This window comes from Streptococcus sp. KCJ4932 (genome assembly GCF_004352745.1).
GTDB lineage: Bacteria > Bacillota > Bacilli > Lactobacillales > Streptococcaceae > Streptococcus > Streptococcus ruminicola.
The window spans coordinates 1-115,343 of the sequence record NZ_SJWW01000004.1; the positions used below are offsets into that span (position 1 = coordinate 1).

Here is a 115,343-nt window from a genome sequence, read left to right on the forward strand (position 1 = left end):
TGAGCCAGGATCAAACTCTCATTTAATCTTGTTCTCATTCTGTCACTGACAGATTTATCGTTTTTGACAGGTTACTTCCGTAACCCGCACGTTTGGTTCGTATTGTTCAGTTTTCAAAGGTCTTTGTCTCATCAGAGACAACTTCTATATTCTATCAAATTTGAAACGCTTTGTCAACATCTTTTTTCAAGAAATTTTCAAGTTCTTTTCAAATTTGTTGCCGTCGCCCTCTCGAACAACAGCTATATTAGTTTATCATTTCTATCACGCTTTGTCAAGAACTTTTTTTAAGTTTTTTTAAAGCCTTCTGAAATGTTTGCTGCCTCAAACAACAGCTTATTTAGTATACTAAACTTCATTTCCTCTGTCAACAGGTTTTTTAGCTTTTTTTGATTTATTCTAGCCACCTTCATATTAGCAGCTAATAAGCCCGTTTTTAAGCATATTATTTGAGCACTACTTTTCTATTGGGAGATAAAAAAAGAAGGCTCTACGAGCCTTCTTTTGTCTTTTCTGACTGTTTTCTACCTATTATGTAGATTATTCTTCAGAATCATCCATTTTTTCTTTGACTTCATCATATGAAAGAGCGTGTGCTTCTTCTGTATCGTTTTCTAATTCTTCAGGAACTTTACCTGTTTCATAGATAGATTTAATTTGTGCAGCATCAAGTGTTTCATATTTAAGAAGTGCTTCAGCAATAAGTTTATGAGTTTCACGATTATTATTAATAATATCAGCCGCTTTATTACGTGCTTCATTTAGAAGTGCGCGAACTTCATCATCAATCATTTGTGCTGTTTGAGGTGAGTATGATTTTTCTGGTGAAACTTGACCTGCCATAATAGCATGATTACCCTCATATTGGACTGGGCCTAGTTTTTCACTCATACCATATTCGGTTACCATGGCACGAGCCAATTGAGTTGCTTGTTCAAAGTCATTTGATGCACCAGTTGTTTGAGCATTAAAAATAATTTCTTCTGCAACACGTCCACCCATCAAACCAGCTAATTGTTCTTTAAGATCAGACTTAGAGTGTAACATTTGATCTTCTTTTGGAAGAGCAATCATGTATCCACCAGCACGTCCACGAGGGACAATTGTAACTTTATGGACAACTCGAGCACTTGAAAGCACTAAACCAACAATTGTGTGTCCAGCTTCATGGTAAGCAACCATTTCGCGTTCACGTTGTGAAATAGTACGGTCTTTCTTAGAAGGACCTGCAATAACTCTATCTTCGGCTTCATCAATATCTGAAGCATCAATTTTAGTTTTATTACGACGTGCAGCAACCAAGGCAGCTTCATTCAAGACATTTTCAAGATCAGCACCGACAAATCCAGGGGTTTGTTGTGCAACAACTTTTAAGTTAACATCTTCTGCCAATGGTTTGTTTTTAGCATGTACTCGAAGAATAGCTTCACGTCCTTTAACGTCTGGACTTCCTACAAGAATCTTACGGTCAAAACGCCCTGGACGTAAAAGAGCAGGGTCTAGGACATCGCTACGGTTAGTTGCGGCAATAACAATGATGTTTTCGTTTCCTTCAAAACCATCCATTTCAATAAGGAGTTGGTTAAGAGTTTGTTCACGTTCATCATTTCCGCCACCCATACCAGCACCACGTCTGCGACCAACAGCATCGATTTCATCGATAAAGATAATCGCACGTTCAGCTTTCTTAGCATCTTCAAAGAGTGATCGAACACGACTCGCACCGACACCCACAAACATTTCAACAAAATCAGAACCTGAAATTGAGAAGAATGGGACGCCAGCTTCACCAGCGACAGCTTTCGCAAGTAATGTTTTACCTGTTCCTGGAGGGCCTTCAAGAAGGACTCCGGCTGGAATACGAGCACCGAGTGCTTTATATTTCTTAGGATTTTTCAAGAAATCAACAACTTCAACAAGTTCTTGTTTTTCTTCCTCTGCTCCAGCAACATCTGAGAATCTTACTTTAACATCACCTTTATTTTGTGACTTAGCACGATTCTTACCAAAACTCATCGCACCACGTGCACCATTACCACCTTGATTCATCATCATGAAGAAGAAGGCAATCACTAGAATAAGTGGAAGATAAGTTAGTGCCAAAGATAGCCAAGCTCCGCTTGAACTTTCTTGCTTAATGTTTACATCAACGTCAGCTTTTTGAGCTGCTTTAGTAAGTGTATCAATAGAGGAATCACTTGGTAAAATAATTGATGTAAACTCAGTAACTGATGTTAAGTTATTTCCTTCTAAGAAAGGAAGAGAGGCACTTGATTTTGTCTTTTTAGGTTTCGAATACTTACCACTTACTTCAATAATGCTACCGTTTGGCTGGTAAGTAATCGATTTAATATCACCCGCTTTAATTTGTTTAACCAAAGTCGAGTAATTAATTTGCTGGCTTTGTGTACTTGTTCCTCTCAAATAGTATTGAAATGCGGTAATTGCCGCAATAATAACAAGAATATAAATAAAGGAATTTTTAACAAAGCCATTATTTTTGTTATTTTTCATATATGACTAACGACTTTCTACTAATTTGAATAGATTTCTTCTTTCAAAACGCCAACATATGGTAAATTACGGTAACGTTCAGCATAGTCAAGACCAAACCCTACAATAAATTCGTTTGGAACATCGTAGCAGACATAGTCAGCTTCGATGTCAACAACACGACCTTCTGGTTTATCAAAAAGGGTTGCGATTTTTACTGAATTTGCTTTACGGTATTTGAACATATCACGAAGGTATTTTAGAGTACGACCTGTATCGATAATATCTTCGATAAAGACAACATCACGACCTTCAATGTTCGTATCAACGTCTTTAAGGATTTTTACTTCACCACTGCTTTTTACTCCGCCGTGGTAGCTAGAGACAACCATAAAATCAATTTCGACATGTGTGTCGATATGTTTAATCAATTCTGCCATAAAAGGTACAGAACCTTTCAAAACACCAATTAATAGAGGATTTTTACCTTCATAGTCTTTTGTAAGTTGTGCGCCTAATTCTTTGGTTTTGGCAATAATCTCCTCTTCAGAATACAACACTTTTTCAATATCTTGTTCAAGCATGACATCACCTATTTCTAATTTTTTCAATATACAATTTGCCCTCCATTATATCATGTTTAGAGGGTTTTCTCAAATAAGTTTTATCAGCAACCTGGACAAAAATAATTTTTCCATCCTGCTCGCCGATAATAGCATTAGCACGTTCTTGACTTGGAATTTTCTCATCGATAAAAAGCCTACGCAATTTTTTCGAAAAATCTCCAAAATCAATGCGGTCACCTTCCTGTCTTTTTCTCAAAAGAATAGGATTTAAACTGTAAATGGCTATGCCTTCCTTATCTTTGCTAACAAATTGAAATTGAAACTGACCATAATTGACTATACTGTTATATTCTAGCATCTTTTGAGCTAGTTCCCCATCGGTCTTAGGGCTGATTTTTTTCACTTGAAATGTTTCATAATCTTTAACTAGCCAGTAATCTGATTTCACATGATAGTTAGCATTAGATTTATTTCTTAAAAGATGCAACATTTCCTCAAACTGTCCATGAGACACTTGCAATTCAGGAAAGTTTTCAAGGTAATTTTGAAAAAGAAGGGCTTGAACTGCAGGAGTCTGAGCTAGAAATTGAGAACAATTTGTTGGATCAATATCCTTTGTTAAATCCTGAAAAGCTTGGAAAAGTTGCTGACTTTCATTTCCAAGATAACGAAGGGCTTGTTTAAATTTAGGATTTTCTTCCTCTAAAATTGGAAAATAACGATTCCTAATACGATTTCTCAAAAAATCTAAAGAGCGATTGGTATCATCCTCAAAGTGGAAGATATCAGGTAACTCTTTTTTAGAATATGCCAAAAATGGTCGAATCAATTCACCATCACCAAATGCATTCACGGTTTGCATTCCTGATAAATGGCGTAAACGACTGCCACGTAACAGTCGCATAAAAATCGTCTCAGCTTGGTCATCGGCATGATGTGCTGTTACAAGCGCTGTATAAGAATGCTCAGCCATCAACTCTTTAAAAAACTTGTAACGAAAATCACGCGCAGCTGTTTCCGAAAAAGCCCCAGAAAAGTAGGCTACATAAATCGGAATTTGGTGCTCTTTTGCCCATTCTCGCAAATAAGCTTCTTCAGTGTCTGACTCAAGACGTTGTTTATGATTCACGTGAGCAATGGCAATATCTACTCCGAGTTTTTTTCGGTATATATACAAAAAGTGTAGCAGATTCATAGAATCTACTCCACCTGATACAGCTATTAAAACTTTTTTATGTTTGGCAAAATAAGCCTTTTTTTGAATTTCTTTTACTAATTTATCATACATAAGACTTCACTTATTTCAAAATGTTGTAAACGTCATTAGCGATATTTGAAATATCGTCGTAAGAAGCTTTATCTGTAAAAATTGACAAAATAAAAGGTTGATTAGCATAAACGATAGCAACATCGTGTCTGTAATCATAAGCATCACCGATTTTGTGAGCTACCTGAACATTAATATCTTTAGAGATACGTGCATTATCAAATGCTGTTGATGATAGATATGAGATAATATCTCCATTTTGCTGATAGATAGCTTCCATTAAATCAGCAGCTGTTTTAGAAGACATTTCACGTGTCTTCATATCAAAATTAGTATTGGTTACAGCACTAATGTCTGAGGTGAAATGTTCACCATATTGTTTAGCGACATAATAACCTAAAATATTTGTCGCAACGTTATCAGAGTTCTGACATACAGCTTTTAATAAATCTTCAACGCTGTAATCCTTATTATCAGCTGTTTTGCTAATTTTTCCGCTACCGCTTGGGTTATAAGCTTTAGCAAAGGTATTCACATCAGCAGTGTATTTTAGTTTATCATCCATCTTAACACTGCCATCCTGAATTTTTTCTTCAACGTAATACAGTGTCGCTAATTTGGCAACACTAGCTGCATACATTGTTGTATCAGGATTAATCCCTGCTGTTTCTTGGGTTGACAGTTGTTTAACGTAGATGGAATAGTTACCTTTATTGTACTTCTGATTGAGAACCTGCTGAACTTTTTCCATACGGTTATCAGTATCAGACAAAGCTTCTTCGCTAATCCATCCTTTACCATCAACTTTATAATAAGTTCCATGATGAGTTGTCGCTTTTTGTGAAACAGTAACTGCTGAATAAGCGTTTAAATCTGTCTTCACTTCTTGTGTTCCAACCACATATGGTGATTGATAAACTTGAAAGCCTTCCCTTAGCCAGTAGTTTTCTGACAGTGACTCTTGGCTAAGAATAACATCATCGTAAATCAACTGGCGGCTAGCTTCAATATAATTACCATCTGATAGCTCAAAAACAGGTTGAGAGTTATCATTAATCAGAATACTAACAATATCCAATTGACTATTAGCAGCGATTGTTCTAGAAACAACTGTTAGATTACTATCTTTATAAATCTCGCTAGTTTTAGCAAGGACTGGATTTGATGGCACAGCATCAAAGTAAGTTGTCGATGCTGCCACACCAGCTGTCAATTGGTATTTTGCTGCATTACTTAAATCAACATTTTTTTCGGTACTAACAACAGAAAGAGAAGTCAAGAAAAATGGTATTAGCATCACTGCGAATAGTTTTTTCATTGGCTCCTCCTTTCATTCTTTTTTAGTTGATTGATGATTTTCTTCTCGTAATTTTTGATTTTCTTCAGCCAATTCTTCTAGCTTTTCATCAGAATAAGCTAAAAATTTTTCAATAGTTTCGATTAAATTTTCCATATTATTTTGGTAATAGATTTGGCAATGGATAAACCGTTTCGCCTGAACGTGATAAGTAGTATTTAGCACGAGCATACTTCTCAACATAATTTTCATCTTTCAAACGATTAGCCAAAACTTTTTCAGCGTCCGTTTCAACAACAAGATTGTCGTAAGTTTTCTGAAGTGACACAACTTTATCTTTACGCTCTTGTAATGTTTGGTAACTTTTAACTAGGTTGTAAGTTGGCAAAATAAACAACAACATAACAACAATCAAAATCCATCCCATAAAACGATTACGTTTACGATTTTCTTCTTCCATGTAACGTTTTTTGGTGTTTTCATCATTGATGTATTGATTGTTCAATTGAACGATATTAGGCTTCTCCATCCGCTTCTATCCTTGTTTCATTAATAATTTCATACATCTTAGTGGCGTCTTCTTTTTTGGTACTATCTTTCATTTCCAAAACGCGCACTGTCAGTAATTTATTTCCAAAACGAATTTCAACTTCGTCGTTAATTTTTAAATCAGTTGATGATTTAGCTAAGATACCATTTACTTTAATACGCCCTTTATCAGCTACTTCTTTAGCAACTGGACGGCGTTTTATAATACGGGATACTTTTAAATATTTATCTAATCTCATAATATTCTACCTCGCAATCTTTTCTATTTTATCACTTTTTTTCAGAAAATAGATGTTTTCAATCTGTTTGTTAAGATAATGTAATAAAAAGAGAGCTTGCGCTCTCTTAGTTCTACTAAAGTTAGATAGACGGTGTTTTAATAAAAAACTAGGGTAGAAACGACAACTCCAACAAAGAAAATAAGCCAAGTGACAGTTAACAAACTAAAGACAAACCACACCTCTCTAAAAAAGTTTATCTTAACCTTTTTCTCTGGATTAAAAAAATTGAGAATGTCTGCATAAGTCTGAAGTTCGCGATTTTTTACAATATATAATATTTGAAAAAGAGAATAAGCAACTGGCATTACTAATAAAGTCAAAATGGCAACTACTTGCCCTTTATCAAATAAATAACGTGTTCCAAACACAACTGAAAAAATAAACCAAGAAATTCCTCCAAGAATAAGCCATTTCTTAAATTGCGACTGGTCCACCTGATGTTTCATAATATCAACATCTCCTTTAATTAGATGATCTAAGGAAACATCAAAATAATTAGCCATCAACAAAAGTGAATTGATATCAGGGTAAGTCTTGCCCCTCTCCCAATTGGAAATTGTTTGACGTGAAACATAAAGTTTTTCTGCTAACTCTTCTTGAGAGAGATTCTTTTCTCTTCTCAATTCAGCTAATCTGCGTTCAAATTCCATTTTGACCTCCTTGACAATACCAGTCTAAACTTTACCAAAAAGTTTACCATAAAATCTCTTTGCTAAACTAGCTTTCTACTGTCAAAAGGCTTTGACATTTAGTCTTATTTAGCTTTTCTTGCTTTAATCTCAGCTAGCATGCTACCAAATTTTTGGAGTTCTTCTAAAATTTCATAGTCCTTTTTACCTCTAACATTAAAGGTAATTTCAATTCTACCTTGGTTCTCACCGATTCGGGCTTTCAAATCTGTCTTAGAAAGAGCCTCAAAATAATCTTGAGTCAAATAATGTTGTAGCGAAGCTTTTTCAAAACGCACCAAAAGATTATTATCTTTACGTTCAACAAGTTCTGTAAAGGCATTGTCCATGTAGGATTTCACAAGACCAATCTCAAGAAGGTAAGCGACTTGATCTGGGTATTCTCCAAAACGGTCAATCAATTCATCTTGTAAACTTTGGTAATCTTTAAGACTCTCAATTTCACGGATACGTTTGTAAATTTCAATTTTTTGACGCTCGTCATCAATGTACTCACTTGGAAGATAAGCATCGATTTGGAGGTTAATTTCAGCATTACTCTTACGACGTACTTGAGATTTACCTTGTTTCTTAGCAATCGCTTCTTCTAATAATTGAGAATACATCTCAAAACCGACAGAATCAATAAAACCGCTCTGTGAAGCACCTAAGATATTTCCTGCACCACGAATAGATAAGTCACGCATGGCAATTTTGAACCCAGAACCAAGCTCTGTAAATCCTTTGATGGCATCTAAGCGTTTTTCAGAGACTTCAGTCAAAATCTTATCTGGACGGTACATGAGATAAGCATAGGCAATACGATTAGAACGACCAACACGACCACGAAGTTGATACAAGGTTGACAAGCCCATGTGGTCAGCATTTTCAATGAACAAGGTATTGACGTTAGAAATATCAACACCTGTCTCAATAATCGTTGTGGCAACGAGAACATCGTAAACACCCTCAATAAAGTCCATCAAGGTGTTTTCAAGCTGAATTTCACTCATTTGACCATGAACGAATCCAATACTTGCTTCAGGCACCAATTCTTGTAATTCAGAAACTTTTTGATCAATCGTATCAACACGATTGTAAACGTAGAAAATTTGACCACCACGATCAATTTCACGAATAATGGCTTCGCGAATCAACCCAGGATTAGTTTCCAAAACATAAGTCTGAACAGGGTAACGATTTGTCGGTGGTGTTTCAATCACAGATAAATCACGGATACCAAGCATAGACATGTGAAGGGTACGAGGAATTGGAGTTGCTGTTAAGGTTAAGACATCAACTTTAGTCTTAAGCTCTTTTAGTTTTTCCTTGTGTTTAACGCCAAAACGTTGTTCTTCATCGATAATAATCAAGCCCAAATCTGCAAACTCTACATCTTTAGATAAAAGTCTGTGAGTTCCGATAATAATATCAACTTGACCTTTTTTCAATTTTTCCAAAGTGGCTGTCTGCTCTTTTTTACTTTGGAAACGACTAAGCACATCAACGGCAACAGGATAATTCTCAAAACGCTCTGAGAAATTTGTAAAGTGTTGCTGAGCAAGCACGGTAGTCGGCACCAAAACGGCTACTTGTTTGTGGTCTTTAACAGCCTTAAAGGCGGCACGCATAGCAACTTCCGTTTTACCAAAACCAACATCACCAACCAAAAGTCGGTCCATCGGTTTTTCTTCTTCCATATCGTGTTTGATTTCTCTTATAGAACGAAGTTGGTCTTCTGTCTCTACGTAAGCAAAGTCGTCATCAAACTCTTTTTGCAAGTCATCGTCCGGTGAGAAGGCAAAACCTTTCAGTTGACTACGTTCTGCGTATAGTTTCAACAAATCATCAGCAATATCTTCAACTTGTTTAGAAACCTTTTGTTTCGTTTTTTGGAAACGTCCATCGTTCAATTTGTTGATTTTTGGCTCTTTACCATCAGCAGAAACATATTTTGATAGACTTTCAATTTGTTCCACAGGAAGAGAAATCGTTGAAGATCCTTGGTATTGAATCGTTAAATAGTCACGGTGTACCCCATGAATTTCAATGGTTTCAATTCCTAAAAATTGACCGATTCCATGAACATGGTGAACCACATAATCACCCTTAGAAAGCTCATTGTAATCTTTCAAACGTTCTGCATTGCTGATATTTGAACGACGAATACGACGTTTGACTTTTTTATGATAAATTTCGTGCTCAGTGATTAAAACAATTTTATCGTCAGCAAAGTAAAAACCATTTGATAAATTGCCAACTACTAATTGAGCTTGATGTTCTTGTAAATCATTTGCACCAACTATCGGCAAATCCAAACCATATTCTTGCAGGTTCTCTTGTAGACGTTCTAAACCATGCTGCGTATCTGATTGAACTAAAATAGTGGCTTTTGATTTTTGATAACGATTAATCTCATCAATCAAAAGTGGAAATTGATTGAAGAATTCTTGCATCGGGTATTGGGTGAAATTGTGTAATTTATCAAATTTCAGATTTCCCAATCCTTTATGGAAGTTTGAAAAGAAGGTTGCTGGTTGGTATTGACGTAATTCCTTATAAATATCAGCAAAGTAAACCAAACTTGACACAGCTTTACCACGCTGTAAATCTTCTGTCAATAGATTAGCAACCTCTAAATCAAACTTAGCATTGCGGTCAACCAACTTTTGAAAATCATCAAAGAAGACTGGTGTCCCTTTTGGAATATAATCGAGAAGTGTCCACTCTTTAGCATAAAAGAGAGACAAAAAACGTCTAATGTCTTGATGTCTATACTGCTCTTGTGTAGCTGCGTAAAGTTCACTCAAATAAGCTTGTTGGTCATCCTTTGCAGTTTCAAGATACCTCTCAAAAGCTTGACTAGCTCTAGCAAAGTCATCTTCTGACAAAATCAACTCATCTGCTGGATAAATCGTTACTTGTTCAACATTGCTAAGAGATTTTTGAGTCTGTGCATCAAATTGACGAATACCATCAACTTCATCACCAAAGAATTCCAAGCGGTACGGATAATCTGCTGTAATCTCATAGATATCGACAATATCACCACGTCGGCTAAACTCGCCAGGATTCAAAACCTGAGAAACTTTTTGATAACCAACGTTTGACAAGACCTTTACAACCTTGTCAAGGTTGTAATCCTCTCCGACAAGAAAATTCAATTGACTTTCTGAGTAAGTTTTAGGATTTGGCAACAAAACACGAGTACCAACTAGACTCGTAATCAAGATACCTGATTGTTTTTTATCTTGTAAAAAATTCAAAGCTTCTAAGCGAGAATGAGCTTTATCCATCGAAGCAAAAATGAATTCTGCAGCAGCAACATCATCCGCAAAAAACGTATAAACCTTATCCTCACCAATCAAACTAGATAAATCACTAGCCAATTTTTCAACTTCATTTTGAGTTGAGGTGATAATCACTATTTTTTCTTCATTAGCTTGATAAGCTGAAGCTATAGCAAGAGCTCTACTTGCTCCCGACAAACCCATAATAAGCTGTCTACCAAGATTAGACACGCCTGCATGCCAACTTTGGATTAGCTTATTTTGGCTAAATAAATCGATAATATTCATAGATTTACCCATTAAATTTTTGCATTGTTTTTACAAAATCAGCTTCCTGTAAATAAAATTGAACAGCATCATTAACTTTTTCTAGTGTGTTAGTGACTGTGATATAGTCATTCTTGTCAAATTTTCCAAGCACATGGTCAACAACTGAGCGACCTTGTTTAGGACGTCCAATCCCAACTTTAATACGGTCAAACGCTTGTGTCCCTGTGTGTGCAATAATTGACTTGATACCATTATGACCACCAGCTGAGCCTTTTTGACGAAGACGAATACGCCCGACTTCCATATCTAGGTCATCATAAATCACCATAAAATCTTCAATGGCAATATTATAATAAGTCAGCAAAGCATGTACCGCAATTCCTGAATTATTCATAAATGTAGTTGGTTTGACCAAGTACACTTTTTCACCATTGATAAAGGCAGAGCCAACTTCTGCTTTGAAGTTTTTGTCTTCTGAAAAAGTCACATTCAAATCTTTAGCTAGACGATCAATTGCCATAAATCCGATATTGTGGCGCGTTTCGTGATATTTACTGCCTGGATTTCCCAGACCAACGATCATTTTTACCATTATTTTTTCCTTTCAAATGTCAAAAGGGCTGGAAAAAATTTTTCCAACCTCATTTGATTTTCAATTATTAGTTAGCTTAGACGTTAAAGCGGAATTCCATGATGTCACCATCTTGAACCACATATTCTTTCCCTTCTTCACGAAGACGACCTGCCTCTTTAACAGCTTTTTCTGAACCGTATTTGATTAAATCATCATAAGACATTGTAATCGCACGGATAAATCCACGTTCGAAGTCAGAGTGAATGATACCAGCTGCTTGAGGAGCTTTAATACCACGTTTGAATGTCCAAGCGCGAACTTCTTTTTCACCTGCAGTGAAGTAAGTTCCAAGACCTAGCAAGTGGTAAGCTGCACGAGTCAAACGATCGACACCAGATTCTTTCAATCCAAGATCTTCAAGGAAGAATTCTTTATCTTCATCATCAAGTTCAGAGATTTCTTCCTCTGCACGCGCTGAGATAACAACAACTTCAGCATTTTCAGTTGCTGCGAATTCACGAATTTGTTTTACGTATTCGATATCGTCTGGATTAGCAACTTTATCTTCGTCAACGTTTGCTACGTAAAGAACTGGTTTTGTTGTCAAAAGGAACAATTGTTTAACAATTTTTTGTTCATCTTCTGTAAATTCAATTGTACGAGCTGATTTACCATCTTCAAGTACTGGTTTGATTTTTTGAAGAACGTTAAATTCTGCAACAGAATCTTTGTCTTTTTGTGTACGTGCTACTTTTTCGACACGCGCATAACGTTTGTTAACAGATTCCAAGTCAGCAAGAATCAATTCCAAGTTAATAGTATCGATGTCAGCAAGTGGGTCAACAAAGGCATCTTCACGCCCTTGTTCACGCATAACGTTCTCGTCATCAAAAGCACGAACAACGTGAACAATCGCATCAACTTCACGGATGTTAGCAAGGAATTTGTTACCAAGACCTTCACCACGAGAAGCCCCTTTTACGATACCTGCAATATCAGTAAATTCAAATGTTGTTGGGACTGTTTTTTTAGGGGTGATAAGCTCAGTTAATTTTTGTAGGCGTTCATCAGGAACTTCTACCATACCAACATTAGGATCGATTGTCGCGAAAGGATAGTTAGCAGCTTCCGCACCTGCTTTAGTAATCGCATTAAAAAGAGTTGATTTTCCGACGTTTGGTAAACCAACAATACCTGCTGTTAAAGCCATATTTTATTAGTCTCCGTTAAATTTATTCAATCACAACTATTATAGCATAAAATCACTTAAAAAAGCCCGCTATATGCGCAGACTTAATGATTTTAAATATTATAATACTTTCTTCAACTTGCGTTCAAAATCATGACGGCTCATCATGACAATATGATCACAATTGGTGCAACGAATTTTAATATCTGCTCCAATGCGAATCACTTCCCACTCGTTGGCTTTTTTGCCAGTTGCTTTAACGGTACACGCATGAGGTTTCTTCATCTCAACAAGACTTCCGATTTCGTACATGATTTCTCCTTTACAAATAAATATAACGTTTTTGCGGCGTTAATGTGACTTCATCAAACGACATGATTTCACCATCAATCTCAATTAAACTTTTTTCAGGATTTTTTATGGTCACACTTTTGTAGGGATGATGCTGCAGGTAAGGGGAATGCTCATGTACTTTAAGAACTAAACTTAATAAAACAAGCACACGTTCCCACAAGGTTTCACCTTTGGCATACACGCAGTCTAGCTGTTCCAAATAAGCTGTGGCATGTGGCCAAATCATAACACCACCACCAAAGTAAGTATTGTTAGCCAGCGAAAAGAAAAACTGATTTCTAAGTTCAAGGACTTCTCCTGCTTCTGTCTCTAGACAAAGTGAAGCAAAAGCTGGTTTCTTAATCAAGCATTGAATCGCTGTTAGGATGTAAGTCAATTTTCCTAAATGATATTTGTTCAGTTTAGCTTTTAGCTGAGACTGTTCAACATGATTAATAACCCAAGAAGCAAACCCCAAATCTAAACTGTTTAAAACCAAGCCATTTTGGTAAGTATAAACCGTAATTTCTTTTGGAGCTTGCTTAGTCGACTCAATAAGGTGTGTTAATTCTTTTTTCAATCCAAGAGCACGCGCAAAATCATTTCCTGATCCCATTGGATAATACGCAAAGGGAATATCAGCTGGCAGGTAATATAAAACTTTGGATAAGGTGCCATCACCACCAAGAATCAATAATCTATCTTTCTCAGGTTGAAAGGTCTCTAAAACATCATTGACTTGATTTTCTTCGTCATCTGGATACCGCGTCAGAAAAACAGCCATCTCTTGATTCAATTCATTTTTCAACCTTGTAATAACTTCTTTGGCACTACGATTTCCTGAATGAGGATTAGCAATAATATAAAGTGTCATATCAAGAAATATTATAACATAAAAAGCAAGAGCACTGTATAGACAGTGCCCTTGCTGGAGATTATGAAAAAGAAAAGTTTTAGGATGATTATAGTATACGAATTCATCCTTAAAGTTTCCTTAAAGAATTTTAGTTTGTACGAACCGGTGTGATTAATTGAATAAAGTTTTCAGCATCATCACCTGGCATCAACGTAAATGGACGAACTGGTGAGATAAAGCGAATCACAACTGTTTCACTCTTCAAGGCTTTAAGAGCTTCAATCAAGTAAGTTGGGTTAAAGCTGATTGTCAAATCACTACCTGATTGGTCAATGATATCCAATTCTTCGTTAACTTTACCAACTTCAGGAGAGTTAACGTGAGCTGAAACGCTGTTATTTGTAATTTCAAGCTTAACAGTACCATTTTGTGTGGCATTTGAAATCAAATGAGCACGTTCCATAGCTGAACGAAGAGCACCTGTATTGAAGGTAACTTCTGTTTCAAATGAATTTGTCAACAAACGGTCTGTATCAGGATAATTTCCCTCTAATAGACGTGTATAGAAGCTAATGTAGTCACTTCTGAAAAGCATTTGACTATCTGAGAAGAAGACTTCTACTGTTTCAATATCATCTGTGAAAACTGCTGCAAATTCACGAAGAGATTTACTTGGGATAACAACGTTAAAGTCGTTTGAAGTATTGTCTAAAGTTAATTTGCGTTGGCTCATGCGATGTGAGTCAGTAGCGACAGCTTTGAAATCTTTGTGGTCGCTAAGCACCATGTGAACACCAGTTAAAATTGGACGACTTTCTTGAAGGCTAGCTGCAAAAGCTGTTTCTGTAATGATTGACTTCAATAATTTTGTTTCAATAACTAGAGGATTTTCAGTAGCCATTTCTTGAAGACGTGGGTAAAGGTCAACATCTTTCCCTTTAAGAGTGATTTCTGATTTACCACTTGTCAAAACGATTTGGTGATGTTCAATTTCTTCAAAATCTAAAGTAACATCTGGAAGACTTGAAACAATGTTAATAAAGAAGTTTGCTTCTAATAGAACTGCACCTGGTGATGTAATCAAAAGACCTGCATTTTCATTAGAAGTTGGAATAGTATTTTCAATTGAAATTTGTCCATTTGAACCTGTTAAGGTGATGTTACTATTTTGAACTTCAATTTTGATAGTAGATAATACAGGAATTGCATTCTTCGAAGAGATTGCTCTCTTGGTAGCATTCAATGCTTGAAGAAAGAATGATTTATTAATTGAGAATTTTATCATGAAGATAACTCCTTTAATTTATAAGTATTAAGTTAGTAGTAGTAGTAGGTCTTGTTTATACTGTTGATAACTCCAAAAATGCTATAAAAATCGCGGAATAAGAGTTGTTAACAACCTGTGGATAAATCGCATATTTTTTTTGCTACTTATCCACAATGCTTATTTGATCTTGTTTTTGATGGTTTCAATTTCGATTCGCAAACTATCGTCTTGAGCCAGCATATTTTTGATTTTATTATAGGCATGAAGAACGGTAGAGTGGTCACGGCCACCAAATTCTTTTCCGATTTTTGGAAGAGAGTTATCAGTCATCTCACGCGCCAAATACATGGCTACCTGACGTGCCAAAACAATATCTTGCGTACGTTTAGTAGCTTTGATTTCTTTGACAGTGACTCCGTAGAATTTCCCAACTTGACTTTGAATTTCTTCTATTGGGATAACCGTCATTTTCGGACCATCTTGCTTACGAGCTCGAATGGCTTCAGCAGCAATATCGACGGTGATGGTTTGGACTTTTTTAATACTTGCCACAAGGCTAATATCTTTTAAAGCCCCTTCGAGGTCACGGACGTTAGAATCAAATTGTCCAGCAAGATATTCAATGGTATCTTGAGGGAAAATGTAATCGTACTCTTGTGTTTTATTGGTCAAAATTGCCACGCGTGTTTCAAAATCAGGAGGAGTGATATTAATTGTCAAGCCCCATTTGAAGCGCGTGACCAAACGTTGTTCCAGATTGTCGAGATGATCTGGCGTGCGGTCACTGGTCAGTACGATTTGTTTGTTGTTATCGTAAAGAGCGTTGAAAGTGTTGAAAAACTCTTCTTGCGTACCAGATAATGTTTTTTTGGCGAGTGATTGAATATCATCAATCAGCAAAACATCAAGATTACGGAATTTTTCTTTCAATTCTTCCATAGTATCCAATCGAATATGGATAACAAATTCATTGATGAAATTTTCAGCTGTGATGTATTTTACACGCGCTTTGGGGTTATTTTGCAATACCGCATTACCAATGGCATTTAGCAAGTGAGTTTTTCCGAGTCCAGGTCCACCCCAGATAAATAAAGGGTTGTAAGTAGTCCCTGGAGCGTCCGCAACGGCATAAGACGCAGAAAAGGCCCAACGGTTTTCATCACCTTGGACAAAGTTGTCAAAAGTATACTTTGTATTTAAGTCTGAATCAACCTGGGGCAGGTGGTTTTTTTGTGGTGTTTGGAGAACTTGGGAAGTTGCTTCTTCTACTGCTTGTTTAGCTAAATCTTCTTCGAAGACATAGTTCACGACAATTTCAGCATTATAAACCTCAAAACCAGCCGTTAAAATGATTGGTTTTAAATTTTTATCCCAAAAGAGTTCTTTCATAGGATCTAGGTAAATCGTCGCCGTATTTTGCTCAATTTGAATTAATCGAGCATCTAAAACAAAAAATTCATAAGTTGCTTGTTTTAGTTGACTTTTTGCCAGTTCAAGGACCCTATTCCAAAAAATTTGTTCATTTTCAGTCATAGTCTATTCCTTTTTGTGGATAATTCATAAATTATTTTAACATAAAATCTCAAAGTTTTCCACAACTGTGAAAATAAAAAATCCACACTGTTTATAGGAGTTTTCCACAGGGTGTGGACAACACAAAAAAAGGCCTAAAATCAGTGATTTTAGCCGCTTTTTCTTGTGGAAAACTATGAAATTGAAAATGAGAAATTCACAAGCTATTTTAGCCTGTTGATAATTCTGTTTAAGTCTTCTTCTGATTGAAAATGTAATTGTAAGTCTCCTTTAAAGCCACTTTTAGAAAGTGATAAGGTGACAGGGAGACCTAATAATTTTGATAATTCTTCTTCTTGATGACGGATAAAAATATCTTTTTTGCTTACTTTAGAAGATGTTTTTTTCTTTTTAGTAGATTTTACAGCTTGTTCGAGTTTGCGAACGCTCATATCCTCGCTCAGAATTTTTTGGTACCACTTCTCCTGCTCTTTTTCGTCCTTAAGTGTCAGCAGCACACGCGCGTGTCCTTGAGAAAGTTCACCTTTTTCGACGGCATGAGAAATAATCGTCGGTAAATTCAATAAGCGCAAGCAATTAGTGATATATGGTCGTGATTTTCCCATAAATTGTGCCAACTCTTCGTGAGTCATTTGGTTTTTATCGAGCAATTGCTGATAAGCTTTGGCTTCTTCAATAGGATTGAGGTCAGAGCGCTGCAAATTTTCGACAATGGCAAGCTGCATGCTTTCTTTATTAGTAATATCTTTTATAATTGCAGGAATTTCGCTTAAACCAGCCATTTTTGATGCTTTAAGACGTCTTTCTCCTGCAATGAGCTCGTAACCAAAAATATCTGAGTTACGTACGATTATCGGCTGTATGAGGCCGTTTGCTTTTATTGAGCGAGAAAGCTCTTCTAATTCTTCTTGCTTAAATTTCAAACGAGGTTGGTAAGGATTTGGAGCAATATCGTCAATAGGTATGAGATTAAGTGTTTCAATCATAGTTTTTTCCTTTAAAAAATGAAGCTGAGAAGCTCAGCCTCATTAGTTTTTAGTTAAATTATTGATTTGATGAAGAGAGGTCTTGTGTTGTTTTCGTTAGTTTAATAGTTTCTGTTTTCTTTTCAGTACCACGATAGAAGGTTACCTTAATAGAATCTCCAGTTGAATGACCGTAAAGGACACTTTGAAGATCTGTGATAGAAGAAACATCTTTATCATCGATAGCTGTAATCACATCGTATTTTTTAAGTGTTCCTTCAGCAGGCATACCTGATTGAACTGAAGCAACGACGATACCAGCTGTGACGCTAGTTGGAATATTTAGGCGACTGATTGTTGTTGTTGACAAATCGCTTAGGTTAGCCATTGTGATACCAAGTGCTGGACGGATAACTTTTCCGTTTGCTTCTAATTGATTAATAATTTTAACCACATCATTAGCTGGAATAGCAAATCCCATACCTTCTACAGAATTACCTGATCCAGAATCTGAGGTAGAAGAAATTTTACTTGAATTAATACCAATCACTTGTCCTTCAATGTTAATCAAAGCACCACCAGAGTTACCTGGGTTAATAGCGGCATCAGTTTGGATAGCATTCGTTGAAATTGTTTCGCCATCATCGTTAGTCATTGTGACTGTACGGCTTAGACTTGAGATAATCCCTTGGGTTACTGAGTTAGCGTAATCAGTACCTAGAGGGCTACCAATAGCAATGGCTGTTTCACCAACAGTAATTTTATCTGAATCAGCAAATTCAGCTACTGTTGTGACTTTATCAGAAGAAATTTTGACAACGGCGATATCTGAGTAAGTATCGGCACCGACTAATTCACCAACTACTTTTGTACCGTCAGAAAGCATGATTTCGATTTGACTAGCGCCATCGACAACGTGGTTATTAGTAACGACGTAAGCAGAATTGCCATCTTTTTTGTAAATAACCCCAGAACCTTCACTAGCGATGCTTAAATCACTATCTGAGCCATTATTATTAGTGTTATTATCTAAATTGCCACCAAACATTTGCATATACAAATCATTTGAAGAGCTATTTGATTGATAATTGATGACTGATACGACTGCTTCTCCCACTTTTTCGACAGCTTTCGTCGTATCATTAGTATTTGAGTAACTTACTTTACTTGTTGTGGTTTTTGTACTTGAACCACTAACATTATTAATAGAGATGCCAGCCATATTCAACATGAGTAAGGTCCCAGCAACTCCTCCGATGAAACCAACTAAAATAACGGATAGTGGTTTAAGGATTTTTTTGTAATTGACTTTTCGAAATTTTATTTTTTTCACGTCTCTTCCTCCCTTTTTTTATTCACAGATAGCATATAAAAAACGACTTAATTATACCTTAAAAGATAAAAAAAATAAAGTAATCCACAGGCTGTGGAAAACTTTTTAAATTTGTTCAAAAATCCCTAAAATATAGCGATATTGAGCCTAATTACAGATTGTTAACATGTGGATAATGTGTGAAAAGCTTGTGAATATGTGGTAAAATAGAAGGCATGAAAGTAAAAATTATTGCTGTTGGAAAATTAAAAGAAAAATACTTAAAAGATGGTATTGCGGAGTATGGTAAACGCATGAGTCGCTTTGCCAAATTTGAAATTGTTGAGTTGCCCGATGAAAAAACACCAGATAATGCGAGTGAGGCGCAAAATCACCAAATCATGGAAAAAGAGGGTGACCGTATTTTAGCTAAAATCTCTGAGCGCGATTACGTCATTGTTTTAGCTATTGAAGGTAAACAATTCCCATCAGAAGAATTTAGTAAGATTATCGCCGATGCAACTTTGAGAGGTTATTCAGACATTGTATTTGTCATTGGAGGTAGCCTAGGTCTAGCTGACAAGGTAAAAAAACGTGCAAATCTCAAAATGAGTTTTGGTTTACTAACTTTACCTCATCAGTTAATGCGCCTAGTTTTATCTGAGCAAATTTATCGAGCTTTCATGATACAACAAGGAAGTCCTTATCATAAGTAAAAAGCAGTTCAATTTGAACTGCTTTTTCTAGTTTCATGTGAAACACTACTAGTGGAGAAAATAAAAAAGCCGGCTAAAGCCGGCTTAAGATTTGATCCCAGCAGGATTCGAACCTGCGACCGTTCGCTTAGAAGGCGAATGCTCTATCCAGCTGAGCTATGAGACCATATCAACTTAATCATTCTATCAAAATAACAGCTTTTCTGTCAACTAAAAATCGTACTTTACGCTAGCCTGGATGGTTTTTAAAAAGTAAAGAATAGGTAAAAGAAAAAAATACTTTTTTACTAGTAAACACTTTTTCTTATTTACCGAAAGTTCACCTGTAAATGCTTGATATTAAAGGCTTTTTAGCACGTTAAAATTGTTTGAATTTTTTGGCGATAATTTAGTGCAAAAAAACTTCAAAAAAAGTAAAAAAAATTGAAAAAAACTATAGACAAAGAAAAAATATCTGGTATAATAATAAGAGTGTTGAGGGGAAATCCTAAAACTTCTGGTCCGTTGGTCAAGGGGTTAAGACACCGCCTTTTCACGGCGGTAACACGGGTTCGAATCCCGTACGGACTATAAAACTACTGCTTAGCAGTTTTTTTGTTTATCCGGCATAGCTCAGTTGGTAGTAGCGCATGACTGTTAATCATGATGTCGTAGGTTCGAGTCCTACTGCCGGAGTGATAAGACACCTTCCTAAGTTTTACTTAGGATTTTTTATTGCCTAAAAAGAGCTAGAACAATTGTTCTAGCTCTTTTGGTGTTTATTTAACACTTTCTAGATAATCAAGTAAACAAAAAAGTATCCAAGGGATACTTTTTATTTTTTTCGTTTTCTGGCGATATTGTAACAGATAAATAGAAGGAGTCCAACTGATGATAACATTGTTCCTTCTTTAAAGCCTGTAGGCAGATAAGTCAGAACGACTTTGCCTTTTCCAGACTTGACGTCAACTTTCATAAAGCCGTCTTGAGCTTTTGATAAAGTGATTTTTTGGCCATTTTGAGTAGCTGTCCAACCTTTATCGTATGGAATAGTAAATAGGAGTGATGAAGCCTTGTCGGCTTTGTAGGTAGCTGTTACAGTGTTTTTATTGGTAGTAACTTTAACCTTTTGGCGATTAATGATTTCCATAGCCTTTTGATAGCTTGTCGTATCTAAGGCATAAAAGTTTGGTTGGTTAAAGGATACTTGGTTATTTTCAGGGAATGAAAGAGTAACATGCAAAGTTTGACTATCTTCAAAATATCCAAGATCAAAGAAAGTGTAGGCATTATCAGTTGTATATTCTGCCATTTTACCATTGACAGTAATTTGGACCTTCTGGCTATTTTCATTAGAGAAGGTGATATTTGGAACGCTGATATAAAGTTGCGTATTAGGAGCGACAGTAAGGTTATAATCAGCATGCGAATTTAATTGTCCGTCATTACTAGTGGTTACACGACCATTTAGAAGATTAGCTCCTCCTGATAATTGGGAAGCCACACGCGTGAAGTATTTTTCAGATAAGCCAGTGAGATTGTTCATCCAGTTAGTTTGGTTGTCAAGCGTGTTGACACTGAAGTCAATATCTTTGTAAAGACCATTGGTTAGAATTGCTAATTGGCTAGCGTATTGATTTTCATATAGTGATGTATTACCAGAGTTATCAAGGTAACGGAATCCAAATTTGTTGATATCAGTTTCTGAAAGATTGTATTTGACAGCAAATAAATTATCCATTAGCAAGGTATTATTTTGATAACGAAGGTTTAGATTCGTTCCAGTTGACTTAAAACCGAGTCGATCTAGTGTGCTGCTGGATGTCGTGTTTCGAATAGATGAGAACTGAGAAATACCATGATAATTGTATTTCATGCTGTCATTACCTGTTTGAGGAAGGAGCTCCTCGGTACGATAAAATGTCGTGTTTAGTTTTTGACTTTTTTGAATGAGTTTTTCAGTATCTGTCAAATTAAGCTCATAACTTTGACGAGAAGGAAAGACCCATTCGCTATTTAGGGCTGTAATTTGATAATAGGTGTTAAGTGAAGTTTCAAATACTGTAAAGAGAAGTGTAAAGCTAATGAATAAATTAAATGTTAAGTACTGCTTAGCGTAGCTAATTAATATAATGGTGTAAGCAGCTAAGAAAGAAAAGGTGATAATGATTTGTGGTGCTTCTAAAAATTGATAATGATTTTTGAGCAGTACCGTAGTTAAAAAGCCAAGCCCTAGTGGAACAATACCAATAAGGTAATGCTTAACAGTTAATTCTTTGAGACGTGACAACGTTTCTGCGGCCAAAAGAATCACCATTAGTGAAAATGCCCAAGAATAACGGTGCAGAAACATATTTGGTGAGTGCATTCCTTGCCACATTAAATCTAATGGTTCAAGGTAAAAACTAGCAATAATGAGTAGTAAAACAATACCGTAAGCTAAACGTGTTTGCCATTTGATTGACTTGATGGTAAAGAAGATAATAGCTAAGATTAAAGGGAAAATCCCTACATAAATCATAGGAATTGAGCCAAATTTTGTTGTGTCATAAGCACCAACAAAGTTTTTGGCAAATAAGTCTAGGAACCACGAATTTTCTGTAAACCATTCTGTAAAGGTAGAGAATTTCTCACCGTGCGTTGACAGGTCCAAGTAAGTAGGTAGCAGCATGACACAGCTAGATAATCCAGCTAAGATTGACACTACTGTAAAGTCTACAAATTGACGTCCTCTTATTTTCCAGTGGTTTTCCTTACTGATTTGAACAAGAAAATAAAGCACAAGGAAAATAGCAACCATATAACCAAAGTAGTAATTTTGAATAAAGAGAATGGTTAACGTCAGGTAATATAAGATGAATTTTTTCTGATTTAGTAATCGATTAAGTCCTAGAATAATGAGCGGCAAAAGGATGAAGACATCCAGCCACATATTAATCTCAATCTGGCTAATAGCAAAGCTCATCAGCGCATATGAGCTTGAGAGGATAACGGTAAATGGTTTTAATACCTTTGGATACAGTTGGCGTAGGCTATAAAAGCTAGTTAATCCCATGCAAGCAACTTTTAACAATGTAAAGAGATAAATGGCATCGGGCATGCTTTTTAAGCTAAAGAAGTAGACAAAAGGTGAGAAGAAACTACCAAGATAATAGCTGATTAAAGCATAAAAATTTAATCCCAGCCCACTGGTAAAGGTATAAAATAGACTATCTGAACCGTGTAAAATATTTCGTAAATTTTCAGCGAAAATAACGTATTGGTGAAAGCCATCACTAGCTAAAATAGTTGTCTCACCGTTAAAGGAAATATTTTCAGCCAAAAGGGCTAGAAATAAAATTACAAAAGGCAAGAAGAATGCTGTTAGGTAGTAAATGGTGTTATTTGTTAGTTTAAAAGATTTTAGTTTCATAATGTTAGTAAGACAGGTTGAGATAATAATCCCAACCTGTTTCTTTTCTATAATGTAAAATATGGTAATGTCGTTTTAGATTACGACGATTAGTCTTTCCAAAGTTCTTTAACTTTTGCTTGAACTTCTTCATTTTCAAGGAATTCATCATAAGTTTCATCGATACGGTCAATCACACCATTTTTAGAAATGACAACGATGTGGTTGGCAAGTGTTTGGATGAACTCGTGGTCGTGACTCGCAAAGATGATAGATTCTTTGAAGTCTTTCAAGCCATCATTCAAGCTTGAGATTGATTCCAAGTCTAAGTGGTTAGTTGGGTCATCAAGGACAAGAACGTTTGATTTGAGAAGCATCAATTTAGAAAGCATCACGCGCACTTTTTCTCCCCCTGAAAGAACGCTAACTGATTTGTTAACTTCATCTCCAGAGAAGAGCATACGACCTAGGAATCCACGAAGGAATGTATTATCGTCTTCTTCTTTAGAAGCAAATTGACGAAGCCATTCAAGGATTGACTCACCTGAAGCAAAATCACGTGAGTTATCTTTTGGAAGGTAAGAGCGACTTGTTGTAACACCCCATTTGATAGTTCCTTCGTATTCGATATCATCCATCAATGCACGAATAAGAGCTGTTGTTTGAATATCGTTTTGTCCGATGAAGGCTGTTTTATCACCTGGACGTAGGATAAAGCTGATATTATCGAGAACAGTCTCACCATCGATTTTAACAGACAAGTTTTCGACTGTTAGAAGGTCCTTACCAAGTTCACGCTCAGCTTTGAAGTTGATGAATGGGTATTTACGACTTGATGGAACAATTTCTTCAAGTTCGATTTTATCAAGCATTTTCTTACGAGAAGTGGCTTGTTTTGATTTAGAAGCGTTGGCAGAGAAGCGAGCAACGAATTCTTGCAATTCTTTGATTTTTTCTTCTGCTTTAGCGTTACGGTCAGCTTGCAGGCGAGCAGCAAGTTCAGATGATTGTTTCCAGAAGTCATAGTTACCGACGTAAAGTTTGATTTTACCAAAATCAAGGTCAGCCATGTGTGTACATACTTTGTTCAAGAAGTGACGGTCATGGGATACGACGATGACTGTATTTTCAAAGTCAATCAAGAAGTCTTCTAACCAAGTGATAGATTGGATGTCAAGACCATTGGTTGGTTCGTCAAGAAGAAGAACATCTGGTTTACCAAAAAGAGCTTTGGCAAGGAGAACTTTCACCTTGTCACCATTAGCAAGTTCGCTCATGTTTTGGTAGTGAAGGTCTTCTGGAATATTAAGGTTTTGGAGCAATTGTGAAGCTTCACTCTCAGCTTCCCAACCGCCAAGCTCAGCGAATTCACTTTCTAATTCTGCTGCACGGACACCATCTTCATCTGAAAAGTCAGGTTTCATGTAGATAGCGTCTTTTTCTTTCATGATATTGTAAAGGCGTTCATTCCCCATGATAACGACATCAATCGCACGTTCTTCTTCGTAGTCAAAGTGATTTTGACGAAGAACAGATAGACGTTCGTCTGGACCAAGGGAAACATGACCTGTTGTTGGTTCAATATCTCCTGCCAAGATTTTTAAAAATGTAGATTTTCCTGCACCGTTGGCACCGATTAAACCATAGGTATTTCCAGCTGTAAAGTTGATGTTAACCTCATCAAACAGTTTTCTATCGCTGAAACGTAGTGATACATCAGAAACTGTAAGCAATTTTTCACCTCATATTATTTATCTATAAGCTCATTGTACATGAAAAAGCCCCAATTTTCAATTAGAGAAGTGGGGCTTTGAGTTACGTTTGGGTTACATTGGTAAAATGGCGTCTTTTTCGTTGAGTTTGTAGTATTTTTTAAGGCTGAAACCACGTCCCATAACTTGTGTTGCGGGCATAACAACGATAAAGGCTGCTTCGTCGATTTTTTGAATATTTTTTTCTAAACGTGGAACTTCTTGGCGAGAAACGGTTGTCATTAACATGGTTTGACGGTCGCCAGAAAAACCACCAGTAACAGGGATTTCAGTGACACCACGGTCAGCTTCTGTTGAAATATAGTTTTTGATCAAGTCATTTTTAGGTGAAATAATCATCAAGTTACGAGATGAAGTAACACCAATTTGCATGCTATTTACCACGTATCCAATAACGAGTAAAGCAATAATCGAATACATTACTGTGTCAGTATCAAAGGCGATAAATCCCATAGCTACACTACAACCATCGACAATCGTCATGGCTACTGCTAAAGGAAGCGGTGTGTATTTATGGAGAATTTGGGTGATAATACCAGTACCACCAGTTGAAGAATTCCCCCAGAAAACAACTCCTAAACCAAAGCCACAGATAATAGCTCCAAACAGAGCAGCTAGTAGCGGATTATGAGTCAGATTTGGTAGATTTTCTGTCAATTTGACAAAAATAGAATAAATCCATGACCCATAAATGGTTTTGAAGAAAGTTTCTTTTCCAAGGAAAAGCCAACAAGCTAACAATAAAGGAACATTGGTAATCATAACAAAGTTACCAGGATTCCAGCCAAATAGAGCTTTTAAGCTGACCGCTAAGCCGACCACACCACCAGATGCAATATGATTTTCAAGGAAAAAGCAATTGAAGCCAACAGCGGCAATAAAAGCTCCTGCAGTTACGAGTGCAAAATCAATCAGTCTTTTTTTCATAGTTAATCCTCTTTTTTATAACAAAACAAACGATTATATTATGGCAAAGAAGCAGCTTAACGTCAAGATTTTTGGGCAAAAGGAGTGTTTGGAAAATGCTAGCTTTAATCTTTCTAATTTAATTAAAATACAAAATGTATAATTATTCTTCGAGCATAAAAGAGCTCAAAATGCTGTACAAACTTGACAAAGAACCCAGAATTTCATAAAATGAAGAAGATTCAGAAGAGTAATGTAAACGCGTACTTTTAGAGAGCTGATGGTGCTGTGAATCAGTAGTAAGCTTACATGAATGGGCTGATGGTAAAAGAGAATAATCTTTACATGAACCGTGTAAATTTTTATATAGTGGTAAGAGATGGTAGGCTAGTTCTATCAATTGAGGTGGTACCGCGTATTGACAACGCCCTCACGTAGTTTAACTACGTGGGGCTATTTTTTACTTTTGAAATTAATTTTGAGGTGATAATATGGCAAAACCAATTATTTTAACAGGTGACCGTCCAACAGGTAAATTGCACCTAGGACACTATGTTGGAAGTCTAAAAAATCGTGTTCTTCTACAAAATGAAGATAAGTATGATATGTTTGTCTTTTTGGCAGACCAACAAGCTTTGACAGACCACGCTAAAGAGTCTGAAATTATCAGAGAATCAGTTGGAAATGTTGCTTTGGACTACTTATCAGTAGGACTTGATCCAGCTAAATCAACAATTTTCATTCAAAGTCAAATTCCTGAATTGGCTGAATTGACAATGTACTACATGAATCTTGTTTCATTGTCACGTCTAGAACGTAACCCTACTGTTAAAACAGAAATTGCTCAAAAAGGATTTGGTAGCTCAATTCCAACAGGGTTCTTGGTTTACCCAATTTCACAAGCCGCAGATATTACTGCTTTTAAAGCTAATTATGTGCCAGTCGGAAATGACCAAAAACCAATGATTGAACAAACACGTGAAATCGTACGTAGCTTCAATCACACTTATAAAACAGATGTTTTGGTTGAACCAGAAGGTATCTTCCCTAAAAATGAAGCAGCTGGTCGCTTGCCAGGTTTAGATGGTAATGCTAAAATGTCTAAATCTCTTGGAAATGGTATCTACTTATCTGATGATGCTGATACTGTTCGTAAAAAAGTAATGAGCATGTATACAGATCCTAATCACATCCGTGTTGAAGATCCAGGACAAATCGAAGGAAATATGGTCTTCCATTACCTTGATATCTTTGGACGTGAAGAAGATCAAGCTGATATTGCTGCTATGAAAGAACACTACCAACGTGGTGGTCTTGGTGATGTGAAAACAAAACGTTACCTTCTTGAAATTCTTGAACGTGAGTTGGCACCAATTCGTGAACGCCGTTTGGAATACGCTAAGGATATGGGTGAGGTCTTCCGTATGCTTGAAAAAGGTAGCCAAGCTGCGCGTGAAGTTGCCGGTCAAACTCTTGCTGAAGTTAAAGCAGCTATGGGAATTAACTATTTCTAAAATAAACAGAACTCTGAGGCGATGCCTTGGAGTTTTTTGGTAGATAACAACATTTGTTTTAAATGAGAATTGCAAAAATAATCAGTCTAATATAGGAAAGAATTTTTGGAAAAAAATTGAATTTAATTTGTTGACAAATGAATTTAGCGTGTTATTATAGTAACAATAAAAAATTAGCTAGGGTTAAAAATCCCCTACAAATATATAGAAAAGAGGGTTATTTAATGTCAAATTGGGACACTAAATTTTTGAAAAAAGGTTACACTTTTGATGACGTACTACTCATTCCTGCTGAAAGTCATGTTCTTCCAAATGAAGTTAACATGCAAACAAAACTTGCAAAAAATTTGACATTGAACATTCCTATCGTGACAGCTGCTATGGATACTGTTACTGACAGTAAAATGGCAATTGCTATTGCACGTGCGGGTGGTCTTGGTGTTGTTCACAAAAATATGTCAATTCAAGAACAAGCAGAAGAAATCCGTAAAGTAAAACGTTCAGAAAATGGTGTTATTATTGATCCTTTCTTCTTAACACCTAAACATTCTGTCTCTGAAGCAGAAGAGTTGATGCAACGTTACCGCATTAGTGGTGTTCCGATTGTTGAAACCCTTGAAAATCGTAAATTAGTAGGGATTATCACAAACCGTGATATGCGTTTCATCTCAGATTACCATGCTCCAATTTCAGCACACATGACAAGTGAAAAATTGGTAACAGCTCCTGTTGGAACTGATTTGGAAACTGCAGAACGCATTCTTCACGAACACCGTATTGAAAAATTGCCTTTGGTTGATGAAGCTGGACGTTTGTCAGGTCTTATCACTATCAAAGATATTGAAAAAGTTATTGAATTCCCTAATGCCGCTAAAGATGAATTCGGTCGTCTTTTGGTTGCAGGTGCTGTCGGTGTTACTTCAGATACATTCGAGCGTGCTGAAGCCCTCTTTGAAGCAGGTGCAGATGCCATTGTTATCGATACTGCTCACGGTCACTCAGCTGGTGTTCTTCGTAAAATTGCTGAAATTCGTCAACACTTCCCAGAACGTACATTGATTGCTGGTAACGTAGCAACTGCAGAAGGTGCACGTGCCCTTTACGAAGCTGGTGTTGACGTTGTTAAAGTCGGAATTGGTCCTGGTTCAATCTGTACGACTCGTGTCGTTGCAGGTGTCGGTGTTCCTCAAATTACTGCTATTTATGACGCAGCAGCTGTTGCGCGTGAATATGGTAAAACAATTATCGCCGATGGTGGTATTAAATACTCAGGTGATATCGTTAAAGCTTTGGCAGCAGGTGGTAATGCTGTAATGCTTGGTTCTATGTTTGCTGGTACAGATGAAGCACCAGGTGAAACTGAAATCTACCAAGGTCGTAAATTTAAAACTTACCGTGGTATGGGATCAATTGCAGCTATGAAGAAAGGTTCAAGCGATCGTTACTTCCAAGGTTCTGTTAACGAAGCTAACAAACTTGTTCCAGAAGGAATTGAAGGTCGTGTAGCTTATAAAGGTGCTGTAGCCGATATCGTCTTCCAAATCCTTGGTGGTATTCGTGCTGGTATGGGTTATGTTGGTGCTGAAGATATCTCAGCTCTTCATGAAAAAGCTCAATTTGTTGAAATGTCAGGAGCTGGTTTGATTGAAAGTCACCCACACGATGTTCAAATTACAAATGAAGCGCCAAACTACTCAGTACACTAAGATAAATTGATGTTATATATAAAATCTCTGATAAGTTTACCAACTTATCAGAGATTTTTTTGTGTAGGCCTTTACAAAATGGTGGGTTGTATGGTAGAATATGTAACTATGTTCGCAAAAAAACATGAAATTTTCTTTTACTTTTCTGAAAAAGCGTTTTCATAAAAAGCGAATACTTAATTATATATTTACAACAGTGTAAACAACGTTTACTAATCTGTAAAACATAGCGTAAAGGAGAAAAAATGCAGGGTATTTTATTTGCATTGATTCCCATGATTGCATGGGGAAGTATCGGGTTTGTCAGCAATAAAATTGGAGGTAAACCAGATCAACAAACATTAGGAATGACTTTAGGGGCACTTTTATTTGCCTTTGTTGTATGGTTGTTTGTTCAACCAGAAATGTCAGTAACACTTTGGGTTGTCGGAATCATCGGTGGTATGCTTTGGTCTATGGGACAAAACGGCCAATTCCGTGCAATGCAATACATGGGTGTTTCAGTAGGTAACCCATTGTCAAGTGGAGCACAACTTGTATTTGGTAGCTTGATTGGTGCCATTGTATTTGGTGAATGGAGCAAACCAGTTCAATACACACTTGGTATTATTGCTTTGCTTCTTTTGGTTATTGGTTTCTACTTCACAAGTAAACGAGATGCTGAAAAAGTTGAAACTAGCGAACTTACTGACTTTGGTAAAGGTTTCCGTGCTTTGACTTACTCAACAGTTGGTTACCTTTCTTACACTATTCTATTTAACAACATCATGAAATTCGATGCTTTAGCTGTTATCTTCCCAATGGCTGTAGGTATGGTTCTAGGTGCTGTAATGTTTATGAAATTTAACGTTAAATTTGAAACAGTTGTTATCAAAAATGCTATCGTTGGTTTGATGTGGGGAGTTGGTAACATCTTCATGCTTCTTGCTGCTGCTAAAGCAGGTCTTGCTATTGCCTTTAGTTTCTCACAACTTGGTGTTATCATTTCTATTATGGGTGGTATCCTCTTCTTGGGTGAAACTAAAACACGTAAAGAAATGCGTTGGTTGGTAATTGGTATTGCATGCTTTGTTCTTGGAGCTGTATTACTAGGAATTGTTAAATCTTACTAATTATCATTGACAACATTGTCAATTCAGTTGTAAACACACAAAAAAGCTGGCTTAGGCCAGCTTTTTTAGTTTTCTTCAATAGTTCCTTGATTAACAGTGAAAATTTTCAACTCTTCTGGGAGTTTTGAAAGGTGTTCAAGACTTGTCGTTGTGATAAAGGTTTGAACATTTTCAGCAATAATCATTTTTAACAATTCTGTTTGTCGGTAGTTATCTAGTTCACTCATGACATCATCGAGAAGTAGAATTGGATAATCACTAGTAACATTCTTAATGAGTTCAATTTCAGCCATTTTAAGAGATAAAATCAAACTTCGGTGTTGTCCTTGGCTACCAAAATTGGCAGGCATATCGTTGATGAAAAATTCTAAATCATCACGATGAGGTCCAGCACCAGTATTTTTTTTGAAGATATCACGTTTGCGATTCTTTTCCAATGTTTTTAAGAAGTATTCTTTGATTTCACTTTTTTCTTGGAATGGCACAGATGATAGATAGCGAATTTTTAAATGTTCTAGGCCATTAGAGATGGCATAGTGATAGCGGTCGGCTTCTTTTTCGAGATTAGAGACGAAATCTAAGCGATGTTCCATGACGCGGCTACCAAAATCAGCTAATTGCTCATCCAGGACTGCTAAAAAGTCGATGTCAACTTTTTCAGCGGTTTTTAGGTAAGTGTTACGTTGTTTAAGAACATGATTGTAATTAGACAAATCAGAGAGGTAGACCGGCTTGATTTGCCCTAAATCAATGTCAATAAACTTGCGACGGAGACTAGGTGCTCCTTTGATAAGTTGTAAATCCTCAGGTGCAAATAAGACGACTGTCATCACTCCGATATAGTCAGATAATTTCGCTTGTTTGAGGTGATTAACTTTAGTGACTCGTCCTTTACTTGATAGATTGATTTCTAAAGGAACTGTTCCACTTGAGCGTTGTAAGGTACCTGAGACTCGAAGTTCTTTTTCTTGAAAGTGAATCAACTCTTTGTCTATACGTGTACGGTGGCTACGTGTTAAAGATAAGAAATAAATAGCTTCTAAGAAATTTGTTTTTCCTTGAGCGTTTTTTCCGATAAAGACATTTAGTCCAGGAGAAAATTCAAGCTCATTGGTTAAATAATTACGATAATTTTTTAAGGCTATTTTTTGAATCCACATGCTTAAGTTCCTGGGAAGCGAACGGGTTTACGTTCTTTAGTTGGCTTCGCTTGTTTTTTCGCTTGATTTTGTTTCTTATCTTTTTTATTTTTAGCGTTTAATTCTTTAACGATAGCAGCAACACGAGCTTTTTCAGCTAAGGCTTCAAGATGTTCTTTCTTTTCTTCGTCTGTTGGTGCGATAATATCGATAGTGATACCGTCTTCTGGAATGCTTACAACATCACCGAGACGAATTTTTTTACCGCGACGTTTTTCGTCTTCGCCGTTGAAGAGAACGGTTGTTTCTGCTAAATAGGCTTTAATAGCTCCACCGCTTTGGATAATACCTAGTTCTTTTAGTAAAGCTTGTAAGGTAATATAGTCATCAAATAATTTGTATTCCATCGTTTTCTCCATTTTATAATTCAAGTAATTATAACATAAACGTGGTATAATTTTAGCTAATAAAGTGTTTTAGTAAGGAATTTGTAATGAAAATAGTTGATGGTGTTGAGTTACATCTAATCAAAAATGAGAAATTCAAAATGAACCACATTACCTTTCGGTTTTCAGGAGAGTTCAGCCAAAAAACGGTAGCCAGACGTGTTTTGGTGGCTCAGATTTTAGCAACGGCTAATGAGAAATACCCGACGGCACAGCGTTTTAGAGAGCGTTTGGCAAGCCTTTATGGAGCGACTTTGTCAACCAAGGTATCAACTAAGGGATTGGTTCATATTGTTGATATTGAACTAACTTTCATGAAGAATCAGTATGTGATGACTACAGAAAATCTCTTGGAAGAAGTGATTGAATTTTTATATCAAGTTCTTTTCTCACCGCTTGTAACAGTTGAGCAATATCAGTCTAAATTATTTGAGCTTGAGCAAGCGAACTTAATTAATTATTTAAAAGCTGATAAGGATGATAGTTTTTATAGTAGTGAGCTAGGTCTTAAAAAACTTTTCTTTACGAACCCAGCTTTTCAAACATCAAAATATGGGACAGCTGAATTAGCAGTTGCTGAAAATTCTTACACGGCTTTTCAAGAGTTTCAGAAAATGCTTCGTGAAGATCGCTTGGACATCTTTTTATTGGGAGAGTTTGATGACTATCGCATGTTACAATTGTTCAATCGATTTCCTTTTGAAGACCGTCAAAAAGATTTAGTATTTGACTACCAACAAGAATTTAGCAACATTGTTCAAGAAAAATTAGAAGTCAGAGAAGTTAATCAGTCTGTTTTGCAGTTAGGTTATTCTTTCCCAACTAGATATGGTGACAAGGATTACTTTACACTTCTTGTCTTTAATGGTTTGTTTGGAGGTTTTGCTCATTCTCGTTTATTTACAGAGGTTCGTGAGAAAGAAGGACTTGCTTATACTATCGGAAGTCATTTTGATATCTTTACAGGTTTACTGAATGTTTACGCTGGTATTGACAAGAAGAATCGCAATCGAGCGATGCAATTAATTAACAAACAATTTTCAACGATTAAGGTAGGTCGCTTTTCAGAAGCACTTCTTAAGCAAACGAAGAAAATGTTACAAGTCAATTTAAGATTGGCAGGAGACTCTCCAAAAGTATTAATCGAGCGTAGTTACAACGGTCAATATTTGAAGAATCATTACAGCGTTGACGATATGATTGACAACATTGACAAAGTTAGTAAAGCTGATGTGATGCAACTAACTAGAAAGATTAAACTGCAAGCACTGTATTTTTTGGAGGGAAAGTAAGTGACAAAATTAGTTGAAAAAGTTTTCCCTGAAATTGGTGAAACTTTGTATACTGCTGTACTGGAAAATGGATTGAAAGTTTTTTTGATTCCTAAGACTGATTTTCAAGAGTCTTGTGGGATGTTGGTTGTTAATTTTGGCTCCCTTGACAATAAGTTTACACTAGATAAAAGTGAAAAATGCTATGAGAAGGGGATTGCTCATTTTCTAGAACATAAGTTGTTTGAATTGGAAGATGGTCAAGATGTTTCAGAGCTATTTACAAATGCCGGTGCCAACAGTAATGCCTTTACAACCTTTGACAAAACATGTTTTTATTTTTCAACGGTAGATCATTTAAATGAAAACTTAGACTTGTTGCAGCATTTTGTGGCAGATACTGCCTTTACAGATGAGTCAATTGAGCGAGAAAAGTCGATTATCGGTCAAGAGATTGACATGTATCAAGATGATGCGGATTATCGACTTTATCAAGGAATTCTTGAAAATTTATATCCTAAAACGGCTCTTGCTCAAGATATTGCTGGAACTCAAGAAAGTATTGCCAATATTTCAGTAGCGGACTTGAAAGAAAATCATGATGTCTTTTATTCTCCACAGGAGATGACACTCTTAGTCGTTGGCAATTTTGATAAGGATGACATCTTTAAGCAAATTCAAGAAAGTCAAAAAGGAAAAAATAAGACAGCTCATCATCTTGAGCGTCAAGAATTGGCTTACGAATCTGTTGTGCCGAAGGCATCGGTTCAAATGGAAGTGACACAACCTAAACTAGCTATTGGCTTAAGAGGTCCTGCTTTATCAGAAGGAGAATCTACCTTGCGTCAAGAATTAGCCTTGAGATTATTTTTTGCGATGATTTTGGGTTGGACTTCAAGACGTTATCAAGAACTTTATGAAAATGGTCAGATTGATGACTCATTTGATTTTGAGATTGAAGTTTATCAAAATTTCCAATTTTTGATTATTTCTCTAGATACTTCAGTTCCGATTGCTATGGCAACGAATCTGCGACAATATTTAAGCAAAGTAGCAATGTCTAGTGATTTGGAGGATTTGTCAGAAGAACATTTTGAAATTGTTAAAAAAGAATTGTATGGAGACTTTTTCAAGAGTCTAGATTCAATTGATAACCTTTCAGCGCAATTTATCAATCATCTTGCTGATGAGGAAACTTATTTATCGGTTCCTAAACTATTAAAGACTTTAAGTTTTGAAGAAGTTCTTAAAAGAGGAAATGATTTCTTAAGTCAATCAGACGCGACAGAATTCACAATCCTTCCAAAATAAAATCGAAATACTTGTTAAAATTTGCTATAATAAATCTGATTATATTTTATTAAAGGAAACCTTGTATGAGAGAAGAAACGATTGGTGAAATCTTAAGAAAAGGTCGAGTTGCCAAAAACTTGACACTAGAAGATGTTGAAGAAAAAACAGCAATTCCTTCACCACATCTTTTAGCATTAGAGTTAGAAAAATTTAAATTAATTCCTAAAGATGAAGTTGAAACTTACCTTCAACAATATGCGGAATTGGTAGATGTAGATGCAGCAGAACTATTAAAGCGCTATCGAGCACAAATATTTGCATCAAGTATTGAAACAGCACCAGTAGTTGCTGAGGATGAGAAAATTACAATCGTACCAAGTCATAAAAAAGTAGCTAAAACAGCTCCAGTTTCAGTTTCTAAACCTAAACCTGAGCCTAAACCTGAACAGACAGATGATTTTGGTGTTGGTTCACGTTCAAGTCGTTATAAAAGTTCAGAAAAAACAGCAACTTATCTTCCGATTATTCTGCTTTGCTTAGTTGCTTTAGGAATTTTAGCTTTTGTTTCATTTGTCACTTGGACACAGCTTCAAAGTGATAGCAATCAAGCAAAACCAAGCTACTCTGTTGTTCATAGTTCATCATCAAGTAGCTCATCAACTCCAGAAAGTTCATCAACCAGTGAATCTTCTTCCTCTGAAGAAAAATCATTGAAGATGGAAACTGAAGGGGGTGGAAGTAATTTAACGGTTAATCTATCAAATGTTACAGATAGTTTGACAGTTGACATCAGCTTAGCTGGTGCTGATAGCAGTTGGGTTTCTGTAAGCAATTCAGAAGCTGGCGATGCTGGAACACTTCTTTCTTCAACAGGAGTTTCAAGCTATTCAGCAACCCTTCCTGCAGGTACAAAAAAATCTGTGATTACACTAGGAGTCACTGCAGGTGTTAACGTTGCAATCAATGGTCAAGCGGTAGATACATCAGCTTTGACAAGCACAACATTAAGTTACATTACAATTAATATTCAATAATAGGGTAGGAAAATGAAAATCGATTTTACAAAAAAAGAAAACATTCCTAATTTGTTAACATTAGGTCGCATTGTTTTGATTCCAGTATTTATCTTGATTCTTTGTATCTGGAATAGCGTGGCTGGACATGCTGTTGCAGCAGTTGTTTTTGCGCTAGCAAGTATTACAGACTACTTAGATGGATACCTTGCAAGAAAATGGCAAGTTGTTACAAACTTTGGTAAATTTGCTGATCCATTGGCTGATAAAATGTTAGTGATGACAGCGTTTATTATGTTAGTTGAATTGGGAATGGTTCCTGCGTGGATTGCTGCGATTATTATTTGTCGTGAGTTAGCAGTAACTGGTCTTCGTTTACTACTTGTTGAAAATGGTGGAACAGTTTTAGCAGCTGCTATGCCTGGTAAAATCAAAACATTTACTCAAATGTTTTCAATTATTTTCTTACTTTTGCATTTTTCAATGATTGGAACACTTTTGCTTTATGTCGCTTTGATTTTCACAATTTACTCAGGATATGATTATTTCAAAGGGGCAGGATTCCTCTTTAAGGACACATTTAAATGACAAATAGTATTGACGTCAAACATTTAAAATTCAAATATACTGATCATCAAGAACATTACACCTTAGATGATTTATCGTTTCACGTGAAACAGGGAGAATGGTTATCCATTATTGGCCATAATGGTTCAGGAAAATCAACCACAGTTCGTTTAATTGATGGGCTTTTAGCAGCTGAATCAGGTCAAATCTTTGTTGAGGGAGAACTCTTAACTGAAGAAAACGTGTGGAACATTCGTCATAAAATTGGAATGGTTTTTCAAAATCCAGATAACCAATTTGTTGGTGCGACAGTTGAAGACGATGTCGCATTTGGGTTAGAAAACAAGGGAATTCCATTAGAAGAGATGCAAGCACGTGTCAAAGAAGCCCTTGAATTAGTTGGCATGTCAGCTTTTGCTGACCGTGAACCAGCTCGTTTGTCAGGTGGACAAAAACAACGTGTGGCTATTGCAGGTGCTATTGCCATGCGTCCTAATATTATTATTTTGGATGAAGCGACTAGTATGCTTGATCCAGAAGGACGCTTAGAATTAATTCAAACAATCAAAGAGATTCGTGATCAATATAATATGACCGTTGTGTCTATCACTCATGATTTGGATGAGGTTGCGCTTAGTGATCGTGTCTTAGTCATGAAAAAAGGAAAAGTTGAGTCAAGCTCAACCCCACGCGAACTTTTTGCTAGAGGAGAAGAATTATTGACTTTGGGATTGGATATTCCTTTTTCAGCCAATCTTATCTCTACTTTAAAAGACAAAGGGTTTGAATTTACAGAGAATTATCTTACGGAAAAGGAATTAGAAGATCAGTTATGGGAATCACTCTTGAAGGCGTAAATTATACATATCAAGCGGGGACACCTTTTGAAGGGCGTGCCCTTTTTGACATTAATCTTACTATAAAAGAAGGCTCATATACAGCCTTTATCGGCCACACTGGGTCAGGTAAGTCAACAATCATGCAACTTTTGAATGGTCTTAACGTCCCTACAGAAGGGGCTGTGATTGTTGATGATATTAAAATTACAGCTAACTCAAATAATAAGGAGATTAAGCCTGTTCGTAAAAAAGTTGGTTTAGTCTTTCAATTTCCTGAAAGTCAGCTTTTTGAGGAAACAGTTCTTAAGGATGTGGCATTTGGACCACAAAATTTTGGTGTTTCTATAGAAGAAGCTGAACAGTTAGCGCGTGAAAAACTTACCATGGTAGGAATTCATGAAGAATTTTTTGAAAAGAATCCTTTTGAGCTATCTGGTGGTCAAATGCGTCGTGTGGCTATTGCTGGGATTCTAGCCATGGAACCAGAGGTTTTGGTTCTAGATGAACCGACAGCTGGCCTAGACCCTAAAGGACGCCGTGAATTGATGACTTTATTTAAAGAACTGCATCAAAATGGCATGACAATTGTTTTAGTGACTCATTTAATGGATGATGTTGCCAATTATGCTGATTATGTTAATGTTCTTGAAGGTGGTAAATTGGTTCGCTCAGGTTATCCTAAAGAAGTCTTCCAAGATGTCGCATTTCTTGAAAGTAAACAACTTGGTGTTCCTAAAATTACGAAATTCGCTCAGCAACTTGTCAAACGCGGCTTACATTTAGATACTTTACCAATTACTATAGAAGAATTTGCAGAGGTGGTGAAACATGGATAAATTAATACTTGGTCGTTATGTACCTGGAGATTCCTTAATTCATCGTCTAGACCCTCGTAGTAAACTTCTTTCAATGATTTTATACATTATCATTGTTTTTTGGGCCAATAACCTTGTGACCAATCTATTGATGATTGCTTTTACTTTAGGAGTTGTCTTCTTATCGAAGATAAAACTTAGCTTCTTCTTAAAGGGTGTTCGTCCGATGATTGGAATTATTTTATTCACGACCTTATTTCAAATGTTCTTTACACACGGTGGTGAGACCTATTTCCAATTTGGTATTTTGAAAATTACTAGCTACGGGTTTAATCAAGCAATATTAATTTTCATGCGTTTTGTTTTGATTATCTTCTTTTCAACGCTATTAACCTTGACGACAACGCCTTTAAGCCTTGCTGATGCTGTGGAGTCATTGTTGAAGCCATTTGTTCGTTTTAAGGTTCCTGCTCACGAAATCGGCTTAATGTTGTCTTTGAGTTTACGTTTTGTCCCAACATTGATGGATGATACGACACGTATTATGAAAGCTCAGCGAGCGCGTGGGGTTGATTTTGGTGAAGGAAATCTCATTCAAAAGGTTAAATCAATCATTCCAATCCTTATTCCGCTCTTTGCTTCAAGCTTTAAACGTGCGGATGCTTTGGCTCTTGCTATGGAAGCACGTGGCTATCAAGGTGGAGATGGACGTACAAAATACCGAATTTTACAATGGAAAATCAAAGATTCGGTGACCATTTTGCTTGTCATAATTTTAGGAATTCTCTTATTTTATCTTAAAGAAAGCTAAAACGCCTAATCTGTAGGCGTTTTCTTTATATTATAAGAATCTAATTGTAATATTTTTAATATAACTCTAAAGCCAGAGTAACATTAAGTCTGTATTATATAGCCTGTACTAATTTTTGAAACAAAAAAGGAGCATATAATGCAAACAAATATTTTTAAAACTAAATCGAAATCTATTAAACTTGGTCTTGCCGGTGTAGCCGCAGCAGCAGCACTTATTGCCCCAGCAGTTGCTAACGCTGATTCATACACAGTAAAATCAGGTGATACACTTTCTGAAATTGCTGTAACTTACAACACTACAGTTGAAAAATTGGCTTCAACTAACCAAATCGCTAACGTTGACTTCATCACTGTAGGTCAAATCTTGGAACTAGATTCAGAAGCTACTGCACCAGCAGCAACTACAACTGAAACTGCAGCCGTAGAAGCAGCTCCAACAGCTACTGATAACTCAGCGGCAGCAGCACCAGCTGCACAAGCTGAAACAACAACTACTTCTTACTCATCAAACTTGGGTACTTCAGATGCTCAAGCTAAAGAAATCATTGCTCAACGCGAATCAAGCGGTAGCTACACAGCTCAAAACGGTCAATACTATGGTCGTTACCAATTGACAATGTCATACCTAAACGGTGACTTGTCAGCTGAAAACCAAGAACGCGTTGCCGATTCATACGTAGCAGGACGTTACGGTTCATGGTCAGCAGCCCTTGCATTCTGGAATGCTAACGGTTGGTACTAAGATAAGAGACTTTTCTTAGAGTTAATATTATTTACTATTTAGCGAATTACCAGTATTAGATAGATAAGCTTGAAGAATTTATCTTCAAGCTTTTTTATGTCTGCAAAAGCTTTAATTTTAGCGTTTTCATAGTAAAAACGAGGTTAATCTCAATATCTCTGTAATATTTTTAACATATTTTCAATCTGCGAGTAATAAATAAATTATATGATAGGAAACAGGAGTTCTAGAGAGGTATATATTTATTTAACATGTATAGTAGAATTACTAAAGCAAAACATAGAAAAATTAGAAATATTATTGTCAGCATCCTTGGAGCTATTTTAGTTGTAGCAATGGTTGTTGTCCTTATTCCAAAAATAGAAGCATTCGCAGAAACTATTACAACTCGTTCAGAGGCAGGAGCTGCGAAAGCTGTGTCAACAAGTTCTGAAAGCTCTGAAGTGTCATCAACAAGTATCAGTTCAACTACAGCAGAATCAGAAGAGTCTAGCAGTAGCTCATCAGAAGAAACTGAAGAAGTTGAGGCATCTTCTACCGAAGAGGTTCAAGAATCAGAAGCAAGTTATGCTGAGGTTGCTCCAGCTAATGATAATACAACGACTGTAGCTGCTGCGCCTACACCATCTTCAACGACAGCCCAAACGGCACCATCAGTAGCTTCAAATGGTAATACAGCAGGTGCTGTTGGTTCAGATGCTGCTGCCCAAATGGCTGCTGCAACAGGTGTTCCACAATCAACTTGGGAAGCTATCATTGCACGTGAATCTAATGGAGATCCAACGGTTGCCAATGCTTCAGGAGCATCTGGTTTATTCCAGACTATGCCAGGTTGGGGATCAACTGCAACAGTTCAAGATCAAATTGCAACAGCAATTAAAGTTTACAATACTCAAGGACTGTCAGCTTGGGGATACTAATTTAATAGAAGAAAAAGCACTAATTATCCTATAAAGATGATAGTGCTTTTTTAATATCGTATGGATGGTGACAGATACTTTCTGCTCCATGTTCTTGTAAACTTTCTAGGCTACCAAATCCCCAGGTTACCCCAAGTCTTCGAACTCCTGTTTTTTGTCCACCAATCATATCGAACTTTGTATCGCCGATGATAACAGCTTCATGCGCTTGAATGCCTTGTTCCGTTAGACAGGCCTTAATCACATCAGCTTTGTGGAAGTGCTCGGGAGTAGACCCATAGACTTTTTTAAAGTGTGAAATAATACCAAGCTCTGTTAACATCAAGTTAGCCATAGGTTGGTGCTTACTTGTGGTAACAAATAGTGAGTAATTTAAGTCATTTAATTCTTGTAGAGCTTCTGCGATACCAGTGTAAAGAGAGACTTGGTGGACTCCTTTTTCACCATAGTAATCTCTAAAGGTTTTGATAGCATGATTAACCTCGTCAGCTTGCTCAAAATAATGACCGAAAGTGACTTCTAGAGGTGGTCCGATAAATGTTGACAATTGTTTGTCGGTCTGTAAAGGTAGTTGTAACTTTTCAAAGGCATAATTAAATGCTGCTTTAATACCAGGACTTGAATTTACTAGTGTTCCATCAAGGTCAAATAAGATAGATTTCATGTTTACTCTCCTGTAAATTTTGTCAACAATGATTGACAAATACGTCAATTAGCAAGGAACCAAACAAATAGTATTCGAATACTATCGTCTATTCACCAAAGATTTTAGCTTGTAAGCGACGACCAGTAGGTGTGGCTGCTAAACCACCTTCAGCAGTTTCTCGAAAGGCTGTTGGTAAACTAGATCCTACTTGGTACATGGCATCAACAACTTCATCAACTGGAATTTGTGATTTAATGCCAGCCAGTGCCATATCAGCGGCAACTAAGGCAAAACTAGATCCAAGTGCGTTACGTTTGACACAAGGAACCTCGACAAGACCAGCGACAGGGTCACAGATCAAACCTAGCATATTTTTGATGACGAAGGCCACAGCTTGACTAGCTTGGTATGCAGAGCCTCCGGCAGCTTTAACAAGAGCTGCTGCGCTCATGGCTGAAGCAGACCCGACTTCGGCTTGACAGCCACCTTCAGCACCAGAAATAGAAGCGTTATTTCCAATAACCAGTCCAAAGGCACCAGCAGTGAATAAGAACTCTAACTGCTCTTCTTCAGAGAGGTTTAATTTGTCAATAGCCGTTGTTAAGACAGCAGGTAGGCATCCAGCAGAGCCTGCTGTTGGAGTTGCACAGACAAGCCCCATTTTGGCGTTTAGTTCGTTGACAGCAATTGCGTTTCGGACAGCTGTTAAAATGGTTGTATCAGACAAGGTTTTACCTGATTTTAAGTAGGCATCCATCTTGACAGCGTCTCCGCCTGTCAGCCCACTAATTGATTTACTAGGAGTGAGTCCATCAGTAACAGAATTTTTCATGACTTGAAGATTTTTCTTCATGATATGAATAATTTCATCACGGCTACGTCCGCTCAATTCTGTTTCTGTGGAAATCATTAGCTCAGCAATATTGCCGTTAAAGTCTTTATCGGCTTGTTCAACTAATTCTTTAATGGAATAAAACATTCTTTTCCTTTCTAGTCAAAGAAATTGACATTGTGTAGGTGCGGAATGTGCTGGATTTGTTCCACAGCTTTATGACAATCACGTGAGTCAACTTCGATAATCATAATGGCTTTTTCCCCAGCGCGTTCGCGGGTCACATTCATTTGAGCAATGTTGATATTGTGTTCAGAAAGAATATCTGTTACTTTTGCAATCATACCAGGAATATCTTGGTGAACGATAATAAGAGTAGGGGTATTCATTTTAAGAGAAACAGAGAAGCCATTGAGTTCAGTAACTTCAATATTTCCTCCACCAATTGATACACCTGTGATACTCATGCTTTTATCACCTTTTTCAACGGTAATCTTAGCAGTATTTGGGTGAGGGGCATTACTGTCCTTTAAAATATCCCAATAAATGCGTACCCCTTTTTGGTGAGCGATTTCTAATGAATTTTTAATATCTGGATTGTCAGTATCCATTCCTAGGATACCGGCAACGAGTGCTTTATCAGTTCCGTGTCCACGGTAAGTTTTAGCAAATGAATTATATAAATGAAATGTTACGGAATCAGGAATTTCTCCGAAAATAGAGTTAACAATTTTTCCAATACGAACAGCACCAGCAGTGTGGCTGCTTGATGGGCCAATCATAACAGGTCCGATAATATCAAAGACGGATTGGAATTTTAGATTTTTCATATCTACTCCTTCTAGAATCTATGCTTACTTATTATAACAAAGGAAAGGAATTGGGTAAACGATAATAAATCGCTTACTTTTATAGAAAATGAGAAAAAGATTTAAAAATAAGTCTAAATGCCTTACATAACTGGAAATTCATGTTATAATAGTCTTCGCGTGGATTTCTGCGCTCAAAATCGACCTTCAAATCGATTTTTGAAAAACTGGGCCCTTCAAGCCTATGTTCGAAAAAAATATCTTGATGGGAGGATTATCATGACAGATAATTCAAAAACACGTGTTGTTGTTGGTATGAGTGGAGGCGTTGATTCGTCTGTAACTGCTCTTCTTTTGAAAGAACAAGGTTACGACGTTATTGGTGTTTTCATGAAAAACTGGGATGACACAGATGAATTCGGTGTGTGTACAGCAACCGAAGATTACAAAGACGTAGCAGCTGTTGCTGACCAAATCGGCATTCCGTATTATTCTGTTAACTTTGAAAAAGAGTACTGGGATCGTGTCTTCGAATACTTCCTTGCGGAATACCGTGCAGGACGTACGCCAAATCCAGATGTAATGTGTAATAAGGAAATCAAATTTAAAGCCTTCCTTGACTACGCTATGACACTTGGTGCTGATTATGTGGCAACTGGGCACTACGCACAAGTCTCTCGTGATGAAGATGGTACAGTTCACATGCTTCGTGGTGCAGATAATAACAAAGACCAGACTTATTTCTTGAGTCAATTGTCACAAGAACAATTGCAAAAAGTAATGTTCCCACTTGGTCACTTGGAAAAACCAGAAGTGCGTAAAATTGCTGAACGCGCGGGACTTGCAACAGCTAAGAAAAAAGATTCAACAGGAATTTGCTTTATTGGTGAAAAGAACTTTAAACAATTCCTTAGTCAATATTTACCAGCTCAAAAAGGTCGCATGATGACTGTTGATGGCCGTGATATGGGTGAACACGCTGGTTTGATGTATTACACAATCGGTCAACGTGGAGGTCTTGGTATCGGTGGTCAACAAGGTGGCGACAATGCTCCTTGGTTTGTTGTCGGAAAAGACCTTTCAAAAAATATTCTTTACGTTGGTCAAGGTTTCTACCATGAGTCACTAATGTCAACTAGCCTTGATGCTTCAAGTATTCACTTTACACGTGATATGCCTGAAGAATTTACAATGGAAGTTACTGCAAAATTCCGTTATCGCCAACCTGATTCAAAAGTTACTGTTCATGTTAAAGGTGACAAAGCAGAAGTTGTCTTTGATGAACCACAACGTGCTATCACACCAGGTCAAGCTGTTGTATTCTACGATGGTGAAGAATGCCTAGGTGGCGGTATTATCGATATGGCTTATAAAAATGGCGTCGCTTGCCAATATATCTAGTTGACAAAGGTGTAAAGATAAGTTGACAGGCTTGCTTTCGGGAATGATGCTAGGAGATTATCTTATGAGAGTGGGAGTTATTCAAGCGAGTACAAGGTCAGATATAAATGACCTCTTATTTCAATCAGTGCAGAAAGCTGTAAAGGGACTACACGAAGTTGTTAACTTTGGAATGTTCCCAAATGAAACAGCAAACTTTTCATATGTTGAAGTGGCTGTTATGGTAAGCTTGTTGATTGAAACACAAAGTCTAGATTTTGTGGTGACTGGTTGTTCATCTGGTCAAGGGATGATGCTTGCTTGTAATAGTTTACCTGGCTTGCGTTGTGGCTTTATTCAAACACCACAAGATGCTTATCTTTTTGGTCGTATTAATAATGGCAATGTTGTTTCTTTGCCATTAGGCTTAAATTTTGGGTGGTCAGGTGAGCTAAATTTACAGTACACTCTAGATAAGTTATTTGAAGATGAGTTCGGTTGTGGATATCCAAAAGAAGACGCTAAACGTAAACGGCAAGACGCTGACAACTTGGTTAAGTTAGCGACTATCACCAAACGCTCTTTTAGTGATATCCTAGATCAACTCGATCAAAACCTTCTCCGAAAAATCTTATGCCGAGAAAGTTTTTATAACTATCTTATGACTAATGGGAAAAATCAACTATTGCTCGAAAAATTATCGGCGATTAAATTGACAATTTAACTTAATTTGATACAATAATCATAACAATAATCATGATGGTCAAAGCTCATGAGAATTGTGCGTTTTTGTCGCACAGTTTTCGAGGGTTTTGACCGTTTTTTGTTTTACTAATCGTATTTTATATTTGGAAAGGAATGCTTTGAGTAGCTTAGCTAATCTTTTGATTACTTTAATTTGATAAAAAGATTGGCAAAGATTTACTTGATATTGTAATTGAATCATGACACATGAATTTGCTGAAAATTATGATGTAATTGTTGTTGGTGCAGGGCATGCTGGTGTCGAAGCTAGTTTGGCTGCAGCTCGTATGGGTTGTAAAACAATGCTCGCTACAATCAACTTGGAAATGTTATCCTTTATGCCATGTAACCCTGCAATCGGAGGTTCTGCCAAAGGTATCGTCGTTCGTGAAATTGATGCTCTTGGTGGAGAAATGGGTAAGAACATTGACAAGACTTACATCCAAATGAAAATGCTTAATACTGGTAAAGGTCCTGCTGTACGTGCTCTTCGTGCACAAGCTGATAAGGCGCTTTACTCTCGTACAATGAAGCATACTGTTGAACAGCAAGAGAATTTGACATTACGTCAGTCAATGATTGAAGAAGTTTTAGTTGAAGATGGAAAAGTTGTTGGTGTTCGCACAGCTACTAATCAAAAATTTTCAGCTAAAGCTGTCGTTATCACAACTGGTACAGCTCTTCGTGGAGAAATTATTTTAGGAGAACTCAAGTATTCATCAGGTCCTAATAACAGCTTGGCTTCTATCGGACTTGCTGACAACTTGAAAGAACTTGGTCTTGAAATTGGACGTTTCAAAACAGGAACACCACCACGTGTCAAAGCAAGTTCTATCAATTATGACGAAACAGAAATTCAACCAGGTGATGAAAAACCAAATCATTTCTCATTCATGTCAAATGATGAAGATTATCTCAAAGATCAAATTCCTTGCTGGTTGACATATACTAATCAAACAAGTCACGATATTATCAACAAAAACCTTTATCGTGCCCCAATGTTTTCAGGAATTGTTAAAGGGGTAGGTCCTCGTTACTGTCCATCTATCGAAGATAAAATTGTTCGATTTGCGGACAAAGAACGTCACCAACTTTTCCTAGAACCTGAAGGACGCGAAACTGAAGAAGTTTACATTCAAGGATTGTCAACAAGTCTTCCTGAGGATGTTCAAAAAGAATTGGTTCACTCAATTAAAGGGCTTGAAAATGCTGAAATGATGCGTACAGGTTATGCGATTGAGTATGATATCGTTTTGCCACACCAATTGCGTGCAACACTTGAAACTAAGAAAATTTCTGGACTTTTTACCGCAGGTCAAACTAATGGTACTTCAGGTTATGAAGAAGCTGCAGGACAAGGGATTGTTGCTGGTATCAATGCCGCTCTTAAAGTTCAAGGTAAACCAGAAATGATTCTAAAACGTAGTGATGCTTACATTGGTGTTATGATTGATGACTTGGTAACAAAAGGAACTTTGGAACCTTATCGTTTGTTGACAAGTCGTGCAGAATATCGTTTGATTTTGCGTCATGATAATGCTGATATGCGTTTGACTGAAATTGGTCACCGTGTTGGTTTGGTTGATGAAGAACGCTATGAACGTTACTTGAACCGTAAACGTCAATTTGACAATGAGTTGACAAGATTGTCAAGTCTTAAAATCAAGCCTGTCAAGGAAACTAATGCACGTATTGAAGCACTTGGTTTCAAACCATTGACAGACGCCTTGACAGCTAAAGAATTCATGCGTCGTCCAGAAATCAATTATGAAATTGCAACAAGTTTTGTCGGTCCTGCTGAAGAAAAACTTGATAGTAAAGTAATTGAACTTTTGGAAACTGAAATCAAATACGAAGGTTACATCAACAAAGCGCTTGATCAAGTGGCTAAGATGAAACGCATGGAAGAAAAACGCATCCCTGCTAATATTGACTGGGATGATATCGATTCTATTGCGACAGAAGCTCGTCAAAAATTCAAGAAAATTAATCCAGAAACAATCGGTCAAGCAAGCCGTATTTCAGGGGTTAACCCAGCTGATATTTCTATCTTGATGGTTTACTTGGAAGGTAAACAAAAACACCATCGTAACCAAGAAGATTAAGTATCATTAAAACAAGAAAGCAACCCCTATTAACTGGGGTTGCTTTTCTGCTTTCCTACTATAAATTAAGCCTATTTTATGGTATAATTGTAAGCTAAGAGGTTAACCAATGAAAAGATTTCGATTTGCAACTATCCACTTAGTCATGATTGGCCTTATTTTATTTGGCATCTTGGCTATCTGTGTCAGACTTTTTCAGACGGAGTCAGCTATCTTAGCTGCAATCTTTTTGGCGCTTTCTTTACTTGTAGCTTTGCTTTACTACCAAAAAGAAAATTACGAGTTATCGGAACTTGAACAAATTGAATTATTAAACAGCCAAACAGAAGTTGGTTTAAAACACTTGTTGGAACAAATGCCAGTAGGGGTTGTTCAGTTTGATCAAGAAACAAATGAGGTAGAATGGTTCAATCCATACGCAGAGCTCATTTTTACTAGTGAAGAAGGAGAGTTTGAGGATGATGTCATTCGTAGAATTATTGGGGCTAAGCGAGAAGGGGACGCCACTCAGACATTTGAGTTAAATGGCAATAAGTACTCATCTTACATCGATTCTTCAACTGGGATTTTCTATTTCTTTGATACATCTATGGGAAATCGTCAGTTGGGGGATGCGGCCTTTTTACGTCCAGTTATTGGGATTATTTCCATCGACAACTATGATGATGTGACAGATGATTTATCAGACGCTGAGATTTCACAAATCAATAGCTTCATCGCCAACTTTATTTCGAATTTTACAAAGTCAAAAAATATTTTTTATCGTCGTGTCAACATGGACCGTTTCTACTTTTTTACAGATTATGCTGTGTTGAGTAGTTTGATTGACGATAAATTTGATGTTTTGGAAGCTTTTCGAAAACAAGCTAAAGAAGAACATAATTTGCCATTAACGCTTAGTATGGGTGTTTCTTATGGTGATGATAATCACCAACAAATTGGACAAGTAGCTTTGCAGAATTTGAATACAGCACTTGTTCGTGGTGGTGATCAGGTTGTTATTTGTGAAAACGACGAGCATAAGAAACCATTGTATTTTGGTGGTGGTTCAGTATCTACCGTCAAGCGTACACGTACGCGTACGCGTGCCATGATGACAGCTATCTCAGACCATATCAAAGGTGTTGACCGTGTCTTTGTGGTTGGTCACCGTAATATTGATATGGATGCTCTTGGTTCAGCTGTAGGGATGCAATTTTTCGCAAGTAATATCAACAAAGAATCTTACGTTGTATACAATCCAGATGAGATGAGTCCGGATATTACGCGTGCTGTTAAAAGATTGCAAGAAGATGCTAAGACACGACTTATTACTATTAAGCAGGCGATGTCAATGATGACAGAACGCTCATTGTTAATTATGGTCGATCATTCTAAGATTGATTTGACCTTATCGCAAAAGCTTTACAATAAGTTTACAGATGTGATTGTTGTAGACCATCATCGTCGTGATGAAAACTTCCCAGAAAATGCTGTTCTCACTTTCATTGAAAGTGGAGCAAGCAGTGCTAGTGAGTTAGTTACAGAATTGATTCAATTCCAGAATGCTAAGAAGCGTTTGAGTAAAATTCAAGCGAGTGTCTTGATGGCAGGTATTATGCTTGATACGAAGAATTTCTCAGCAAGCGTTACAAGTCGAACATTTGATGTTGCAAGTTATCTTCGAGCTCACGGAAGTGATAGTATTGAAATTCAAAATATTTCTCAAACGGATTTTGAGGAATATCGATTGGTTAATGAATTAATCCTTAGAGGCCGAAAAATTTACGATAACATTATCATTGCTAGCGGGCGTGATGGTGTCAATTATAGTAAAGTGGTTGCTAGTAAGGCGGCTGATACCATGCTATCTTTAGCTGGTATTGAGGCGACATTTGTTTTGGTGCAAGTTGCTCCAAATAAAGTTGCTATTTCAGCGCGTAGCCGTAGTAAGATTAATGTTCAGCGCATGATGGAAGAACTCGGTGGTGGCGGTCACTTTACCCTAGCTGCATGTCAGTTGGAAAATATGTCAGTGAGTCAAGCAGAGAGTACTTTACTTGATGTGATTGAAAATGATTTAAGAGAAAATATGGAGGCAGAGAGATGAAAGTAATTTTTCTAGCAGATGTTAAAGGAAAAGGTAAAAAAGGCGAAATCAAAGAAGTTCCAACAGGATATGCTCAAAACTTTTTGATTAAGAAAAATCTTGCTAAAGAAGCTACTAACCAAGCGATTGGTGAACTAAAAGGTAAACAAAAATCAGAAGAAAAAGCTCAAGCTGAAGTCTTGGCTGAAGCTAAAGCTCTTAAAGCTGAGCTTGAAAAAGAAGAAACTGTTGTTAAGTTTACTGAAAAAGTTGGACCTGATGGACGTACATTTGGTTCAATTACTGCTAAGAAAATTGTTGAAGAATTATCAAAACAATTTGGTCTAAAAATCAACAAACGTGCGATTAATTTGGATCATCCAATTCGTGCAATTGGTTCTGTTGAAGTACCTGTGAAATTACATAAAGAAGTTACTGCTGAAATCAAATTAAACATTAAAGAAGCATAATAATATTTGAGCTTATTAGGGGAGGTGAAAAAATTGGCAGAAGAGCCAGAATTGAGAGTTCAGCCACAGGATTTATTAGCAGAGCAATCTGTCTTAGGTTCTATTTTTATCTCGCCAGATAAACTCATTACTGTTCGTGAATTTGTTAGCCCAGATGACTTTTACAAATACTCGCACCGCGTAATTTTTAAAGCTATGATTACTTTGAGTGATCGTAATGAGGCTATCGATGCAACGACTGTAAGAACGATTCTTGATGACCAAGGAGACTTACAAAATATTGGTGGTTTGTCTTATATTGTTGAATTGGTCAACAGTGTACCGACAAGTGCCAATGCTGAATATTATGCTAAGATTGTTGCTGAAAAAGCAATGTTGCGTAATATCATCTCTAGGTTGACAGAGACTGTAAACCTAGCTTATGAAGGGGCAACTGATTCAGAAGATGTCATTGCGGGAGCTGAAAAAGCACTTATTGAAATTAATGAGCACAGCAACCGTAGTGGTTTCCGTAAGATTTCGGATGTCTTGAAAGTTAACTACGAAAACTTGGAAATTCGTTCACGTCAGACGAGCGATGTTACTGGTTTACCAACAGGATTTCGTGATTTGGATAAGATTACGACAGGTTTGCATCCTGATCAGTTAGTTATTCTAGCTGCCCGCCCAGCCGTCGGGAAAACAGCCTTTGCTTTGAACATTGCTCAAAATGTTGGTACTAAGCAAAATAGACCTGTAGCTATCTTCTCTCTGGAAATGGGTGCTGAAAGTTTGGTTGACCGTATGTTGGCTGCTGAAGGGATGGTTGATTCTCACAACCTTAGAACTGGTCAGCTAACCGATCAAGAATGGAATAACATTACCATTGCTCAGGGAGCTTTGGCTGATGCACCAATCTATATCGACGATACGCCTGGTATCAAGATTACTGAAATTCGTGCACGTGCCCGCAAGTTGTCTCAAGAAGTCGAAGGTGGTCTTGGTTTAATTGTGATTGACTATCTTCAGTTGATTACAGGGACACGTCCTGAGAACCGTCAACAAGAGGTTTCTGATATTTCACGTCAATTGAAGATTTTGGCTAAGGAATTGAAGGTTCCTGTTATTGCCTTGAGTCAGTTGTCTCGTGGCGTTGAACAACGTCAAGATAAACGACCAGTTTTGTCAGATATTCGTGAATCTGGATCTATCGAGCAGGATGCGGATATTGTAGCTTTCTTATACCGTGATGATTATTATCGTCGTGAAGGTGAAGAAAGCGATGATGCTGTTGAGGATAATACGATTGAAGTTATCTTAGAGAAAAACCGTTCAGGTGCGCGTGGAACGGTGAAATTAATCTTCCAAAAGGAATATAATAAATTCTCTAGTATTGCGCAATTTGAAGAGCGTTAAGAAAAAAACTTTTATAAGGAGCAAACGATAAGATGAGTGATGCATTTGCAGATGTAGCAAAAATGAAAAAAATCAAAGAAGATATTAAAGCCCACGAAGGTCAATTGGTTGAATTGACACTCGAAAATGGTCGTAAACGTGAAAAAAATAAAATTGGTCGTTTGACTGAAGTTTACCCATCATTGTTTATCGTTGAATACAATGAAAACTCTGATGTTCCAGGTGCGATTAATAATTCATACGTTGAATCATACACTTATTCAGACATTTTAACTGAAAAAACATTGATTCGTTATTTTGATTAATTTTATCTAAGAATTAACATACAAAAGGCTTTACAGAGCCTTTTTTTTATGTTAAACTAAGTTCCGTGTGAAATAATAGCGGGAGAGTATGAAGCTCGTCAACAGTTGGCTCTTCTACAGTTTTTCTTTCTATAGAAAAGCTTCTAGAAGTCGGAAAAGTAATCTTGGCTGTTTAGATGAAAGTCACCTGCACGAATCAGGATTCTCTAAATTGTTATTTCCTACAAAATTTTTATTTTATAGGAGGACATTTTAAATGTCACGTTATACAGGTCCATCATGGAAACAATCTCGTCGCCTTGGCTTGTCTCTTACAGGTACAGGTAAAGAATTAGCACGTCGTAACTACGTGCCAGGTCAACACGGTCCTAACAACCGTAGCAAACTTTCTGAATACGGTTTGCAATTGGCTGAAAAACAAAAACTTCGTTTCACTTACGGTGTAGGTGAAAAACAATTCCGTAACTTGTTCGTACAAGCTACTAAAGTTAAAGGTGGAACTCTTGGTTTCAACTTTATGGTTCTTTTGGAACGTCGTCTTGACAACGTTGTTTACCGTCTAGGTCTTGCAACTACTCGTCGTCAAGCTCGTCAATTCGTTAACCACGGTCACATCCTTGTTGATGGTAAACGTGTTGATATCCCTTCATACCGCGTAACTCCAGGTCAAGTTATCTCAGTTCGCGAAAAATCAGCTAAAGTACCTGCTATCCTTGAAGCTGTTGAAGCTACTCTTGGACGTCCAGCATTCGTATCATTCGACGCTGAAAAACTTGAAGGTTCATTGACTCGTCTTCCAGAACGCGACGAAATCAACCCAGAAATCAACGAAGCTCTTATCGTTGAATACTACAACAAAATGCTTTAATTCACTGTTTATTGAAGTATTTAAAACCACGGTTTTTCCGTGGTTTTTTTGTTTTCTCATTGAATATAAAAAAGCCACCTTTATGGTGGTTTTTGTTAAAGCGGCAAAAGTTTTAGGATGAGATTAGTCATTTGGCGTGGTGATTCTTTTTTACCTTTAGCAATCCAGGATTGGCAAAGGCCGAAAAAGGCATAGGCGAAGTAAATACTGCTGTATTCTCTCTCAACAGGACTTAATTCATCACGGCCAAAACGGTCTTGTAAATCAGTATTAATGAAAATACGTACTTTATTAATGATAAAAGCTTGGAATTCACGAGTTCCGTTAGCTGAAATCAAGGCAGATAAGAGCTGCTCACGTTTTAGAAATTCAAAAATTTCCAAAAAGGCTTGAGCTTTATTGCCTTCGTGCTTTTCAAAAATGTATTCAACCTGATTAAAGAGCGTTTGTTGGCAAGAATCAATCAACTCAAATTTATCCTTGTAATGAGTGTAGAAGCTAGAACGGCTAATACCAGCTTCTTTAGCCAACTTAATCGTTGTAATATCATCAAAACTTTCTGTTTTTAGGAGGCTAACCATAGCTTCTTGAATAGCCCTCTTAGTGTTTGCTTTGCGGTTGTCATGTGCCATAAACAATTTCTTTTGAACACTTTTAGACAGAGTGTCCAAAATCTCCTTCTTTTGTCTTGAAATTATTTCATATCCTTGTATAATATATTTTATCATAATTTTTGAACAGTGTGTCTAAATTAGGAGAAAATATGTTAGAAGAATTAAAAGCACTTATTAAAAGTCCCAAACTTTGGGTAACAATGATTGGGGTTGCGCTTGTTCCAGCTCTTTATAACTTGTCATTCTTAGGCTCTATGTGGGATCCTTATGGAAATGTAGAGAATTTGCCAGTGGCAGTTGTCAATGAGGATAAGTCAGCAACGCTAAATGATAAAACTTTAAAAATCGGCGATGACATGGTAGACAGCATGTCTAAAAATAAAGCTCTTGATTATCATTTTGTCAGCCAGAAAAAAGCTGATAAAGGTTTAAAAGATGGCGATTACTACATGGTTATCACATTACCAGAAGATTTGTCAGAGAAAGCCTCTAGCTTATTAACGGATAATCCGAAGAAATTAAACATTAAGTATCAAACAACAGCTGGTCGTAGTGTGGTTGCCTCAAAAATGAGTGAATCAGCAATGACTAAGCTTAAAGATAGCGTTTCAGAAAATATCATAAAGACTTATACAAAAGCTGTCTTCAAGAGCATGACAGACTTGCAAGATGGTTTGAAAAAGGCTAGCGATGGTGGTAATCAATTAGTTGATGGTAGTCAAAAACTTGAATCAGGTAGCCAAACTATTACTGATAACCTTAATAAAGCCGCATCAGGAAGCCAACAACTTGCTGATGGTTCAACAACACTTGTCAATGGCCTAGGTGAGTACACAGACGGTGTAGGACAATTAGCACCTGGTCTTGATAAACTCTCCGGAGGTGTGTCAGCATACACAAATGGTGTAGGACAATTATCAGCTGGTTTACCAGAGTTACTAGCTGGTGCTAATAAATTATCAGCAGGTGTGTCAGAGTATACCACTGTTGAAGGCCAAGTCGCTAAGGGAATGCCTCAATTGACGCAAGGTTTTAATGTGTATGCAGGCGGTGTTAATCAGGCATCGGTTGGTATGAATGCTTTGTCAGGAGGTTTGACAGCCTATACAAATGGTGTCTCAAAAATCTCAGCAGTTCAATCAGCCTTTGAAACAGCAGTAACATCATATACAGATGGTGTAAGTCAGCTTTCAGCTGGTTTGACTCAATTAAATGCTAAATCTAAAGACTTAACTGATGGTATTAATCAATTACAAACAGAAAGTAGCAATAATCTAGATCAATTAATCGCAGGTGCGACTAACCTAAATAACGGCTTACAAGCCATTCAAAATGAACTAAATAATACAAGCTTGCCAGACACTTCACAATTACAAGCAAATCTTAATAATCTAAATCAACTTGGACAAAATTTGTCTGCGATGAGTTCAGCGATTTCATCCATTAATAGTTCAGACTTGGCAGCAGTACAGTCAACGTCTGTTTACCAAGGTCTTAGCCCAGAACAACAAGCTGAAATTGATGCTGCTATCACTAATAGTACTGGTGCAACAACTGCCAATAATTTAACAAGTCAAATTTCAGGTATTCAAACACAGCTTGCCTCACTTCAAGATTTATCAGCACAATTAACGAATTTATCAGCTCTTCTTGATAAAGTAGCTACCTTAAAAGCTAATGCTTCAACTGCTAGTGCAGGAAGTCAACAATTAGTAAATGGTTTGACACAATTTAAAGCTGGTTTCTCAGACACAGCACTTTCAGCCTATGCTTCAGGTGTTTCTAACTATACAGCAGCTGTGGAACAATTAACTACAGGAGCTAACCAAATAGTTGGTAATAATGGACCGTTACTATCTGTGGCCTCTCAATTGAGCTCAGGTAGCGATGCACTTGTTTCTAATAATGCTCAATTAATTGCTGGTGCTAGTGCTTTACAATCTGGATTAGGACAACTAGTTGCTAATAGCCCTCAATTAAGTAATGGTCTTGCTCAAGCAGAATTTGCAACAACAGCTTTGGCTACGAAAAATGAAGAATTAGTGAGCGGTGGTAAGGCAGTAGCTGGCGGTGTTAAAAAAGCAACAGATGGCGCTAACCAACTCGATTCTAAAAGTGATGAGTTAAGAAGCGGTACTAAGAAAGCAGCTGATGTTGCTAACAAGTTAGCTTCAAACAATGATAAGCTAAATAGTGGTGCTAAGAAATTACAATCAGGAGCACAAGAATTGGCTGCTGGTTCAAGCAAATTGGCTACTGGTAGTGGTACATTGACAAACGGATTGACAACATTGACAGATGGCTTGACAACATTGACAAGTTCATTATCTGATGCTAGTCATCAATTATCATTAGTTTCAGTAGATAGTAAGAATGCGAAAATGGTTTCTGCTCCGGTATCTACAGCTGCTAAAGATAAAGATAGCGTGAAAACAAATGGTATCGGTATGGCGCCTTACATGATTGCTGTATCACTTATGGTTGTCGCTCTTTCAACAAATGTTATCTTTGCAGATTCATTATCAGGTCGTCCTGTTAAGAATCGCTTTGAGTGGGCAAAACAAAAATTGTTCATCAATGGTTTGATTTCAACAGCAGGTTCAGTAATTCTTTACGCTGCTATTCAATTCCTCGGATTTGAAGCTAACTACGGTTGGCAAACACTACTCTTCATTATTTTGAGTGGTTGGACATTGATGGCTCTTGTAACAGCATTAGTCGGTTGGGATAATCGCTATGGTTCATTCGCTTCATTGATTATGTTGCTGTTGCAAGTGGGTTCTGCTGGTGGTTCATATCCAATTGAACTTAGTCCTAAGTTCTTCCAAGTCGTTCACCCATATATGCCAATGTCATACATTGTTACTGGATTACGTCAAACAATTTCAATGACATGCTCAAATGGCAAAGAAGTAGCTGTTCTAACTGGTTTCCTTCTTGCCTTCATGGTCTTAGGTCTTGTCATTTATAGAAAACAAGATGCAGAGTGATAGGTTTCCTATCCTCTGTTTTTTTGTAGGCAAATCATTTGAAGAATGTCTTAAGCTTTTGTATACTTAACAAAAGTTGATTAATTTAGAAACGTTTACGATGAGTTTACAGGTGTGTAAAATCTGTAGATTTTGAGAAAGAGGAGAAAATATGTCAATTATTACACTGATTTTAGCTGCTTTAGTAGCTTTGGAACATTTTTATATTATGTATTTAGAGACATTTGCGACACAGTCTAAAGCAACAGCGCGTGTCTTTAACATGTCAGAAGAAGAGCTGCAACGTGAATCTGTAACCAATCTATTTAAAAACCAAGGAATTTATAATGGTTTGATTGCTGTCTTTTTGCTTTACGGTATCTTTACAGGAAATGCAACTGTTGTGGTCATTTTCCTTTTGAATGTTGTTCTGGCAGCTCTTTATGGTAGTGTGACTGCTGATCGAAAAATTATTATTAAACAAGGTGGTTTAGCTATTTTAGCCTTGTTAACATTTTTATTTTAAGATATAAAAAAGGTGCCGTGTCGGCACCTTTTTAGTTTAATTAATAGTAATGTCACCGGTATTACCGTCAACTTTTAGGATGTTTTTGGTTGAAGGAATTAGGGAACTTGAGATATCACTGTCTCCCATACTGTGGCTTGATTGGACAGTAAGGTTTTTATCAGCTAAGGTGATGTCGATGTCGCCGGTTGAATTAGATAAGTTATTTATACCTTCAAATGAAATAGCATTGGCTGAAAAATCTCCGATTGAAAGGTTAATACTTGAGTCGGTTAATTTACCATTTTCAATATCAATATCACCTGTGTTAGTTGTTAGAGAGAAGTTGGTAAAATCAGAATCTTGGAAGTAAGCATCCCCAACAGAAAGAGTGCTTTTTCCTGATTTAAAGGTACAATTGGTAAAATCCAAATCTCCAGCGTTGAGTTCGACATTAGCGTAATTAGCATGGATATTTTTTACTTGGAGGTCACCAACTTTTAGGTTAGTTTTGATGGACTGAATATCTGTATTTTCGGGAACAGAGATGATAATGGTATGTTTATTGGTTACTGTCCCAGTTTTCGCTAGGTTAATAAGGTCAGCTAAACTGATAAGGTTAATGGAAGATCTGTGGTTACCATTCCAGCTGCCTGTTTGTTTAACAGCTAATGTCCCATCTTTAGTGACTTGGTAGGAAACAGGAAGTTTTTTACTGTCAGAGTAGGAGATAAAAGGCTTGTCAATGTTTTCTTTTGTGATTGTGACATCAAAAGCTGTTGCATTGATATCAATTTTATCAAATGGTTCAAGTGATGCTTTATGATGTTTGATTTTAGCTTTCACTTCGTATTTTTGGTTGAGTTTTGTTAAACCTCCAGTAGCTAGACCAATTCCAGCTAGCCCGGCTCCGGCTAAACTAGCTCCAATCCCGATACCTAAAACAATTTTTGTCCACTTTTTCATGATTTTCTCCTTTTACTTGCCGCTTTTTGAATTAATTTGCTGATACTTTTTACTGCGAATTTCCCAACAGCACCAGCAGCTAAAAGAGCTAGTAGTGCTAATCCGAGTGATAGAAGTCCTAAGCCAACTCCCAAGGCTGTCGTTGATGGGGCGATACTGAGGTAAGACCAACTGTCAACCAACATGTAAACGCCAGATGTTAAAAGGGCAACTCCTAGAGCTAGTACCATGGCTATAATGGCAATCCCAATCGCCAAAATGGTAATAATAACCATAAGTAGCGCCAAAATGAGTGGTAGGGCAACTGGGCTAGCTAGAATAGCTAAGATAGCAATCCAGATAATGACAGCTCTGTTTTTAGGGGATTTTTCATCCTCAACGATTTTTTCATCGAGTAATCGACTGATAATATCATGAGCTGCATCTTTTGGTGCTCCAAGTTCAGCAATAACTTCTTCTTCGTTTTCAGGACCAGCTTCATCGAAATATTCTCTGAAATAGTCCATTGCTTCCAGATAATCCTCTTTTGGCAATTTTTTGAGGTATTTATCTAGTTTTGCCAAATACTCACTTTTCGTCATCCTCTAATCTCCCTTCAACAATGTCATCGATTTTTGTGATATACAATTGCCACTCACCCTTTAGAAAGGCGAGCTGTTGTTTACCGCTTTCTGTAGTGGTATAGTATTTACGTTTGCGACCTTGGTATTCTTGTTGGTAGGTGTCCAAATAGCCCGCCTTTTCTAGTTTTTTTAAGATGGGATAAAGTGTAGATTCCTTAATGTTGGCCACCTCTTTAATTGTGTGACTGATGGCATAGCCATAAGAATCTTCTTTATCAACGATAGCTAGAATAAGAAATTCAATAACCGTCGCAGAAGTTGGAAAATACATAGCAAATTCCTTTCCGACAATATATAAAATTTTTATATATAATTATTTTATATATAAACTATAAATTAGCTTAATCGAAAAGTCAAGCATAATATATAAAAATTTTATATATTATAAAAATATAGAGTGTAAAAAATCAAAAAGCTAGAGACTTAGTCTCTAGCTTTTTTGTGTTTCCATGGTGTAATAAGAATATAAAGGGGCTTTTGCTAAATTTAAAAAGTCTTTTTTAAATTCTTGGGGTGGCATAGGTGCTTCTTGAAGGAGCCAGGTTTTGATGATAACAACAATTTGTTCCACGATAATTTTGGTTAAGACGTCTTTGGGGAGATTAAAGGTTTCGCTTTGGGGACGAATGATGTCTATTGCCCACTCAGTGTAGGTAGATACGATGGTATCTTCAAATGGTTGGGTAATAGCAGCTGTGTGTAAGAGTCTTAAGTGTTCTCTTTTATCGTAGACAAAAGGTAGCAGGTTATCAGCAATATAATCCAAGGGATTGCCATCTTTTTCTTTATCATAATGACGACACCACTGGCGAATTTCCCAGATGATGTAGTCGTCGACATAAGTGATAATTTCATTAAAATTTCTAAAGTGTTTCTGATAAATCGCTTGTCTAGAAACACCAGCTTTTAATGCAATTTCAGAGATGGTAAAGTTTGTCTTTTGGGGAGTTTCTGCGACTAATTCGAAAAAGGCACCTATGATTTTTTCACGTGTGTATCTTGCCATAGTGTTTTCCTCCAATGATAGTTTGTATTTTACCATAAAACAAAAGAGTTTTTCTCATTATTAGAAAAGAAAGATAATTGCCTATTCTAGCTAATCTACACCTTGTAAACATTGATAAATTAACATTATGTCTATCTTTTTTCTAATTTTATTGTTTTTGGGTTTACGGAGTGTAAATAAAAAATGATAGCTTTTTGCTAGATATGAGGATAAAATTAATTCGAAAAAAAGGAGATCGGGTTAAAAAAGGCTGTCATATTAAGCCTAGGAGTTTGTTAGGAGTTATTAGAAACGAAAAAGGATTTGTTATCGGAATGAATAGGGTTTTAGTTACTCAAGAAATGAAAGGGTCCACAAAAACATTATTGATTTTCTTTATCAGGTTCCAGCTGGCTATTATCGCGTTTAGGAAGTATTGAATAACAAAGGATTTACAGTGAGAAAGGAGTTCTTATGAAAAGGCTGTGGGTCAACCTGACGGCACGAGTTAAGCGGAGGGTTCAAGAAAGTGTTATGGCAAAGATTGCTTTAGCATTATCAATTGTCCTTGTTTTTGGAACGACCTATGTTTTGATTTTACCTGCTTTGACAATCAGTATAGAGAATCATTCGGTGGTGATGCAAAGGACAGAAAGTGTTTCTGATGAGACTAGTCTATCTCAGCAGGAAAGTTCAGCAGAAAGCCTTCAAGTAGAAGGTTCAAATACTGAACAACAATTAAATGAGCAGCAAGATTCTGTAAATCAGCAGTTTTCTCAATCTGGACGTTTACAAGCAAGTGCTGATAATGTTGTGGTTACAGTAGATTTTACGGCAGGAACTTTTGCGGAGCCAGTCAGTTTAGAGGTTCAATCAGTAGGAACCACAGAGGAAATTAATCAAAGATTGTCGACCGTTTTACGTGAAACAAAGCAGAGCTTATCTAAGGCATTGTCATATGACATTTCTTTTAGAAATGCATCTGGTCAGGAGGTTGAACCTCAAAAAGAAGTCACTGTTTCCTTGCAGTTCAATGCTGCGATAACTAGTTCGAAGTTGCAAAGCAGCTGGAAGTTATATCATTTCATTGGTAATGATATCAACCATGTAGAAGATTTGACGCACGAAAGTGACACCAATATTGAGCAGGACAGTTCAGAAAATGTTAAAAGTATTGGCTTTAAGTCGGATTCCTTTTCTACGTATACCTTAGCTGAGGTAACTTATGCAGATTTTACAGAATACTTAACGGGTTATTCTTATGATGAAAAAACTGTTGAAGAAAATTTAGCAACAAAAGTTTTGACAGTTGATTTGGAATTGGATTACTCGATTTCTAAGGCTCATCTGGTTGCAGATAGGTATTACTATCTTGAATTGCCAAAAGGCTCGGCTATTGGGCAAGATATAAATCTTGGGACAGAATATATCGGCAAGGATACGAATCAAGTTGATGCTTATACTTATCGCTTTGTTTATGACGAAGTCACAGGAAAATATTATATCTTGATTGCTTTTATTGAGAGTTATGTCAATGATATTACCGATGGCACACAGTCAAAAGGTTGGATAAAATACGATGCGACCTATGGTAGTGACTATCAGCAAAATGATGGGAGTTATCAAGTGATTTATTCGGATGACCTTATCGTGACCATTCCAGAAAATGATATTAAAAAGAATTACGATTTAACAACATCTAAATCAGGTTCGGTTACTTACGATGGCGATACGCCTTACTTGACTTATACTGTTAAGGTTGATTCAAAATTTGGCACACCAAGTTCAATTGATATCAAAGATATTCTGAAAGCATCAGGTATTTCTCTGGCTGCTATTGATTCTGTTACTGTCAGTAAATCAACTTATGCTGGAAATAGTGGTAATGTTACTTCAACAGAAACTCTTCCATCTAAAGCTTATTCTTATGATTTTGATGTCTCAAATAAGACTTTGAACATGATGCTTCCACAGTTAATATCTGGGGGAACAGATTCAGCTGGTAATGTTATTGGGCACTTTTATACCATTACTTACCGTTATAAGATTTCTGGTTTAACAGCTGGTTCATCAGTTACGGCAAATAATATGGTGAGTGCAAGTTCGCAGACAGATACAAGTGATAAACAGTCACATACAAGTAGTTCTCAAGTAACTTTAGCTCTAAATCAACTTAATAAAAAAGGACAGTACAACGATTCTGATGGCACGATTACTTGGACGATTAGAGTCAATGAGGGGCAAAGTGATATTGCCGGTGCCGTGTTGATCGATGATATGTTAGCTTCAGCAGGTAACATAACAATTTCATCAGAAGCTGGAGCAACTATTGAGTACAAAAATGGAAAAATTTCAGGCATTCGATTTAGCGCCCTTTCGAACAATAACAATACGAACAGTTATACGATTACTTATACGACGCCTGTTGATCAGACAACAGCTGGTTGGGATGCTGGTAAGATAACGAATAAAGTTGTTTTAGATGATGATGGAAAAACGTTAACAACGACCGATCAAACGATTAAGGAAGCAGAGGTAACTCTTCCAGGAACAGGAGATATTACCAAAGAAGTGTCAGAGGTCATGGAGTTATCTGAACCAGGTGTCAGAGAAGTGGTTTGGGATGTTGAGATAAAAATGCCAAACTCAGGAGTGCTTAAAAAGGGGACAGTGTTTACAGATACATTGAAAGATCCGTGGAGTCCAAACGCTGATGTTCATTGGTACACTAAAGCGCAGTTGGAAGATCTTTACCACCGATTAGAAGAAGTTTTAGGAAAGAACAATTTTACATTAGAGGCACGTCAATCTTATTCTGATTATACGGATTACAGTCATTTAAGAGATAATGTTCACTATACAGAGTTTAAAGTGACTCTAAAAGCTGATAAAACATCTTCAAAGGATGTCATGATTCATTATAGATCAATGATTAGCCTGGAGAAGAGTTCTAATCAACGTTATGGTAATCACATCATATCAGGAACTCACAGTGTTAGTACGGAGTACAATTATAGTAAGGACTCTAACGTCGTCAAAACTGATGGCCATGGTAATTCTGGGACAACTAAAACGACAAGTGCAGACGGAACGGTTACTTGGATGGTCAAAGTTGAGTTAGATGATAGTGCTACAAGTATGGTAGTGACGGATACTTTGCCAGAAGGTATTAGCTTAACAGGTCTATCATATGGTCAACGCTGGGGACAAATTAAGGCTAATCTTGATAGCGGTAACTTGACACAAGGAAGTAACGGCTGGGGAACCTATAACATTGATTTAAACGGAACAGTTTCAAGTGATGGTGTGGTAACGCTAGATTTCACGACGACTGATGGCAAGAGTTTAAAGAACAACATTGGTGGGAACAGTGATTTTTGGATGACTTTTACAACTCACTATGATGATTTTACAGAAGGCAGTTCTAAGTTAGTTAAATCTCTCACAAATAATGTTTCTGTTACAGTCAATGGTGAGGATTATGGCTCAGATAATCAGACGCAAGAAGTAACGTTTAGTTCAGATGAGGGGAACTCTACAACGCCTGATGTTAAACCAATTGCTAAATCAGGTGAATGGGATAATGCCAAACGTCAGTTGACTTACAGCTTGTCAATCAATCTTCAAGCAGATGATTTAGTTGAAGGCTCAGACACGATAACTTTGACGGATGTTATGCATAATTGGTCAAATGTGATTTCTGAATATCTTATTCAAGATTCAGTGAAACTTTACTACACTGATGGTACTGAAGTTCCAGCCAGCGAATGGGCTTGGAAGATAAGTTCAACAGATGATGGGTGGGGCAATCATTATCACACCTTAGTGGTGACAATGAAAGATTCTAAGGCTTATATTCTTGATTACTCTTATCAATTAACAAAACCAAATGAAGATGCTGCCGCTTATTATTATCCTCACAATACGGCGACGCTTGAAGGCGTAGCAAATGGCTCAGATCACACCACAACGACAGTTCATTGGCAAAGAACGGGAACAAGTTCTGGATTTGATACTGAGAAAGCTTATATTATTAGCAAAGTTGATGCGGATAATTTTGGTTTAGATTTAGAAGGAGTAGTCTTTACTGTTTATAAATATGACGGTGACTCAGATGATAGTAACGATGAAATCGTGACGACTTATCAGACAAATGCCAAAGGTCTCATCTCTATTGTCTACTCTTCGGGTAACTATCAAGAAGATCAGATTTACTATGCTAAGGAGACACAAGCTCCGGCAGGATACGAGTTGCCAGATAATCCTTCTAAACACTATTTCTATTGGGATGAGGATGGTAGTTTTTCGGCTTTGCCGATAACCATTTCCAAATTAACCAATCTCTCAGAAAATAATGGTTCTGATTTTGTTGAAAATAAAAAAGCCAAGACTATTAATCTTACGGTTAAAAAGCAATGGTTCGATGCAGATGGTCAGGAAATAGGCAGTGCAGACGGTTCGATTGTATACGATGTGATACAAGTCGCAACAAAGGAAAATGGAGAAAGAACGGAGACATTTTATAAGTCTGGTGAGACTATGAGTCATTCAGATGATTGGACAAAAACTTACTCTAATTTACCATTAACAGATGCTCAAAAGACTGTTACTTATACTTACTATGTTCGAGAGCATGCAACTAGTGGATTTGACATTAGTTATGATAATGGAGCTCAAGCATCGGAAGAACCATCGACTCTTGCCTTGGCTTCAGATTCGGCTCTTATTGTTATGAAAAATACTGCGCAGAAACGATACGCTTTACCCAAAACGGGTGGTAAAGGTGATATTTGGTACTACGCTCTTGGAGCAATATGCATACTGATTGTTGTAGGGATGTTGATAGCATTTATATACGGCAAAGGTGGTGTTGCTTAACGAAGACGAGTAACTACCTTGAAGTAAATAAATATTTATATTGATTTAAAGGAAAGGACTTATGATGAAAAAGCTTAAATTATTTTTGGCAACCTTGCTAGCTCTTGTTTTTGCCTTTTCAGCAGGCAAAGTAAAAGCTTATGACATTACTGTTGATAACGCAGGTAGCGGTACTTATGAATCATACCGTATTTTTACAGGAACGTTATCAGAAGATGGAAAAACTCTTTCAAATATTAAATGGGGAGATGGCATTACAGAAGCAGGTCGAACTGCTTTACAAGAAAAATACAAAGTGAGTTCTGCTGCAGCTCTTGCTGAGGTGATTGGAGCAGAAGGCTTCTCAGCAACGCAGGCAGAAGAATTTGCGAAAGAGGCTGGTAAATACCTTCAAAATCCCGGCGGTTTAACAGGACTTACTGCTGGTTATTATCTTGTGCAAAATAAAACAGTTGGTAGTAATGAAGCCTACACTAACTATATCTTAGAAGTTGTTGGAAATGTTACTGTAACACCAAAGACTGATATTCCTACACTAGAGAAAAAGGTCAAAGATACAGATGATACTACGGGTGAAGTAACAGATTGGCAAGATTCTGCTGACTATGATTTTGATGATGACGTCCCATTTCAGTTGACAGCAACTTTACCAAGTAACTTTAACAGTTACGACAATTATTATTTTGAAATCTCAGATACACTTTCAAGTGGTTTGACATACAATAAAGATGCTAAAGTTTATCTTATAAATGGTAATCAAAAAGACGATGTTACAAAGAACTTTACTGTTGAAACTACTAATGAATTAAGTTTTAAGATTGATAATTTAAAAGCTATCTCAGGTGTTACAGCTTCATCTAAAATTGTGGTTGAATATACTGCCACACTTAATAAAAGTGCTGTTGTTGGTAAGGAAGGAAATCCAAATACGGCTAAATTAATTTATTCAAACAATCCAAATAGCCGAGGAACTGCTGGTAGCACGACAGAAACACCAGAAGACACGGTCATTGTCTTTACTTATAAAGTTGTTGTCAACAAAGTTGACGAAAATAGTAAACCTTTGGCAGGTGCTGGATTCACCCTTTTCAAAAAAGTGGTTGATGCTTGGAAGGAAGTTAAGACAATCTCAGCTGGTGAAGCAACAACATTTACTTTCTCAGGTCTTGACGATGGTGTTTACAAACTTTCAGAAACAACCACCCCAGATGGTTACAATAAAATTGATGATGTTGAATTCACAGTAACTGCAGAACATGATGTCTTATCAGACACCCCTGCATTGACATCTTTGTCTGGGAATGCTGCTAGTGGTGACATTACCTTTACTTCAGCTGTGACTGAAGGTTCATTGTCAACGGATGTTGTCAATAAGAAAGGGGCAACTCTTCCATCAACTGGTGGTAGAGGAACAGCACTTCTTTACGTGCTAGGTTCGGCACTTATTTTGGTTGCTGGTATCTTGTTAGTAACGAAAAAACGTATGGATACTAAGTAACGAATTGCTATAGGGAATCAATCGGCAAGGTTATTTATCAGCGTTAACACTTTACACCAAGGACTATTTTTGTAAAGTTCTTGTTTACAACCTTGTCAACTTGATGTTGGGAGTGATTACTTACTATCACTCCCTTTCCTATGTTTTAGAAAGAAAAATGTAATGCGATTTAGAAAATTCAAAGAGAATTTTGCTACAGCTATATTGATTAGTTTGCTACTAGTTGGTTTGTCCTTGGTTTTGTATCCGACAGTTAGTGATTATTGGAATTCATTTCATCAGTCAAAAGCAGTAGCTTCTTATTTGCAAGATGTTGAGGATATGGAAGAGAGTAAAAAGGATAGTTTGCGAGAAGAGGCGCGTGTCTATAATGAAAAACTTCCTCAAAACGTGACACCGAGTTTACAGGTAAGTGGGTACGACAAGACTCTTTACAATGAAACTTTCAAGGTATCAAAATCAGGGATTATGGCTTACATTGAGATACCAAAGTTAAATACCACACTTCCTATTTATCACGGGACAGACGAGACTGTTTTGCAAGTAGCTATTGGTCATATTCCGGGAACATCTTTTCCTATAGGAGGAAAAGGTAGTCATGCGGTGGTTTCTGGTCATAGAGGCTTGCCGTCAGCAAGATTGTTTACAGATATTGATCATTTGGTAGAAGGAGATATATTCTTAATTCAGGTTTTAGATGAAACGTTGACTTATCAAGTAGATCAAATATTGACGGTGCTTCCGCAGGAAGTGTCAGCTTTACGTGTTGATCCCGATCAAGATTATGTCACTTTAACGACATGTACGCCTTACGGGATTAATACTCATCGTTTGTTGGTTCGAGGTCATCGTGTGGCAAATCTTAAAGGAGATGTTCGCGTGGTTTCAGAAGCGAGCCAAGTAGAAACATTACTAGTTGCTCCGGTAATTGCAGTATGTATCTTTATCGTGATGTTACTAAGCGTGATGTTTTATCGGAAATGTCGACAATAAAAACTAGTTAGCTTTTTGGCTGACTAGTTTTTTTCGTTAGTTCGTGTGGCAAAATCGACAAAACGGAATTTTTCAAGTTTATGTCGGCTTTCAGTGAATTGGAATTGTTGTTTATTGGCTAGGTAGACTTTTGATTTGACAAAAATTATAATAACAAGAGGATAATTAATAAAATTGCAATGATTAAAGTGATAGATAGCACATAAATCACTTTACCAGCAAGGCTATGAGGGTTAATAGAGACACCAAGTGTTCTTAAGCGCGTGATGTCATCTGTGTTGGAAAATTTTTCACACTCATACCGATAGGCAGAGGCAAGAAGTCCAAGAAGGGTAAGACAGAAGCCGCATAAGATGATTTTTAGACCAAAAGTCGATAACGATTTGCCAAATACCGCAGCAACCATAAAGAAAAAAATAGACAACACTAAAAAAATGAGAACAGGTCCTCTTTTATCCTGACTAGTTTTCATAAAACCTCCCCAAATAAACTTTTTCCTCATTATAACACTAATTAGTTTAGACAATAAAAATTATCTCCCTCAAGCTCTTACTTGGGGGAGATTGTTTTTATGAGAATGTTTTTTGAAAAATATCTTGAACTTGATTGTCAGGTGTAATAGAAATTAGTTTTATTCCCATTATCTTTCCTTCAGAAAGTGATAAGTGCTTCAGACAATAATGATAAGTCTTAGCCATCTTATCTTCAGCAATTCGGTTAGCAATTGTAAGATGTGGAACCCAGTTATTTGGTGAGTAAAGTGAGTCCTTGCTGAGATAATCACTTAATTGCTGATGGATGTCAAAATGAAGTTTACTCATCTGCGGAGTTTTTATAGGGCTAAGAAAAATGATATTGGCATTAATAAAAGAACCAATAGATGTAAACGAAATATTAATTGGCTTATCAGGAAGTGTTAAAGTTTCTAGTCCTTTTATGATATCGTCTTTGGTGGTGCCTTCGTCAAATGATGCTAAGGTAATATGTGGCTCTCTATCTGTTACTTCGTAAGCATATTGAGATAATTGGGCATCACTTAGCTCTTTCCAAAACTCTTTAATAGTCGCTTGTAGGTTATCATCCAACGTCATAATAAGTGCGAACATATCTCCACATCCCTTTAAGTATTTTAGGTAATATTATATCATCTTTTGAAGGACAATAAAAAACACTTTAGCAAAATGCTAAAGTGTTTTCTGTATTCAATTATTTTACTTCAGTAAAGATTACGTGTTTACGCAATTTTGGTGAGTATTTTTTCAATTGAAGACGGTCTGGAGTGTTACGTTTGTTTTTTGAAGTAAGGTACAAGCGTTCACCAGATTCTTTGTGTTCAAGTGTAATATTTACGCGCATGGTATCTCCCTTCTAATTATTTAGCTGCTTTAGCGATTTTACGTCCTTTGTAGTATCCTTTAAGTGATACACGGTGAGAACGTGAGTAATCTCCAGTAGTTTCGTCAAATTTAACTGATGGAGCAGTCAATTTGTAGTGTGTACGACGTTTGTTTTTCTTCGCTTTTGAAGTGTGACGTGCAGGTACTGCCATGTTTTATTTCCTCCGATAATATTTTTAATTTGTTCTTGATTTTGAATCAACTTTAACATAATAACATATCTTTTTTGTAAAGTAAAGTTACTTGACAAAAAAATTGAAAAAGTTGGCAATTTAACGTTTTCAGGCAAGTTGGGCTTTAATAAAATACGAAAAATAAATAGTCCCTTCTTCTTTAGCTGCCCTTTTTATGATAAAATAAAGAGTGATTGAATAGCTACAATAGTAGAAAGGAATTAATGGGCTGAATTTGCAAAAATTTGGTGCCGGTATATCTTATTTATGAAATTACAAAAACCTAAAGGAACACAAGATATTTTACCTAGCGAAAGCGCTAAATGGCAATATGTCGAAGCTGTTGCACGTGAAACCTTCAAAAAATACAACTACAGTGAAATTCGTACACCAATGTTCGAACATTACGAAGTTATCAGTCGTTCAGTCGGTGATACAACTGATATCGTAACAAAAGAAATGTATGATTTCCATGATAAAGGTGACCGCCATATCACTTTGCGTCCAGAAGGAACAGCGCCAGTGGTTCGTTCTTTTGTGGAAAATAAATTATTTGCACCAGAAGTTCAAAAACCAGTTAAAATGTACTACATTGGCTCAATGTTCCGTTACGAACGTCCACAAGCTGGTCGTTTACGTGAATTCCACCAAGTCGGTGTTGAGTGCTTTGGTTCAGCAAATCCAGCTACAGACGTTGAGACAATCGCTATGGCTTACCAATTGTTCCAAACATTGGGGATTAAAGATGTGACACTTCACTTGAACACTCTAGGAAGTGCTGCTAGCCGTGCTGCTTACCGTCAAGCTTTGATTGATTATTTGACACCAATGCGTGACAAATTGTCAGCAGATAGCCAACGTCGTTTGGATGAAAACCCACTTCGTGTTCTTGACTCAAAAGAAAAAGAAGATAAAGTAGCTGTTGAAAATGCACCATCAATCCTTGATTACCTTGATGAAGAAAGTCAAGCTCACTTTGATGCCGTGCGTGAAATGCTTGAAACACTTAACATCCCATATGTAATTGATACTAATATGGTTCGTGGACTTGACTACTACAACCACACTATCTTTGAATTCATCACAACTGTTGATAAATCTGAGTTGACAATCTGTGCAGGTGGTCGCTACGATAGCCTTGTTGAATACTTTGACGGACCAGAAACACCTGGATTTGGTTTTGGACTTGGTCTTGAACGTTTGCTTCTTATCTTGGACAAACAAGGTATTGAATTGCCAGTTGAAAAAGAAATGGACGCCTACATCGCTGTCTTGGGACAAGGTGCTAACATTAAAGCTTTGGAATTGGTACAAGCTATCCGTAACCAAGGCTTCTCAGCTGAACGTGATTACCTTGGACGCAAGATTAAAGCACAATTCAAATCAGCTGACGCTTTCAATGCTAAAACAGTCATCACATTAGGTGAAAGCGAAATTGAAGCAGGTCAAGTCACTGTTAAAAATAATAAAACACGTGAAGAAGTTTCAGTCAGCTTTGCAGATATCGAAACAAACTTTGCAGAAATCCTTGCTAAATTAAGCTAAGAAAGCAATCTTTGCAAAAAGTTATGAGCTCTTTGTTAATGAAAAGGCTTAATGAGAAAAGAATTTGAAAAACTCCCCCACATGGGTGGGGTTTTTCTTTGCTTTTTGCTATAATAGATGGGAATGAATAAATTTAAAACGGAGAATCATATCAAATGAAACGTACAATGTATGCTGGTCGTGTTCGCAGCGAACATATTGGCCAAGAAATTACTCTAAAAGGTTGGGTCGGACGTCGTCGTGACCTCGGTGGACTTATTTTCATCGATCTTCGTGACCGCGAAGGTATCATGCAATTAGTCATCAACCCAGAGAAAGTTTCAAGTGATGTTATGGCAACTGCAGAAAGCCTTCGTAACGAATTCGTTATCGAAGTAACTGGTGTCGTTGCACAACGTGAACAAGAAAACACTAACTTGCCAACTGGTGCTGTTGAATTGAAAGTATCAGCATTGACAGTTTTGAACACCGCTAAAACAACACCATTTGAAATCAAAGATGATGTGGAAGTTAGCGATGATAACCGTCTTCGTTACCGTTACTTGGATCTTCGTCGTCCAAAAATGCTTAACAACTTCAAATTGCGTGCCAAAGTAACTCACTCAATCCGTAACTACTTGGATGGTTTAGAGTTTATCGATGTTGAAACACCAATGTTGACAAAATCAACTCCAGAAGGTGCGCGTGACTACTTGGTACCAAGTCGTGTGAACCAAGGTCATTTCTATGCTTTGCCACAAAGTCCACAAATTACAAAACAATTGTTGATGAACGCTGGTTTTGACCGCTACTATCAAATTGTTAAATGTTTCCGTGACGAAGACTTGCGTGGTGACCGTCAACCTGAATTTACACAGGTCGATATGGAAACTTCATTCTTGTCAGACAAAGATATCCAAGATATCACTGAAGGAATGATTGCTAAAGTCATGAAAGACACTAAAGGAATCGACGTTACATTGCCATTCCCACGTATGTCTTATGACGATGCAATGAACAACTACGGTTCAGATAAACCTGATACACGTTTTGAAATGCTTTTACAAGACTTGACAGACCTTGTCAAGGATGTTGACTTCAAAGTCTTCTCACAAGCTCCAGTCGTAAAAGCAATCGTTGTTAAAGGAAATGCGGATAAATACTCACGTAAAAGCATTGATAAATTAACAGAATTCGCAAAACAATTTGGTGCCAAAGGTCTTGCTTGGGTTAAATTTACTGATGGTTCTCTTAACGGACCTGTTGCCAAATTCTTGACAAGTATTGAAGATAAGTTGACAGCAAGTTTACAACTTGAAGACAATGATTTGGTACTTTTCGTTGCTGATACACTTGAAGTAGCTAACAACACACTTGGTGCACTTCGTACACGTATCGCTAAAGAACTTGATATGGTTGACAACTCTAAATTCAACTTCCTTTGGGTTGTTGATTGGCCAATGTTTGAGTGGTCTGAAGAAGAAGGACGTTACATGTCTGCTCACCACCCATTCACATTGCCGACTGAAGAATCAGCTCACGAATTAGAAGGTGACCTTGCTAAAGTTCGTGCCGTTGCATACGATATCGTTCTTAACGGTTATGAACTCGGTGGTGGTAGCCTACGTATCAACCAACGTGAATTGCAAGAACGTATGTTCAAAGCTCTTGGCTTTACAGCTGAAGAAGCAGCTGACCAATTTGGTTTCTTGCTAGAAGCTATGAATTACGGATTCCCACCACACGGTGGACTTGCTATCGGTCTTGACCGTTTCGTTATGCTTCTTGCTGGTGAAGACAACATTCGTGAAGTTATTGCCTTCCCTAAAAATAACAAAGCAACTGACCCAATGACACAAGCACCTAGCCTTGTTTCAGACAAACAATTAGAAGAATTGGCTTTAGCAACTAAAACTAATAACTAATGATTAAAAAAGCATCTTTAAAAAAGAAAACAAAGTATATCGTTAGCCGTTGGGCTAAGAAATATGGCCTTTTAAAAACGATGCAAAGCATTTCAAGAGAGAAGTACGCGGAAAAAATTTCCGCTTCTCTTTTTTATGGTTTGCTTTCAGCTATCGCGGTAAACTTCTTCTTCCAACCAGGACATGTCTATTCAAGTGGCGCAACTGGTTTGGCACAGGTTTTGTCAGCGATTAGCGAGCGTTTGATTGGTTTTAGATTACCGATTTCTATCGTTTTTTATGCCATTAATTTGCCGCTATTAATCTTGGCTTGGTATAAAATTGGTCATAAATTTACCGTTTTTACTCTGATTACAGTTTCTATGAGTTCATTCTTCATCCAAATTGTTCCAGAGATTACGCTAACAACTGATCCACTTGTCAATGCTATTTTTGGTGGTTTGGTTATGGGTACTGGGGTTGGATTTAGTTTGAAATCACGTATTTCTAGTGGTGGTACTGACATTGTCAGCTTGACCATTCGTAAAAAAACGGGACGTGATATCGGAAGTATTTCCCTTATGGTAAATGGCGTCATCATGATTTTTGCGGGCATCCTATTTGGTTGGCAGTATGCCCTTTACTCAATGGTGACTATTTTCGTCTCAAGTCGTGTGACGAATGCGATTTTCACAAAACAAAAGAAAATGCAGGCAATGATTGTAACCAGCTGCCCAGAAAAAGTTATCGCTATGATTCACACTAAACTTCATCGTGGAGTGACACAGATAAATAATGCTGAGGGAACTTACAATCATGAAAAGAAAGCAGTTCTGCTAGCTATTATTACTCGTGAAGAGTACAATGATTTCAGATATTTAATGAGGAAAACAGATCCTAAGGCCTTTGTTTCGGTTGCTGAAAATGTTCATATTATTGGACGTTTTGTTGATGACTAACCTTTTGATTAATTTCCTATAATTAGTTTTAGGAGGAGTGTAATATGGCTCAAAAGCTTAGACAAGTACGAAGCCTATTGTTGATTGCTCTTGGTGTAGCAATGTATACCTTTGGTTTTGTTAAATTTAATATGGCAAACGCTCTTGCTGAAGGTGGCGTTGCAGGGGTAACCTTGATTATCCATGCGCTTTATAAAATTGACCCAGCTTATACTTCTCTCATTTTAAATATTCCTTTGTTTATCATGGGAGCTCGAGTTTTGGGGCGAAAATCATTAGCTTTGACCATTTATGGGACAGTTTTACTTTCCTTCTTTATCTGGTTTTGGCAACAAGTACCAGTGAAAATTGTGTTACAAAATGACATGATGTTGGTTGCTGTTGTTGCTGGTTTATTTGCAGGTGCAGGTAGTGGATTGGTTTTCCGATACGGTGCAACGACAGGTGGTACAGATATCATTGGACGCGTGATTGAAGAAAAATTTGGCTTTAAATTAGGTCAAACGCTTCTATTTGTGGATGCTCTTGTATTGACAGCGTCACTTGTTTACATTGATTTACAACACATGCTTTACACTTTGGTAGCAAGTTTTGTGTACAGCCAAGTGCTAACAATTGTGCAAAATGGTGGTTATACAGTACGCGGTATGATTATCATTACCCAAAAATCGCAAGAAGCTGCGGATGCTATTTTGAATGGTATTAACCGTGGTGTCACTTACCTAAATGGACAAGGGGCTTACTCAGGAAATGAAAAAAATATCTTGTACGTTGTTTTGAATCCAGGTGAAGTTCGTGATGTCAAAGCTATCATGGCTGATTTGGACCCAGATGCTTTTATTTCCATTATAGATGTTGACGAAGTTGTTTCTTCTGACTTTAAAATCAGACGAAAGAACTACGATAAATAGTCAAAAAGACGAGGTGATTTCACCCGTCTTTTTTTTGATTGACATAAGTGCGGAAAATTCATAAACTAAAGGAAAACGATTACAATGTATAGGAGTGATTTGAGATGGCAAAAAGAATTAATGTCACAATTGCCAAAGTTTCCATGATTATTAAAGGTTATGAATGTGGACCAGGTGTTCCAAAACTTTTGGTACAGTTAACGCATAAAGTGTCAGGAGTTGTTGCTGATAAGCTCCTAGTCAGGACTGCAGGTAAAGAACGTCAGATTAGTAGAGTGTACTTGTCAGATGATAAGGGACAAGAAGTCAGCAGTGCCAGTGAGTATCTAGTTATCCAAATGCCAGTGACTTTTGATAGTCAAAAAAATGCTGCTGTAGCTTGTCCATTTTATTACAATCTAGAAACCTTGCACAACACTTGGGTGGAAGATTATCCAGTTACTATAAATGGATTAGAGGTAATTTGTGACGGTGAAGTGGCTGAACTATCTGGAACTTATGATATTATTCATAACCGTTTATCACCTGATACTGATGTCTTTAATAAGCGTGGCTTTTATTCTGGCACTTACATCAATCCATTGACGAAGGAAAATGAAAAACTCACCCTTCACTATGTGGCTTACGAACCTAAACCCTTAAAATCGGGAGAGAGTTTTCCTTTACTTATCTGGCTTCATGGTCAAGGTGAAGGCGGGGTAGACACGGACATTACCCTTCTTGGAAATGAAGTAGTAGCTCTTGCAAGACCTGAGATTCAATCACATTTTTCAACAAATGATCAAAAAGGAGTTTATGTTTTAGCGGTTCAATCGCCAACATATTGGATGGATGAGGGCGATGGGACCAATGGTGCTGGCGCTGGTGATTCGCGTTACACAGAGATTCTGATGGATACCATCAAAAATTATGTTGCGAGCACGCCAGCTGTAGATACCAAGCGTATTTACCTAGCAGGTTGTTCAAATGGCGGCTACATGACGATTAATCTTGCCATTTCAAATCCTGGTTACTTTGCGGCTCTAGTCCCTCAAGCGGCAGCCTATTCTTATTATGAATATGAGCGAAATGCTGACGGTTCATACACTATTTCACCGTCTTCTACTAGCTTCATTCGTAAAGATGTCCCTTATTTTGATGAGGAAAAAATGCTAGCGCTAAAAAAGATACCGATGTGGTTTATTCACGCAACCAATGACACGATTGTCAATCCAAAGGATTATTCATTGCCTATTTATAAGAATTTGCTAGATAGTGGAGCTGAGAACAAGTGGTTTTCATACTTTGAAAGTGTCGAGGGAACAGACATGCAAGGTGTCTCTTACCTTGGGCATTTATCTTGGATTTATTTCTTTAAAGACCAAGTGTCAGGGGTGCAGGATGTCTCTGCTATCAAAAGTGCGAAAGATTTTTCAGGCTTTTCTCCAAGCAATAAAGGAAAAGGCGGCACAAGCACAGCTAAAGTCTCAGGGAAAACCTATCACAATATCTTTGATTGGTTAAATGACCAGAAGAAAGCATAAAAAAAGACCGTTAAAACGGTCTTTTTGAATTTAGTAGAAATATGTTATTTGTTGATGTATTGTAATTAGATATTATTTAATTTTTACGGTAAGCTTTGATACCAAATAATGATAGCAATAAGGTAATACCTGATAAGCTTAAAAGAGTTGATAAAGTATTAGTTTCACCAGTTGATGGTAGACTAGATTTATCATCATTTTGCTTATTATCAAGTGATTGAGTAGCTAAGCTATCTTTTTTGATAGAAGTTGGAGCGACATAACTTGAATTACCATAAGAAATAGATGATGTTTTTTCAATAGGTTTAACAGTTTTCTTGATAGTTTTAATTTGACCCTCAGCAACTACTGGAGTGGTATTAACGTTTCGAGAAGTGCCCTCTGTTTGACTGTTAGGGATGTCAGCACCACGGCTAGGAGTGTCAGTACCACGGTTAGGGGTGTCAGTACCACGGTTAGGGGTGTCTGGGGTTGTTGGTGCTGGAGTTGTAATTGGGCGATAGAAACGAATTGCAATACTGGCTGGGAGATAAGTTCCGTCATCAATATTAACATATCCACCTTTTACAGTAGGGTCTTCTTCATATCCTTCAGGTGCAGTATAATCTTCATAAGGATTTTGTTTAATAAAGCCGGGGTCTTCAAGGTAACCTCGAATTTGGTCTGGAGTGACTTTTGTTGAATCAAAACAGTCAGTTGCTTTGACTTCAAAAGCTGGAGTATCTACAATTTTGTTTAATACTGGTTGGGTTTGACCTCGGCTAGGAGCTGGAGTATCTTGCCCTTGACTAGGCGCTGGAGTATCTTGCCCTTGACTAGGCGCTGGAGTATCTTGCCCTTGGCTAGGAGCTGGAGTGTCTTGCCCTTGGCTAGGCGCTGGAGTGTCTTGCCCTTGGCTAGGAGCTGGAGTGTCTTGCCCTTGGCTAGGAGCTGGAGTATCTTGCCCTTTGGTTGGGTCAACAGTTGGAACGTCTTCACTAGGAGTTTCAGAACCTTTGGTTGGGTCTACTTCTGGGACATCTTTACTAGGAGTATCTTGACCTTTAGTAGGGTCAACAGCTGGAACGTCTTCACTTGGAGTGTCTGAACCTTTAGTAGGGTCAACAGTTGGAACGTCTTCGCTTGGTGTATTATGTTTTTGATTTTCTTCTTGCGCTTTAACTAATGTATCATACAAATTTTTATCTGTATTATATTTATTTAAAGCTGTTTGGTAAGCTTGTTGATATTGTTCCAATTTCTTTTTTTCAGACTCAAGCTTTTTATTAGCATTATTATAATTAATAAGAGCAATATGATATTCTTGTTCTACTGATTCAGTATAAGCCAAAGATTCTTTGCTATTGTTAAGCAATTCTTCATTGTATTTGACTCTAGAATGAGCGGTTGCTAGCTTATCAAGACATTTTGTCGCATTTTCAATAGCTTTTTGGTATTCTTGAATAGCTGTATCTCTTTTCTCTTTTATTTCTGTATAATCTTGAGAACTTTGATTCTTAGTTAATTCTTGGATTTTATAATCAAGTCTCTCATAAGCACGATTTAAGACAGAAAGATAAAAAATCTCTAAACTATGAGCTTCCTCAACATCAGCTACAGGTCCAAAACTTTGATAGGCTTCTTCTGCTTCACTAAATTTTTTATTCAACTCTTCACATTCTTTATTAAGAATAGCAAGGTCAGATTTAGCACGGAAAACTGCTGAAGAAGCATTAACATCATCATCGTAAGCTTTTTGAACAGCTTTAGCTGTATCTTCGTCACGAGCAGAAGCAACTTTACGATAATTATCCATATATTGAACATTATCGTCAGCAGAATCTAGAGGATTATCATCACTCCAACCAAAGACAATATTAAGTTGAGAGATAGGATTTCCGCCATTTTCAAAGAAGGCGTAATAAGCACCTAAATTATAACCATTATAGGCAAGAGTTTCAGCGTGACGAAGGTAACCATAAGCGTTAGGAGAGAAGAAGATTTCCATAAGAGTGTTAAACAAATCTTCTTTAATTTCCGCCATAGAAGCAGTTTTTTTCTTCAAGCTAGTAGGGACTTGGAAGGCATTACTTACACCAACACCGTAAGAGACTCCATTATATTCAACATCATATCCAACAGTAGGGTGATTAGTAGAATTTAGATAAACTGCATTAGTAGAATTATGAGCTTCATTGTCTTTAGCAATAAGTTCAGCTTCTTTAATTTCAGCAGTATTAACATCTACACGAGAATTTCCTAGTTGAGAACGAACATCATTAACAATTTGTCCAATAAATTCATTAATTTCTTTAATTTGTTCATCTGTAGGATTTTGAATGTCTACAATATTATTAAAGTCTTCTTCTGAAGCATTTACATTTTTATCATAATGAGGAGTTCGTCCATTTAGAGTAGAGTTAAAATTAATAACTCCAGTATGTTCTTTATTATTACGAACATCATATTCTTCTGGAAGCTCTACACGAGGATTTTTAGTTTGACTAAGTTTGTAATATTCTTCCGCTGTTTTTTTAGCTTGTTCATCACGAACTTTTTCTAGTTCTTTGACTTCTTTTTCTTTATTAAATGCTTGATGTGCTTTTTCGTCCTGATTTTTCTTAGCTTGATTATAATCAGCTTCCAACTCAGCTATAGATTTAGGTCTATCTTCTCCATATTTATCATATGCAGCTTCAACTTTGCGAGATTTTTGTGAAACTTTATCATATTCAGCTTGAGCTTTATTTACATCTTCTAGTTCTGGTTTAAGAGCCTCTTTAATTTCCTCATTCGCTTGAATACTATCTTGATAATGTTTAGTATATTCATCTACTTCCGCTTTTTTCTTGTACACCTCTTGTTTAGCGTTATCATAATTTTGTTGAGCTTGATTTGCTTCATCAAGAGCTTGATTATATTCTTCTTGGTATCGATTGGTTTGTTCTTCTAACGAAGGCTTTATCTGCTTGCTTGTATTTGTATATTTGTCTGACTTTTGGTAGTAATCAGTAGAAACTTGATTATATTCGGTTTGGGTTTGGTCTACTACTTGTTGTTGATTCTGAACATCTTGTTGCGCTTTATCGACTTCTTGTTTATCTTGTTCTACTTGGTTTTTCATTGAATCCAGACTATCTTGTCCAGTTGCAGATTCTTGTGAGCCAGTTACTTCATCAGCGTGAACTGTTGTAGATTGGTTGGGGCAAACTACTGTCGGTAGGGCAAAAGCAGTTAAAATAGCTGCAGAGGCTAGTGAAACTCTTTTGAGGTTCTTAGCGTTTTTTTTCATAAAACTTATTAACCTTTCATTATATTAGATTTGGTTGTGACAGTTGTATTATATTCTTAATGAACATAGCTGTCAATAGTTATTATTTAAAAAAAGAGTATAATTCTGACAATTTAAAAAAAGACTAATTATCTGATACTTTTAATATAAAAAAGTATCACAAAAAACGCTATAAAATATTGTCAATTAAGGGATTTTGTCGTATTTCTCGATAGATAAGAAGTGGGGGCTTTAGAGGAGAAGTATTAAAAAATTAGGATTTGAATTGTCAATTCTCACCCTTTAAAAGATACTATTATTATAAAAAAATGGCACATCGATAATAATTACCACCTTATGATTTATGGCAAAAAAAATAAACTTCTAATGAAGTTTAGCTTTTTCTATGGATGAAAGAGGCTGCCTAGCATAATAGCAGTAGCGGCATGACCTTTATATTTTTCAGGGCTGTCGGCAATTTCTTTGTAGAGTGCTGTAATTTCAGGTGATGTCTTGAGTTTATGCGTTAGCAAATACGTAGAAATGGCATGAGCCAATTTGGTACGTGCTAGTTGATCGTGTTCGTTTTTTTCCAAATCTTTAGCAAGTGCAAAGATGTCTGCTTTTAGAGGTTCGCTATCAGGTAAGCTAGCATAAGCTTTACTGAGCAATTCCATGAGATGATTTTCCCTTGTCATAATAAAAATCTCCTTTATGATTATGGCAATAGTTTATTATTTTAGCTCAAAAAGGTCAAGAAAAAAGAGAGTGGACAGATTCCAGCTCTCTTTGGTTTTATATATTGTTAGAAATGATTACATTTCGTTTGGTGCTTCGACGCCAAGAAGACGAAGTGCTTCTTTAAGAACTGTAGCAGTTGCGTAGCTGAGGGCTAGACGGCTGTCACGTTCTGGGCTTTCGTCAAGGATACGTGTGTGCGCGTAGTATTTGTTGAAGCTTTGTGCAAGGCTGATAGCGAATTTTGCAATGATTGATGGCTCAAAATTGTCAGCTGCACGTTTGATAATGCGTGGGAAGTCTTGGATAAGTTTGATAATTTCCCAGCTTTCAGCATCATCAAGGCTGTAAACGTCGTTTACAGATGGTGTAAACTCAGCTTTACGAAGGATTGATTGGATACGAGCGTGAGCGTATTGCACGTAAGGTCCAGTTTCACCTTCAAATGATACCATAGCGTCAAGGTCGAAGTCGTAACCGTTCAAGCGGTCTGTTTTCAAATCGTAGAATTTGATAGCGCCGACACCGACAGCATGAGCAACAGCTTCTTTATCAGCAAGGTTAGGGTTTTTAGCGTTGATTTGATCTTCAGCGCGTTTAACAGCTTCAGCGATTGTTGGTTCAAGAAGGATAACGTTACCTTTACGAGTTGAAAGTTTTTTACCTTCTTTAGTAACAAGACCAAATGGTACGTGAGTGATGTCTTCATTCCATTCAAAGTCCATTTCGTTAAGAACGGCTTTCAATTGTTTGAAGTGAGCTGATTGTTCGTTACCAACAACGTAGATAGCTTTGGCAAAGTCATAAGTACGTTTGCGGTAAAGAGCGGCAGCCAAGTCACGTGTGATGTAAAGTGTTGCACCATCAGATTTTTTAATCAATGCTGGGTGTTCGATACCGTATTTTTCAAGGTTAACAACTTGAGCACCTTGAGATTCTTCAAGAAGACCTTTTTCAGTCAAGATATCGACAACTTCATCCATTTTATCGTTGTAGAAAGCTTCACCGTTAAAGCTATCAAATGAAACACCAAGTTCATTGTAAAGGCGGTTGAATTCTACAAGACTTTCGTCACGGAACCATTGCCATAGTGAGATAGCTTCTTCGTCGCCTGCTTCCAATTTACGGAACCATTCACGAGCTTCTTCATCAAGTTCTGGTTTAGTTTCAGCTTCAGCGTTGATACGAACGTAAAGTTTCAAGAGTTCGTCGATTGGATGAGCTTTAACAGCTTCTTCGTCACCCCATTTTTTGTAGGCAACAATCAACATACCGAACTGTTTACCCCAGTCACCAAGGTGATTGATTTTAACAGCTTTATAACCGAGTTTTTCAAAAATGTTAGCCAAGCTATCACCGATAACAGTTGAACGAAGGTGTCCAATTGAGAATGGTTTAGCGATGTTTGGACTAGACATATCGATAGCAATATTGCGGCCGTGTCCTTCATCCTGGCTAGCGTAGTCGCTTCCGTTTGCGATAACTTGTCCTAGGACATCAGCAGAAATGCTTTTTTTGTCAAGGAAGAAGTTGATGTATGGTCCAACAGCTTCGATTTTTTCAAAACCAGCTGTGTCCATTTTTTCAGCAATATCTGCTGCAATCATTTGTGGTGCTTTACGAAGGATTCGAGCCAATGAGAATGCTGGAAAGGCAAGGTCCCCCATATCAGAATTTTTTGGCACTTCAAGCAGATTAACAATTTGTTCTTGGTCTAATTCTGGAACAATAGTGTGAATGCGTTCTGCAATTGTACGTTTAGTATCCATGATTTTCTCCTAAATTAGTTAGTCATATTATTTTAACATAAAAATAAGAAATAAACGAGGCAAGTGACAAGAAAACGTTTGAAGGAGTAAAAATTAAGACTTTATAAGGAAGATAGCCCAAGGAAAGGTGAAAAAATTCCATTTTTTTGGTATAATTTTAAGGATAAATATACACAAAGGGAAAGTTAAATGAATAAAATAGAACGTCAAAATCGAATCAAACGTTTGATTCAATCAGGCCATATCGGCACACAAGAGGAAATCAAGCGACATTTGCAGGAAGAAGGCATTAACGTCACTCAAGCGACCTTGTCACGTGACCTTCGTGAGATTGGGCTCTTAAAATTGCGTGATGCTTCTGGAAAACTTTATTACAGTTTGTCTGAAACGTCAGAGACAACTTTTGGAGCTAACATTCGCTCATATATTTTGAAAGTGGCTCGTGCTGGTTTCATGCTTGTGCTTCATACTAATCTTGGGGAAGCTGATGTTTTAGCCAACTTGATTGACAGCAGCGATATCGCTGAAATTTTAGGAACTGTGGCTGGCGCTGATACTTTGTTGGTCATTTGTAAAGATGAAGAAACAGCAAAATCCTTTGAAAGTGACTTGTCAACAGGCTTATGAGCAACTATGAAGAAGCCGTAGAACGATTGCTAGAAGTCATAAAAAAGCATGATAGCGTCATCGAATTTCAAAAGGCTGAAGAAAAAATAAAGGACTTTCCAGAACTAGAAGAATTGGTCAAAGACATGAAGGCTTACCAGCAGGAAGCCGTGCTTTTTCACAAGATTGATAAAGCGCACGCTGAGAAAAAAGCTGGTGAGCAAGCTGACCAGTTGCAAGAAGAACTATCAGACCTTCCAATTGTCAAAGATTATCGTGCAAAAATGCAGGATGCCAGTGACCTAGTTCAATATATTACAAATAGCTTGGAAACGAAAATTAACGAGGAGTTAAGTAATGGCAAAAGATAAAATTTCTCCAGGCATGCAACAGTATTTGGATGTCAAAAAAGACTATCCAGATGCTTTTTTACTTTTCCGCATGGGAGACTTTTACGAACTATTTTATGAGGATGCTGTTAAGGCGGCACAGATTTTAGAGATTAGTTTAACTAGTCGTAATAAAAATGCTGACAATCCTATTCCGATGGCTGGTGTTCCTTATCATTCAGCCCAACAATACATTGATGTCTTAGTTGAGATGGGGTATAAGGTTGCCATTGCTGAGCAGATGGAAGATCCGAAGCAGGCAGTGGGTGTGGTTAAGCGTGAAGTCGTTCAGGTGATTACACCAGGGACAGCGGTTGATTCTTCTAAGCCAGATAATGCTAATAATTTCTTGGTAGCCATCGATTCAGATGGTAAAACTTTTGGTTTGGCATACATGGATGTGTCAACGGGTGAGTTTTACGCGACAAGTTTGTCTGATTTTACAAGCCTAAAAAGTGAGATTTTAAACCTCAAGGCTCGTGAAATCGTGGTTGGTTACGACCTTTCTGAAGATGAGCAACACAGCTTGGTTAAACAACTCAATCTCTTATTATCGTTTGAGCAAGAGCGCTATGAAGATGTGCATTTGATTGACCCAAATTTAACAGCGTTAGAGATTTCTGCTGCTGAAAAATTACTTCAATACGTTCATACGACACAAAAACGTGAACTCAGTCACCTGCAAAAGCTGGTTCACTATGAAATCAAAGACTATCTTCAAATGTCTTATACGACAAAATCAAGTCTTGATTTGCTAGAAAATGCCCGCACAAGCAAGAAGCATGGTAGTCTTTACTGGTTGCTTGATGAAACTAAGACGGCTATGGGGATGCGTTTGTTGCGTAACTGGATTGATCGTCCATTGGTTAATCAAGAACAAATTGAAGAACGCCAAAATATTGTCCAAGTTTTCTTAGACAACTTCTTTGAACGTAGTGATTTGACGGACAGTCTAAAAGGCGTTTATGATATTGAGCGTTTGGCTAGTCGTGTGTCATTTGGAAAAGCCAATCCAAAAGATTTGCTTCAACTTGGTCACACTTTGGGACAAGTGCCAACTATTAAAGCTATCTTGGAATCTTTTGATAGTCCTTACCTTGACAAGCTTGTCAACAGCATTGACACTTTACCAGAGCTAGAGTCACTGATTAGCTCTGCTATTGACCCAGATGCTCAGGCAGTGATTACAGAAGGAAGTATTATCAAAACTGGTTTTGATGAGACTTTGGACAAATACCGTAAAGTCATGCGCGAAGGGACAAGCTGGATTGCTGAGATTGAAGCCAAAGAACGTGCAGCAAGTGGTATTACAAACCTAAAAATTGATTACAATAAAAAAGATGGTTACTATTTCCATGTAACAAATTCTAACCTTTCTTTGGTGCCAGATTACTTCTTCCGTAAAGCAACTTTGAAGAATTCAGAGCGTTTTGGTACGGCAGAATTAGCTAAAATCGAAGGCGAAATGTTAGAAGCACGTGAACAATCAGCAAGCTTAGAGTATGATATTTTCATGCGTGTTCGTGCTCAAGTTGAGCGCTACATTTCACGTTTGCAAGATTTAGCAAAAGCTATTTCTACGGTCGATGTTTTGCAAAGTTTGGCAGTGGTTGCGGAAAACAACCATTATGTTCGTCCAAGCTTTAATGATAGCCATGAAATTAAGATTGAAAAAGGTCGCCATGCGGTTGTTGAAAAAGTCATGGGTACGCAAGAATATATCCCAAATACCATCACATTTGGCAGAAATACTAATATTCAGCTGATTACTGGTCCAAATATGAGTGGTAAGTCAACTTATATGCGTCAGTTAGCTTTGACGGTTATCATGGCTCAGATGGGGTCATACGTTGCTGCTGAGAGTGTCAGTCTTCCCGTTTTTGATGCGATTTTCACACGTATCGGTGCGGCGGATGATTTGATTTCAGGTCAATCAACCTTTATGGTGGAAATGATGGAAGCCAACCAAGCCATCAAACGTGCCAGTGAAAAATCTCTGATTCTCTTTGATGAATTGGGACGCGGGACAGCGACTTACGATGGAATGGCTTTAGCACAATCTATCATTGAGTATATCCACGATCACATTGGTGCTAAGACCATGTTTGCGACTCACTATCATGAGTTGACATCTCTGTCAACTACATTGACACATCTTGTAAACGTCCATGTTGCAACTCTAGAACGTAATGGTGACGTCACTTTCCTCCATAAAATTGCAGAAGGACCTGCGGATAAATCTTATGGTATTCATGTGGCGAAAATTGCAGGTTTGCCAGAAGATTTGTTGCAACGAGCAGATAGTATTTTAACCAATCTCGAATCAGGTGCTGCGCAGCTTCATTTGACAGCAGAAACTGAAGAGAAAACTCAAGTGAAGACAGAAGCGGCAGAACCTGTTGCAGAGCAGCTTAGCTTATTTGCAGATGACTCAAGTAACCAAGAAGTGATTGAAGCACTTAAAAAAGTGGACTTGATGAATCTAACACCAATGCAAGCTATGAATGTCATTTATGAATTGAAAAACATGTTATAAAAGTAAGAGGCAATCTAAAAGCAGATTGCCTTTTTACTTTGTGTTATAATTAAAGGTAAACAATCCTGAATGAAAGGAAAAGGAATGCCGCTTCAAAACTGCATTCTATCAGATAAATTATGAGTAAAATTATTGAGTTGCCAGAGGTTTTGGCCAACCAGATTGCTGCAGGTGAAGTGATTGAACGACCGGCCAGTGTGGTTAAAGAATTGGTTGAAAATTCGATTGATGCTGGAAGTAGTCAGATTACCATCGAGATTGAAGAATCAGGTCTTAAGAAAATTCAAGTCACTGATAATGGTGAGGGAATTTCTCAAGAGGATGTGGCTTTAAGTTTGCATCGCCATGCTACAAGTAAGATTAAAAGCCAAGCTGACCTTTTTCGTATCAGAACTTTGGGATTCCGCGGTGAGGCGATTCCTTCCATTGCCTCAATTAGCCACTTTACAGTGAAAACAGCGACTGCTGATGAACACTATGGAACGCTTTTAGTGGCAAAGGGGGGCGAGATTGAGCGACAAGAACCAATTTCAACACCTGTCGGGACAAAAATTACCGTTGAAAATCTTTTTTACAACACTCCTGCTCGTCTCAAATATATGAAGAGCCTGCAATCAGAGTTGGCTCATATCGTTGATGTGGTTAATCGCTTGAGCCTAGCTCATCCAGAAATTGCCTTTACTTTGATTAATGATGGTCGTCAAATGACAACGACTTCTGGGACAGGTGATTTGCGTCAAGCCATCGCTGGTATTTACGGTTTAAATACAGCTAAGAAAATGATTGAAATCTCAAATGCTGACCTTGATTTTGAAGTCTCAGGTTATATTAGCTTACCAGAATTGACGCGTGCAAATCGCAATTACATCACCATTTTAATCAATGGTCGCTACATCAAAAACTTCTTGCTCAACCGTGCGATTTTGGATGGTTATGGATCAAAATTGATGGTTGGTCGTTTCCCAATTGCGGTCATTGACATTCAAATCGACCCTTATCTTGCTGATGTCAATGTTCACCCAACTAAACAAGAAGTCCGTATCTCAAAAGAAAAAGAGTTGATGAGCTTAATCAGCTCTGCAATTGCAGAGAGTTTGCGTGAGCAAGATTTGATTCCAGATGCTCTTGAAAATCTAGCTAAGTCAAGTACTCGAGGTTTTTCAAAACCTCAGCAAACGAGCTTGCCGTTGAAACAAACTGATCTTTACTATGATAAAGAACGTCATGATTTCTTTGTTAAATCAGATACGGTTGAAGAAGAGCCAGCGCAGTTATTTAATGAGATTGACAAAGCTGTCAAGCAAGTTGACAAGCAATCTTCAGTTAGGTATGCACAGCGTTCAGCGGCAGGTCAATCGTATGATGAGCATGATGATCTTGATTTTAAAAATAAAACGAAAATCAATCGCATGATTGAAAGTCTTGATAAGGAGGAAGTTTCTACTTTCCCTGAGTTAGAGTACTTTGGGCAAATGCACGGCACTTATCTTTTTGCGCAAGGCAATGGTGGGCTTTATATCATTGACCAGCATGCGGCGCAGGAACGTGTCAAGTATGAGTATTATCGTGACAAAATTGGCGAAGTTGATGATTCATTACAACAGTTGCTAATGCCATATCTATTTGAGTTTTCTGGGGCAGATTTCATCAAAATTCAAGAAAAAATGGAGCTTCTAAATCAAGTTGGCATTAATTTAGAACCATACGGCAATAACACTTTTATCCTTCGCGAGCATCCTATTTGGATGAAGGAAGAGGAGATTGAGACAGCTGTTTATGAAATGTGCGACATGTTGCTGTTGACCAATGAAGTTTCTGTCAAGAAATACCGTGCTGAGTTAGCGATTATGATGTCATGTAAACGATCAATCAAGGCTAACCATACCCTTGATGACTATTCAGCCCGACAACTCATTGTTCAATTATCTCAATGTAAGAACCCTTATAACTGCCCACACGGACGTCCAGTACTTGTTAATTTTACCAAGTCAGACATGGAAAAAATGTTCCGTCGTATTCAAGAAAATCACACAAGTTTAAGAGAGTTAGGAAAATACTAAATGTACGATTATATCAAAGGAAAATTAACTAAAATTACTGCGAAATACATTGTCATTGAAGCAGGGGGATTAGGCTATATTGTCAATGTTGCTAATCCTTACAGCTTTTCAGATTTGATGAATCAAGATATCCAAGTCTACCTTCATCAAGTAATTCGTGAAGATGCTCAACTTTTGTTTGGCTTTCATACTGAAGACGAAAAGGCTGTTTTTCTTAATCTGATTTCAGTTTCTGGGATTGGTCCTACAACTGCGCTAGCTATTATCGCAGTGGATGATAATGAAGGTTTGGTCAATGCCATCGACACAAGCGACATCAAATACTTGATGAAATTTCCGAAAATCGGGAAAAAAACTGCCCAACAAATGGTATTGGATTTGGCAGGAAAATTCGTCGATGTTTCTGTGGAAAATGGCAAAGCTTCTCAGACTAAAGCGGCAGCAAACGAGCAGCTTGAAGAAGCCATGGAAGCTCTTTTGGCACTTGGCTACAAAGCAGCAGAGCTTAAGAAAATTCGTAAGTTCTTTGAAGGCACAAATGAAACAGCAGAACAATACATCAAATCAAGCCTTAAGATGCTGATGAAAGGCTAAGAATCAAGGAATTTTAGGAGATGTTTCACATGAAACGTTGTAGTTGGGTAAAGGAAAGTAATCCTTTATATGTTGCTTACCACGATACGGAGTGGGGAAAACCATTGCATGATGATCAAGCATTGTTTGAACTTTTGTGCCTTGAAACTTATCAAGCTGGTCTTTCGTGGGAGACCATTCTTAATAAACGCGCCTCATTTAACCAAGCCTTCTATGATTATGATGTGGCAAAGGTAGCGCAAATGACTGATGAAGAACTTGAAATGCTTCTTCAAAATCCTGAAATCGTTCGAAATCGTCGTAAGATTTTTGCGACACGTACAAATGCTAAAGCTTTTATCAAGATTCAGAAAGAGTTTGGCTCTTTTGACAAGTATCTTTGGAGCTGGGTTGATAACACGCCAATTGTAAATGATGTTGAGAATTATGCGACCTTTCCTGTCAGCACACCTTTATCTGAAAATCTTTCTAAGGATTTAAAAAAACGTGGCTTTAAATTTGTAGGTCCTGTTTGTGTTTATTCTTTTCTTCAGGCAGCAGGTTTGGTAAATGACCATGAAGTAGATTGTGATTTTAAATCAATTTAGTCATCTGATAGTGTCAGGTGGCTTTTTTTGACACTCTTGTCAATTATCTGTAAAACATCTTGACAGTATTAGTGAAATAAGGTATTCTGTAAAGAAAATTCTGTGAAGGATTGGCGGGAGATATGGAAAGTTTAAGCATAAAAAGGAACACATTAGTTTTTTTACTATCAAATTTTCTGGTTAGTGTGGCTTATTCGCTGCCGCATTCTATTTTGACAGTAATTTTATTAGCCAAAGGTTTAAGCTTATCACAAATTCTAATCATTCAGTCAGCTTATAGTATTGCTATCGTCTTATTTGAATTTCCAAGTGGACTATTAGCAGATAATTATTCCAGAAAAAATCTTTACAGCCTGTCAAAGCTATTTTTAATCATCATGTTTTTGATTGTGCTATTTAGCAATCAGTTTTACTTGATTTTTGCGGCTTGGTTTTGTTACGGGATTGCCGCAGCTTTAGATAGTGGAACGCTTGATGCTTACATTATTAATCAGCTTAAATTAGCACACCGTGAAGTAGAACTTCGAAAATTTCTGGCCTTAAGTAATCGTCTAGAAATCGTTGGACTCTTACTAGGAAGTAGTCTAGGTGGGATTCTTTATCACTTTATCGGGATTAACATTTATGTCTTAGGAACAGTTTTTCTTGTGGTTTCAACCCTTATCAGTTTTTTCTTTTTTAAGGAAACAACAAAGTCAGACTCACTACAAGCTAGTCATGTAATGGTTTTGAAAAAGCAAATTACTGATAGTTTTAAAGAACTTCGCAAGCAGCCACGTTTGAGTTTAATTCTGATTTTTGATTTTCTAACTCAGATTTTCTTTCAGACACATTTTCAGCTTTGGCAATCATTTTTCTTAAGCAAGGGGATTGATAGTCAGTATTTTCCGTTCTTTTATATTATTTTTCAAGTCATCACGCTTTTTTCATATTCTATCAACATTGATGGTGTTAAAAAGTATGCTGGTGTGCTTAAGTTCAGTCCGTTGATTGTTTTTCTACCGTTGACATTCTTTTTAGGGAAGATTGAGGTTTTCTTGACAGCTTATTTCATATTTGTTTTTGTCTTTTATGTGATTGAATTTATTTTAAATTATCAATTTAACAAAATGGTTTCTGTTGAGAATATTTCTTCTTTGATTTCATTTAAGTCAACAGTAAGTCGTATAGGAAGTGTTTTACTACTATGCATATTAAGTTTTATGGTGAAGCAAATGTCTGTTTCAGCAGTCATGGCAATCAACTTTATGCTATCTTTGGTTTTGCTTGCAGTCTTGTCTGTGATAATTATGAAAAAAACTGTCGTTGACAGTGATGTAAAGTAAATTTACAATAATTTTACACTTGTTTACGTGAAGCTTATTGCAAAAAAACGTTAATTTTCAGCAATTTTTGATAGAATAAAACTAAATTACGAATAGATAAGTAGGTGGCAATTATGAAAGCTGAGATTATCGCTGTAGGAACAGAGATTTTAACAGGACAAATCACAAATACCAATGCGCAATTTTTATCTGAAGAATTTGCCAAGTTAGGGATTGATGTCTTTTTCCAAACGGCAGTTGGGGACAATGAAGAGCGTCTTTTGTCTATCATTGATTTGGCAAGTAAGCGTAGCGATTTAGTTGTTCTCTGTGGTGGTTTAGGACCAACTGAGGATGATTTGACAAAGCAAACCTTAGCAAAATATTTAGGGCGTAACCTGGTCTTTGACGAACAGGCAAGTAAACGTCTAGATGAGTTCTTTGCGACACGTCCTCAATTTACAAGAACAGCTAACAATGAACGCCAAGCTCAACTGATTGAAGGTTCAACTCCTTTGCAAAATAGCACTGGTTTGGCTGTAGGTGGAGTGATTGAAGTTGACGGCGTCACTTATGTTGTTCTTCCTGGACCACCAAGTGAGCTTAAGCCCATGGTCTGGGATTATTTAGTGCCTTTGTTATCTAGTGACCATAAGCAACTTTATTCACGTGTTTTGCGTTTCTTTGGCATTGGAGAAAGCCAACTGGTAACTGTTTTATCAGATTTGATTGACAACCAAACCGATCCAACCATTGCGCCATATGCTAAGACAGGTGAAGTAACGCTGCGTTTGTCAACGAAAGCAGACGACATTGAATCAGCTAAGGAAAAACTAGACCAGCTAGAGCAAAAAATTCTTTCTAAGAAGACTTTAAATAGCATTCCGCTTGAGAATTTGCTTTATGGTTACGGTGATGATAATAGTATGGCGCGTGTTGTTTTTGATTTGCTTAAGAAAAAACACAAGACTATCACAGCTGCAGAAAGTTTAACAGCAGGGCTATTTCAATCAAGTATTGCAGACTTCTCAGGCTCTTCATCAGTCTTTAATGGTGGTTTTGTGACTTATAGCATTGAAGAAAAATCAAAAATGCTTCAGATTCCATTAGAAGAGTTGCAAGAACACGGGGTTGTTAGTCACTTTACAGCTGAGAAAATGGCTGAGCAATCTCGCAAGTTAACAGATGCTGATTTTGGGATTGGATTGACAGGAGTTGCAGGACCAGATAGCTTAGAAGGTCACCCAGCGGGAACAGTTTTCATTGGTATTGCTACTAGAGAAAAAGTTCATTCTATTCGTGTTCTCATAGGTGGACGAAGCCGTTCAGATGTGCGTCATATTGCATGTTTGTATGCATTTAACTTAGTACGTCAAGCTTTATTACAAGATTAAATTCTGCTATAATAGAGCTAGTTTGAACAAACAGAAAGGGAAAAATTTGGCTAAAAAGACAAAGAAAACAGAAGCTATCACGAAGAAATTCGGTGATGAGCGTAAAAAAGCACTTGATGATGCTTTGAAATTAATTGAAAAAGATTTTGGTAAGGGAGCTGTTATGCGCCTTGGCGAACGCGCTGAACAAAAAGTTCAAGTGATGAGTTCAGGTAGTTTGGCTCTTGATATCGCTCTTGGTGCAGGTGGTTACCCTAAAGGACGTATCATTGAAATCTATGGTCCTGAAAGTTCAGGTAAAACAACTGTTGCCCTTCATGCTGTAGCACAAGCTCAAAAAGAAGGCGGTATCGCAGCCTTTATCGATGCTGAACATGCCCTTGACCCAGCTTATGCAGCAGCCCTTGGTGTTAATATTGATGAACTTCTTTTGTCACAACCTGATTCAGGAGAACAAGGTCTTGAAATCGCTGGAAAATTGATTGATTCAGGTGCGGTTGATCTTGTTGTTGTCGACTCTGTTGCAGCTCTTGTTCCACGTGCCGAAATCGATGGTGATATTGGTGATAACCACGTTGGTTTGCAAGCTCGTATGATGAGTCAAGCTATGCGTAAACTATCAGCTTCTATCAATAAAACAAAAACAATTGCCATCTTTATCAACCAATTGCGTGAAAAAGTTGGTGTTATGTTTGGTAACCCAGAAACTACACCTGGTGGACGTGCCCTTAAATTCTACTCTTCAGTTCGTCTAGATGTGCGAGGAAATACACAAATCAAAGGTACTGGTGATCAAAAAGATAGCAACATTGGTAAAGAAACTAAAATCAAAGTTGTTAAAAACAAAGTTGCTCCACCATTTAAAACTGCTGAAGTGGAAATCATGTATGGTGAAGGAATTTCACGCACTGGTGAATTGATTAAAATCGCTAGTGATTTGGATATCATTAAAAAAGCTGGTGCTTGGTTCTCTTACAACGGTGAGAAGATTGGTCAAGGTTCTGAAAATGCTAAGAAATATTTGGCAGATCACCCAGAAATCTTTGACGAAATCGACCACAAAGTTCGTGTTCATTATGGACTTGTTGAAGAAACTGAAGATGAAAAAGCAGCAAAACTTTCTGAAGAATCAGCAGCAACTACTGAAAATGTAGATGAAGTTGTTCTTGATTTGGATGATGCGATTGAAATTGAAGAATAATTTTGAAAGCACTTTAAAGCTTGAAACGATGCGTTTCAGGCTTTTTTTGTTATTTGTGGCTCAAAAGTCGTTAATTTTTGCAAAAAAAATAAATCTTTTTAATTGACTTTTCGAAAAAATAGGTCTTAGGTCCCATGTGCTCCATTATGTATGTGTGCTATAATACAACTATCATGGGATAGAAAGTGAGAGTGCACATGATTAAAATTTACACAATTTCAAGTTGTACAAGCTGTAAGAAAGCCAAAACATGGCTCAACGCTCATCAGCTCCCTTATAAAGAACAGAATTTAGGAAAAGAACCACTATCACGAGAAGAAATCTTAGCGATATTAACAAAAACAGAAAACGGTATTGAAAGTATTGTTTCATCTAAAAACCGTTATGCAAAAGCACTTGACTGCGATATTGAGGAATTAAGTTTAAGTGAGGTTATCGACCTTATCCAAGCTAATCCACGTATCCTAAAAAGCCCAATTTTGATTGACGATAAACGTCTTCAAGTTGGTTATAAAGAGGATGATATCCGTGCTTTCTTGCCACGCTCAATTCGTAATGTGGAAAATGCCGAAGCTCGTCTTCGCGCAGCTTTGTAATATACTATATAGTAGAAAAGATGCCTTCTGGTGTCTTTTTTTAACTCTTAATTAGTATGAAATAAATCTTAAAAAAGTGTAAAAATGAAAAAGTTTACATCCTCTCTATGTCAGCTTTTCTGACCACTTTTACTGAAAATTCTTTGGAATCTCAATAAACTTTGGTTAAATAAAGTCAGATTCTTGTGAAATCTTAGTGAATAAGCTATAATAATTGATGACAGCTATTTAGAAAGAAGGTGTAAGTATGGGATTTACAGATGAAACTGTACGCTTTAATTTAGACGATAGCAACAAGAAAGAAATTAGTGAAACTTTAACAACGGTTTATCGCTCTCTTGATGAAAAAGGTTATAACCCAATTAATCAGATTGTAGGTTATGTCCTAAGTGGTGACCCTGCTTATGTGCCTCGTTACAATGATGCTAGAAATCAGATTCGTAAATACGAACGTGACGAAATTGTTGAAGAGCTTGTCCGCTATTATCTCAAAGGAAATGGAATCGATTTGAAATGAGAATCATGGGACTAGATGTCGGCTCAAAAACTGTTGGTGTAGCGATTAGCGACCCACTTGGTTTTACAGCACAAGGCGTAGAAATTATTAAAATCGATGAAGAAGCTGGCGAATTTGGCTTTGAAAGACTTGGAGAGTTAGTTAAACAGTATAAAGTTGATAAGTTTGTGGTTGGTCTACCTAAAAACATGAACAATACTGAAGGACCTCGTGTAGAAGCAAGTAAGGCTTACGGTGACCAAATTAAAGAACTTTTCAACATTCCTGTGGATTATCAAGATGAACGTTTAACGACTGTTCAAGCAGAACGTATGTTAGTAGAACAGGCTGACGTTAGTCGTGGTAAGCGTAAAAAAGTTATCGACAAATTAGCTGCACAGCTTATTTTGCAAAATTATTTAGATAGAATGTTTTAATCTAATCATTAATTCATTTAAAGGAGACTATTATGGCACATAACCATAACCACGATCATAACCATGATCACGAGCATGAAGTTATTACACTTGTAGACGAACAAGGAAATGAAACTCTTTTTGAAATTCTTTTGACAATCGACGGTCGCGAAGAATTTGGTAAAAACTATGTTCTTTTGGTACCAGCAGGTGCTGAAGAAGACGAACAAGGTCAAATTGAAATTCAAGCTTACTCATTCACTGAAAATGAAGATGGTACTGAAGGCGACCTTCAACCAATCCCTGAAGATTCAGATGCTGAATGGGATATGATTGAAGAAGTTTTCAACAGCTTCTTAGATGAAGACTAAGTTTGTAAGACGAGAGATTAGGAGTTATTCCTAATCTCTTTTTTCATAGATAGGATAATACTAAGGAAGTCAAAAATGCCTCCTTTTTATTTTTACGAATAAGTAAATTAAAGGGGGACATTTTATGGAGAAAAATAGTCATTTAAGCGAAGAGGAAAAGGATTTCCTAAAACGCTATCAAAACAAGCCATATCACTGTTTTAGGGAAATTTTAGCTTATTGTGTTATCCTTAACAAATTGACTAATGATTAGTTTCTGTTATACTTAGAGTAAGACAATTCAAGGAGAGAATAAGTGAATACATCAGAACAAGCAAATGTAGATCAGACTGCTGTGTCATCATACAGTCGTTCATCTCGTAAATTCGGTGAAGTTAGCAGTCATCTAGAACCTTCTAGACGAACAAAAGTGCCACAACCTCATAAACTTTATATTTTGTTATTGAGTGTTGTAGTGAGCTGTTTATCAGTAGCCGTGCCAATGTTTACAGACATGGCAAATAGCCTACAATCACAAAATCTTTATATTGGATTAATGTTTACGCAAGGACATCTTCCATTTACAGACATGTTTGCGACAGGTGGTTTCTTGTATTATGCAGTGATCGCCTTGGCTTATTACCTTGGTTCAACGTTGTGGTTAGTTCCAATTCAAATCGTTACTTTCTATTTATCAGGAATTTATTTCTATAAATTGGTTAACTATTTCACCAACAGCCAACGTGTGGCAGTGGCATTTAGTGGGGCTTTTTATCTACTTAATGTTGCCCTTGGTTTTGGTGGTTTGTATCCTATCCAATTTGCAATGCCTTTTGTTATGGTCTCATTGTGGTTCTTAACAAAATATTTTGCTGATATTATCAAGGATGAAGCTTTTATTTTATATGGATTTGCGGGCGCTGCAGCTATGCTTCTAGAACCACGTACTTTGGTGTTCTGGGCGCTTTCTTTCCTAACAATCATTGTATTTAACTTAAAACAAAAACATTTTGCGCGTGGTTTCTACCAATTATTGTGTATCATTTTTGGAACTATTTTGGTGTTCTACACAGCGGGATACTTCATTTTAAATGCTCAAGTGTTATCACCATATATTTCACAAGCTATTGTTTATCAATTCACTAATTTTGCAACTAGTGATGGCAATTTGATTTTAACTTTATTGTTCCAAGTTGTCTTGGCTTTAGCATCTGGACTTTTATTAGGCGCTTTGTCATTTGGTAAAGTAATCAAAGGTGAAGATAAGGTATCAAAATGGCTTATTTTCCTAGTATTTCTTGTTTTCTTTGCCATGGATTTATTCACACAAAGTTACCAATTCTATAATTTATTGGCAGTAATACCTTTTGGTTTATTATTGACAGCTATGGTTTTGGGAGAACAATATAAGCGTAGTTTGACAAAAACATCGCATCGCCGTAGAAAAACTTCAGATAATGCTGGAAGCTTTGGTCTTTATCTCAAACGTCATTTTTATTTGCCAATTTTAGTGCTTGTGTTTGGTGTTGGGCAAACTTTGGTACATACGGTTCTATCAGCTAATCTAAACAGTGAACGTACAAGTATTGCAAGCTATCTCGAAAAAGAAGCATCAAAAGATGATACTATTTATGTTTGGGATGATTCATCTAAAATTGGTATTGATAGCCAATTGTCAAGTAGCTCACAATTCACTTCGCCAGTTGTTAACACAACGAAATCTGCTAATGAAAAAGTTTTAGAAGATGAATTGCTACAAAATATGGGGTCATATATTGTGGTCAATAAGGACCAAAAAATTTCTGATTCACTTAAAAATAATTTTTCTTCTAACTATGAAGAGGTCCAAATCGGCGGTATTACAGGCTTTACCGTCTATCATAAAAAATAAAGAAAAACGCAATATCTTGTGGTCTACAAAAAAAGTGACCACAAGATATTGATTTTTTTTTGTCCCGTGTTATAATAGACGAGTAAGAAGGAGTGTTCATATGATTACATTAGAAAAAGAAAAAATTGCTGCACAACCTACTGTAAAAGTTATCAAACGCGATGGACGTTCTGTAAACTTTGATTCAGATAAAATTTATAATGCTTTGGTTAAAGCAAGCAATAATGTGACAAAAATGTCACCAGTTGTTGAAGCAAAATTGGAAACTATTTCAGATAATATCATCGCTGAAATTTTTGATCGCTTCAAAGACAACGTCAAAATTTATGAAATTCAAAATATCGTTGAGCATGAACTTTTAGAAGCTAATGAATACGCAATTGCTCAAGAATATATTAATTATCGTACAAAACGCGATTTTGCACGCTCTCAAGCGACAGATATCAACTTTTCGATTGATAAACTTTTGAACAAAGATCAAACTGTCGTTAATGAAAACGCTAACAAGGACAGTGAAGTCTTCAATACACAACGTGACTTGACTGCAGGTATCGTTGGTAAATCAATTGGTCTTAAAATGTTGCCAGCTCACGTTGCTAATGCTCACCAAAAAGGTGATATTCATTTCCACGACCTTGATTACAGCCCATATACTCCAATGACAAACTGTTGTTTGATTGACTTCAAGGGAATGTTGGGTAACGGCTTTAAGATTGGTAATGCTGAAGTTGAAAGTCCAAAATCAATCCAAACAGCAACAGCACAAATTTCACAAATCATTGCTAACGTTGCCTCAAGCCAATACGGTGGATGTACAGCAGACCGTATCGATGAATTCTTGGCACCATATGCTGAACTTAATTACAAAAAGCACTTAAAAGATGCTGAGGAATGGGTTGCTGAAGAACGCCGCGAAGACTACGCACGTACAAAAACGAAAAAAGATATCTACGATGCGATGCAAAGTCTTGAATACGAAATCAATACTTTGTTCACATCAAATGGACAAACACCATTTACATCACTTGGTTTTGGTCTTGGTACAAACTGGTTTGAACGTGAAATTCAAAAAGCTATTCTTAAAATTCGTATCCAAGGTCTTGGTAGCGAACACCGTACAGCTATCTTCCCTAAACTTATTTTCACATTGAAGAGCGGTCTTAACCTTGAAGAAGGCACACCAAACTACGATATCAAACAATTAGCTTTGGAATGTGCAACAAAACGTATGTATCCAGATGTGCTTTCATACGATAAAATCGTTGAATTGACTGGTTCATTTAAAGCGCCAATGGGATGTCGTTCATTCCTTCAAGGGTGGAAAGATGAAAATGGCGTTGAAGTCAACTCAGGACGTATGAACCTTGGAGTTGTTACAGTCAACCTTCCACGTATTGCTATGGAATCACATGGTGATATGGATAAATTCTGGGAACTTTTCAACGAACGTATGGGAATTTGTAAAGATGCGCTTGTTTACCGTGTTGAACGCGTTAAAGAAGCTACTCCAGCAAATGCTCCAATCCTTTACCAATATGGTGCTTTTGGAAAACGTCTTGGTAAATACGATAACGTTGATGAACTTTTCCGTCACCGTCGTGCCACAGTATCACTTGGTTACATCGGTCTTTACGAAGTCGGAACAGTCTTCTTCGGACCAGAGTGGGAAACTAACCCAGAAGCTAAAGAATTCACAGTTGACATTATCCGTAAGATGAAAGATTACTGTGTTAAATGGTCAGATGAATACGATTATCATTTCTCAATCTATTCAACACCATCTGAAAGTTTGACAGACCGCTTCTGCCGTCTTGATACTAAGAAATTTGGTATTGTTAAAGATATTACAGATAAAGAATACTACACAAACTCATTCCACTATGATGTACGTAAGAATCCAACACCATTTGAAAAATTGGACTTTGAAAAAGTTTACCCAGAAGCTGGTGCAACTGGTGGTTTCATTCACTACTGTGAATACCCAGTTCTTCAACAAAATCCAAAAGCTCTAGAAGCTGTTTGGGATTATGCTTATACACGTGTCGGATACCTTGGTACAAATACACCAATCGACCGTTGTTATAAATGTGGTTTTGAAGGAGACTTCACACCAACAGAACGTGGATTTGTTTGTCCAAACTGTGGCAACAGCGATCCAAAATCAGTAGACGTTGTTAAACGTACTTGTGGATACCTTGGTAACCCTCAAGCTCGTCCAATGGTTAATGGTCGTCACAAAGAAATTTCTGCACGTGTTAAACACATGAATGGTTCAACAATTAAAAACCCTGGTGACTACCACATGCACAAAGATAAGAGTTGTTAATAAGACTCGTTAACCAATAATTATGGTTTAGACAGTTTCATGACATATTGAAGCTGGAGACGCTTGTCCCAGCTTCTTTATTATATTGATAAAAAACTTGAAGAAAGGAAAAAATCGTGGGAAAATACCAATTAGATTATAAAGGCATGCAACAAGTTGAGCGTTTTCATGAAAAACATTCAACTGCTAAAGGTAATAAAAAAGCGCGTGTCAATGAATTGAAAGCACAATTTTTGGAAAAAGCGAAGAAAAAAAGTAAATAAGAGGTAAGCTTATGCAATTACGAAGACCTGAATTATCAGATAAAGCAGCTGTTATTGAGATGATGAAAGAGTTTGAAATGAGCCAGTCTGCCCACGATGGTGGTTTCTGGGATGTGGATAACTTTGATTACGAGGATTGGCTTGAAAGCAATCGCCTGAGTGAGATGGGGATTAATGTGCCTGCAAACTTTGTTCCAGCCGTTCAGTTTGTGTCTTTTTCTGATGATGGCAGGGCTTTAGGATTTTTGCATTTGCGCTTACGCTTAAATGAGAATCTTTTGAAGCAAGGTGGACATATTGGGTATTCTATCCGTCCATCTGAACGTCGTAAAGGATATGCTAAAGAACAGCTACGCTTAGGATTATTAGAAGCGAAGAAGAAAAATATCACCAAAGCTTTGGTCACATGTCATGATGACAATGAAGGTAGTCGTAAGGTAATATTAGCCAATGGTGGCCAGCTTGAAGATGTTTTAGATGCTGTTGAGCGTTACTGGATAACTTTGGAGACTGATTAATCAGTATAATAGAAATAAAAAGGTAGAAAGAAGGCTAGGATGGAAGAAAAAAATTGGAATACTCCCAAGCCTGGTGAATGGAAGTCAGAAGAATTAAGTCAAGGTCGCGTTATCGACTATAAAGCTTTTAACTTTGTTGATGGTGAAGGGGTGCGTAACTCACTTTACGTATCAGGTTGTATGTTTCACTGTAAAGGGTGTTATAATGCTGCAACTTGGTCATTTAAGGCAGGGCAACCTTACACGAAAGAGTTAGAAGAGCAAATTATGGCTGACCTGGCGCAGCCTTATGTTCAAGGCTTGACGCTTCTTGGTGGTGAACCTTTCTTAAACACAGGTTTTCTCTTGCCATTAATTAAGCGCGTGCGCCGTGAACTTCCTGAAAAAGATATTTGGTCTTGGACTGGATATACTTGGGAAGAAATGATGCAAGAAACACCAGATAAACTAGAAATGCTAAGCCTAATTGATATTTTGGTAGATGGTCGCTTTGATATCACTAAGAAAAACTTGATGCTACAATTCCGTGGGTCATCTAACCAACGTATCATTGATGTTCAGAAATCTTTGAAAGCCGGAAAAGTTGTGATTTGGGATAAATTAAATGATGGCGATCAAAAATTTGAACAAGTTAGTCGTGATGACTTACTATAAATGTGGAAAAAGAAGCTGATTTTCAAGAATTGGCTCCTTTTTTTGCCCAAAATAGAAGTTATTCACAGCTGGTTTTCCAAAAATGTGGATAGCTCTCAAGGCTTGATATAAAGGCATTTGTTCTTAGTTTATACACAAGTTATCCCCAGTATATAACCATACTTATCCACAACTTGTGAATAACTCTGTGTAAATTGTGTAAAAATAAGCGAATTTTCAAGATATTTTACCATTTTTAATAAAATAGACTTAAATGATATGAAAATTTCATGTAAAAAAGCCGGCAAAAAGAAGTTTTTACCGACTTTTATCTATTTAAGATCTCCAAAGAGACTTATTATAAACGGGAACACAAAATAAAGAATAGTTTATCAAGTAAGTTTTACTGAACGATTTCCTTTTAAACTATGAATAAGTTAATACTATTATTGATTGTTTAGCTAACTAAATATTGAATTCTTGTCAACTAACAATGGCATAGTGTCAACTTATAGGAAAATGGAAACGGTAAATCTGTCAATGTTAGCGTTTTTCTTGTCAACTTTATGGTAAAAAGGTGTCAAGAAAGGTGGTTATAGGCATGATTACGAAAATTTCAGAAAATAAATATCCCTATCTTTTATTTCTTATCTTTATATGTTCTTCTGAAGGGGCATTGAAGTAACTAGGGATAGAATTAAAAAGAAGGGATAAGTTTTTTGCAATGAGTTCAGGTTCTTCAGGCTCGTCTTTACTTAGCCAAAATTGTAGGATGTTAAGATAAGCACCGAATAAACCTTTGGAAATGTAATCGATGTTGCTATCTACAGTATCATCAACACACCATGGCAGATTGATGGTTTTATAGATTTGAGCAGATTTTTGATTGAATTTTTCTGTTAGTAATGAAAAGTGCCCACTTTCAACAAGTGATGAAATAAAGGCTTTGTTTTCATACATAAAATTCAAAGTAACTAAGAATACATCTTCAGGTTTTTTCGCCAAGATAAAATTATCTCGCTGAAGATAATATCCTCTGACAAAGTTTTCTAGACAGAAATCCATTAAATCAGCTTTATCATCAAAGTAGCGATAAAATGTTCGACGTGAGATAGTGGCCTTGTCTAAGATTTGATAGATAGTGATTTTGTCATAATGTCGTTCAGTAATCAGTAGATAAAGTGCTTTTGATAAACGGTGTTTAGTTTCTAAAACTTGTTGGTGTTTTTTTGATAAATTTGTCATAAACAATCCTCTACTTGAATGATGTAATATTTCTGAAAAGACCAAAAATTATACCTAATCAATTTAGCATTGTAACATAAAGCTAAAAATTAAGCTACATCAATCCTATGATTATGTCAATATTCGACTTTAGAAGTTTATCATTGTTAGCTTTCCTAACAACGATAGAGGACGAAATATTAAGAAAATTAGAACTAGGAAACAAAATCTTAAAAAAAGTATCACTTGCACAAAATCCCTTTTCAAAATCGCGAAAAAATATTATAATGTTCTTCAAAACGCCTAGATATATAAAACGACAAAATGAAAAAATGTTTATCTAGTCTTTATTTTTTCAAAATTAGAATAAATATACATTTAAAATTATGTGAGTTTTATGTGAAAACGAATACTAAAAAGGAGGTCCTAACGTGCTTGATGCTAAACAATTAAGAAAACTTCGTCGTTCAGATTTGTTTGAGCTGCTTGTAGAGCAAGCTAAAGAAATTGAAGAGCTTCAAGATCAAGTAAAAGAACTTGAAGGTAAACTTGAGCGTCGTGAGCTAGAAGTCACTGATGCGGGTTCCATCGCTGAAGCAGCCTTGGCAATTAGTAAAGTTTTTGAAGAAGCTCAGGCGGCGGCAGACACGTATCTTTATAACGTCAAACGTATGGCGGATGCAAAAAAGAATACTGAGGATGAGGCATAAGGGGTTAAGCTTTTTAAATGAAACCACTATTTGAGAAAAAATCAGAGAAAATTGCCTTAGCTGACTTACCGAAAGCTGAGGAGCTTTCAAAAGAGTTAGGAAAAATTAAGTATCGTGAGCGCTACATGCGCACCTTACGTAGCACTGTTTTCACCCTAGTAACCGTAGCAGCTTTGGCTGTATTGGTTGCGACAATTTGGTTACCTGTTTTGCAAATCTATGGAAATTCGATGACTCCTACTTTGAAAGCTGGAGATATGGTTGTTTCTGTTAGTAAAAAGAATTTGAAACAAGGTGATGTGGTAGCTTTTTATTATAACAATAAAGTTTTGGTTAAGCGAGTTATTGCCACATCAGGACAGTGGGTCAACATTGACAAAAAAGGTAATGTCTTTGTTGATGGGAAAAAGATTAATGAGCCTTACCTACAAAGAGGTGAAAAAAATTATGGAGAAACCAATATCGAGTTACCTTATCAAGTACCAGATGGTAAGTACTTTGTGATGGGAGACCACCGAGAGGTTTCGGTAGACTCACGTAATAAAGCTGTCGGTCCAGTAGACAGTGAACAGTTAGTTGGGAAACTAAGCTTAAGAATTTGGCCACTTAACCGAATGGGGTCAATCGATTAGAAAGTTAACAAAAATTATGTTTAGAAAGGAGTTTGGATGTTAAAGCTATGGGCAAGGTTAGCAATTTTAGTAAAAAAGCGAGTCCGAGATAGTATCATTGCAAAGATTGCTTTGGTGCTATCTCTAGTCGTTGTCTTTTGTACGACTTATTTACTAATATTACCAGCCCTAACAATTAGTACGGGAAATAGTTCATCTGTTTTCCAATCCTCGGAAAGTGCCTCCTCGCAGGTTGAGTCTCCGACGGATGATTCTCAAAAAGAAAATAACCAGACAGAAGCTTCTTCACAAGCCAGTTCGACTGAGTCAAGCCAAGAAAAGAAGGACATGTCACAAGCAGGCACTTTGACTGCTGAAACGTCAGATGTGACGGTAACGGTCTCTTATGAGGGAGATACCTTTACAGAGCCAGTTCAATTAAAGGTAAAGCCTGTTTCTGACACGACTGCCATTGATAACAAGTTAACATCGCTTTTAAGCGAAAGTAAACAAAGCTTGTCGCAAGCACACTCTTACGATATTTCATTTGTCACAGATGATGGCAAGGAAGTTGAACCAAGTAAAGACGTCAAAGTTTCAATGGCTTTTAAAAATGACTTATCCACAAGCGATGACAAACAAGCTGGTTGGAAGTTGTATCACTTTGTGGATAACGATGTCAATCAGGTTCAAGATTTGACTGAATCGACAGATACAGACATTAAAGAAACTGGTGACGGAGCCGTCGAAAGTGTTGATTTCAAGTCTGGCAGTTTTTCATATTACACTATAGTTGGTGTAGCATATGATTTTTCAGGGTATTTGACAAGTGGGTCATATGATACTAGTGCGACAACATTAGATTTAGCAACTAAGCAAGTTAAAACTAAGATTACTTTAAATTTTGATAATCTTCCTGCTTCAGAACTTCAAAAGTACTCTAATCCTACTTTCTACTTAGCACTGCCTGATAGTGTTATCGTGAAAACAGATGAAACTTATGATATTTTAGATAAAGCCGGAAATCCTGCAGGAAATTTTCATTTTACTACGGGTTCTGATGGCAAGTATTATATGCTAATTCAATTTAATGATGATTACGTTAATAAGTTGTCATCGGGTGCTACGGTTGCTGGGAATTTATTCTACAATATGAACTTAAAAGAGGTTGCTGAGCAAAAAAATGGTGATTATGTCGCTGATTTTTCTGATAAAGTTCGTGTCACGGTAAAAGAAGATACTATCACCAAAAACTATGATATTAGTACTCAGAAATGGGTTAGTAAAACAGATTATGACAGTGATGGAGCCAATGTTACTTATACTGTTAGAGTAGACTCTAAATATGGAACTCCAGGTGATATTGATTTAACCGATAGCTTGAGTGCCTCAGGTATTTCAATTTCTGCCGTTACTGATGTATCAATTACCAAATCAACTTACGCTGGGGATACTGGTCATGTGACTGGAACGGAAGCAGTTTCTAAAAAGCCAAAATTTGATCAGAATAATAAAAAATGGACTTTAACTCTTCCGCAATTAGTCAGTGGCGGAACAGATTCGAATGGTAATCCGATTGGTCATTTTTACACAATTACTTATCGTTATAAATTTACTGGTTTATCAGCAGGTAAGCCAGTACAAGTTAATAACCAAGTCAAAGCTGTTTCAAAAGATAAAAGTTCAATTGGTAATGCTAGTGTGACTTTAAACTTGAATGATATCCAGAAACAAGGAAAATATGATCCAAAAACTGGTTTAATTTCTTGGACAATCACTGTAAATCCTAAGGGAAGTAATATTGGTGGAGCTATCTTAAAAGATGATTTCTTGAAAAAGGCTTCTGATGTGACAATTTCACCTAATGAAGGCTATTGTATTAATTATGATAGCAAAAGCAAGATTGATTACATCAAGTTTACTGGTAATCCAAATAAACAGTCGTATATCATTACTTATAAGACCAAGGCAGAGACCTCAGGTTGGGCACCTAATAATAAAAATACTGTAATTTTGGATGGTGATGGAAATACCGATACAAAAGAAAATCAAACTTCAGATTCTGATAATCCAAAAGTTCCTGAAGATGGGAAATTAGAGAAAACGTCTCTTGGAGAAGATGATACATCTGATACAGATGTCAAGACACTTAGTTGGCAAACTAAAATCACTATGCCAAGTACAGGTGTGATTGAAAAGGGAACAAACTTTAAAGATGTATTGAAAGACTCTAATGATGGGCAAATTCCAAATAATCACTGGTATACCAAAGCTCAACTACAAGACTTGTATAAAGAACTTGTTGATATTTTTGGTGGCGAAGATAAGTTCACATTGAAAGCTCGTCAATATGATGAAGGTGCTTATACGAAGTATAAAGATTTGGAGGATATTCATTACACTGAGTTTCAAATTGATTTGAAATCTGATTTTAAATCAAGCAAAGATATCACAATTCAGTATCAATCAACAGCCAAGTTAAATGGAGGAAACACTCTTGACTTTACTAACACGATAAAATCGGCTGGACATTCTAGCCAAGCTAAGTATCATCATACAGATGATTCAAAAGTTATCAAAATGGATGGCGATGAAAAACGCAATACAACTGAAAAAGTAAGTACTAATGGTGTTGTGACATGGAAAGTTAAGGTTAATTTGAGTGATGATGCTAAGACCATGACAGTTAAAGACACTTTACCAAATGGTATTCATCTAACTAATTTAATTTTTGGTCACCATTACAGTCAAAAATCAGCAACTATTAACGGAAATAACATCTCTGCTTTGACAGGCCAAAATGATTGGGGTGCTACGAACATGAAGGTTGATGGAACTATTTCAAGTGATAATGTTGTCACATTGAATTTCTCAACAACTGATGATAGAACACTTAAACAAAGTATTGGTGATAATGATTTTTGGTTAACCTTTACGACTGCTTATGATATACCCCAAAATAAGGTGGTAGAGGAAACATTAACTAATAACGTTTCTGTTGTTGTTGATGGTGAGGATTACGGCTCAGATAGTCAAACACAAAAAGTGACTTTTGAAAACTTAATTAGAAAAACTCAACTAACACCGGATAATAATTCTGATAGTGACCGAAAAAAGTCAGATAATGTTGCTTATAGTCACATTCTAAGATATTCCGTTGATATAAATCCGGCTGCCGAAGATTTAGCAAGTGGTGCTGACATCTTAACTCTGACAGATACGATTCGTTATCGTAAAAAGGATCAAATATGCACTCTCCTTCAAGATTCCGTAGAGCTTTGTGATGAGAACGGTAAGAAAGTCCCAAGTTCAGATTGGTCTTGGACTTATCAAGATGAGATTGAAAATAAAGAACAGCTTGATGGGTACTATGATGGTATTATTACTGTGAAATTACCAGATTCAGGTCATTACACTTTAAAATATAATTATCAGATTAGTGGTGGAAATCTAGGAGCTTCAGCTACTATAGATAATACAGCTAAACTTGAAGGAATTAATCGTGCTTCAGATTCTACACACACAAATTATACTTACTGTGAACAGTCTGGTGGTGGTAATGTATACTCAAAAGGAACCTACGTTATCAATAAAGTCGATTCTCAAAACTACAGTAAGGGGCTTAAGGGAGCTGTATTCGCTATTTATGATAAGTGTGGTAATTATATCGGGGAAACGACTCCTACTGATGAAAATGGTCATACCGCATTTTCTATAAACAGTAGTTCTATTTGTCTATTATGGTTGTGTTTGAGCTGGAATAAATTCCATACAGGAGAACTTTATTATTTCCAAGAAAAGGAACAGCCTGACGGATATGAATTATCGCATAAAAAATATTATTTTTATTATAATTCATGTTATGATATTTCGGATTATGATAAGTTAGGTGCTGTCAATTTAGCTAGGTCTGAGGGGACAGCTTATGTTCCTAATCAAAAAACTAAGCAGAGCTTAACCGTTAAAAAAGAATGGTTAAAATCTGACGGCACTAAAACCGAGCGTACGGATGGTTCAATCACTTATGATGTGATTCAGGTAGCTACTAACCAATGTGGTTACTCTACTGAGAAGGTTATTAAGTCAGGTGAAACCTTAACCCATGCTGATAACTGGACGCGAACGTATAAGAATCTGCCAGTTTCTTATACGAATTGTTGTGGTAATAAAGTGTTGGATTACAGTTACTATGTAAAAGAAACATCGTCTGTTCCTGGCTATGATACTGTTTATTCAAATGGTTATAAGACCTCTGATAATCCGGCTGATACGAAAATAGGTTCTGAGGATGGTCATATTACCATTAAAAATAAAGCTCAGAAGCAATATGAATTGCCTGAGACTGGTGGTAGTGGTGTGAAGATACACTATGTGATTGGTGCAAGCTTGGCACTACTTTCCCTAGGATTAATCATCCTAAAAATTTACAGAGATTATCAAAAAGGAGGTGACTCCTAATGATAGAGTTCCTGGTAAAGGTGGTGATGCCTGATTCACTACTGTAAGGATTTAGGTTTTGACTTCAATTTTGGAGTTTACACAAATTAGTTTTCAAAAAAGAAAGAAGGAAAAGGATTTTACAATGAAGAAATTTAAGTTATTCTTAGCAGCTTTTGTTGCTACGCTTTTCGCATTTGCTGGTGTGAAAGCATCCGCTTATACTATTACAATTAATGGAACGACTTCTGGTCATACTTATGAAGCTTACCAAGTTTTTAGTGGTACGCTTGCTGAAAGTGATAATCAGACACTTTCAGATATTGATTGGGGTTCAGATGTCAATACTTTTGAGTTTGATGGTGAATCCGACGCTGCTAAAATTGCTGAAAAACTTGCAAAACAAGCAACTGACTCAGAAACTGCTAAAGCATTCGCTAAAGCAGCTAATGCAAATCTTAAAGAGGGAATCAAACCTGCTAGCGCTACAAGTGAAGGTAAGACAGTTACTATCACACTTTCTAAACCTGGTTATTACTTGGTAAAAGATAAAGATGGTTCTCAAAATAGTGAAAATGGAACATATACTCGTTTTATGATGCAAGTTGTAGGTAATGCAACTGCTAATGTTAAAAATGGAGTTCCAAGTGTCCAAAAGAAAGTAAAAGAAAATTTAACAGGAGAATGGCAAGTTGGTGCTGACTATGATTTTGATGACGATGTACCATTCCAATTGACAGCAACTTTGCCAAGTAACTTTGATGACTACAGTGAATACTATCTAGAATTTTCAGATACTCTTTCAGCAGGTTTGACTTATAACAAAGATGCTAAGGTTTTCCTTGTAAATGGTGAAAACAAAACTGATATTACATCTTCGTTCACAATTGCTGAAGACGGTTCAAGCTTCAAGATTAATAACTTGAAATCTATTTCTGGTGTAACAGCTTCGTCAGAAATTGTTGTTGAATACACAGCTAAACTTGGCTCAAATGCTGTTATTGGTTCAGAAGGTAACCCAAATACTGTAAAACTTGTTTACTCAAATAACCCTAACTATGAAGGTAAAGGTGAAGAATCTCCTAAAGGTAATACTCCAGAAAAAAATGTAAAAGTCTTCACTTACCAAACAATCATTAACAAAGTTAAAGAAATTAACAAAGATGAAACAGCTCCATTACCAGGTGCAGAATTCACACTTTACAAGAAATTAAATAATGGTTCAACTAAAAAAGTAGATGTAGTTAAAAATGCTGAAGGAACATCATTCACTTTTAAAGGTCTAGATGCTGGTGACTATGTTCTTAAAGAAACAAAGACACCAGATGGCTACAACACAATTGAAGAATGTAGAAATGGTGGAAAAGGTATTGAATTCTCAATTGTTTCTGATGTTAAAGAAGATGCTTTGAAATCATTGAAAGTGACTGGTACTGACAGAGAATTTGCTTCAGATCTTTCAGCTGGTTCACTAACAGCAAATATCGTCAACCGTCAAGGTTCACTTCTTCCATCAACTGGTGGTATGGGTACAACAATCCTTTACGTAGTTGGTTCAATTCTTGTTCTTGTCGCAGCTATTCTTCTTATCACTAAAAAACGTATGGATGCTGCTAAATAAGCATAAGATTAGTTTGTAAACGTTGGGTTAGCAAGCATTGATATTGATTAACCTTGTTAATCTGACAAAGGGAGTGGCAAGGAGCACGAGCTCACTTTCTGCTCCCTTTACTCTTGCAACGGTGGGGAGAGCTCTTTAATATGTTGAAAAAATTCAAAGAAAATTTTTTGACAAATTCACTTATTTTTATCTTAATAATCGGGCTGTCCCTCTTGTTGTATCCGACAGTTAGCGATTATTGGAATTCATTTCACCAATCAGAAGCGGTAGCAGGATATGTCCAGAAGGTTCAGGACATGGGTCAAGATAAGAAAGATAAGATGTTAGCAGATGCCAAGGCTTATAATCAGACCTTAGCTAAGGGTGTTATGCCTGATTTGAATTTATCAAATGCTGAGAAGTCTGTTTATAATAAAACCCTTGATGTGACTGGTACAGGAATTATGGCTTACGTCGAAATTCCAAAGATTAACACGACTTTGCCAATCTACCATGGTACGGATGATGCGATTTTGCAGGTCGCTGTTGGTCATATTCCTGGAACATCTTTACCGGTTGGTGGCAAGGGAACACACGCTGTGATTTCAGGTCACCGTGGTTTGCCATCGGCTAAGCTCTTTACAGACATCGACCGTTTGGTTGATGGTGATACCTTCATGATTCAGGTCTTAGATGAAACCTTGACTTATGAGGTTGACCAAATTCTGACGGTCTTGCCAGATGATGTTTCAGCGCTAGCCATTGACCCAAATCAAGATTATGTGACCTTGGTGACGTGTACGCCTTATGGTGTTAATAGTCACCGTCTCTTGGTGCGTGGTCACCGTATTCCAAATAAAATTAAGAATGCGCGTGTGATTTCTGAGGCTAGTCGTGTTGAACCGTTATTGGTTGCACCGATTTTAGCAATCTTTATTTTCATTTTGCTTTTGTTGGTGATTACCGTTTATCGTAAACTGCGATATTAAGTTGTGAGTTATCCAAGAGTTGGCTTAGAGATAGGCTGGCTTTTGGATTTTTTTGTTTGGGCGATAAAAGCAGAGCTTGGAAATTTATCTTTGAAAATCCTTGTAACTGTTATTCTTCTGAATTTTTGATAGAATGTTCTTAACAGATTAGAAGGAGATTCCTATGACTCGATACCAAGATGATTTTTATGAAGCCGTCAACGGCGAATGGGAAAAGACAGCTGTCATTCCTGATGATAAACCGCGTACTGGTGGTTTTTCAGATTTAGCTGATGAGATTGAAGACTTAATGCTAGCAACCACAGATGAGTGGTTGGCTGGTAAAAATCTTCCAGACGATAGCATTTTGCAAAATTTTGTTAAATTCCACCGCATGACATCAGATTATGAAAAACGTGAAGCCGTTGGTGTAGCACCAGTTCTTCCTTTGATTGAAGAATATAAGAAATTGGCTTCTTTTGCGGATTTTGCCGAACAAATTGCGGATTTTGAAATGGCTGGAAAACCAAATGAATTTCCATTTGGTGTGGTGCCAGATTTCATGAATGCGCAGCTTAATGTTTTGTGGGCAGATGCACCTGGAACAATTTTGCCTGATACAACTTATTACGCTGAAGACAACGATAAAGGTAAAGAATTATTAGCGACATGGCGTCAGATGCAAGAAGAATTGCTAGCAAAATTTGATTTTTCAGCAGAAGAAATCAAAGATTTGCTGGATAAAACCATCGAACTTGATGCCAAATTAGCCAAATATGTCTTGTCACGCGAAGAATCTTCTGAGTATGTTAAGCTTTATCACCCTTATGACTGGGCTGATTTTACAAAATTAGTACCAGAACTTCCTTTGGATAGCATTTTCACACAAATTCTTGGGGAAATTCCTGACAAAGTCATTGTTCCAGAAGAACGTTTTTGGAAAGAATTTGCGGCAGAATATTATTCTGAAAAGAACTGGGAATTGCTTAAAGCAGATTTGATTATTTCAGCAGCGACAAGCTACAACAGCTATTTGACAGATGAGATTCGAGTGCTTTCAGGGACTTACAGTCGTGCTCTTTCAGGAACACCACAAGCCATGGATAAGAAGAAAGCAGCTTATTATCTAGCATCTGGTGCGTATAGCCAAGCTCTTGGTCTTTGGTATGCAGGTCAAAAATTCTCACCTGAAGCAAAAGCTGACGTAGAACATAAGGTTGCAACGATGATTGATGTTTATAAGAAACGTCTAGCATCTGCAGATTGGTTAGCCAAAGAAACACGTGAGAAAGCTATTGTTAAGTTGAACGTTATTACTCCTCACATTGGTTATCCGGAAAAATTACCAGAAACTTATGCGAAAAAAATCATTGACGAGTCTTTGTCACTCGTTGAAAATGCGCGAAATCTGGCTAAAATTTCTATCGCTCACAGCTGGAGTAAATGGAACAAACCGGTTGATCGTAGTGAATGGCATATGCCAGCACATATGGTAAATGCTTATTATGATCCTCAACAAAACCAAATTGTTTTCCCAGCAGCTATTTTACAAGCTCCATTTTATAGCTTGGAACAAAGTTCATCTGCTAACTATGGTGGGATTGGAGCGGTTATCGCCCATGAAATTTCACATGCCTTTGATACTAATGGAGCATCATTTGATGAAAATGGTAGCCTAAACAACTGGTGGACTGAGGCAGATTACAAAGCCTTCACGGAACGTACCGATAAAATCGTTGAACAATTTGATGGGCTAGATTCTTATGGCGCTAAGGTCAATGGTAAATTGACAGTCTCTGAAAATGTGGCTGACCTTGGTGGTGTGGCTTGTGCGCTTGAAGCAGCAAAACAGGATGACGATTTCTCAGCACGAGATTTCTTTATCAACTTTGCAACCATTTGGCGCATGAAGGCGCGTGATGAATACATGCAAATGCTAGCAAGCATTGATGTGCACGCGCCAGCCAAACTTCGTACCAATGTCACATTGCCAAACTTTGATGACTTCCATGAAGAATTTGACATCAAAGCAGGTGACCCAATGTGGCGTGCACCAGAAAATCGAGTGATTATTTGGTAAGTCGTTACCGATAAAATCGTTAGAAACAAGGACTTGGTTTAACCAAGTTCTTGTTTTTTGCTATTCCTTTTTTAAAAATGTGATACAATAAACATTAGTATACCTAGAATATACCTAGATTTTTAAAATAGAAATATAGACTATGATTTTTCTAAGTTGTTTAGGATAACAGCTAAAGACCTTTCTTACTGGGAGAATTTGAAAATCATAGATTCAAAAAAGGAGACTGTATGAAACTCGAAAAATCAATGCAATTGGGTGAACTCTATCGCGAACTGCGAATCGCGCGTGGTTTGAAACTAAAAGACGTTGCACGAGAAAACCTTTCGGTATCTCAACTCTCACGTTTTGAAAATGGCCAATCCATGCTTGCTGCAGATAAACTCTTAATCGCTATCTCAGGTATCCACATGACCTTCTCAGAATTCGGCCACGCAATTAATAACTATCAAGAACCGGAGACGTTTCAAATAGTAAATAAGATTAACGAATTATATAATAAACAAGATATTGATGGTTTGTATAGTTTGCTTGAAAGTGAAAAAAGCTCTGAAACATTTGATGTCTATAAGCGTTTAAATGAGTTAATCATAAAAGCATCTATTCATACGCTCGATTCGACTTATACCATCACTGAAGATGAAAAGAATTTTTTGACATCATACCTTTATGAGATTGAAGAATGGACAGAGTATGAGCTTTTTGTTTTTGGAAATACAATGTCTATTCTATCTGAGTCGGATTTGATTTTTTTGGGAAAAGCATTTGTTGATCGTGATAAATTATATTTATCTCTTCCGAGTCATAAAAAGAATGCCGAAGTTGTCTTTTTAAATTTGATACTCATGTTAATAGGTTACGGGAAAACTTATCAAGCTAATTACTTTATTGAACACCTTGAAAAGATATTAACTTATCAGGATATGTTTGCTATGACTTGGCTTAATTTTCTGAAAAAAGTATTAAATCACATGGATGAAAAATCAGATGATTTATCTGATTTAGAAACATTTATTAAATGTGTAGAAGGAACGGGGAATCCGATTATGGTTGCTTTTTTGAAAGAGAATTTATCAAGTATTTTTCCAGATAAAAGTTAATTTAACAAGGAAGCTAACTACAATAAGAGAGCGAGGGGCAATACAAACATTGGAACTACAAAAGTGGTTATTTTAAAAATTTGTTTTAGTGTTTGTGTGAACATAATAAGTATCCTCCAAATTTTATATATTACGTATTATTCATAAGTTTTGTGAGTAATAACATTTATTAGGGCAGGGGAAGGGATGAATGTTATTACTTGGGGCTAGTTGATTATTTTGAATAGGTTTTACGGGTAATATACAAAGAATGGAAGTACCAGAACGACTGTTTTAAGTAATTGTTTAAGGGTTAGTTTAAGCATTAGTAGTATCCTCCTTAATGTTATGTCTTCATTGTATCAGCGAAAATATTAAAATCGGTTTATTTGCAAATACGCAAATAAACTTTTTTTGTTAAGCAAATATACAATTTTCAGAAATCTTAACTTTTGGATGATATGATGATAGTGTAATCTGTTTAAATGGTTTACGTTATCGGTAATTATTTTTCGAAAAAGAACACCTGATAGATAAGAGTGATTTGCCATTTGTATGGGCATTTTTTATCCTCTTATTTTTAAAAAGTTGAAAGGAAAACATAAGATTATGTTAGGATTTATGGATAACTACTTGGTTGCTTTGCAAGCTAAATATGCTTCAAAAGTAACTGTTAAGTGGGTTTGGGCAGTTTGCGCTCTTGTTTCTGTCATTGCAGTTATTGGTTATGCGGCTTACTGTACGTCACAATCAGGAAACTTTGCTGGCGGAATCAAGTTAGGTGTTCCTGATGTTATTCATGTAACATTTAACTGTACTAAATAATATCGCTCTTCTCTTTATTTTTAAGAGAAGGTGTTAGAATAAGGAATTTATGATTAAGATTGAACACTTATCTAAAACATATAAGCGCTTGGTTTTAAATGATATTTCAGTGACTTTTCCTGAAAAACAAGTGAGTGTTATTGTTGGTATTAATGGTAGTGGAAAGACGACATTTCTAGATTGTGTCGTTGGTTTGAAACGTCCAAGTGAAGGAGAGATTTGGATTGATAGTCACCATAATCAATCGGATACCTTCAAGGAGCAAGTCTTTTACATTCCATCTGATTTTTATCTTCCGGATTACATGACAGGAAATGAATACATTCAATTCGTTTTGGCGCGTTATCCAAATGCAGACCTTGATAAGGTCGATTCTTTCTTTGAATTATATGATTTGAAGGAAGCTAAGAATCAGCTTTTAGAATCTTATTCTTTTGGGATGAAAAAGAAAGTTCAAATTATCGCTGCTGTCTTATCAAATGCTCCTTATGTTTTGGGAGATGAAGTTTTTAATGGTTTGGATTTTGAAACCACTTTGATTACAGTAAAACTCTTTCAGGCTTTACTTGATCATCGCAGTTTTGTCTTAATTTCACATAATATGACCATAATCAATCACTTTTGTGACCATATCTTTTTGATGTCTAATGGGAAATTAGTTCCTTTTACTGGCGATGCTAGTCAATTGGAAGCAGAGGTGTTACGCACGGAGTCTGTTCATGATAAAATCACGTTCATTCAAAGATACGCAACTTTTGATGACAATGTTTCTGAATAATGCTTTGAAAGGTTTCTTAAATCGCCCAATTTTCAAATCAAAATGGGTAAGACGTTCCTTTGTCACTTTCCTATGCCTGCTTTATATTTTGTATTATCTCTACAACATGAAAGAGCTGGCAAAAATATCATCCATCAGAACAAATGTTCCTCTTGCTATTTTGGAAACTGGGCAGAAACAAATCTTTTTTAGCTATTTCAGCAATACATTTGTCTTGGGTTGCTTGTCCTTTCTTTTTGTTGAGGCAACCTTGGCTTTGGATAAGACATCTTTGTATTTCGTTAAAGCTTTACCATTTCGAAAACGTGATATTCAAAGGGCTTACTCTTTGTTCCGTTTGTTGTTAATGGTTGGGATTTATGAATTAGTCATGATCATTGCAACGCCTGCTATCAAGTTGGTTACAACTTCTGTGGGAGATTTTGGCTTGTTTTTCCTTAGTCAACATTTTTCGTTCTTTCTTGTTATCATCAGCTTAGAATGCCTGTCTTTAGTGCTAGATAGGCTTTTGCAAAATCAGATAAAACACTTGCTTGTGATTAAACTACTCCTAGCAAATCTAATTTTAATAACTAGTTTGGCTTATTTCTTTCAATGGCGTTATGCACTAGAATCACGATTAGCTTCTTCTCCATTTTCCATTCATGAGTTGATTCTAGGAGCATTCCTTGGTAGTTTTGGCTGTCTAGTTGTCGCTGTTTATTTGCTTTTACATTTGCCTTTGGCTGACACTTTAGTTACTAGTCGCAGTCGCTTTATTAAGGTACCTGTTCTTGATAAAGTCACCTTTCGTTATAAAACAAATTGGTATTATTTGATTTTTCCTGTGATTGTTATTGGCATTATGGCTTATCAGAGTGGTGTAAAAGCAGTTCTGGCAGTCTTACCAACATTGCTTGCGTTTAATGGCTTATTATTACTTTCACATGGCGATAGCACAGAGGATTTCCGACATCAGTATAATCTCCTGCGGATTACAGTATGGGAAGAATACTTTGGTCAGTATTTGCTTCTTGTATTGTTGGAAATACCTTTATTGATTTGCTTTGCCTTTCATTTAGCTACTATTAACCAAGTGATGGTGTCAGTTGCTTTTGCTCAATCTGCTTTGATGCTGGGCTATCTTTTTCCAAAATCACGCGGAAATCTTAATGAGACCACGTCAATGTTTTTATTAGGGATTATTTTTATCTTAGTCACGCTTGTTGTGAAAAACGCAAGCTTGGGTTTGATAGTTATTATCCTATTAGCAGGTATTCACTATAGTCTTCTTAGGAGGTTAAGATATGAAAGATTTTAGTCGTTGTCTAGGGATTAGTGTAGTGACCTACGCTGCCTTAGTTGTGTTTACAAGCCTTTGGAAATTATTTCAGCTTGGCGGATCGTCAGCTTCAGTAAAAACTTTGTTAGGCATCACCATTGATAACAAAATTACTGAGCACAAGATTTCCACAACATTTGGCTTGTCTTGGCAAACATTAATTGCATTTATCATTTATTTTTGCCTTGTCTGTGCTCTAACTTATCTCACTGATAAATTCAGCGAAACGAAACATGATTGAGTTGTTTAGTTTAGTTGTTATTACAATTTTGTCAGTTTATGCTGCGGTCGGATTACATGAGATATTGCATTACTTGGTGGCACGAGCACTGCATTACCAAGCGTGTTTTAAACACGTTGGTGTTCTGGCTTTTCAAGTGGAGTATAGAAATCAAAACTGTCCCTTAGACAATTTCTTAATTGCTTTTATATCCCCATTTCTATTGACTATTATTGGCATTTTAATCCCTCTAAATTACTACACCCTCGTATTGAAGGTAACTTGTCTAATGAATCTGTTTAACCTCTTACCATTCACAGCAGATGGCGAGGTGATTTTACTGTCAATTGTTCAGCTAATTCAAAAGGAGAAAAATAGTGAAAAATAAAAAAATGAAACTTGGTCTCTTTATCATTTTGTTTGCGATTATTTTTGGTGGTGGTTATATCGTTACCAATAAATTAAACGGAACAAGTGCTTATGTTGATGAAACGGCTCAGCTGGTTAAAGATAATCCAGATGATGTGGTTAGTCGCTTAGAAGCTAAAGAACAAGGCATGTATTATTTTGGCTTTCCAACCTGTCCGTGGTGTGTTGAGTTATTGCCTGTCTTAGACAAGGAATTACAAGCAGACCATGTTAAAGCCTATACAGTCGATGTTCGAGGTAAACATTATAGCGACGCTGACAATGCTATCGTGAAAAAATTCTCTCAAACTTATACCAAAGAAGACAAATTATACGTTCCTTTTGTCGTTGCAATTAATAGTTCAGGAGATGTTAAAGTTCACGTTGGTACGGTCGATGACCATGATGCCACTAAAGATAAAATGACTAAAAATCAAGAAAAACGTCTGGTTAAAATCCTGGACAAAATGATTACTTTTAGTCAAAGCTGAAAGATAAATAAATACGCCACTTCGTTTTAAAACGAAAGGGCGTATTTTTGAATTGAGGTTTTTAACATCAACTATTCTATTTTTTATTGTAACTTCTTTAGTTTCCTGAATTGTGATTCATTACAGGGGAGTTTTATTCCTTGATATGGATAGATAATTCACCAGTGTCAATGCTTGCTTGGGCGCCGATAGTGATTGTAAAGAGTGGCTGAGTGTGGGCAAAATCAAGGTCATACATGACAGGAATGGTTTTAAGAAGTGGGTGCTTGTCTAGGATATAGGTTAATATTTCGGGTGTCATTTGGCACTCCTTTGGGAAGCGTCCGATAAGCACTGCTTTTGGATTGGGGTAAGCTTGTAAAATGGCTGCTAAATTGCGGTCAAAATCATGATAGTCATCTTCTTCTGCCTCTTCTAAGAAAAGGACATAATCGTTGACTTGAGGGGCGTAAGGTGTCCCGCGAAGAAGTCCAAAAGTAGACAAATTTCCACCAATAATGGTGCCAGAAGCTTTCCCTGCGTTGTAAATTTTCCATTCTGTTGGCATAAAATGACGTGGTTGTGTTGGGTCATACCAAGGGTCGCTTGACCACTCCTGACTTGGAACAAGGTCATAAGCTGATTTTGTCATGGCATTTAACCAAGCCTTGCTCTGGTAATCTTGACCTTCTTTCATTTTAAAACTAGAATATGATGGTCCCATGTAAGTGAGGTTTCCAGTTTTAGCAAAAATAGCATTTAAAAAAGCTGTTGAATCAGAATAACCGCAGATAATTTTGGGGTGTTTGGCAATTAAGTCGTAGTCAAGATAGGGCAACAGTTCGTTAGAATTAAAACCACCAATCGTAGCCAGAATAGCATCAACAGAGTCATCAGCAAAAGCAGCGTGCAAATCAGCAACACGGCTCTTGATTGAAGAAGAATAGAGCATATCAGATTCTAAATAATGTTCTGAAAATGACACAC

General features: G+C 36.9%; 100 protein-coding genes, 3 tRNA genes and 1 pseudogene (1 of these 104 running past the window's edge). 63 read left to right on the plus strand and 41 right to left on the minus strand.

Going from position 1 to position 115,343, the window contains the following annotated elements; genetic code table 11:
• Window positions 1–540: 540 nt before the first annotated feature.
• The 17 genes from ftsH to E0E02_RS02550 form a co-directional block, all read right to left on the minus strand.
• Window positions 541–2,514: an ATP-dependent zinc metalloprotease FtsH gene (gene ftsH, locus E0E02_RS02470; protein WP_133017763.1), complete on the minus strand. Its 1,974-nt coding sequence runs from the start codon at window positions 2,512–2,514 to the stop codon at window positions 541–543.
• Window positions 2,515–2,534: 20 nt separating this feature from the next.
• Window positions 2,535–3,077: a hypoxanthine phosphoribosyltransferase gene (gene hpt, locus E0E02_RS02475; protein WP_074561122.1), complete on the minus strand. Its 543-nt coding sequence runs from the start codon at window positions 3,075–3,077 to the stop codon at window positions 2,535–2,537.
• Between the two features lie 4 nt (window positions 3,078–3,081).
• The gene (gene tilS, locus E0E02_RS02480) at window positions 3,082–4,347 is read right to left on the minus strand and encodes a tRNA lysidine(34) synthetase TilS (protein WP_133017764.1); all 1,266 of its coding nucleotides are present in this window, start codon (window positions 4,345–4,347) and stop codon (window positions 3,082–3,084) included.
• 10 nt (window positions 4,348–4,357) lie between these two features.
• Window positions 4,358–5,644, minus strand: a complete 1,287-nt coding sequence (locus E0E02_RS02485) for a serine hydrolase (RefSeq protein WP_133017765.1) — start codon at window positions 5,642–5,644, stop codon at window positions 4,358–4,360.
• Between the two features lie 12 nt (window positions 5,645–5,656).
• Window positions 5,657–5,779 carry an SP_0009 family protein gene (locus tag E0E02_RS02490; protein WP_020915958.1) on the minus strand — a complete coding sequence of 41 codons (123 nt, stop codon included), beginning with the start codon at window positions 5,777–5,779 and terminating at the stop codon, window positions 5,657–5,659.
• A 1-nt stretch (window position 5,780) separates the two neighbouring features.
• Window positions 5,781–6,152 (minus strand): septum formation initiator family protein, encoded by a 372-nt coding sequence (locus tag E0E02_RS02495; protein ID WP_006531200.1) that lies wholly within the window; start codon window positions 6,150–6,152, stop codon window positions 5,781–5,783.
• Window positions 6,139–6,411 carry an RNA-binding S4 domain-containing protein gene (locus tag E0E02_RS02500; RefSeq protein WP_006531199.1) on the minus strand — a complete coding sequence of 91 codons (273 nt, stop codon included), beginning with the start codon at window positions 6,409–6,411 and terminating at the stop codon, window positions 6,139–6,141. Before E0E02_RS02500 ends, E0E02_RS02495 begins: the two co-directional genes overlap by 14 nt.
• 137 nt (window positions 6,412–6,548) lie before the next feature.
• Complete coding sequence (locus tag E0E02_RS02505; protein ID WP_074869672.1) at window positions 6,549–7,103, minus strand: helix-turn-helix transcriptional regulator; 555 nt, start codon at window positions 7,101–7,103, stop codon at window positions 6,549–6,551.
• Between the two features lie 104 nt (window positions 7,104–7,207).
• The gene (gene mfd, locus E0E02_RS02510; protein ID WP_133017807.1) at window positions 7,208–10,699 is read right to left on the minus strand and encodes a transcription-repair coupling factor; all 3,492 of its coding nucleotides are present in this window, start codon (window positions 10,697–10,699) and stop codon (window positions 7,208–7,210) included.
• A 4-nt stretch (window positions 10,700–10,703) separates the two neighbouring features.
• Entirely contained in the window at window positions 10,704–11,273 is a 570-nt protein-coding gene (gene pth, locus E0E02_RS02515) for an aminoacyl-tRNA hydrolase (protein WP_074564734.1), read from the minus strand.
• A gap of 76 nt (window positions 11,274–11,349) precedes the next feature.
• Window positions 11,350–12,465 (minus strand): redox-regulated ATPase YchF, encoded by a 1,116-nt coding sequence (ychF, locus tag E0E02_RS02520; RefSeq protein ID WP_074564732.1) that lies wholly within the window; start codon window positions 12,463–12,465, stop codon window positions 11,350–11,352.
• A 99-nt stretch (window positions 12,466–12,564) separates the two neighbouring features.
• Complete coding sequence (locus tag E0E02_RS02525) at window positions 12,565–12,756, minus strand: DUF951 domain-containing protein (protein ID WP_006531193.1); 192 nt, start codon at window positions 12,754–12,756, stop codon at window positions 12,565–12,567.
• A 10-nt stretch (window positions 12,757–12,766) separates the two neighbouring features.
• Complete coding sequence (locus E0E02_RS02530) at window positions 12,767–13,651, minus strand: diacylglycerol kinase family protein (RefSeq protein ID WP_133017766.1); 885 nt, start codon at window positions 13,649–13,651, stop codon at window positions 12,767–12,769.
• Between the two features lie 130 nt (window positions 13,652–13,781).
• A complete protein-coding gene (gene dnaN / locus E0E02_RS02535) occupies window positions 13,782–14,918 on the minus strand; it encodes a DNA polymerase III subunit beta (RefSeq protein ID WP_039696079.1) in 1,137 nt (378 codons plus the stop codon).
• Window positions 14,919–15,077: 159 nt separating this feature from the next.
• On the minus strand, window positions 15,078–16,433 hold the full coding sequence (gene dnaA / locus E0E02_RS02540) for a chromosomal replication initiator protein DnaA (RefSeq protein ID WP_133017767.1): 1,356 nt from the start codon (window positions 16,431–16,433) through the stop codon (window positions 15,078–15,080).
• A 203-nt stretch (window positions 16,434–16,636) separates the two neighbouring features.
• Complete coding sequence (locus E0E02_RS02545) at window positions 16,637–17,419, minus strand: ParB/RepB/Spo0J family partition protein (RefSeq protein ID WP_074564726.1); 783 nt, start codon at window positions 17,417–17,419, stop codon at window positions 16,637–16,639.
• 58 nt (window positions 17,420–17,477) lie between these two features.
• Window positions 17,478–18,731 carry a trypsin-like peptidase domain-containing protein gene (locus tag E0E02_RS02550; RefSeq protein ID WP_074564724.1) on the minus strand — a complete coding sequence of 418 codons (1,254 nt, stop codon included), beginning with the start codon at window positions 18,729–18,731 and terminating at the stop codon, window positions 17,478–17,480.
• 215 nt (window positions 18,732–18,946) lie between these two features.
• Here E0E02_RS02550 and rlmH point away from each other — a divergent pair, with 215 nt between their 5' ends.
• A complete protein-coding gene (rlmH, locus tag E0E02_RS02555) occupies window positions 18,947–19,426 on the plus strand; it encodes a 23S rRNA (pseudouridine(1915)-N(3))-methyltransferase RlmH (RefSeq protein WP_074564722.1) in 480 nt (159 codons plus the stop codon).
• Window positions 19,427–19,518: 92 nt separating this feature from the next.
• On the opposite strand, the gene E0E02_RS02560 is transcribed toward rlmH, so the two are convergent.
• Window positions 19,519–19,592, minus strand: a tRNA-Arg gene (locus E0E02_RS02560).
• A gap of 332 nt (window positions 19,593–19,924) precedes the next feature.
• Here E0E02_RS02560 and E0E02_RS02565 point away from each other — a divergent pair.
• Window positions 19,925–19,996 (plus strand) — tRNA-Glu (locus tag E0E02_RS02565).
• Between the two features lie 31 nt (window positions 19,997–20,027).
• Window positions 20,028–20,101 (plus strand) — tRNA-Asn (locus E0E02_RS02570).
• A gap of 139 nt (window positions 20,102–20,240) precedes the next feature.
• On the opposite strand, the gene E0E02_RS02575 is transcribed toward E0E02_RS02570, so the two are convergent.
• The 3 genes from E0E02_RS02575 to E0E02_RS02585 form a co-directional block, all read right to left on the minus strand.
• On the minus strand, window positions 20,241–22,817 hold the full coding sequence (locus E0E02_RS02575) for a YfhO family protein (RefSeq protein ID WP_133017768.1): 2,577 nt from the start codon (window positions 22,815–22,817) through the stop codon (window positions 20,241–20,243).
• A gap of 89 nt (window positions 22,818–22,906) precedes the next feature.
• Window positions 22,907–24,529: an ATP-binding cassette domain-containing protein gene (locus E0E02_RS02580; protein ID WP_004233679.1), complete on the minus strand. Its 1,623-nt coding sequence runs from the start codon at window positions 24,527–24,529 to the stop codon at window positions 22,907–22,909.
• Window positions 24,530–24,622: 93 nt separating this feature from the next.
• Window positions 24,623–25,495 carry a YitT family protein gene (locus E0E02_RS02585; RefSeq protein ID WP_074564718.1) on the minus strand — a complete coding sequence of 291 codons (873 nt, stop codon included), beginning with the start codon at window positions 25,493–25,495 and terminating at the stop codon, window positions 24,623–24,625.
• Window positions 25,496–25,965: 470 nt separating this feature from the next.
• Between E0E02_RS02585 and trpS the strand changes: the two genes are divergently transcribed.
• The 3 genes from trpS to E0E02_RS02600 all read left to right on the plus strand — a co-directional run bounded on the left by trpS (window position 25,966) and on the right by E0E02_RS02600 (window position 29,806).
• Window positions 25,966–26,988 carry a tryptophan--tRNA ligase gene (gene trpS / locus E0E02_RS02590; RefSeq protein ID WP_074564716.1) on the plus strand — a complete coding sequence of 341 codons (1,023 nt, stop codon included), beginning with the start codon at window positions 25,966–25,968 and terminating at the stop codon, window positions 26,986–26,988.
• Window positions 26,989–27,212: 224 nt separating this feature from the next.
• A complete protein-coding gene (guaB, locus tag E0E02_RS02595; protein WP_133017769.1) occupies window positions 27,213–28,694 on the plus strand; it encodes an IMP dehydrogenase in 1,482 nt (493 codons plus the stop codon).
• Between the two features lie 245 nt (window positions 28,695–28,939).
• The gene (locus E0E02_RS02600) at window positions 28,940–29,806 is read left to right on the plus strand and encodes a GRP family sugar transporter (protein WP_133017770.1); all 867 of its coding nucleotides are present in this window, start codon (window positions 28,940–28,942) and stop codon (window positions 29,804–29,806) included.
• A 65-nt stretch (window positions 29,807–29,871) separates the two neighbouring features.
• Here the strand turns inward: E0E02_RS02600 and recF are convergent, their stop codons facing one another.
• Window positions 29,872–30,966 carry a DNA replication/repair protein RecF gene (gene recF / locus E0E02_RS02605; protein WP_133017771.1) on the minus strand — a complete coding sequence of 365 codons (1,095 nt, stop codon included), beginning with the start codon at window positions 30,964–30,966 and terminating at the stop codon, window positions 29,872–29,874.
• 2 nt (window positions 30,967–30,968) lie between these two features.
• Entirely contained in the window at window positions 30,969–31,352 is a 384-nt protein-coding gene (gene yaaA / locus E0E02_RS02610; RefSeq protein WP_039696090.1) for a S4 domain-containing protein YaaA, read from the minus strand.
• Between the two features lie 86 nt (window positions 31,353–31,438).
• Here yaaA and E0E02_RS02615 point away from each other — a divergent pair, with 86 nt between their 5' ends.
• The 9 genes from E0E02_RS02615 (at window position 31,439) to E0E02_RS02655 (ending at window position 39,664) form a co-directional block, all read left to right on the plus strand.
• On the plus strand, window positions 31,439–32,683 hold the full coding sequence (locus tag E0E02_RS02615; protein WP_006531474.1) for a pitrilysin family protein: 1,245 nt from the start codon (window positions 31,439–31,441) through the stop codon (window positions 32,681–32,683).
• Entirely contained in the window at window positions 32,684–33,973 is a 1,290-nt protein-coding gene (locus E0E02_RS02620) for a pitrilysin family protein (RefSeq protein ID WP_074564709.1), read from the plus strand.
• Window positions 33,974–34,038: 65 nt separating this feature from the next.
• Window positions 34,039–34,989 carry a helix-turn-helix domain-containing protein gene (locus E0E02_RS02625; protein WP_133017772.1) on the plus strand — a complete coding sequence of 317 codons (951 nt, stop codon included), beginning with the start codon at window positions 34,039–34,041 and terminating at the stop codon, window positions 34,987–34,989.
• Window positions 34,990–35,001: 12 nt separating this feature from the next.
• Window positions 35,002–35,556: a CDP-diacylglycerol--glycerol-3-phosphate 3-phosphatidyltransferase gene (gene pgsA, locus E0E02_RS02630; RefSeq protein WP_039696094.1), complete on the plus strand. Its 555-nt coding sequence runs from the start codon at window positions 35,002–35,004 to the stop codon at window positions 35,554–35,556.
• Entirely contained in the window at window positions 35,553–36,392 is an 840-nt protein-coding gene (locus tag E0E02_RS02635; RefSeq protein ID WP_133017773.1) for an energy-coupling factor ABC transporter ATP-binding protein, read from the plus strand. The genes pgsA and E0E02_RS02635 overlap by 4 nt, the downstream gene beginning before the upstream one ends.
• Window positions 36,368–37,210 carry an energy-coupling factor ABC transporter ATP-binding protein gene (locus E0E02_RS02640; protein WP_133017774.1) on the plus strand — a complete coding sequence of 281 codons (843 nt, stop codon included), beginning with the start codon at window positions 36,368–36,370 and terminating at the stop codon, window positions 37,208–37,210. The genes E0E02_RS02635 and E0E02_RS02640 overlap by 25 nt, the downstream gene beginning before the upstream one ends.
• Complete coding sequence (locus tag E0E02_RS02645) at window positions 37,203–38,000, plus strand: energy-coupling factor transporter transmembrane protein EcfT (protein ID WP_039696097.1); 798 nt, start codon at window positions 37,203–37,205, stop codon at window positions 37,998–38,000. The genes E0E02_RS02640 and E0E02_RS02645 overlap by 8 nt, the downstream gene beginning before the upstream one ends.
• Before the next feature lie 138 nt (window positions 38,001–38,138).
• On the plus strand, window positions 38,139–38,744 hold the full coding sequence (locus tag E0E02_RS02650; RefSeq protein ID WP_133017775.1) for a LysM domain-containing protein: 606 nt from the start codon (window positions 38,139–38,141) through the stop codon (window positions 38,742–38,744).
• Between the two features lie 251 nt (window positions 38,745–38,995).
• The gene (locus tag E0E02_RS02655; protein WP_093815639.1) at window positions 38,996–39,664 is read left to right on the plus strand and encodes a transglycosylase SLT domain-containing protein; all 669 of its coding nucleotides are present in this window, start codon (window positions 38,996–38,998) and stop codon (window positions 39,662–39,664) included.
• Window positions 39,665–39,692: 28 nt separating this feature from the next.
• Here the strand turns inward: E0E02_RS02655 and E0E02_RS02660 are convergent, their stop codons facing one another.
• The 3 genes from E0E02_RS02660 to sdaAB all read right to left on the minus strand — a co-directional run bounded on the left by E0E02_RS02660 (window position 39,693) and on the right by sdaAB (window position 41,972).
• On the minus strand, window positions 39,693–40,328 hold the full coding sequence (locus E0E02_RS02660; RefSeq protein WP_015695833.1) for an HAD hydrolase-like protein: 636 nt from the start codon (window positions 40,326–40,328) through the stop codon (window positions 39,693–39,695).
• 88 nt (window positions 40,329–40,416) lie between these two features.
• Window positions 40,417–41,289, minus strand: coding sequence for an L-serine ammonia-lyase, iron-sulfur-dependent, subunit alpha (sdaAA, locus tag E0E02_RS02665; protein ID WP_074603177.1), 873 nt, complete (start codon window positions 41,287–41,289; stop codon window positions 40,417–40,419).
• Between the two features lie 11 nt (window positions 41,290–41,300).
• Entirely contained in the window at window positions 41,301–41,972 is a 672-nt protein-coding gene (gene sdaAB, locus E0E02_RS02670; protein WP_015695832.1) for an L-serine ammonia-lyase, iron-sulfur-dependent subunit beta, read from the minus strand.
• Between the two features lie 258 nt (window positions 41,973–42,230).
• On the opposite strand from sdaAB, the gene mnmA reads away from it, so the two are divergent.
• The 8 genes from mnmA to rpsD all read left to right on the plus strand — a co-directional run bounded on the left by mnmA (window position 42,231) and on the right by rpsD (window position 51,286).
• Entirely contained in the window at window positions 42,231–43,352 is a 1,122-nt protein-coding gene (gene mnmA / locus E0E02_RS02675; protein WP_074564673.1) for a tRNA 2-thiouridine(34) synthase MnmA, read from the plus strand.
• Window positions 43,353–43,416: 64 nt separating this feature from the next.
• Window positions 43,417–44,055 (plus strand): RpiB/LacA/LacB family sugar-phosphate isomerase, encoded by a 639-nt coding sequence (locus tag E0E02_RS02680; protein ID WP_133017776.1) that lies wholly within the window; start codon window positions 43,417–43,419, stop codon window positions 44,053–44,055.
• Window positions 44,056–44,275: 220 nt separating this feature from the next.
• Entirely contained in the window at window positions 44,276–46,180 is a 1,905-nt protein-coding gene (mnmG, locus tag E0E02_RS02685) for a tRNA uridine-5-carboxymethylaminomethyl(34) synthesis enzyme MnmG (RefSeq protein ID WP_039696103.1), read from the plus strand.
• Between the two features lie 109 nt (window positions 46,181–46,289).
• Window positions 46,290–48,269 (plus strand): DHH family phosphoesterase, encoded by a 1,980-nt coding sequence (locus E0E02_RS02690; protein ID WP_133017777.1) that lies wholly within the window; start codon window positions 46,290–46,292, stop codon window positions 48,267–48,269.
• Window positions 48,266–48,718, plus strand: a complete 453-nt coding sequence (gene rplI / locus E0E02_RS02695; protein WP_006531457.1) for a 50S ribosomal protein L9 — start codon at window positions 48,266–48,268, stop codon at window positions 48,716–48,718. Before E0E02_RS02690 ends, rplI begins: the two co-directional genes overlap by 4 nt.
• Before the next feature lie 33 nt (window positions 48,719–48,751).
• Window positions 48,752–50,113 carry a replicative DNA helicase gene (gene dnaB / locus E0E02_RS02700; protein WP_039696105.1) on the plus strand — a complete coding sequence of 454 codons (1,362 nt, stop codon included), beginning with the start codon at window positions 48,752–48,754 and terminating at the stop codon, window positions 50,111–50,113.
• A gap of 32 nt (window positions 50,114–50,145) precedes the next feature.
• Window positions 50,146–50,418 (plus strand): Veg family protein, encoded by a 273-nt coding sequence (locus tag E0E02_RS02705; RefSeq protein WP_004233634.1) that lies wholly within the window; start codon window positions 50,146–50,148, stop codon window positions 50,416–50,418.
• A gap of 256 nt (window positions 50,419–50,674) precedes the next feature.
• Complete coding sequence (rpsD, locus tag E0E02_RS02710; RefSeq protein WP_004233633.1) at window positions 50,675–51,286, plus strand: 30S ribosomal protein S4; 612 nt, start codon at window positions 50,675–50,677, stop codon at window positions 51,284–51,286.
• A gap of 95 nt (window positions 51,287–51,381) precedes the next feature.
• Here the strand turns inward: rpsD and E0E02_RS02715 are convergent, their stop codons facing one another.
• A complete protein-coding gene (locus E0E02_RS02715; RefSeq protein ID WP_039696208.1) occupies window positions 51,382–51,918 on the minus strand; it encodes a TetR-like C-terminal domain-containing protein in 537 nt (178 codons plus the stop codon).
• A gap of 131 nt (window positions 51,919–52,049) precedes the next feature.
• Between E0E02_RS02715 and E0E02_RS02720 the strand changes: the two genes are divergently transcribed.
• Window positions 52,050–54,890, plus strand: a complete 2,841-nt coding sequence (locus tag E0E02_RS02720) for a YhgE/Pip domain-containing protein (RefSeq protein WP_133017778.1) — start codon at window positions 52,050–52,052, stop codon at window positions 54,888–54,890.
• Window positions 54,891–55,041: 151 nt separating this feature from the next.
• A complete protein-coding gene (locus E0E02_RS02725) occupies window positions 55,042–55,395 on the plus strand; it encodes a DUF1304 domain-containing protein (RefSeq protein WP_074965511.1) in 354 nt (117 codons plus the stop codon).
• A 36-nt stretch (window positions 55,396–55,431) separates the two neighbouring features.
• Here E0E02_RS02725 and E0E02_RS02730 read toward each other — a convergent pair whose 3' ends face one another.
• From E0E02_RS02730 to E0E02_RS02745, 4 genes are all read right to left on the minus strand, one after another.
• The gene (locus tag E0E02_RS02730; RefSeq protein WP_133017779.1) at window positions 55,432–56,340 is read right to left on the minus strand and encodes a DUF4097 family beta strand repeat-containing protein; all 909 of its coding nucleotides are present in this window, start codon (window positions 56,338–56,340) and stop codon (window positions 55,432–55,434) included.
• The gene (locus E0E02_RS02735; protein WP_074603159.1) at window positions 56,337–56,921 is read right to left on the minus strand and encodes a DUF1700 domain-containing protein; all 585 of its coding nucleotides are present in this window, start codon (window positions 56,919–56,921) and stop codon (window positions 56,337–56,339) included. The genes E0E02_RS02730 and E0E02_RS02735 overlap by 4 nt, the downstream gene beginning before the upstream one ends.
• Window positions 56,908–57,234 (minus strand): PadR family transcriptional regulator, encoded by a 327-nt coding sequence (locus tag E0E02_RS02740; protein ID WP_133017780.1) that lies wholly within the window; start codon window positions 57,232–57,234, stop codon window positions 56,908–56,910. The genes E0E02_RS02735 and E0E02_RS02740 overlap by 14 nt, the downstream gene beginning before the upstream one ends.
• Window positions 57,235–57,393: 159 nt before the next feature.
• Window positions 57,394–57,969: a TetR/AcrR family transcriptional regulator gene (locus tag E0E02_RS02745; RefSeq protein ID WP_133017781.1), complete on the minus strand. Its 576-nt coding sequence runs from the start codon at window positions 57,967–57,969 to the stop codon at window positions 57,394–57,396.
• Between the two features lie 453 nt (window positions 57,970–58,422).
• Here E0E02_RS02745 and E0E02_RS02750 point away from each other — a divergent pair, with 453 nt between their 5' ends.
• The 3 genes from E0E02_RS02750 to E0E02_RS02760 all read left to right on the plus strand — a co-directional run bounded on the left by E0E02_RS02750 (window position 58,423) and on the right by E0E02_RS02760 (window position 65,317).
• Window positions 58,423–62,826 (plus strand): SpaA isopeptide-forming pilin-related protein, encoded by a 4,404-nt coding sequence (locus E0E02_RS02750; RefSeq protein WP_133017782.1) that lies wholly within the window; start codon window positions 58,423–58,425, stop codon window positions 62,824–62,826.
• Between the two features lie 64 nt (window positions 62,827–62,890).
• Window positions 62,891–64,324, plus strand: a complete 1,434-nt coding sequence (locus E0E02_RS02755) for an isopeptide-forming domain-containing fimbrial protein (RefSeq protein ID WP_133017808.1) — start codon at window positions 62,891–62,893, stop codon at window positions 64,322–64,324.
• Window positions 64,325–64,486: 162 nt separating this feature from the next.
• Window positions 64,487–65,317, plus strand: coding sequence for a class C sortase (locus E0E02_RS02760; protein ID WP_133017783.1), 831 nt, complete (start codon window positions 64,487–64,489; stop codon window positions 65,315–65,317).
• Window positions 65,318–65,340: 23 nt separating this feature from the next.
• Here E0E02_RS02760 and E0E02_RS02765 read toward each other — a convergent pair.
• The 5 genes and pseudogenes from E0E02_RS02765 to rpmF all read right to left on the minus strand — a co-directional run.
• A pseudogene (locus E0E02_RS02765) lies at window positions 65,341–65,466 on the minus strand (trehalose operon repressor); the annotation flags it as partial.
• Entirely contained in the window at window positions 65,463–65,789 is a 327-nt protein-coding gene (locus E0E02_RS02770; RefSeq protein WP_133017784.1) for a hypothetical protein, read from the minus strand. The gene E0E02_RS02770 and the pseudogene E0E02_RS02765, both read right to left, overlap by 4 nt.
• Before the next feature lie 97 nt (window positions 65,790–65,886).
• Window positions 65,887–66,423 carry a 2'-5' RNA ligase family protein gene (locus E0E02_RS02775; protein WP_133017785.1) on the minus strand — a complete coding sequence of 179 codons (537 nt, stop codon included), beginning with the start codon at window positions 66,421–66,423 and terminating at the stop codon, window positions 65,887–65,889.
• Window positions 66,424–66,523: 100 nt separating this feature from the next.
• A complete protein-coding gene (rpmG, locus tag E0E02_RS02780; RefSeq protein ID WP_002262412.1) occupies window positions 66,524–66,673 on the minus strand; it encodes a 50S ribosomal protein L33 in 150 nt (49 codons plus the stop codon).
• Window positions 66,674–66,689: 16 nt separating this feature from the next.
• Window positions 66,690–66,866 (minus strand): 50S ribosomal protein L32, encoded by a 177-nt coding sequence (gene rpmF / locus E0E02_RS02785; RefSeq protein ID WP_003066947.1) that lies wholly within the window; start codon window positions 66,864–66,866, stop codon window positions 66,690–66,692.
• A 288-nt stretch (window positions 66,867–67,154) separates the two neighbouring features.
• Here rpmF and hisS point away from each other — a divergent pair, with 288 nt between their 5' ends.
• The 5 genes from hisS (at window position 67,155) to E0E02_RS02810 (ending at window position 73,708) form a co-directional block, all read left to right on the plus strand.
• On the plus strand, window positions 67,155–68,432 hold the full coding sequence (gene hisS / locus E0E02_RS02790) for a histidine--tRNA ligase (protein WP_039696129.1): 1,278 nt from the start codon (window positions 67,155–67,157) through the stop codon (window positions 68,430–68,432).
• A gap of 155 nt (window positions 68,433–68,587) precedes the next feature.
• Window positions 68,588–70,336 carry an aspartate--tRNA ligase gene (aspS, locus tag E0E02_RS02795; RefSeq protein WP_039696130.1) on the plus strand — a complete coding sequence of 583 codons (1,749 nt, stop codon included), beginning with the start codon at window positions 68,588–68,590 and terminating at the stop codon, window positions 70,334–70,336.
• Complete coding sequence (locus tag E0E02_RS02800) at window positions 70,336–71,274, plus strand: YitT family protein (RefSeq protein WP_133017786.1); 939 nt, start codon at window positions 70,336–70,338, stop codon at window positions 71,272–71,274. Before aspS ends, E0E02_RS02800 begins: the two co-directional genes overlap by 1 nt.
• Window positions 71,275–71,318: 44 nt before the next feature.
• Window positions 71,319–72,185: a YitT family protein gene (locus E0E02_RS02805; RefSeq protein ID WP_039696132.1), complete on the plus strand. Its 867-nt coding sequence runs from the start codon at window positions 71,319–71,321 to the stop codon at window positions 72,183–72,185.
• A 104-nt stretch (window positions 72,186–72,289) separates the two neighbouring features.
• Entirely contained in the window at window positions 72,290–73,708 is a 1,419-nt protein-coding gene (locus E0E02_RS02810; RefSeq protein WP_133017787.1) for a prolyl oligopeptidase family serine peptidase, read from the plus strand.
• 76 nt (window positions 73,709–73,784) lie between these two features.
• Here the strand turns inward: E0E02_RS02810 and E0E02_RS02815 are convergent, their stop codons facing one another.
• From E0E02_RS02815 to argS, 3 genes are all read right to left on the minus strand, one after another.
• Complete coding sequence (locus E0E02_RS02815) at window positions 73,785–76,979, minus strand: hypothetical protein (protein ID WP_133017788.1); 3,195 nt, start codon at window positions 76,977–76,979, stop codon at window positions 73,785–73,787.
• A gap of 383 nt (window positions 76,980–77,362) precedes the next feature.
• Entirely contained in the window at window positions 77,363–77,656 is a 294-nt protein-coding gene (locus tag E0E02_RS02820) for a bacteriocin immunity protein (protein WP_133017789.1), read from the minus strand.
• Window positions 77,657–77,773: 117 nt separating this feature from the next.
• Window positions 77,774–79,465 carry an arginine--tRNA ligase gene (gene argS, locus E0E02_RS02825; protein WP_133017790.1) on the minus strand — a complete coding sequence of 564 codons (1,692 nt, stop codon included), beginning with the start codon at window positions 79,463–79,465 and terminating at the stop codon, window positions 77,774–77,776.
• 189 nt (window positions 79,466–79,654) lie between these two features.
• On the opposite strand from argS, the gene argR reads away from it, so the two are divergent.
• The 18 genes from argR (at window position 79,655) to nrdG (ending at window position 97,646) form a co-directional block, all read left to right on the plus strand.
• Window positions 79,655–80,092, plus strand: coding sequence for an arginine repressor (argR, locus tag E0E02_RS02830; RefSeq protein WP_133017791.1), 438 nt, complete (start codon window positions 79,655–79,657; stop codon window positions 80,090–80,092).
• Window positions 80,089–80,442: a YlbF family regulator gene (locus E0E02_RS02835; RefSeq protein ID WP_039696136.1), complete on the plus strand. Its 354-nt coding sequence runs from the start codon at window positions 80,089–80,091 to the stop codon at window positions 80,440–80,442. Before argR ends, E0E02_RS02835 begins: the two co-directional genes overlap by 4 nt.
• Entirely contained in the window at window positions 80,429–82,996 is a 2,568-nt protein-coding gene (gene mutS, locus E0E02_RS02840; RefSeq protein WP_133017792.1) for a DNA mismatch repair protein MutS, read from the plus strand. The genes E0E02_RS02835 and mutS overlap by 14 nt, the downstream gene beginning before the upstream one ends.
• Before the next feature lie 119 nt (window positions 82,997–83,115).
• Window positions 83,116–85,056, plus strand: a complete 1,941-nt coding sequence (gene mutL, locus E0E02_RS02845) for a DNA mismatch repair endonuclease MutL (protein WP_133017793.1) — start codon at window positions 83,116–83,118, stop codon at window positions 85,054–85,056.
• Window positions 85,057–85,650: a Holliday junction branch migration protein RuvA gene (gene ruvA / locus E0E02_RS02850; protein ID WP_074561016.1), complete on the plus strand. Its 594-nt coding sequence runs from the start codon at window positions 85,057–85,059 to the stop codon at window positions 85,648–85,650.
• Between the two features lie 29 nt (window positions 85,651–85,679).
• The gene (locus tag E0E02_RS02855; RefSeq protein WP_165937131.1) at window positions 85,680–86,237 is read left to right on the plus strand and encodes a DNA-3-methyladenine glycosylase I; all 558 of its coding nucleotides are present in this window, start codon (window positions 85,680–85,682) and stop codon (window positions 86,235–86,237) included.
• 122 nt (window positions 86,238–86,359) lie between these two features.
• Window positions 86,360–87,562: an MFS transporter gene (locus tag E0E02_RS02860; protein WP_133017795.1), complete on the plus strand. Its 1,203-nt coding sequence runs from the start codon at window positions 86,360–86,362 to the stop codon at window positions 87,560–87,562.
• 113 nt (window positions 87,563–87,675) lie between these two features.
• Complete coding sequence (locus E0E02_RS02865; RefSeq protein WP_074564629.1) at window positions 87,676–88,935, plus strand: competence/damage-inducible protein A; 1,260 nt, start codon at window positions 87,676–87,678, stop codon at window positions 88,933–88,935.
• Window positions 88,936–88,981: 46 nt separating this feature from the next.
• Window positions 88,982–90,136 carry a recombinase RecA gene (gene recA, locus E0E02_RS02870; RefSeq protein ID WP_039696214.1) on the plus strand — a complete coding sequence of 385 codons (1,155 nt, stop codon included), beginning with the start codon at window positions 88,982–88,984 and terminating at the stop codon, window positions 90,134–90,136.
• A gap of 197 nt (window positions 90,137–90,333) precedes the next feature.
• Window positions 90,334–90,732 carry a transcriptional regulator Spx gene (spx, locus tag E0E02_RS02875; RefSeq protein WP_004233512.1) on the plus strand — a complete coding sequence of 133 codons (399 nt, stop codon included), beginning with the start codon at window positions 90,334–90,336 and terminating at the stop codon, window positions 90,730–90,732.
• 247 nt (window positions 90,733–90,979) lie between these two features.
• The gene (locus tag E0E02_RS02880) at window positions 90,980–91,249 is read left to right on the plus strand and encodes an IreB family regulatory phosphoprotein (protein ID WP_003066890.1); all 270 of its coding nucleotides are present in this window, start codon (window positions 90,980–90,982) and stop codon (window positions 91,247–91,249) included.
• Window positions 91,246–91,665, plus strand: coding sequence for a Holliday junction resolvase RuvX (ruvX, locus tag E0E02_RS02885; protein WP_020917593.1), 420 nt, complete (start codon window positions 91,246–91,248; stop codon window positions 91,663–91,665). Before E0E02_RS02880 ends, ruvX begins: the two co-directional genes overlap by 4 nt.
• A 32-nt stretch (window positions 91,666–91,697) precedes the next feature.
• The gene (locus E0E02_RS02890; protein ID WP_006531413.1) at window positions 91,698–92,015 is read left to right on the plus strand and encodes a DUF1292 domain-containing protein; all 318 of its coding nucleotides are present in this window, start codon (window positions 91,698–91,700) and stop codon (window positions 92,013–92,015) included.
• A 295-nt stretch (window positions 92,016–92,310) separates the two neighbouring features.
• The gene (locus E0E02_RS02895) at window positions 92,311–93,885 is read left to right on the plus strand and encodes a DUF2079 domain-containing protein (protein ID WP_133017796.1); all 1,575 of its coding nucleotides are present in this window, start codon (window positions 92,311–92,313) and stop codon (window positions 93,883–93,885) included.
• A 100-nt stretch (window positions 93,886–93,985) separates the two neighbouring features.
• On the plus strand, window positions 93,986–96,211 hold the full coding sequence (nrdD, locus tag E0E02_RS02900) for an anaerobic ribonucleoside-triphosphate reductase (protein ID WP_039696143.1): 2,226 nt from the start codon (window positions 93,986–93,988) through the stop codon (window positions 96,209–96,211).
• Window positions 96,212–96,327: 116 nt separating this feature from the next.
• A complete protein-coding gene (locus E0E02_RS09415; protein WP_006531408.1) occupies window positions 96,328–96,474 on the plus strand; it encodes a hypothetical protein in 147 nt (48 codons plus the stop codon).
• An 11-nt stretch (window positions 96,475–96,485) separates the two neighbouring features.
• Window positions 96,486–96,992, plus strand: a complete 507-nt coding sequence (locus E0E02_RS02905; RefSeq protein WP_074564625.1) for a GNAT family N-acetyltransferase — start codon at window positions 96,486–96,488, stop codon at window positions 96,990–96,992.
• A gap of 39 nt (window positions 96,993–97,031) precedes the next feature.
• Window positions 97,032–97,646: an anaerobic ribonucleoside-triphosphate reductase activating protein gene (nrdG, locus tag E0E02_RS02910; RefSeq protein ID WP_039696145.1), complete on the plus strand. Its 615-nt coding sequence runs from the start codon at window positions 97,032–97,034 to the stop codon at window positions 97,644–97,646.
• A gap of 612 nt (window positions 97,647–98,258) precedes the next feature.
• Here the strand turns inward: nrdG and E0E02_RS02915 are convergent.
• The gene (locus tag E0E02_RS02915) at window positions 98,259–98,870 is read right to left on the minus strand and encodes a TetR/AcrR family transcriptional regulator (RefSeq protein ID WP_074564623.1); all 612 of its coding nucleotides are present in this window, start codon (window positions 98,868–98,870) and stop codon (window positions 98,259–98,261) included.
• A gap of 410 nt (window positions 98,871–99,280) precedes the next feature.
• Between E0E02_RS02915 and E0E02_RS02920 the strand changes: the two genes are divergently transcribed.
• From E0E02_RS02920 to E0E02_RS02980, 12 genes are all read left to right on the plus strand, one after another.
• A complete protein-coding gene (locus E0E02_RS02920) occupies window positions 99,281–99,559 on the plus strand; it encodes a hypothetical protein (RefSeq protein WP_039696147.1) in 279 nt (92 codons plus the stop codon).
• 17 nt (window positions 99,560–99,576) lie between these two features.
• Window positions 99,577–100,191, plus strand: a complete 615-nt coding sequence (gene lepB, locus E0E02_RS02925; protein WP_074564621.1) for a signal peptidase I — start codon at window positions 99,577–99,579, stop codon at window positions 100,189–100,191.
• A 36-nt stretch (window positions 100,192–100,227) separates the two neighbouring features.
• Window positions 100,228–104,628 (plus strand): Cna B-type domain-containing protein, encoded by a 4,401-nt coding sequence (locus tag E0E02_RS09420; protein WP_165937132.1) that lies wholly within the window; start codon window positions 100,228–100,230, stop codon window positions 104,626–104,628.
• A gap of 124 nt (window positions 104,629–104,752) precedes the next feature.
• Window positions 104,753–106,228, plus strand: a complete 1,476-nt coding sequence (locus tag E0E02_RS02935) for an isopeptide-forming domain-containing fimbrial protein (protein WP_133017797.1) — start codon at window positions 104,753–104,755, stop codon at window positions 106,226–106,228.
• Between the two features lie 140 nt (window positions 106,229–106,368).
• The gene (locus E0E02_RS02940) at window positions 106,369–107,196 is read left to right on the plus strand and encodes a class C sortase (protein WP_074626775.1); all 828 of its coding nucleotides are present in this window, start codon (window positions 106,369–106,371) and stop codon (window positions 107,194–107,196) included.
• Between the two features lie 163 nt (window positions 107,197–107,359).
• Complete coding sequence (locus E0E02_RS02945; RefSeq protein WP_133017798.1) at window positions 107,360–109,255, plus strand: M13-type metalloendopeptidase; 1,896 nt, start codon at window positions 107,360–107,362, stop codon at window positions 109,253–109,255.
• Window positions 109,256–109,485: 230 nt separating this feature from the next.
• On the plus strand, window positions 109,486–110,355 hold the full coding sequence (locus tag E0E02_RS02950) for an Rgg/GadR/MutR family transcriptional regulator (RefSeq protein WP_133017799.1): 870 nt from the start codon (window positions 109,486–109,488) through the stop codon (window positions 110,353–110,355).
• Window positions 110,356–110,943: 588 nt separating this feature from the next.
• Entirely contained in the window at window positions 110,944–111,159 is a 216-nt protein-coding gene (locus E0E02_RS02955; RefSeq protein ID WP_015695792.1) for a hypothetical protein, read from the plus strand.
• 49 nt (window positions 111,160–111,208) lie between these two features.
• Window positions 111,209–111,937, plus strand: coding sequence for an ABC transporter ATP-binding protein (locus tag E0E02_RS02960; protein ID WP_133017801.1), 729 nt, complete (start codon window positions 111,209–111,211; stop codon window positions 111,935–111,937).
• Entirely contained in the window at window positions 111,915–113,237 is a 1,323-nt protein-coding gene (locus E0E02_RS02965; RefSeq protein WP_240789011.1) for a hypothetical protein, read from the plus strand. The genes E0E02_RS02960 and E0E02_RS02965 overlap by 23 nt, the downstream gene beginning before the upstream one ends.
• Complete coding sequence (locus tag E0E02_RS02970) at window positions 113,224–113,499, plus strand: hypothetical protein (protein ID WP_074626771.1); 276 nt, start codon at window positions 113,224–113,226, stop codon at window positions 113,497–113,499. The genes E0E02_RS02965 and E0E02_RS02970 overlap by 14 nt, the downstream gene beginning before the upstream one ends.
• A 356-nt stretch (window positions 113,500–113,855) precedes the next feature.
• A complete protein-coding gene (locus tag E0E02_RS02980) occupies window positions 113,856–114,377 on the plus strand; it encodes a transporter (RefSeq protein WP_240789012.1) in 522 nt (173 codons plus the stop codon).
• Between the two features lie 133 nt (window positions 114,378–114,510).
• Here E0E02_RS02980 and E0E02_RS02985 read toward each other — a convergent pair whose 3' ends face one another.
• Window positions 114,511–115,343: the 3' portion of a S66 peptidase family protein gene (locus tag E0E02_RS02985; RefSeq protein WP_133017802.1), read on the minus strand. 121 nt of this gene lie beyond the right edge of the window; the window shows 833 of its 954 coding nt (coding positions 122–954); its start codon lies beyond the right edge, outside the window; its stop codon occupies window positions 114,511–114,513.

What these genes read in the sequence shown, in the direction of transcription:
- ftsH (WP_133017763.1), bottom strand. Translation starts at nt 2,514, where the DNA reads ATGAAAAATAACAAAAATAATGGCTTTGTTAAAAATTCCTTTATTTAT.
- hpt (WP_074561122.1), bottom strand. Translation starts at nt 3,077, where the DNA reads ATGCTTGAACAAGATATTGAAAAAGTGTTGTATTCTGAAGAGGAGATT.
- tilS (WP_133017764.1), bottom strand. Translation starts at nt 4,347, where the DNA reads ATGTATGATAAATTAGTAAAAGAAATTCAAAAAAAGGCTTATTTTGCC.
- E0E02_RS02485 (WP_133017765.1), bottom strand. Translation starts at nt 5,644, where the DNA reads ATGAAAAAACTATTCGCAGTGATGCTAATACCATTTTTCTTGACTTCT.
- E0E02_RS02490 (WP_020915958.1), bottom strand. Translation starts at nt 5,779, where the DNA reads ATGGAAAATTTAATCGAAACTATTGAAAAATTTTTAGCTTATTCTGAT.
- E0E02_RS02495 (WP_006531200.1), bottom strand. Translation starts at nt 6,152, where the DNA reads ATGGAGAAGCCTAATATCGTTCAATTGAACAATCAATACATCAATGAT.
- E0E02_RS02500 (WP_006531199.1), bottom strand. Translation starts at nt 6,411, where the DNA reads ATGAGATTAGATAAATATTTAAAAGTATCCCGTATTATAAAACGCCGT.
- E0E02_RS02505 (WP_074869672.1), bottom strand. Translation starts at nt 7,103, where the DNA reads ATGGAATTTGAACGCAGATTAGCTGAATTGAGAAGAGAAAAGAATCTC.
- mfd (WP_133017807.1), bottom strand. Translation starts at nt 10,699, where the DNA reads ATGAATATTATCGATTTATTTAGCCAAAATAAGCTAATCCAAAGTTGG.
- pth (WP_074564734.1), bottom strand. Translation starts at nt 11,273, where the DNA reads ATGGTAAAAATGATCGTTGGTCTGGGAAATCCAGGCAGTAAATATCAC.
- ychF (WP_074564732.1), bottom strand. Translation starts at nt 12,465, where the DNA reads ATGGCTTTAACAGCAGGTATTGTTGGTTTACCAAACGTCGGAAAATCA.
- E0E02_RS02525 (WP_006531193.1), bottom strand. Translation starts at nt 12,756, where the DNA reads ATGTACGAAATCGGAAGTCTTGTTGAGATGAAGAAACCTCATGCGTGT.
- E0E02_RS02530 (WP_133017766.1), bottom strand. Translation starts at nt 13,651, where the DNA reads ATGACACTTTATATTATTGCTAATCCTCATTCAGGAAATCGTAGTGCC.
- dnaN (WP_039696079.1), bottom strand. Translation starts at nt 14,918, where the DNA reads ATGATAAAATTCTCAATTAATAAATCATTCTTTCTTCAAGCATTGAAT.
- dnaA (WP_133017767.1), bottom strand. Translation starts at nt 16,433, where the DNA reads ATGACTGAAAATGAACAAATTTTTTGGAATAGGGTCCTTGAACTGGCA.
- E0E02_RS02545 (WP_074564726.1), bottom strand. Translation starts at nt 17,419, where the DNA reads ATGATTGAAACACTTAATCTCATACCTATTGACGATATTGCTCCAAAT.
- rlmH (WP_074564722.1), top strand. Translation starts at nt 18,947, where the DNA reads ATGAAAGTAAAAATTATTGCTGTTGGAAAATTAAAAGAAAAATACTTA.
- E0E02_RS02575 (WP_133017768.1), bottom strand. Translation starts at nt 22,817, where the DNA reads ATGAAACTAAAATCTTTTAAACTAACAAATAACACCATTTACTACCTA.
- E0E02_RS02585 (WP_074564718.1), bottom strand. Translation starts at nt 25,495, where the DNA reads ATGAAAAAAAGACTGATTGATTTTGCACTCGTAACTGCAGGAGCTTTT.
- trpS (WP_074564716.1), top strand. Translation starts at nt 25,966, where the DNA reads ATGGCAAAACCAATTATTTTAACAGGTGACCGTCCAACAGGTAAATTG.
- guaB (WP_133017769.1), top strand. Translation starts at nt 27,213, where the DNA reads ATGTCAAATTGGGACACTAAATTTTTGAAAAAAGGTTACACTTTTGAT.
- E0E02_RS02600 (WP_133017770.1), top strand. Translation starts at nt 28,940, where the DNA reads ATGCAGGGTATTTTATTTGCATTGATTCCCATGATTGCATGGGGAAGT.
- recF (WP_133017771.1), bottom strand. Translation starts at nt 30,966, where the DNA reads ATGTGGATTCAAAAAATAGCCTTAAAAAATTATCGTAATTATTTAACC.
- yaaA (WP_039696090.1), bottom strand. Translation starts at nt 31,352, where the DNA reads ATGGAATACAAATTATTTGATGACTATATTACCTTACAAGCTTTACTA.
- E0E02_RS02615 (WP_006531474.1), top strand. Translation starts at nt 31,439, where the DNA reads ATGAAAATAGTTGATGGTGTTGAGTTACATCTAATCAAAAATGAGAAA.
- E0E02_RS02625 (WP_133017772.1), top strand. Translation starts at nt 34,039, where the DNA reads ATGAGAGAAGAAACGATTGGTGAAATCTTAAGAAAAGGTCGAGTTGCC.
- pgsA (WP_039696094.1), top strand. Translation starts at nt 35,002, where the DNA reads ATGAAAATCGATTTTACAAAAAAAGAAAACATTCCTAATTTGTTAACA.
- E0E02_RS02635 (WP_133017773.1), top strand. Translation starts at nt 35,553, where the DNA reads ATGACAAATAGTATTGACGTCAAACATTTAAAATTCAAATATACTGAT.
- E0E02_RS02640 (WP_133017774.1), top strand. Translation starts at nt 36,368, where the DNA reads ATGGGAATCACTCTTGAAGGCGTAAATTATACATATCAAGCGGGGACA.
- E0E02_RS02645 (WP_039696097.1), top strand. Translation starts at nt 37,203, where the DNA reads ATGGATAAATTAATACTTGGTCGTTATGTACCTGGAGATTCCTTAATT.
- E0E02_RS02650 (WP_133017775.1), top strand. Translation starts at nt 38,139, where the DNA reads ATGCAAACAAATATTTTTAAAACTAAATCGAAATCTATTAAACTTGGT.
- E0E02_RS02655 (WP_093815639.1), top strand. Translation starts at nt 38,996, where the DNA reads ATGTATAGTAGAATTACTAAAGCAAAACATAGAAAAATTAGAAATATT.
- E0E02_RS02660 (WP_015695833.1), bottom strand. Translation starts at nt 40,328, where the DNA reads ATGAAATCTATCTTATTTGACCTTGATGGAACACTAGTAAATTCAAGT.
- sdaAA (WP_074603177.1), bottom strand. Translation starts at nt 41,289, where the DNA reads ATGTTTTATTCCATTAAAGAATTAGTTGAACAAGCCGATAAAGACTTT.
- sdaAB (WP_015695832.1), bottom strand. Translation starts at nt 41,972, where the DNA reads ATGAAAAATCTAAAATTCCAATCCGTCTTTGATATTATCGGACCTGTT.
- mnmA (WP_074564673.1), top strand. Translation starts at nt 42,231, where the DNA reads ATGACAGATAATTCAAAAACACGTGTTGTTGTTGGTATGAGTGGAGGC.
- E0E02_RS02680 (WP_133017776.1), top strand. Translation starts at nt 43,417, where the DNA reads ATGAGAGTGGGAGTTATTCAAGCGAGTACAAGGTCAGATATAAATGAC.
- mnmG (WP_039696103.1), top strand. Translation starts at nt 44,276, where the DNA reads ATGACACATGAATTTGCTGAAAATTATGATGTAATTGTTGTTGGTGCA.
- E0E02_RS02690 (WP_133017777.1), top strand. Translation starts at nt 46,290, where the DNA reads ATGAAAAGATTTCGATTTGCAACTATCCACTTAGTCATGATTGGCCTT.
- rplI (WP_006531457.1), top strand. Translation starts at nt 48,266, where the DNA reads ATGAAAGTAATTTTTCTAGCAGATGTTAAAGGAAAAGGTAAAAAAGGC.
- E0E02_RS02705 (WP_004233634.1), top strand. Translation starts at nt 50,146, where the DNA reads ATGAGTGATGCATTTGCAGATGTAGCAAAAATGAAAAAAATCAAAGAA.
- rpsD (WP_004233633.1), top strand. Translation starts at nt 50,675, where the DNA reads ATGTCACGTTATACAGGTCCATCATGGAAACAATCTCGTCGCCTTGGC.
- E0E02_RS02715 (WP_039696208.1), bottom strand. Translation starts at nt 51,918, where the DNA reads ATGGCACATGACAACCGCAAAGCAAACACTAAGAGGGCTATTCAAGAA.
- E0E02_RS02720 (WP_133017778.1), top strand. Translation starts at nt 52,050, where the DNA reads ATGTTAGAAGAATTAAAAGCACTTATTAAAAGTCCCAAACTTTGGGTA.
- E0E02_RS02725 (WP_074965511.1), top strand. Translation starts at nt 55,042, where the DNA reads ATGTCAATTATTACACTGATTTTAGCTGCTTTAGTAGCTTTGGAACAT.
- E0E02_RS02730 (WP_133017779.1), bottom strand. Translation starts at nt 56,340, where the DNA reads ATGAAAAAGTGGACAAAAATTGTTTTAGGTATCGGGATTGGAGCTAGT.
- E0E02_RS02735 (WP_074603159.1), bottom strand. Translation starts at nt 56,921, where the DNA reads ATGACGAAAAGTGAGTATTTGGCAAAACTAGATAAATACCTCAAAAAA.
- E0E02_RS02740 (WP_133017780.1), bottom strand. Translation starts at nt 57,234, where the DNA reads ATGTATTTTCCAACTTCTGCGACGGTTATTGAATTTCTTATTCTAGCT.
- E0E02_RS02745 (WP_133017781.1), bottom strand. Translation starts at nt 57,969, where the DNA reads ATGGCAAGATACACACGTGAAAAAATCATAGGTGCCTTTTTCGAATTA.
- E0E02_RS02750 (WP_133017782.1), top strand. Translation starts at nt 58,423, where the DNA reads ATGAAAAGGCTGTGGGTCAACCTGACGGCACGAGTTAAGCGGAGGGTT.
- E0E02_RS02755 (WP_133017808.1), top strand. Translation starts at nt 62,891, where the DNA reads ATGAAAAAGCTTAAATTATTTTTGGCAACCTTGCTAGCTCTTGTTTTT.
- E0E02_RS02760 (WP_133017783.1), top strand. Translation starts at nt 64,487, where the DNA reads ATGCGATTTAGAAAATTCAAAGAGAATTTTGCTACAGCTATATTGATT.
- E0E02_RS02770 (WP_133017784.1), bottom strand. Translation starts at nt 65,789, where the DNA reads ATGAAAACTAGTCAGGATAAAAGAGGACCTGTTCTCATTTTTTTAGTG.
- E0E02_RS02775 (WP_133017785.1), bottom strand. Translation starts at nt 66,423, where the DNA reads ATGTTCGCACTTATTATGACGTTGGATGATAACCTACAAGCGACTATT.
- rpmG (WP_002262412.1), bottom strand. Translation starts at nt 66,673, where the DNA reads ATGCGCGTAAATATTACACTTGAACACAAAGAATCTGGTGAACGCTTG.
- rpmF (WP_003066947.1), bottom strand. Translation starts at nt 66,866, where the DNA reads ATGGCAGTACCTGCACGTCACACTTCAAAAGCGAAGAAAAACAAACGT.
- hisS (WP_039696129.1), top strand. Translation starts at nt 67,155, where the DNA reads ATGAAATTACAAAAACCTAAAGGAACACAAGATATTTTACCTAGCGAA.
- aspS (WP_039696130.1), top strand. Translation starts at nt 68,588, where the DNA reads ATGAAACGTACAATGTATGCTGGTCGTGTTCGCAGCGAACATATTGGC.
- E0E02_RS02800 (WP_133017786.1), top strand. Translation starts at nt 70,336, where the DNA reads ATGATTAAAAAAGCATCTTTAAAAAAGAAAACAAAGTATATCGTTAGC.
- E0E02_RS02805 (WP_039696132.1), top strand. Translation starts at nt 71,319, where the DNA reads ATGGCTCAAAAGCTTAGACAAGTACGAAGCCTATTGTTGATTGCTCTT.
- E0E02_RS02810 (WP_133017787.1), top strand. Translation starts at nt 72,290, where the DNA reads ATGGCAAAAAGAATTAATGTCACAATTGCCAAAGTTTCCATGATTATT.
- E0E02_RS02815 (WP_133017788.1), bottom strand. Translation starts at nt 76,979, where the DNA reads ATGAAAAAAAACGCTAAGAACCTCAAAAGAGTTTCACTAGCCTCTGCA.
- E0E02_RS02820 (WP_133017789.1), bottom strand. Translation starts at nt 77,656, where the DNA reads ATGACAAGGGAAAATCATCTCATGGAATTGCTCAGTAAAGCTTATGCT.
- argS (WP_133017790.1), bottom strand. Translation starts at nt 79,465, where the DNA reads ATGGATACTAAACGTACAATTGCAGAACGCATTCACACTATTGTTCCA.
- argR (WP_133017791.1), top strand. Translation starts at nt 79,655, where the DNA reads ATGAATAAAATAGAACGTCAAAATCGAATCAAACGTTTGATTCAATCA.
- E0E02_RS02835 (WP_039696136.1), top strand. Translation starts at nt 80,089, where the DNA reads ATGAGCAACTATGAAGAAGCCGTAGAACGATTGCTAGAAGTCATAAAA.
- mutS (WP_133017792.1), top strand. Translation starts at nt 80,429, where the DNA reads ATGGCAAAAGATAAAATTTCTCCAGGCATGCAACAGTATTTGGATGTC.
- mutL (WP_133017793.1), top strand. Translation starts at nt 83,116, where the DNA reads ATGAGTAAAATTATTGAGTTGCCAGAGGTTTTGGCCAACCAGATTGCT.
- ruvA (WP_074561016.1), top strand. Translation starts at nt 85,057, where the DNA reads ATGTACGATTATATCAAAGGAAAATTAACTAAAATTACTGCGAAATAC.
- E0E02_RS02855 (WP_165937131.1), top strand. Translation starts at nt 85,680, where the DNA reads ATGAAACGTTGTAGTTGGGTAAAGGAAAGTAATCCTTTATATGTTGCT.
- E0E02_RS02860 (WP_133017795.1), top strand. Translation starts at nt 86,360, where the DNA reads ATGGAAAGTTTAAGCATAAAAAGGAACACATTAGTTTTTTTACTATCA.
- E0E02_RS02865 (WP_074564629.1), top strand. Translation starts at nt 87,676, where the DNA reads ATGAAAGCTGAGATTATCGCTGTAGGAACAGAGATTTTAACAGGACAA.
- spx (WP_004233512.1), top strand. Translation starts at nt 90,334, where the DNA reads ATGATTAAAATTTACACAATTTCAAGTTGTACAAGCTGTAAGAAAGCC.
- E0E02_RS02880 (WP_003066890.1), top strand. Translation starts at nt 90,980, where the DNA reads ATGGGATTTACAGATGAAACTGTACGCTTTAATTTAGACGATAGCAAC.
- ruvX (WP_020917593.1), top strand. Translation starts at nt 91,246, where the DNA reads ATGAGAATCATGGGACTAGATGTCGGCTCAAAAACTGTTGGTGTAGCG.
- E0E02_RS02890 (WP_006531413.1), top strand. Translation starts at nt 91,698, where the DNA reads ATGGCACATAACCATAACCACGATCATAACCATGATCACGAGCATGAA.
- nrdD (WP_039696143.1), top strand. Translation starts at nt 93,986, where the DNA reads ATGATTACATTAGAAAAAGAAAAAATTGCTGCACAACCTACTGTAAAA.
- E0E02_RS02905 (WP_074564625.1), top strand. Translation starts at nt 96,486, where the DNA reads ATGCAATTACGAAGACCTGAATTATCAGATAAAGCAGCTGTTATTGAG.
- nrdG (WP_039696145.1), top strand. Translation starts at nt 97,032, where the DNA reads ATGGAAGAAAAAAATTGGAATACTCCCAAGCCTGGTGAATGGAAGTCA.
- E0E02_RS02915 (WP_074564623.1), bottom strand. Translation starts at nt 98,870, where the DNA reads ATGACAAATTTATCAAAAAAACACCAACAAGTTTTAGAAACTAAACAC.
- lepB (WP_074564621.1), top strand. Translation starts at nt 99,577, where the DNA reads ATGAAACCACTATTTGAGAAAAAATCAGAGAAAATTGCCTTAGCTGAC.
- E0E02_RS09420 (WP_165937132.1), top strand. Translation starts at nt 100,228, where the DNA reads ATGTTAAAGCTATGGGCAAGGTTAGCAATTTTAGTAAAAAAGCGAGTC.
- E0E02_RS02935 (WP_133017797.1), top strand. Translation starts at nt 104,753, where the DNA reads ATGAAGAAATTTAAGTTATTCTTAGCAGCTTTTGTTGCTACGCTTTTC.
- E0E02_RS02940 (WP_074626775.1), top strand. Translation starts at nt 106,369, where the DNA reads ATGTTGAAAAAATTCAAAGAAAATTTTTTGACAAATTCACTTATTTTT.
- E0E02_RS02945 (WP_133017798.1), top strand. Translation starts at nt 107,360, where the DNA reads ATGACTCGATACCAAGATGATTTTTATGAAGCCGTCAACGGCGAATGG.
- E0E02_RS02950 (WP_133017799.1), top strand. Translation starts at nt 109,486, where the DNA reads ATGAAACTCGAAAAATCAATGCAATTGGGTGAACTCTATCGCGAACTG.
- E0E02_RS02955 (WP_015695792.1), top strand. Translation starts at nt 110,944, where the DNA reads ATGTTAGGATTTATGGATAACTACTTGGTTGCTTTGCAAGCTAAATAT.
- E0E02_RS02960 (WP_133017801.1), top strand. Translation starts at nt 111,209, where the DNA reads ATGATTAAGATTGAACACTTATCTAAAACATATAAGCGCTTGGTTTTA.
- E0E02_RS02970 (WP_074626771.1), top strand. Translation starts at nt 113,224, where the DNA reads ATGAAAGATTTTAGTCGTTGTCTAGGGATTAGTGTAGTGACCTACGCT.